Source organism: Viridibacillus sp. FSL H8-0110 (assembly GCF_038003565.1).
GTDB classification, from domain to species: Bacteria; Bacillota; Bacilli; order Bacillales_A; family Planococcaceae; genus Viridibacillus; species Viridibacillus arenosi.
In genome coordinates, this window is record NZ_JBBOPJ010000001.1 from 3,344,946 (window position 1) to 3,460,288 (window position 115,343).

Annotated in this window: 117 protein-coding genes, 1 riboswitch and 1 other annotated feature (2 of these 119 cut by a window edge); of the genes, 10 read left to right on the forward strand and 107 right to left on the reverse strand. The window is 37.3% G+C overall.

From position 1 onward, the window contains the following. From dprA to MHH98_RS16930, 28 genes are all read right to left on the reverse strand, one after another. Positions 1-874, reverse strand: the 5' portion of a protein-coding gene (gene dprA / locus MHH98_RS16795; RefSeq protein WP_038184055.1) for a DNA-processing protein DprA. The gene continues 17 nt to the left of window position 1, outside the view; only the first 874 of its 891 coding nucleotides appear in the window; it begins with the start codon at positions 872-874; its stop codon lies off the left edge, out of view. A gap of 72 nt (positions 875-946) precedes the next feature. Continuing rightward, positions 947-1,849, reverse strand: a complete 903-nt coding sequence (gene sucD / locus MHH98_RS16800; RefSeq protein WP_038184052.1) for a succinate--CoA ligase subunit alpha — start codon at positions 1,847-1,849, stop codon at positions 947-949. An 18-nt stretch (positions 1,850-1,867) separates the two neighbouring features. Continuing rightward, positions 1,868-3,028 carry an ADP-forming succinate--CoA ligase subunit beta gene (gene sucC / locus MHH98_RS16805; protein ID WP_038184037.1) on the reverse strand — a complete coding sequence of 387 codons (1,161 nt, stop codon included), beginning with the start codon at positions 3,026-3,028 and terminating at the stop codon, positions 1,868-1,870. Between the two features lie 180 nt (positions 3,029-3,208). Beyond that, positions 3,209-3,499: an EscU/YscU/HrcU family type III secretion system export apparatus switch protein gene (locus MHH98_RS16810; protein WP_038184034.1), complete on the reverse strand. Its 291-nt coding sequence runs from the start codon at positions 3,497-3,499 to the stop codon at positions 3,209-3,211. Beyond that, positions 3,496-5,628 carry a hypothetical protein gene (locus tag MHH98_RS16815; RefSeq protein WP_340713283.1) on the reverse strand — a complete coding sequence of 711 codons (2,133 nt, stop codon included), beginning with the start codon at positions 5,626-5,628 and terminating at the stop codon, positions 3,496-3,498. The genes MHH98_RS16810 and MHH98_RS16815 overlap by 4 nt, the downstream gene beginning before the upstream one ends. A gap of 6 nt (positions 5,629-5,634) precedes the next feature. Then, positions 5,635-6,408, reverse strand: coding sequence for a ribonuclease HII (locus tag MHH98_RS16820; protein ID WP_340713285.1), 774 nt, complete (start codon positions 6,406-6,408; stop codon positions 5,635-5,637). Between the two features lie 98 nt (positions 6,409-6,506). Further along, on the reverse strand, positions 6,507-7,367 hold the full coding sequence (ylqF, locus tag MHH98_RS16825) for a ribosome biogenesis GTPase YlqF (protein ID WP_038184024.1): 861 nt from the start codon (positions 7,365-7,367) through the stop codon (positions 6,507-6,509). 18 nt (positions 7,368-7,385) lie between these two features. Continuing rightward, positions 7,386-7,958, reverse strand: coding sequence for a signal peptidase I (gene lepB, locus MHH98_RS16830; protein ID WP_038184020.1), 573 nt, complete (start codon positions 7,956-7,958; stop codon positions 7,386-7,388). A gap of 108 nt (positions 7,959-8,066) precedes the next feature. After that, positions 8,067-8,411, reverse strand: coding sequence for a 50S ribosomal protein L19 (gene rplS / locus MHH98_RS16835; protein ID WP_038184017.1), 345 nt, complete (start codon positions 8,409-8,411; stop codon positions 8,067-8,069). A 125-nt stretch (positions 8,412-8,536) separates the two neighbouring features. Then, complete coding sequence (gene trmD, locus MHH98_RS16840) at positions 8,537-9,268, reverse strand: tRNA (guanosine(37)-N1)-methyltransferase TrmD (protein ID WP_038184436.1); 732 nt, start codon at positions 9,266-9,268, stop codon at positions 8,537-8,539. Continuing rightward, entirely contained in the window at positions 9,268-9,783 is a 516-nt protein-coding gene (gene rimM, locus MHH98_RS16845; RefSeq protein WP_038184015.1) for a ribosome maturation factor RimM, read from the reverse strand. The genes trmD and rimM overlap by 1 nt, the downstream gene beginning before the upstream one ends. A 108-nt stretch (positions 9,784-9,891) precedes the next feature. Next, positions 9,892-10,125 carry a KH domain-containing protein gene (locus tag MHH98_RS16850; RefSeq protein ID WP_038184012.1) on the reverse strand — a complete coding sequence of 78 codons (234 nt, stop codon included), beginning with the start codon at positions 10,123-10,125 and terminating at the stop codon, positions 9,892-9,894. Positions 10,126-10,139: 14 nt separating this feature from the next. Continuing rightward, positions 10,140-10,412, reverse strand: a complete 273-nt coding sequence (gene rpsP, locus MHH98_RS16855; RefSeq protein ID WP_038184010.1) for a 30S ribosomal protein S16 — start codon at positions 10,410-10,412, stop codon at positions 10,140-10,142. Positions 10,413-10,517: 105 nt separating this feature from the next. Further along, positions 10,518-11,873, reverse strand: coding sequence for a signal recognition particle protein (gene ffh / locus MHH98_RS16860; RefSeq protein ID WP_340713286.1), 1,356 nt, complete (start codon positions 11,871-11,873; stop codon positions 10,518-10,520). 12 nt (positions 11,874-11,885) lie between these two features. Continuing rightward, the gene (locus MHH98_RS16865; RefSeq protein ID WP_038184004.1) at positions 11,886-12,221 is read right to left on the reverse strand and encodes a putative DNA-binding protein; all 336 of its coding nucleotides are present in this window, start codon (positions 12,219-12,221) and stop codon (positions 11,886-11,888) included. Positions 12,222-12,388: 167 nt separating this feature from the next. Next, entirely contained in the window at positions 12,389-13,663 is a 1,275-nt protein-coding gene (gene ftsY, locus MHH98_RS16870) for a signal recognition particle-docking protein FtsY (RefSeq protein WP_340711557.1), read from the reverse strand. 2 nt (positions 13,664-13,665) lie between these two features. Then, complete coding sequence (gene smc / locus MHH98_RS16875) at positions 13,666-17,244, reverse strand: chromosome segregation protein SMC (RefSeq protein WP_340709245.1); 3,579 nt, start codon at positions 17,242-17,244, stop codon at positions 13,666-13,668. A gap of 2 nt (positions 17,245-17,246) precedes the next feature. After that, positions 17,247-18,008, reverse strand: coding sequence for a ribonuclease III (gene rnc / locus MHH98_RS16880; protein ID WP_412104688.1), 762 nt, complete (start codon positions 18,006-18,008; stop codon positions 17,247-17,249). 130 nt (positions 18,009-18,138) lie between these two features. Further along, complete coding sequence (locus MHH98_RS16885) at positions 18,139-18,375, reverse strand: acyl carrier protein (RefSeq protein ID WP_038183995.1); 237 nt, start codon at positions 18,373-18,375, stop codon at positions 18,139-18,141. A gap of 58 nt (positions 18,376-18,433) precedes the next feature. Next, positions 18,434-19,180, reverse strand: a complete 747-nt coding sequence (gene fabG / locus MHH98_RS16890; RefSeq protein WP_038183993.1) for a 3-oxoacyl-[acyl-carrier-protein] reductase — start codon at positions 19,178-19,180, stop codon at positions 18,434-18,436. After that, a complete protein-coding gene (gene fabD / locus MHH98_RS16895; RefSeq protein WP_038183991.1) occupies positions 19,161-20,123 on the reverse strand; it encodes an ACP S-malonyltransferase in 963 nt (320 codons plus the stop codon). The genes fabG and fabD overlap by 20 nt, the downstream gene beginning before the upstream one ends. A 2-nt stretch (positions 20,124-20,125) precedes the next feature. Then, positions 20,126-21,112 (reverse strand): phosphate acyltransferase PlsX, encoded by a 987-nt coding sequence (gene plsX / locus MHH98_RS16900; RefSeq protein WP_038183989.1) that lies wholly within the window; start codon positions 21,110-21,112, stop codon positions 20,126-20,128. Continuing rightward, entirely contained in the window at positions 21,113-21,688 is a 576-nt protein-coding gene (gene fapR, locus MHH98_RS16905) for a transcription factor FapR (RefSeq protein WP_038183987.1), read from the reverse strand. 128 nt (positions 21,689-21,816) lie between these two features. Continuing rightward, positions 21,817-23,865 carry an ATP-dependent DNA helicase RecG gene (gene recG / locus MHH98_RS16910; protein ID WP_038183985.1) on the reverse strand — a complete coding sequence of 683 codons (2,049 nt, stop codon included), beginning with the start codon at positions 23,863-23,865 and terminating at the stop codon, positions 21,817-21,819. Further along, positions 23,858-24,754 carry an L-serine ammonia-lyase, iron-sulfur-dependent, subunit alpha gene (gene sdaAA / locus MHH98_RS16915; protein WP_038183983.1) on the reverse strand — a complete coding sequence of 299 codons (897 nt, stop codon included), beginning with the start codon at positions 24,752-24,754 and terminating at the stop codon, positions 23,858-23,860. Before sdaAA ends, recG begins: the two co-directional genes overlap by 8 nt. Positions 24,755-24,765: 11 nt before the next feature. Then, the gene (gene sdaAB / locus MHH98_RS16920; protein WP_038183982.1) at positions 24,766-25,428 is read right to left on the reverse strand and encodes an L-serine ammonia-lyase, iron-sulfur-dependent subunit beta; all 663 of its coding nucleotides are present in this window, start codon (positions 25,426-25,428) and stop codon (positions 24,766-24,768) included. A gap of 177 nt (positions 25,429-25,605) precedes the next feature. After that, positions 25,606-27,267 (reverse strand): DAK2 domain-containing protein, encoded by a 1,662-nt coding sequence (locus MHH98_RS16925; RefSeq protein WP_038183981.1) that lies wholly within the window; start codon positions 27,265-27,267, stop codon positions 25,606-25,608. A gap of 18 nt (positions 27,268-27,285) precedes the next feature. Continuing rightward, positions 27,286-27,648: an Asp23/Gls24 family envelope stress response protein gene (locus MHH98_RS16930; RefSeq protein ID WP_038183979.1), complete on the reverse strand. Its 363-nt coding sequence runs from the start codon at positions 27,646-27,648 to the stop codon at positions 27,286-27,288. 230 nt (positions 27,649-27,878) lie between these two features. Between MHH98_RS16930 and rpmB the strand changes: the two genes are divergently transcribed. Further along, complete coding sequence (gene rpmB / locus MHH98_RS16935) at positions 27,879-28,067, forward strand: 50S ribosomal protein L28 (RefSeq protein WP_038183978.1); 189 nt, start codon at positions 27,879-27,881, stop codon at positions 28,065-28,067. A 33-nt stretch (positions 28,068-28,100) separates the two neighbouring features. On the opposite strand, the gene spoVM is transcribed toward rpmB, so the two are convergent. From spoVM to MHH98_RS17010, 15 genes are all read right to left on the reverse strand, one after another. After that, the gene (spoVM, locus tag MHH98_RS16940) at positions 28,101-28,253 is read right to left on the reverse strand and encodes a stage V sporulation protein SpoVM (protein WP_081730071.1); all 153 of its coding nucleotides are present in this window, start codon (positions 28,251-28,253) and stop codon (positions 28,101-28,103) included. A 14-nt stretch (positions 28,254-28,267) separates the two neighbouring features. Next, complete coding sequence (locus MHH98_RS16945) at positions 28,268-28,924, reverse strand: thiamine diphosphokinase (RefSeq protein WP_038183976.1); 657 nt, start codon at positions 28,922-28,924, stop codon at positions 28,268-28,270. Further along, positions 28,921-29,586 carry a ribulose-phosphate 3-epimerase gene (rpe, locus tag MHH98_RS16950; protein ID WP_038183974.1) on the reverse strand — a complete coding sequence of 222 codons (666 nt, stop codon included), beginning with the start codon at positions 29,584-29,586 and terminating at the stop codon, positions 28,921-28,923. Before rpe ends, MHH98_RS16945 begins: the two co-directional genes overlap by 4 nt. A 2-nt stretch (positions 29,587-29,588) precedes the next feature. Further along, positions 29,589-30,470, reverse strand: coding sequence for a ribosome small subunit-dependent GTPase A (gene rsgA / locus MHH98_RS16955; RefSeq protein ID WP_038183972.1), 882 nt, complete (start codon positions 30,468-30,470; stop codon positions 29,589-29,591). 11 nt (positions 30,471-30,481) lie between these two features. Next, the gene (gene pknB, locus MHH98_RS16960) at positions 30,482-32,464 is read right to left on the reverse strand and encodes a Stk1 family PASTA domain-containing Ser/Thr kinase (RefSeq protein ID WP_038183970.1); all 1,983 of its coding nucleotides are present in this window, start codon (positions 32,462-32,464) and stop codon (positions 30,482-30,484) included. A gap of 2 nt (positions 32,465-32,466) precedes the next feature. Beyond that, complete coding sequence (locus MHH98_RS16965) at positions 32,467-33,216, reverse strand: Stp1/IreP family PP2C-type Ser/Thr phosphatase (protein WP_038183967.1); 750 nt, start codon at positions 33,214-33,216, stop codon at positions 32,467-32,469. A gap of 14 nt (positions 33,217-33,230) precedes the next feature. Then, entirely contained in the window at positions 33,231-34,331 is a 1,101-nt protein-coding gene (rlmN, locus tag MHH98_RS16970; RefSeq protein ID WP_038183964.1) for a 23S rRNA (adenine(2503)-C(2))-methyltransferase RlmN, read from the reverse strand. After that, a complete protein-coding gene (gene rsmB / locus MHH98_RS16975) occupies positions 34,331-35,698 on the reverse strand; it encodes a 16S rRNA (cytosine(967)-C(5))-methyltransferase RsmB (RefSeq protein ID WP_038183961.1) in 1,368 nt (455 codons plus the stop codon). The genes rlmN and rsmB overlap by 1 nt, the downstream gene beginning before the upstream one ends. Continuing rightward, complete coding sequence (fmt, locus tag MHH98_RS16980) at positions 35,695-36,636, reverse strand: methionyl-tRNA formyltransferase (RefSeq protein WP_038183958.1); 942 nt, start codon at positions 36,634-36,636, stop codon at positions 35,695-35,697. Before fmt ends, rsmB begins: the two co-directional genes overlap by 4 nt. Beyond that, positions 36,633-37,133, reverse strand: a complete 501-nt coding sequence (gene def, locus MHH98_RS16985; protein ID WP_038183955.1) for a peptide deformylase — start codon at positions 37,131-37,133, stop codon at positions 36,633-36,635. The genes fmt and def overlap by 4 nt, the downstream gene beginning before the upstream one ends. Before the next feature lie 26 nt (positions 37,134-37,159). Next, a complete protein-coding gene (priA, locus tag MHH98_RS16990; RefSeq protein ID WP_340713288.1) occupies positions 37,160-39,568 on the reverse strand; it encodes a primosomal protein N' in 2,409 nt (802 codons plus the stop codon). Beyond that, a complete protein-coding gene (coaBC, locus tag MHH98_RS16995; protein WP_340711562.1) occupies positions 39,565-40,770 on the reverse strand; it encodes a bifunctional phosphopantothenoylcysteine decarboxylase/phosphopantothenate--cysteine ligase CoaBC in 1,206 nt (401 codons plus the stop codon). The genes priA and coaBC overlap by 4 nt, the downstream gene beginning before the upstream one ends. Positions 40,771-40,844: 74 nt before the next feature. Then, a complete protein-coding gene (gene rpoZ, locus MHH98_RS17000) occupies positions 40,845-41,069 on the reverse strand; it encodes a DNA-directed RNA polymerase subunit omega (protein ID WP_038183947.1) in 225 nt (74 codons plus the stop codon). Positions 41,070-41,073: 4 nt separating this feature from the next. Then, positions 41,074-41,691: a guanylate kinase gene (gene gmk / locus MHH98_RS17005; protein WP_038183944.1), complete on the reverse strand. Its 618-nt coding sequence runs from the start codon at positions 41,689-41,691 to the stop codon at positions 41,074-41,076. Between the two features lie 51 nt (positions 41,692-41,742). Then, positions 41,743-42,618, reverse strand: coding sequence for a YicC/YloC family endoribonuclease (locus MHH98_RS17010; RefSeq protein WP_038183941.1), 876 nt, complete (start codon positions 42,616-42,618; stop codon positions 41,743-41,745). Between the two features lie 220 nt (positions 42,619-42,838). Between MHH98_RS17010 and MHH98_RS17015 the strand changes: the two genes are divergently transcribed. Next, the gene (locus tag MHH98_RS17015) at positions 42,839-44,527 is read left to right on the forward strand and encodes an Rqc2 family fibronectin-binding protein (RefSeq protein ID WP_076034025.1); all 1,689 of its coding nucleotides are present in this window, start codon (positions 42,839-42,841) and stop codon (positions 44,525-44,527) included. Positions 44,528-44,854: 327 nt separating this feature from the next. Here MHH98_RS17015 and MHH98_RS17020 read toward each other — a convergent pair whose 3' ends face one another. The 47 genes from MHH98_RS17020 to MHH98_RS17250 form a co-directional block, all read right to left on the reverse strand. Then, entirely contained in the window at positions 44,855-45,784 is a 930-nt protein-coding gene (locus MHH98_RS17020) for a VOC family protein (RefSeq protein ID WP_340713289.1), read from the reverse strand. A 108-nt stretch (positions 45,785-45,892) separates the two neighbouring features. Next, a riboswitch (SAM riboswitch) is annotated at positions 45,893-46,002 on the reverse strand. A gap of 193 nt (positions 46,003-46,195) precedes the next feature. Continuing rightward, positions 46,196-46,828: an orotate phosphoribosyltransferase gene (gene pyrE / locus MHH98_RS17025; RefSeq protein WP_038183935.1), complete on the reverse strand. Its 633-nt coding sequence runs from the start codon at positions 46,826-46,828 to the stop codon at positions 46,196-46,198. Next, the gene (gene pyrF, locus MHH98_RS17030) at positions 46,828-47,538 is read right to left on the reverse strand and encodes an orotidine-5'-phosphate decarboxylase (RefSeq protein ID WP_038183933.1); all 711 of its coding nucleotides are present in this window, start codon (positions 47,536-47,538) and stop codon (positions 46,828-46,830) included. Before pyrF ends, pyrE begins: the two co-directional genes overlap by 1 nt. Continuing rightward, complete coding sequence (locus MHH98_RS17035; RefSeq protein WP_038183930.1) at positions 47,539-48,450, reverse strand: dihydroorotate dehydrogenase; 912 nt, start codon at positions 48,448-48,450, stop codon at positions 47,539-47,541. After that, the gene (locus MHH98_RS17040) at positions 48,447-49,223 is read right to left on the reverse strand and encodes a dihydroorotate dehydrogenase electron transfer subunit (RefSeq protein ID WP_038183927.1); all 777 of its coding nucleotides are present in this window, start codon (positions 49,221-49,223) and stop codon (positions 48,447-48,449) included. The genes MHH98_RS17035 and MHH98_RS17040 overlap by 4 nt, the downstream gene beginning before the upstream one ends. After that, positions 49,220-52,417, reverse strand: a complete 3,198-nt coding sequence (carB, locus tag MHH98_RS17045; RefSeq protein WP_076065431.1) for a carbamoyl-phosphate synthase large subunit — start codon at positions 52,415-52,417, stop codon at positions 49,220-49,222. The genes MHH98_RS17040 and carB overlap by 4 nt, the downstream gene beginning before the upstream one ends. Next, positions 52,410-53,510, reverse strand: coding sequence for a carbamoyl phosphate synthase small subunit (locus MHH98_RS17050; protein WP_076065432.1), 1,101 nt, complete (start codon positions 53,508-53,510; stop codon positions 52,410-52,412). The genes carB and MHH98_RS17050 overlap by 8 nt, the downstream gene beginning before the upstream one ends. Beyond that, a complete protein-coding gene (locus tag MHH98_RS17055) occupies positions 53,507-54,784 on the reverse strand; it encodes a dihydroorotase (RefSeq protein ID WP_038183918.1) in 1,278 nt (425 codons plus the stop codon). Before MHH98_RS17055 ends, MHH98_RS17050 begins: the two co-directional genes overlap by 4 nt. A 1-nt stretch (position 54,785) precedes the next feature. After that, positions 54,786-55,664 carry an aspartate carbamoyltransferase catalytic subunit gene (locus MHH98_RS17060; protein ID WP_038183914.1) on the reverse strand — a complete coding sequence of 293 codons (879 nt, stop codon included), beginning with the start codon at positions 55,662-55,664 and terminating at the stop codon, positions 54,786-54,788. Positions 55,665-55,824: 160 nt separating this feature from the next. Continuing rightward, positions 55,825-57,120, reverse strand: coding sequence for a uracil-xanthine permease family protein (locus MHH98_RS17065; RefSeq protein WP_038183911.1), 1,296 nt, complete (start codon positions 57,118-57,120; stop codon positions 55,825-55,827). 30 nt (positions 57,121-57,150) lie between these two features. Beyond that, positions 57,151-57,690, reverse strand: coding sequence for a bifunctional pyr operon transcriptional regulator/uracil phosphoribosyltransferase PyrR (pyrR, locus tag MHH98_RS17070; RefSeq protein WP_038183909.1), 540 nt, complete (start codon positions 57,688-57,690; stop codon positions 57,151-57,153). 210 nt (positions 57,691-57,900) lie between these two features. Beyond that, positions 57,901-58,815, reverse strand: coding sequence for an RluA family pseudouridine synthase (locus tag MHH98_RS17075; RefSeq protein ID WP_038183906.1), 915 nt, complete (start codon positions 58,813-58,815; stop codon positions 57,901-57,903). Next, the gene (gene lspA, locus MHH98_RS17080) at positions 58,812-59,291 is read right to left on the reverse strand and encodes a signal peptidase II (protein ID WP_340713292.1); all 480 of its coding nucleotides are present in this window, start codon (positions 59,289-59,291) and stop codon (positions 58,812-58,814) included. The genes MHH98_RS17075 and lspA overlap by 4 nt, the downstream gene beginning before the upstream one ends. Before the next feature lie 241 nt (positions 59,292-59,532). Then, positions 59,533-62,301, reverse strand: a complete 2,769-nt coding sequence (ileS, locus tag MHH98_RS17085) for an isoleucine--tRNA ligase (RefSeq protein ID WP_038183901.1) — start codon at positions 62,299-62,301, stop codon at positions 59,533-59,535. 47 nt (positions 62,302-62,348) lie between these two features. Next, positions 62,349-62,575, reverse strand: a binding site (T-box leader). Between the two features lie 50 nt (positions 62,576-62,625). Continuing rightward, a complete protein-coding gene (locus MHH98_RS17090) occupies positions 62,626-63,135 on the reverse strand; it encodes a DivIVA domain-containing protein (protein ID WP_038183899.1) in 510 nt (169 codons plus the stop codon). A 98-nt stretch (positions 63,136-63,233) separates the two neighbouring features. Continuing rightward, positions 63,234-64,022: a YlmH family RNA-binding protein gene (locus MHH98_RS17095; RefSeq protein WP_038183889.1), complete on the reverse strand. Its 789-nt coding sequence runs from the start codon at positions 64,020-64,022 to the stop codon at positions 63,234-63,236. 69 nt (positions 64,023-64,091) lie between these two features. After that, positions 64,092-64,358 carry a YggT family protein gene (locus MHH98_RS17100; protein ID WP_340713293.1) on the reverse strand — a complete coding sequence of 89 codons (267 nt, stop codon included), beginning with the start codon at positions 64,356-64,358 and terminating at the stop codon, positions 64,092-64,094. A 24-nt stretch (positions 64,359-64,382) separates the two neighbouring features. Beyond that, positions 64,383-64,898 (reverse strand): cell division protein SepF, encoded by a 516-nt coding sequence (locus MHH98_RS17105; RefSeq protein ID WP_038183884.1) that lies wholly within the window; start codon positions 64,896-64,898, stop codon positions 64,383-64,385. Next, positions 64,898-65,587, reverse strand: a complete 690-nt coding sequence (locus tag MHH98_RS17110) for a YggS family pyridoxal phosphate-dependent enzyme (protein ID WP_038183882.1) — start codon at positions 65,585-65,587, stop codon at positions 64,898-64,900. Before MHH98_RS17110 ends, MHH98_RS17105 begins: the two co-directional genes overlap by 1 nt. 83 nt (positions 65,588-65,670) lie before the next feature. Further along, the gene (locus MHH98_RS17115; protein ID WP_038183879.1) at positions 65,671-65,904 is read right to left on the reverse strand and encodes a PRC-barrel domain-containing protein; all 234 of its coding nucleotides are present in this window, start codon (positions 65,902-65,904) and stop codon (positions 65,671-65,673) included. Positions 65,905-65,989: 85 nt separating this feature from the next. Further along, positions 65,990-66,775, reverse strand: a complete 786-nt coding sequence (gene sigG / locus MHH98_RS17120) for an RNA polymerase sporulation sigma factor SigG (RefSeq protein ID WP_038183877.1) — start codon at positions 66,773-66,775, stop codon at positions 65,990-65,992. 94 nt (positions 66,776-66,869) lie between these two features. Next, positions 66,870-67,577: an RNA polymerase sporulation sigma factor SigE gene (sigE, locus tag MHH98_RS17125; protein ID WP_038183874.1), complete on the reverse strand. Its 708-nt coding sequence runs from the start codon at positions 67,575-67,577 to the stop codon at positions 66,870-66,872. A gap of 19 nt (positions 67,578-67,596) precedes the next feature. Continuing rightward, entirely contained in the window at positions 67,597-68,427 is an 831-nt protein-coding gene (locus MHH98_RS17130; protein ID WP_038183869.1) for a sigma-E processing peptidase SpoIIGA, read from the reverse strand. 178 nt (positions 68,428-68,605) lie between these two features. Further along, the gene (gene ftsZ, locus MHH98_RS17135; protein WP_038183866.1) at positions 68,606-69,772 is read right to left on the reverse strand and encodes a cell division protein FtsZ; all 1,167 of its coding nucleotides are present in this window, start codon (positions 69,770-69,772) and stop codon (positions 68,606-68,608) included. Between the two features lie 49 nt (positions 69,773-69,821). Further along, on the reverse strand, positions 69,822-71,099 hold the full coding sequence (gene ftsA, locus MHH98_RS17140) for a cell division protein FtsA (RefSeq protein ID WP_038183863.1): 1,278 nt from the start codon (positions 71,097-71,099) through the stop codon (positions 69,822-69,824). A 97-nt stretch (positions 71,100-71,196) separates the two neighbouring features. Beyond that, positions 71,197-71,565 (reverse strand): small basic family protein, encoded by a 369-nt coding sequence (locus MHH98_RS17145; RefSeq protein WP_038183861.1) that lies wholly within the window; start codon positions 71,563-71,565, stop codon positions 71,197-71,199. A 3-nt stretch (positions 71,566-71,568) separates the two neighbouring features. Then, positions 71,569-72,288 (reverse strand): DUF881 domain-containing protein, encoded by a 720-nt coding sequence (locus MHH98_RS17150; protein WP_038183858.1) that lies wholly within the window; start codon positions 72,286-72,288, stop codon positions 71,569-71,571. A gap of 25 nt (positions 72,289-72,313) precedes the next feature. Then, entirely contained in the window at positions 72,314-73,042 is a 729-nt protein-coding gene (locus MHH98_RS17155; protein WP_038183856.1) for a DUF881 domain-containing protein, read from the reverse strand. Beyond that, positions 73,020-73,814, reverse strand: coding sequence for a cell division protein FtsQ/DivIB (locus MHH98_RS17160; RefSeq protein WP_038183851.1), 795 nt, complete (start codon positions 73,812-73,814; stop codon positions 73,020-73,022). Before MHH98_RS17160 ends, MHH98_RS17155 begins: the two co-directional genes overlap by 23 nt. A 24-nt stretch (positions 73,815-73,838) precedes the next feature. After that, on the reverse strand, positions 73,839-74,888 hold the full coding sequence (gene ftsW, locus MHH98_RS17165) for a putative lipid II flippase FtsW (RefSeq protein ID WP_340713295.1): 1,050 nt from the start codon (positions 74,886-74,888) through the stop codon (positions 73,839-73,841). A 58-nt stretch (positions 74,889-74,946) separates the two neighbouring features. Further along, positions 74,947-76,296: a UDP-N-acetylmuramoyl-L-alanine--D-glutamate ligase gene (murD, locus tag MHH98_RS17170; protein WP_038183846.1), complete on the reverse strand. Its 1,350-nt coding sequence runs from the start codon at positions 76,294-76,296 to the stop codon at positions 74,947-74,949. After that, entirely contained in the window at positions 76,293-77,267 is a 975-nt protein-coding gene (gene mraY, locus MHH98_RS17175; RefSeq protein WP_038183843.1) for a phospho-N-acetylmuramoyl-pentapeptide-transferase, read from the reverse strand. Before mraY ends, murD begins: the two co-directional genes overlap by 4 nt. A 78-nt stretch (positions 77,268-77,345) precedes the next feature. Next, positions 77,346-79,220, reverse strand: a complete 1,875-nt coding sequence (locus MHH98_RS17180; RefSeq protein ID WP_235175721.1) for a stage V sporulation protein D — start codon at positions 79,218-79,220, stop codon at positions 77,346-77,348. A 122-nt stretch (positions 79,221-79,342) separates the two neighbouring features. Continuing rightward, positions 79,343-81,475, reverse strand: coding sequence for a penicillin-binding protein (locus tag MHH98_RS17185; protein ID WP_340713296.1), 2,133 nt, complete (start codon positions 81,473-81,475; stop codon positions 79,343-79,345). Between the two features lie 35 nt (positions 81,476-81,510). Then, positions 81,511-81,888: a cell division protein FtsL gene (gene ftsL / locus MHH98_RS17190; protein ID WP_038183833.1), complete on the reverse strand. Its 378-nt coding sequence runs from the start codon at positions 81,886-81,888 to the stop codon at positions 81,511-81,513. Between the two features lie 4 nt (positions 81,889-81,892). After that, positions 81,893-82,840 (reverse strand): 16S rRNA (cytosine(1402)-N(4))-methyltransferase RsmH, encoded by a 948-nt coding sequence (gene rsmH / locus MHH98_RS17195; protein WP_038183819.1) that lies wholly within the window; start codon positions 82,838-82,840, stop codon positions 81,893-81,895. A gap of 23 nt (positions 82,841-82,863) precedes the next feature. Next, positions 82,864-83,295, reverse strand: a complete 432-nt coding sequence (mraZ, locus tag MHH98_RS17200; protein WP_038183816.1) for a division/cell wall cluster transcriptional repressor MraZ — start codon at positions 83,293-83,295, stop codon at positions 82,864-82,866. Positions 83,296-83,623: 328 nt separating this feature from the next. Next, complete coding sequence (bshC, locus tag MHH98_RS17205; protein WP_340713298.1) at positions 83,624-85,240, reverse strand: bacillithiol biosynthesis cysteine-adding enzyme BshC; 1,617 nt, start codon at positions 85,238-85,240, stop codon at positions 83,624-83,626. Between the two features lie 74 nt (positions 85,241-85,314). Next, positions 85,315-85,710, reverse strand: a complete 396-nt coding sequence (locus MHH98_RS17210; protein ID WP_038183811.1) for a DUF3397 family protein — start codon at positions 85,708-85,710, stop codon at positions 85,315-85,317. Continuing rightward, positions 85,707-86,609, reverse strand: a complete 903-nt coding sequence (locus tag MHH98_RS17215; protein ID WP_076034033.1) for a ketopantoate reductase family protein — start codon at positions 86,607-86,609, stop codon at positions 85,707-85,709. Before MHH98_RS17215 ends, MHH98_RS17210 begins: the two co-directional genes overlap by 4 nt. Before the next feature lie 71 nt (positions 86,610-86,680). Further along, positions 86,681-88,222, reverse strand: a complete 1,542-nt coding sequence (locus MHH98_RS17220; protein ID WP_340713299.1) for an acyl-CoA carboxylase subunit beta — start codon at positions 88,220-88,222, stop codon at positions 86,681-86,683. Positions 88,223-88,261: 39 nt separating this feature from the next. Continuing rightward, positions 88,262-88,474, reverse strand: a complete 213-nt coding sequence (locus MHH98_RS17225) for an acetyl-CoA carboxylase biotin carboxyl carrier protein subunit (RefSeq protein ID WP_038183783.1) — start codon at positions 88,472-88,474, stop codon at positions 88,262-88,264. Further along, the gene (locus MHH98_RS17230) at positions 88,461-89,831 is read right to left on the reverse strand and encodes an acetyl-CoA carboxylase biotin carboxylase subunit (protein WP_340713300.1); all 1,371 of its coding nucleotides are present in this window, start codon (positions 89,829-89,831) and stop codon (positions 88,461-88,463) included. Before MHH98_RS17230 ends, MHH98_RS17225 begins: the two co-directional genes overlap by 14 nt. A gap of 197 nt (positions 89,832-90,028) precedes the next feature. Beyond that, positions 90,029-90,415 carry a transcriptional regulator gene (locus tag MHH98_RS17235; RefSeq protein WP_235175720.1) on the reverse strand — a complete coding sequence of 129 codons (387 nt, stop codon included), beginning with the start codon at positions 90,413-90,415 and terminating at the stop codon, positions 90,029-90,031. A gap of 43 nt (positions 90,416-90,458) precedes the next feature. Continuing rightward, on the reverse strand, positions 90,459-91,220 hold the full coding sequence (locus MHH98_RS17240) for an enoyl-CoA hydratase/isomerase family protein (RefSeq protein ID WP_038183777.1): 762 nt from the start codon (positions 91,218-91,220) through the stop codon (positions 90,459-90,461). A gap of 516 nt (positions 91,221-91,736) precedes the next feature. After that, entirely contained in the window at positions 91,737-91,910 is a 174-nt protein-coding gene (rpmF, locus tag MHH98_RS17245; protein ID WP_038183775.1) for a 50S ribosomal protein L32, read from the reverse strand. Positions 91,911-91,934: 24 nt separating this feature from the next. Further along, on the reverse strand, positions 91,935-92,468 hold the full coding sequence (locus MHH98_RS17250; RefSeq protein ID WP_038183773.1) for a YceD family protein: 534 nt from the start codon (positions 92,466-92,468) through the stop codon (positions 91,935-91,937). Positions 92,469-92,595: 127 nt separating this feature from the next. On the opposite strand from MHH98_RS17250, the gene MHH98_RS17255 reads away from it, so the two are divergent. Further along, positions 92,596-93,807, forward strand: a complete 1,212-nt coding sequence (locus tag MHH98_RS17255; protein WP_076034035.1) for a nucleotidyltransferase — start codon at positions 92,596-92,598, stop codon at positions 93,805-93,807. Between the two features lie 3 nt (positions 93,808-93,810). Here the strand turns inward: MHH98_RS17255 and MHH98_RS17260 are convergent, their stop codons facing one another. Beyond that, on the reverse strand, positions 93,811-94,866 hold the full coding sequence (locus tag MHH98_RS17260) for a SepM family pheromone-processing serine protease (RefSeq protein ID WP_327192123.1): 1,056 nt from the start codon (positions 94,864-94,866) through the stop codon (positions 93,811-93,813). A 115-nt stretch (positions 94,867-94,981) separates the two neighbouring features. Here MHH98_RS17260 and MHH98_RS17265 point away from each other — a divergent pair, with 115 nt between their 5' ends. Beyond that, positions 94,982-95,890, forward strand: coding sequence for a hypothetical protein (locus tag MHH98_RS17265; protein ID WP_143691499.1), 909 nt, complete (start codon positions 94,982-94,984; stop codon positions 95,888-95,890). 54 nt (positions 95,891-95,944) lie between these two features. Here MHH98_RS17265 and coaD read toward each other — a convergent pair whose 3' ends face one another. Genes coaD through MHH98_RS17280 form a run of 3 tightly spaced genes read right to left on the reverse strand, consistent with a single transcriptional unit; the run spans position 95,945 to position 98,461 of the window. Then, positions 95,945-96,430, reverse strand: a complete 486-nt coding sequence (gene coaD / locus MHH98_RS17270) for a pantetheine-phosphate adenylyltransferase (RefSeq protein ID WP_038183761.1) — start codon at positions 96,428-96,430, stop codon at positions 95,945-95,947. Then, entirely contained in the window at positions 96,423-96,998 is a 576-nt protein-coding gene (rsmD, locus tag MHH98_RS17275) for a 16S rRNA (guanine(966)-N(2))-methyltransferase RsmD (protein ID WP_076034036.1), read from the reverse strand. Before rsmD ends, coaD begins: the two co-directional genes overlap by 8 nt. Before the next feature lie 41 nt (positions 96,999-97,039). After that, on the reverse strand, positions 97,040-98,461 hold the full coding sequence (locus MHH98_RS17280; RefSeq protein WP_076034037.1) for a hypothetical protein: 1,422 nt from the start codon (positions 98,459-98,461) through the stop codon (positions 97,040-97,042). 55 nt (positions 98,462-98,516) lie between these two features. On the opposite strand from MHH98_RS17280, the gene MHH98_RS17285 reads away from it, so the two are divergent. Continuing rightward, entirely contained in the window at positions 98,517-98,906 is a 390-nt protein-coding gene (locus tag MHH98_RS17285; RefSeq protein WP_038183750.1) for a DUF7147 family protein, read from the forward strand. An 80-nt stretch (positions 98,907-98,986) separates the two neighbouring features. Here MHH98_RS17285 and MHH98_RS17290 read toward each other — a convergent pair whose 3' ends face one another. Further along, positions 98,987-99,259 carry a YlbG family protein gene (locus tag MHH98_RS17290; protein WP_038183747.1) on the reverse strand — a complete coding sequence of 91 codons (273 nt, stop codon included), beginning with the start codon at positions 99,257-99,259 and terminating at the stop codon, positions 98,987-98,989. A 130-nt stretch (positions 99,260-99,389) separates the two neighbouring features. Between MHH98_RS17290 and MHH98_RS17295 the strand changes: the two genes are divergently transcribed. Further along, the gene (locus MHH98_RS17295; protein WP_038183744.1) at positions 99,390-100,289 is read left to right on the forward strand and encodes a glycerophosphodiester phosphodiesterase; all 900 of its coding nucleotides are present in this window, start codon (positions 99,390-99,392) and stop codon (positions 100,287-100,289) included. Positions 100,290-100,343: 54 nt separating this feature from the next. Here MHH98_RS17295 and MHH98_RS17300 read toward each other — a convergent pair whose 3' ends face one another. Then, on the reverse strand, positions 100,344-100,790 hold the full coding sequence (locus MHH98_RS17300) for a YlbF family regulator (RefSeq protein WP_076034038.1): 447 nt from the start codon (positions 100,788-100,790) through the stop codon (positions 100,344-100,346). A gap of 357 nt (positions 100,791-101,147) precedes the next feature. Here MHH98_RS17300 and MHH98_RS17305 point away from each other — a divergent pair, with 357 nt between their 5' ends. Then, positions 101,148-101,435 (forward strand): YqhV family protein, encoded by a 288-nt coding sequence (locus MHH98_RS17305; RefSeq protein WP_179078241.1) that lies wholly within the window; start codon positions 101,148-101,150, stop codon positions 101,433-101,435. A gap of 76 nt (positions 101,436-101,511) precedes the next feature. Here MHH98_RS17305 and MHH98_RS17310 read toward each other — a convergent pair whose 3' ends face one another. From MHH98_RS17310 to MHH98_RS17320, 3 genes are all read right to left on the reverse strand, one after another. Further along, positions 101,512-102,753 carry an MFS transporter gene (locus tag MHH98_RS17310; protein WP_179078232.1) on the reverse strand — a complete coding sequence of 414 codons (1,242 nt, stop codon included), beginning with the start codon at positions 102,751-102,753 and terminating at the stop codon, positions 101,512-101,514. A 130-nt stretch (positions 102,754-102,883) separates the two neighbouring features. After that, on the reverse strand, positions 102,884-103,510 hold the full coding sequence (locus MHH98_RS17315) for a LysE family transporter (protein WP_076034039.1): 627 nt from the start codon (positions 103,508-103,510) through the stop codon (positions 102,884-102,886). A gap of 513 nt (positions 103,511-104,023) precedes the next feature. Beyond that, positions 104,024-105,496, reverse strand: coding sequence for a UDP-N-acetylmuramoyl-L-alanyl-D-glutamate--2,6-diaminopimelate ligase (locus MHH98_RS17320; protein ID WP_038183731.1), 1,473 nt, complete (start codon positions 105,494-105,496; stop codon positions 104,024-104,026). Between the two features lie 117 nt (positions 105,497-105,613). Between MHH98_RS17320 and MHH98_RS17325 the strand changes: the two genes are divergently transcribed. After that, a complete protein-coding gene (locus MHH98_RS17325) occupies positions 105,614-106,384 on the forward strand; it encodes an amino acid kinase family protein (protein WP_038183727.1) in 771 nt (256 codons plus the stop codon). On the opposite strand, the gene MHH98_RS17330 is transcribed toward MHH98_RS17325, so the two are convergent. Next, entirely contained in the window at positions 106,351-107,421 is a 1,071-nt protein-coding gene (locus MHH98_RS17330) for a CAP domain-containing protein (RefSeq protein WP_038183713.1), read from the reverse strand. The genes MHH98_RS17325 and MHH98_RS17330 overlap by 34 nt on opposite strands. A 146-nt stretch (positions 107,422-107,567) precedes the next feature. On the opposite strand from MHH98_RS17330, the gene MHH98_RS17335 reads away from it, so the two are divergent. Together MHH98_RS17335 and ytvI are read left to right on the forward strand one after the other, a co-directional pair. Then, positions 107,568-107,933 carry a YugN family protein gene (locus MHH98_RS17335; RefSeq protein WP_038183710.1) on the forward strand — a complete coding sequence of 122 codons (366 nt, stop codon included), beginning with the start codon at positions 107,568-107,570 and terminating at the stop codon, positions 107,931-107,933. A gap of 104 nt (positions 107,934-108,037) precedes the next feature. Continuing rightward, on the forward strand, positions 108,038-109,093 hold the full coding sequence (gene ytvI / locus MHH98_RS17340) for a sporulation integral membrane protein YtvI (protein WP_038183708.1): 1,056 nt from the start codon (positions 108,038-108,040) through the stop codon (positions 109,091-109,093). 42 nt (positions 109,094-109,135) lie between these two features. Here the strand turns inward: ytvI and MHH98_RS17345 are convergent, their stop codons facing one another. The 7 genes from MHH98_RS17345 to cyoE all read right to left on the reverse strand — a co-directional run. Continuing rightward, the gene (locus tag MHH98_RS17345) at positions 109,136-109,597 is read right to left on the reverse strand and encodes a DUF420 domain-containing protein (protein WP_038183705.1); all 462 of its coding nucleotides are present in this window, start codon (positions 109,595-109,597) and stop codon (positions 109,136-109,138) included. A gap of 29 nt (positions 109,598-109,626) precedes the next feature. Beyond that, positions 109,627-110,547 (reverse strand): cytochrome c oxidase assembly factor CtaG, encoded by a 921-nt coding sequence (ctaG, locus tag MHH98_RS17350; protein ID WP_038183703.1) that lies wholly within the window; start codon positions 110,545-110,547, stop codon positions 109,627-109,629. A 279-nt stretch (positions 110,548-110,826) separates the two neighbouring features. Further along, positions 110,827-111,159, reverse strand: a complete 333-nt coding sequence (locus MHH98_RS17355; protein ID WP_038183700.1) for a cytochrome C oxidase subunit IV family protein — start codon at positions 111,157-111,159, stop codon at positions 110,827-110,829. Next, on the reverse strand, positions 111,159-111,785 hold the full coding sequence (locus MHH98_RS17360; RefSeq protein ID WP_038183699.1) for a cytochrome (ubi)quinol oxidase subunit III: 627 nt from the start codon (positions 111,783-111,785) through the stop codon (positions 111,159-111,161). The genes MHH98_RS17355 and MHH98_RS17360 overlap by 1 nt, the downstream gene beginning before the upstream one ends. Continuing rightward, entirely contained in the window at positions 111,785-113,656 is a 1,872-nt protein-coding gene (gene ctaD / locus MHH98_RS17365; RefSeq protein WP_038183696.1) for a cytochrome c oxidase subunit I, read from the reverse strand. Before ctaD ends, MHH98_RS17360 begins: the two co-directional genes overlap by 1 nt. A 34-nt stretch (positions 113,657-113,690) precedes the next feature. Next, positions 113,691-114,776, reverse strand: a complete 1,086-nt coding sequence (coxB, locus tag MHH98_RS17370; protein ID WP_038183693.1) for a cytochrome c oxidase subunit II — start codon at positions 114,774-114,776, stop codon at positions 113,691-113,693. A 96-nt stretch (positions 114,777-114,872) separates the two neighbouring features. Beyond that, positions 114,873-115,343: the 3' portion of a heme o synthase gene (gene cyoE, locus MHH98_RS17375; protein ID WP_038183690.1), read on the reverse strand. It continues 447 nt past the right edge of the window; the window shows 471 of its 918 coding nt (coding positions 448-918); its start codon lies beyond the right edge, outside the window; the stop codon is at positions 114,873-114,875.

Below are 115,343 nucleotides of genomic sequence, written 5' to 3' on the forward strand. Positions count from 1 at the left end.
CTAATTCTTCTATTATTTGATAACCATTCCAGACTGGTGTAGCACCTTCTGCGAGCAATTTATGAGGTCCTAATGAAAGTTTTGATGTGATATCTCCAGGTACAATGAAAATTTCTTTCCCGTGCTCTAAGGCGTGGTCCATTGTACTGGAAGTACCGCTTTTTTCAGCGGCTTCAGTGACTAGTATTGCCTTTGATATACCGCTAATAATACGATTCCGCATTGGAAAATACCATCGTTTCGGCTCGATATATGGCGGATATTCTGTCATTAATAAATGATCTTTGCTAATTATTTCGGCTAATTTCTTATTTTCTTTCGGATATAGGTGAAATAATCCATGTCCAAGAATTGCGATTGTTTTACCTCCGTTTGCAATTGCACTTTCATGCGCCATTCGATCAGCTCCCTTTGCTAGGCCGCTGATGATGATATAATCATTTTCTACCAATGCCGGCATAATATACTGTAATGCATTTTCTGTATAGGCTGTCGCCTTTCTAGAACCAACTATAGCAATCTTACGTTTGTTTACTAGTAAATCTACTTTACCTTTTACATATAGACATACAGGAGGATCATATAATTCGAATAACTCTTTAGGGAATAAGGGATGAAAGAACGGAATAGGGGTAATCAACTTTTGTTCATAAGCTTGGAGTAAGGGGGTTTCCATTGCTTCTATATAAGCAACTCTTAATCTAGTAGCTTTTTCATAGGAGAGATTTAATAATTGCGCAATTTTTTGTGTGGACATTTGTTCAAATTTTACAAGTTCTACATCCTCTTTAAACAAAGGCGCTAACCTGTTTAGAGGCACGGGAAATACATAATGCAATGCTAAGAGTCTCTGCGTCAATTGTACTTCATTCATCTTTGCCCTCCATTCATATAACTACTTAAAAGGTGTAGCAATGTCTAATATGACTTTGCTACACCTTCTATATTAATGGGTTTTACATTTTTCGTATAAACCTTGTTCTTTAATAACTTTAATAAATGTTTCACCAATAACAGATGGCGTTTCTGCTACTTGGATTCCAGCTGCATTCATTGCTTTAATTTTATCTGCAGCTGTTCCTTTACCACCAGAAATAATGGCACCAGCATGGCCCATACGTTTCCCAGGAGGAGCAGTTTGTCCACCAATAAAGCCTACAACAGGTTTTGTCATATTTGCTTTAATCCACTCAGCTGCTTCTTCTTCTGCTGTACCGCCAATCTCGCCAATCATTACGACACCATAAGTTTCAGGATCCTCATTAAATTCTTTTAAAACATCAATGAAGTTTGTACCATTAACTGGGTCTCCCCCAATCCCAACAGCAGTCGTTTGACCAATACCCTCTTGAGAAAGTTGATGAACAGCTTCATAAGTTAATGTACCAGAGCGTGAAACAACTCCTACATGGCCTTTTTTATGGATATAACCTGGCATAATACCAATTTTACATTCATCTGCAGTAATAACACCTGGACAGTTCGGACCAATTAGACGTGTTTTCTTACCTTCCATATAACGTTTCACTTTAACCATATCTAATACCGGGATATGCTCAGTAATACAAATAACTAAATCTAAATCAGCATCTACAGCTTCTAATATCGCGTCTGCCGCAAATGGTGCTGGTACGTAGATGACAGAAACATTACAACCTGTTGCTTCAACAGCGTCAACCACCGTGTTAAAAACCGGTACGCCTTCTACAGTTGTACCACCTTTACCAGGTGTAACTCCTGCTACAACTTTTGTACCATATTCTAGCATTTGCTTTGTATGGAATAGAGCCGTTGACCCTGTAATCCCTTGTACAAGCACTTTAGTTTCTTTATTAATATAAACGCTCATTTCAAGTCCCCGCCCTTCTTAGCCTACAAGTTCTACAATTTTTCTTGCACCATCAGCCATTGAATCTGCTGTAACGATATTAATACCCGATTCATTTAACAACGCTTTACCAAGTTCAACATTCGTACCTTCCAAGCGAACAACTAATGGTACATTTAAGCCAACCTCTTTGGCCGCAGTAATAACACCTTCTGCGATAATATCACATTTCATGATACCCCCGAAAATGTTAACGAATATACCTTTTACACTTGCATCAGAAAGAATGATTTTGAAGGCTTCTGTTACTTTTTCAGCAGTTGCACCGCCCCCAACGTCCAGGAAGTTTGCGGGTGATCCGCCATAATAACTAATGGTGTCCATTGTAGCCATAGCAAGTCCAGCACCATTGACCATACAACCAATGCTACCGTCTAATGAAATATAGCTTAAATCATATTTTGAAGCTTCAATTTCCTTTGGATCTTCTTCTTCGAAATCTCGTAATTCAACAACATCTTTATGACGATATAAAGCGTTTCCATCGAAGTTGAATTTTGCATCTAACGCCACTACGTTACCATCACCAGTCACAACAAGTGGGTTGATTTCTAAAATAGAAGCATCTTTTTCAGTAAATGCTTTATAAATTCCAAGCATAAGTGATGCAGCTTTATTTATTAATTTGTCTGGAATATTCATATTAAACGCAAGACGACGTGCTTGGAAACCTGTTAGTCCGATAGCTGGATCAACTACTTCTTTGAAAATTTTCTCAGGGGTTGCTTCAGCAACCTCTTCAATGTCCATCCCGCCTTCTTCAGACCCCATCAAAGTAATTCTAGAAGTTGCACGATCTACTACAAATCCCAAATAGTACTCTTTTTTAATATCAGAGCCTTCTTCTATGTAGAGGCGCTTGACTTCTTTACCTTCTGGACCAGTTTGGTGAGTGACCAGGATTTTCCCTAATAATTCTTTCGAATACGAACGTACCTCGTCCAAATTTTTGGCAATTTTAACGCCACCTGCTTTACCACGTCCACCTGCATGGATTTGAGCCTTAACAACGACTACACTTGTACTTAATTCTTTCGCTACTTTTACAGCTTCCTCTGGTGAAAATGCTACTCGGCCATTTGGAACTGATACCCCGTACTGTCTTAGAATTTCTTTCCCTTGGTACTCATGGATATTCATCTAACTTCCTCCCATCAAAATCCCATAGAGTTTAACTATTACATAACCATTGTATATAATCTGATTCACTATGTCTACATTCTTGTTATTTCGACTTTCACCTTTAGTTATCCGCAAATTCGCTCGAAATATACATATATCAATGTTTTGACCGCGACTTATATCGACTTTTTTCGACCATTATTTTGAATTTTCATAATTTTTATCTAAACGGTAAATAAACGCAAATACTTCAGCAACTGCTTGGTATAGTTCCTCTGGAATCGACTCATTTAAGTCCAGTTGCCCTAATAATTGGACGAGGGATGGGTCTTCTTGAATTGGGATATTATTATCTTTTGCTTGTTCTAAAATATTTTCCGCTATTTTCCCTTTACCTTTCGCAATCACTTTAGGAGCTTCAAACCCACCTGGGTTAAAGGAAAGGGCAACAGCTTCTTTCCGTTCAAGTTGTTGTTTTTCTACTGTCATATGCGAAAATCGACTCCCCCGTTGACATCCTTTGAAGTTTTTGCATTTAATGTCGTTTTCACTGGTTGATTTTCTGCGAATTTTTTCATAAAGACCCCTGATAATTGATAATCATGTGATGATAATCCTTTTTTTAATGCTGTTTTAAGCGGCTCTGCTAATTCTTTCAACTGATCATTCTCATTGTAAACAGTTACTGTGACGACGCGACTCTGTACCTGCATATCAACTACTGTTTCTTGAAGTAAATTCAATTGCAAATAAAATAAAATTCTCGCATAGTCTGCGTCAATTTTACCATTGTCCTTCATACGACCATTCCACTGCAATGTGGCATCTGTTTTTCGTCCAAAAAACTCTAATGGAATTTGCATAATCAGTTGATGTTGAGGTCCGTTTTCTCCTGATAAGTATTGCATACCATTCATACGAGCAACGATTTGCTCGGCCACTGCTTTTGTAGCATTTGAAGCAGTAGGCTCTTGTAACAATGATAATAACTGTGGTTTCAATTGCCCTGCAAGTTGCTGCATATCTGCTGTTTTATCTAATAATTTTGCTTCATAGCTTAATCCTAGGTGATGCAAAGTCTGTTTCATAGCAGACTCTAAAGCTTTACTATCAATTGCATTATGAACACTCTGCTCAGCTTGCGATACAAGTTGCTGAATGAAGGGTTCCCCAGACTTACTTGTGATTTGTGTCAACACTCTAAATGTCATATCATCAGTCGTTGAATTAGACACATTCATTAATGTTATTAAATGTTGTTTAGCTGTTATATTTTGTTCATCAGTTTTGAAAGGTTGTTGTTCTGCTATTCGGCTAAATGCTTGCATTAGCTGACCTTGTAATTCCTTGACCAAAACTTGAATTGATTGAGGGGTATTGTTTGCCAGTGAAAATTTCCCAAGGGTATTAATAAGAATTTCTTTCTGTGAAGCTGATAATAAACTTTGTGATTCAATGGATACCTTTAGCTGGGTGATGAAGTCTGGCATATCTTTTTGACTAACAGACTGAATACTTTGCAGTAATTGCGTCGTAGAAGGTGCTGTAATGCTCATTTGTCTCATTTTCCCTAACTGTCCCTGCAGTTCCTTCACAAGCGTTGACAACGCTTGTTGTGATGATTGAGCAGCATTGAATTTCATCAAGTTCTGCTGTAGCTCTGCTCTTTGAGAATCTGTAAAATCGGCATTATTTGTAATTGCCATTTGTAATTGGGAGATAAGTTGCGTAGCTTCCTTTGGTGTTGCCGTTTGAATTTGTTGTAATAAATGTCCAATTGAGTTGGAATGTGATACAGATGGTCCTTGCAATGCAGTTGTCGACCAATTAAAAATATTAGCGTTTTTTGGTAAGATACCTACCTCTTTGAGCATTTGGATTAGAATATTCTTATCAGTAGACGATGTATTTGCGTCTGTTAAAGATTGAATAATTTTCGCTAAAATTGCACCACCTGTTTCTGTTTCAAACGGTTTAGCTAGCAATTGTAATTGTTGTAATAGTTGGTCGCGTATAGCTGGTGATAAGGATGTATCCTGTTGCAATAGTTGTCGTAAAGCATCAATTGTTTGTGTAAAACCTTGTTTCATCCCACCTTGAATGAGTGCTTGGAACGTGTCTTGTTGCATAGGCATTTTCAAGTCAATTATTTTTTGCAAAGCATGTAAGGCATCCTTCATCGTAACACCAGCAGGTAATTGTTTTACCAACTGTTCTGCTTGCGTTAACTGTTCTTTGGACATCGGCACGTTTTCCTTTAAGAAATAGGCTGCAATTTGTTGCATTTCTGATGTCTTCGGAAGATGCATAGAATCTAATAATTGATTAATTTGTTGTGTTATTGTTCCTGTTTGATTAATAGGACCCGATACGACTTTAAGTTGTAAGTCTGGCTCTATGCCTGTTACTTGAAAATAGTGTGCATTACCAGCTTGCATTGGCACTTCTAACTTTGCCATAAAACGATGGCCACCTAGCTGCACCTCTGCTTGGTTGTCAGGAAAAAGCTGTTTAATCGTACCGTGAAATACTTGGCCTTGTTTTAAAGCCACTGGTTGTTGTGTGTTTAAACTTTGATTTTGTTGCATTTGTATGGACGAAAACGAAGTATAAGCCAATACTCTTCACCCTTTCTTAAGAATCATTGATTTAATTGGTTCAAATGTTGTTCTATGAATGTCTGTAGGTCCAAATTCACGTAAAGCCTCTAAATGTTGTTTTGTACCGTAACCTGCGTGTTGTGCAAAACCGTATTGAGGGTATTTTTCATCCATTTCTTCCATATAGTGATCCCGCGCTGTTTTCGCCAATATTGAAGCTGCTGCAATTGCTAAGCTTTTGGCATCACCTTTAATGATGGAATCTTGTGGAATATCGATTGGTAAAGTCATTGCATCCGCTAAAACAAAATCAGGTTTCACTTGTAGTGTTTCTATTGAAGCCTTCATTGACTGCTTTGTCGCTTCGTAAATATTGAGATTGTCAATTACTTCTTCAGGCTGAAAATGAATAGATGTTGCGATAGCACATTCCATAATTTTAGAGAAAAATGCTTCTCTTGTTTCTTTTGATAATTGTTTGGAGTCATTTAACCCAACAAGCTCCGGACAATCCTTAGGTAAAATAACTGCTGCTGTAACAACAGGACCTGCTAACGGGCCTCTCCCTGCTTCATCTGTACCTGCAATACTTGCAGTAGGGTGTGGCCGATAAGCATTGTCGAATTCCAGTTTCGCCTGATGCTCGGCTAATAGTTTGTCTAGCTTCGTTTTTTTTCTAAGCCATTGTTGCCATGCTTTTTGTACGCCCAAGCGTTCATCTGCTTCTATCTCCACCATCCAAGATTGGTATTGTTGCTCATTATTTAATGCTTCTTTAATGTCTTTTATCGTTTTCAAAACTAGAACTCCCTTTTGTATCTATTTATACTATCGGCACTATTTCTAAAAAATCTAGAAAAAAACCTTTTTCACCAAAAGGTAAAAAAGGTTAGTTTTTATTCTTCGATTATGTCTTCTACAAAGTCGAATGTCAGCTTACCTAATTGCTGGTTACGAATATCTCGTACAATTAGTTCAGCAACTTGGTCATAGTCAATTTCACCGCCAGTTGCGTATACTCTACGCAATTGACCGATATGATTATAAGTCTCTACAAGATCTTCACTGACTTCTGAAAATTTATATCGCTCTTCCATTCGACCTTTATAATGCTTACTCAAAAAGTTTAATCCATATATAGCTAAGTCATCCATATTTGTAATGGTATCTTTGATAGCACCTGTTAAGGCAAGTTTATACCCTACTTCTTGGTCTTCAAATTTCGGCCATAGAATTCCCGGTGTATCTAATAGTTCAAGCTCTTTACCAAATTTAATCCACTGTTGTGATTTTGTTACACCAGGTGTATTTCCTGTTTTAGCAATATTCTTTTTAGCAAGTCGATTAATCAATGTCGACTTGCCTACGTTTGGTATACCTACAATCATTGCACGAATTGCGCGAGGTTTCATACCTTTTGAGCGCATACGATCCCATTTCTCTGCTAGTAATTCTTGTGCGGCTTTAGTTACTTTATTAAGTCCCTTACCATCTAATGAATTAATAGCCACAGCCCTGTGCCCTTTTGATTCAAAATAATCTATCCATTTACGTGTTTGAACTTCATCAGCCATATCCGCTTTGTTCAAAATAAGTAAACGTGTTTTTTGATGAATTACTTCATCTAACATTGGATTTCTTGAAGATAATGGCAAGCGTGCATCAATCAATTCAAAAATAATATCAACCAATTTCAGTTGTTCGGTTACTTGTCGACGAGCCTTCGCCATATGTCCCGGAAACCATTGAATGGTCATGTGTTTCACTCCTATTCGTTATTTCACGGTACCAATTTGATCAAAAGGCCAAAAAACAATACTTGTTTTACCGATAATTTCATCTACTGATACAATCCCAATGTGACGACTATCTTTACTATAACGACGATTATCTCCCATTACAAAAACATAACCATCCGGAATTTTATCTAGTTGTTCCATATCCGGGATATCCACAAGTGTAAAATCTTCAGTTAATGTACCTTCATCCGTAATTTCATCTTTATATTGTTGTAAATAAGGCTCAGCAATTGCTTTGCCATTGATATAAAGCTGATCATTTTTATATTCTACCTGATCTCCTGGTAAACCAATAATACGTTTAATATAATCTTTCTTTTCCGGTGCATGGAATACAACTATATCAAAACGGTGCAAGTCACCAATTTTATAGCCAATCTTATTTACAATCATGCGGTCGCCATTTTCAAGGGTTGGCATCATAGACTCGCCATCTACTACAATCGGCGTAAATAAAAAATAACGAATAATTGCAGCTAATGCAAAAGCAATGACTAATGCCTTTGTCCATTCCCATAACTCATTTTTCTCTTTTTTTGTTTTTTCCATTTCGATGTCCCCCTTGACTATTCTGTTCTTATTGTACAAGGATTTATCATTTCAAGCAAAAAGAAAGAGAGCTTGTAAAACAAGCTCTCTCTTCGGCAAAAAAATGTATTATCGAATTTCTTTAATACGAGCCGCTTTACCACGTAAGTTACGTAGGTAGTATAATTTAGCGCGACGTACTTTACCGCGACGTACTACTTGTAAGTTAGCGATTTTTGGAGTGTTAACTGGGAACGTACGCTCAACACCTACGCCGTAAGAAATTTTACGAACTGTGAAAGTTTCGCTAATACCGCCACCACGACGTTTAATAACTACTCCTTCGTATACTTGGATACGTTCGCGAGTTCCTTCGACTACTTTAACGTCGATTTTTACAGTATCTCCAGCGCGGAACGCAGGAATGTCTGTGCGAAGTTGTTCTTTAGTGATTTCTGTAATGATGTTTGACATTATTTTCTCTCCTTAGACAGATGTTCTTGTAACTCCTCTTGATGATACAGCGGAACACCGTAATTCGGCATTTCTCATAGAAATGCATTTTTAATATTATCACATGATATGATAATATGCAATAATTATTTACCCGATTTTAATATATCCAAGTAGTTTTGTTGCTTTGGATTTAACTCCATTTTTTCAAGCAGATCCGGACGTCTCTCAAACGTTCTTTTTATAGATTGTTGCTCACGCCATTCGTCAATTTTTGCATGATTACCAGAAAGTAAAACATCTGGCACTCTCATACCACGGAATTCAGCAGGACGAGTGTAATGTGGGTGTTCTAGTAAACCAGTTGAAAAAGAATCTAATACAGGTGAATCATTATTGCCTAAAACCCCAGGCAACAGGCGAACGACACTATCAATCACCGTCATTGCCCCCAACTCACCACCCGTTAAGACATAATCCCCAATAGAAATTTCATCCGTTACAAGATGCTGACGAATACGCTCATCATAACCTTCATAATGACCACAAAGGAAGATTAAGTCTTCCTCTTGCGCTAATTCCTCTGCTTTAGCCTGTGTATAGCGTTCTCCTTGTGGACACATCAAAATGATACGCGGCTTTTTTCCTTCGCTTACAAGCGCTTCTACGGCGTTAAAAAGGGGTTCTGGCTTTAATACCATACCAGCTCCTCCACCGTACGGATAATCATCCACTTGGTTGTGTTTATTAATTGAAAATTCACGAAAATCTGTTACACCTAACGTAACAGCTCCTTTTTCTTGAGCCTTTTTTAAAATAGAAGAACCAAATACGCCTTCAAACATATTCGGGAATAGCGATAGTACGTGGATATTCATCATGATAATAAACCATCCATCACATGAATAATGATCTTCTTCTCGTCAACGTCGATTTCTTTAATGACGTCGTCTATTACTGGAATATATTGATCTTTACCATTAACACCTTTTAGAGTCCAGACATCATTAGCACCGGTTTCGAAAATTTCTTTCACTTGTCCAATTTCTGTACCCTCTTCATCAAAAACAGTACAGCCAATAATTTCATGGTAATAGTATTCATCATCAGCTAATTCACTTAGTTGCTTTTCTGATACTTTTAAAATACCGTCACGGAAGTCTTCTACATCATTAATATTTGGATATCCTTCAAACGTTAGTAGAATGAAGTTTTTATGAGCACGGGCTGATGCGATTGTTAGTCGCAATGGTTTTTTAGAATCTTTCTTAAACAGTGCAATTTGTTCTCCCACTACATAGCGTTCTTCAGGGAAGTCCGTTTGTGAGATGACACGCACCTCACCTCTTATACCATGTGTATTAACGATTTTACCTACGTTATACCATTCCATCTAAATCACCTCTTAATAAATATGTGAACATCCTCAATACATTATTAGAGGACTAATTGATTTTAATCGTAACAAAAAAGGAAGGAACTAAAGCTCCCTCCTTTTTGACTAATCTAGAATATCGACATACGTCTTCTTCTTATGATGACTGCCCGCTGCTGAATAAACAATTGTACGCATCGCTTTTGCAACACGGCCCTGTTTACCAATTACTTTGCCCATATCACTAGGGTGAACAGATAGTTTATATACAATCCGATTCGGACTCTCCTCGGTTATAATACGAACTTCTTCTGGATAATCGACTAAAGGTTTAACGATTGTTTCAATCAGCTGCTTCATGCTGTCACCTCCGATTATTTACTGATTTTTGAGTTATGGAATTTTTCCATAATGCCTTGTGATGAGAACAAGTTGCGTACTGTATCAGATGGTTTTGCACCATTTGCTAACCATGCTAATGCTTTTTCTTCATCAATCTTAACTTCTTCTGGAGTAGTTAAAGGATTGAATGTACCAATTGTTTCAATTGAGCGGCCGTCGCGTGGTGCGCGAGCGTCTGCTACTACAATACGATAGAAAGGAGCTTTTTTTGCCCCGATACGTTTTAAGCGAATTTTTACTGCCATTTTTAATTGCACCTCCGAATAGTTTCACACAAGATAGTATAATAGCAAGCTTTGGATTGTTTGTAAAGTGTTTTTTCTTAACACACTAAATTTTAGATTAAAAAGTTATTTAAACAGTGAATCCAAACCAGGAAGTTTCATTTTTTTCTTCCCTTTTTGCGTCATACCCGTCATTTGCTTCATCATTTTCTTCATATCTTCAAATTGTTTTAAAAGTCGGTTTATTTCTTGAACAGAGCAACCTGAACCTTTTGCAATTCGTTTTTTACGACTTGAGTTGATAATCTCAGGGTTCGTTTTTTCAGTTGGCGTCATCGAGAGAATAATCGCCTCTATATGCCCAATTTGTTTATCATCGATTTTCGCATTTTCTAAGCCTTTAATTTTATTGGCACCTGGAAGCATTTTTAAAATTTCATCCAAAGGTCCCATTTTTTTTACTTGGCTCATTTGATCTAAGAAATCATCGAAAGTAAAGCTCTGTGTTCTGAACTTTTCTTCCATTTCTCTTGCTTTTTCTTCGTCAACGTTTGCTTGAGCTTTCTCGATTAAGGACATCATGTCGCCCATACCAAGAATACGTGAAGCCATACGTTCTGGATGGAATGGCTCTAAAGCATCCATTTTCTCACCCATACCGACAAATTTAATTGGTTTTTCTGTAACAGAGCGGATTGATAAAGCCGCACCACCACGTGTATCCCCATCTAACTTCGTTAGAACTACACCCGTAATACCTACTGCTTCATTGAAGCTATTAGCTACATTTACAGCATCTTGACCTGTCATAGAATCGACAACTAAGAAGACTTCATCTGGTTCTCTTAATGCACGAATATCTTTCAATTCTTGCATTAAGTTTTCATCAATATGAAGACGACCTGCAGTATCGATTAATACAACATCATGATGCTCTTCCTTTGCATGTTCTAGCGCTTGGCGAACAATATCCACAGGAGATACTTCCGTACCAAGAGCAAATACCGGCAAAGATAGCTGATCACCTAATGTTTGCAATTGCTTAATGGCTGCTGGACGGTAGACATCCGCCGCCACAAGCAATGGTTTACGATTGTACTTTTTGCGTAAAACATTAGCAAGTTTACCAGTAGTTGTTGTTTTACCGGCACCTTGTAAACCTACCATTAAAATAACAGTTGGTGGTTTTTGAGAGAATTTAATAGGGCTTTGTTCGCCACCCATTAATTCTGTCAGTTCGTCTTTTACGATTTTAATAACTTGTTGACCGGGTGTTAGACTTTTCATGACGTCTTGACCGATTGCTCGTTCACTAACGCGCTTAATAAAAGATTTTACAACTTTTAAGTTTACGTCCGCTTCAATTAAGGCAAAACGGACTTCACGCATCATTTCTTTAACGTCTTGTTCCGTCACTTTCCCTTTGCCTTTAATCTTCGAAATCGTGCCTTGGAGTCGCTCCGCTAATCCTTCAAATGCCATGCATGCCGCCTCCTAATCCCATTGCTTTAACTGCTCAATAAGTTCTAGCCACACAGTTTGCGAGGCACTATTGTCAGTAGTTTTTTTCGATAGCTCTGCAATTATTTGTTGTCTGTTTTGAAATTTCTCGAATAATCGAAGTTTGTCTTCATATTCTTCAAGCATCGCTTCTGTTCTACGAATATTATCGTAAACTGCTTGACGCGATACTTCATAAGCTTCAGCAATTTCACCAAGAGAATGGTCATCTAAATAATAAAGTTGCATATAGCTACGTTGTTTATCAGTCAACAATGCTTGATAAAAGTCGAAGAGAAAGTTCATGCGTGTCGTTTTTTCAAGAAGCATAAGAAATCTCTCCCCTGTTTTACACATTCTTTTAGTATCATAAGGAATAATCCGATTTCTGTCAAGTAAATATACTTGTCTAAATACATTTTAGTCCTCATATAAACCCAAATCTACAAAGCTGAAAAATGCATAGCCAAAAAGCTATGCATCCTTCTTCTATCTATTTATTGCTCGTTTAATTCCTCTTCTTTTGCTAGCTGTTGATCAAGTGCATCAGCAAATAAGCCATACACATAGCGTTCTGTATCAAATGGTTGTAAATCATCCATTTTCTCACCCAAGCCAACAAACTTTACTGGAATATGCAATTTGTTACGAATAGCAAGTACAATACCACCTTTTGCAGTACCGTCTAGTTTTGTTAATACAATACCTGTCACGTTTGTTGCTTCTTTAAATGTCTGTGCCTGCACTAGTGCATTTTGTCCAGTAGTTGCATCTAAAGCTAATAAAACTTCATGCGGAGCATTCGGTATTTCCCGGGAAATTACACGGTGTACCTTTTCTAATTCATTCATTAAGTTAACTTTATTTTGCAGACGTCCCGCTGTATCACAAATAAGTACATCTGCTCCACGATTTTTGGCTGCACGAATGGCATCATACATTACTGCAGCAGGATCAGATCCTTCTGCTTGCTTAATAACTTCCACACCAACACGGTCTCCCCAAACTTGAAGTTGATCAATCGCACCTGCACGGAATGTATCACCTGCTGCAAGTATTACTGATTTCCCTTCTTGTTTTAGACGATGCGCCAATTTCCCAATTGTTGTTGTTTTACCAACACCGTTCACACCAACAAAAAGAATAACTGTTAACTCATCATCTTGTATATTTAACTCAATTGACTCTTCATCACTTGATTCGTAAATTTCAACAAGCTTTTCTGAAATAATTGATTGGATACCGCTCGTATCTTTAATATTTTGACGTTGAACTTCAAAGCGTAATTTATCCATTAGCTCCATTACAGTCTCAAAACCAACGTCCGCTTGTAGTAATAAGTCTTCAAGTTCTTCAAAGAAATCTTCATCTACTGTACGGTAACGAGCTACTAAATCATTCACTTTTGATGTAAATGAATCACGTGTTTTCTCTAAGCCCGCTTTGAATTTTTCTGTAATCGAAAATGCTGAGAAGCCCCATTTTGATTTTTTCTCTTCTTGGGGTTCTTCCACTTTTACAACTTCTGTTGTTGATTCTTCAACGACGATTACTTCATTAGTTTGTGATTCTCCTTCTTGAGGAGCTTGATCAGATGCAATAGATTCTCGCTCAATTTCCGGAGTAACTACAGTTGGGACAGCTACTTCTCGGTCTGGAGGGACTACCACATCGTCAAACGGTTTTTCAACGCTTGTCTCTACCGATTGTACATCAAGTTCTTCAGGCTTCGCGCCCATTAGTTTTTCTTTCATACGCTTTAAAAAGCTCATTGTTATTCGCTCCTTTGTCCTACAAGAACCGGTTCTTCTTGTTCTAATTTCACAGATACTAGTTTCGATACACCTGATTCTTGCATCGTAATACCGTACAATACATCCGCACCTTCCATCGTACCTTTGCGATGCGTGATAACGATGAATTGTGTTTCTTGGCTAAACTTTTTCAAATACTGACTATAGCGAGTAACATTCGATTCATCAAGTGCAGCTTCTACTTCATCTAGTATACAGAACGGTACAGGACGCGTTTTTAAAATAGAAAACAGTAGTGCAATTGCCGTTAAAGCACGTTCTCCACCTGATAGTAAGCTTAAACTTTGCAACTTTTTCCCTGGTGGTTGAGCGACAATTTCAATTCCTGTTTCGAGTATATCGTCAGGCTTAACTAGCTGTAAATCTGCATGACCGCCACCAAATAATTCACGGAAAACAACTTGGAAGTGTTCACGGATTTTCAAGAATGTTTCGTTAAAGCGTGTTGACATTTCTTCATCCATTTCACGAATCGCTTCATGCAATGTTTCTTTCGCTTCCATGAGATCTGATCTTTGATCTGTTAAAAAAGTATGTCGTTCTGAAACGGTTTCGAATTCTTCTATTGCATTTAAGTTTACGGGACCTAGTTCTATAATAGATTGCTTTAATAATTTTACTTTTCTTCTTGATATCTCAACATCTATATCTTCATTTACTTCCCGTATGGCTTCGTCTAAAGAAAGCTCATAATCTTCAGCAAGTTGGTCTAATAAAGCTTGCTTAGAAAACTCCAGTTGAGAAAGTTTTACATCATAATTACGCAAGCCATCTAATAAGCCTTTATGCACTCGTTGTAATTCCTTCAGTTCCACTTCACAGCTATCCAAAGTAACTTGTAGCTGAGTTCTTTCTTCCTTACTTGTAGCAATGGTCGATATTAAATCAGTTTTTTTCAACTGCCAAGTAGTAATATTTGCTGTTATTTCTTCATCAGACGGTCCATTTTGACTTTCGTCATTCGTCAACCATTTGATTTCTTGACTAATATTATTGACTTCCAACTTCGCCTTGTCATATTGCACGGTTACTTCCTCAGAAGCTTGTTTTAGTTGCGTTACTTGTTCTTGTAGTACGGCAAGCTCTGAGCGCTTTTCTGCATACTGTTCTTTCAATGCATCTTGAGCTGTTTCACTTTGTACTTTAAGAATATTTAATTGTTCTATTGTCGTATTTATCTCAGCAAGCTCTTCCGTTAATTCTTTCAAACGCTTTTTAGCAGAAATTTGACTTTCTTGTAAATTTGAAGAGCGATCGGTAGCATCTTCTTTTTCAGTAGCTACTAAAGTAACACGTAATGCAAGTCGTTTTGTCGTTGCTTCTAATTCACGGTAATGTCCACTCAGTTCAAATTCTTCATCACGTAACACTTCACCTTGCTTACGTAAGTCCTCTAGAAGAACCGTTTTAACAGATACAAAGTTTTTTTGCTCTGCAACAACTTTTTCAGCTTGTTCTATTTTTGTTTGCATTTGCACAAGCTGACCAGTTAAGTCTTCCAGTTCTGCTTTACGAGTAAATAACGATGTTTGTTGTTTTGTAGAACCACCTGTAAGTGAACCGCCGGCATTTACTATGTCACCATCTAACGTTACTACGCGATAACGATAATTGCATGATTTGGCTATTTGTGTTGCACTCTGTAAATCTTTTGCAACTAATACATTACCCAATAAATTTTCTGCAATCGTTTTGAATGTTGGGTCAAATGTTGCTAGCTCATCTGCAGTATTAATAAACGACGGATGAGTTGCAGCCGCTCCAAGTGCATCACGTGATATTTTTCGAGATTTCATAACATTTTTCGGTAAAAACGTTGCACGACCTGCTCGTTTTTCTTTTAGCCATGCAATAGCTTTTTGAGCATCCTGTTGAGTTTCAGTCACAATATGTTGAGAAGCTGCGCCTAATGCTGTTTCAAGTGCTTTTGTATATTCTCCACTAACTTGAATTAACTCTGCAACAGCGCCGTGAATACCAGAGAGTTTTTTATTTTCTCTAGCCACTAAAATTTCTTTTACACCATGGAAAAAGCCTGAGAAGTCCGCTTCAAGTTCCGCTAAAGTTTCTTTCCGAGACTTTAACTGTTGTAAATGTTGATAGCCTTTAAAAAGCATATCTTGTTTGCTTTCAAATTGTTTTGTCGCACTCGCTAGCTCCAATTGACAAGCTGAATAAGCAGCCAATTTTTCTTCTAGCTGTTGCTTCACATCGTTTAATTTACTTTCAACAACCTGCTGTTCTTTCGTCAACTGAGTTAATTCCTCTGCCATTTCTGACGATTGGTTAGTGATTTTGAACGAAGCTTGTTCTTGTTGTTCTAGCTGTTGTGTTATATTTTTGTATTCATTTTTAACTGTTGCTTCTTCATTGAGGCGATCAATATATGTGTTTTTCCAGTTTTCGATATCTTTTTCAATGTCCGTTGATGAACGATTTAAGTTATCTTCTAGCTGTTTCACACTTTTTTTCAATGATTGAAACGTTTTTTGTCTTATTGTTAATTGTTCTTGTTTGTCTACTTGTTGTACGTGCCACTCTCGCTCAGCGATTTGGGCTTTTTCAAGTGATTGCTGTAATTTTTCTAGTTGCGCACTGGCATTATGACGTTTTTCAGCCATTAATACTTTACGACCTTCCCATCGCTCTACTTCTGAACTTGCTTCCACAAGCTGATGTTGCGATAGGTCTAGTAAATTATCTAGTTTAGTAATTTGTTTTCGAATAGAAGCCACTTGTGACTCTTTATTCTCCATATTGTGTATATGTTCTTGCTCAGTCACCGTAAATTGCTTTTTATCACGCATAATTGTTTCAAGTGTTTGTTGCAACACACGTAAATCATGAACGATAACCGCTATATCAATGTCCTTTAATTCTTTGGACATCTTTAAATAATCCGCAGCAGCTGACGCTTGTATTTTCAAAGGCTCGATACGATTGTCTAATTCGTGCAATATATCAAGGACTCGATGCAAATTATCCTCTGTTTCAAATAATTTATGCTCGGCTTTTTTCTTACGTTGCTTATATTTCAATACACCGGCAGCCTCTTCGAAAATAGAGCGTCTATCATCCGGACGACTGTTTAAAATTTCATCTACTCGACCTTGTGAAATAATCGAGAAAGCTTCTTTTCCTAGACCAGAGTCTAAGAACAAATCCGTTATATCTTTTAATCTACATTGTTGTTTATTTAATAGATATTCGCTATCGCCCGAGCGGTATACTCGACGAGTGACACTTACTTCGTTATACGGGATTGGTAATCGTTCATCCTCGTTGTCTAATATCAATGATACTTCTGCAAAGTTAAGCGGTTTGCGCGAGTCACTTCCAGCAAAAATGACATCTTCCATTTTTGCACCACGAAGAGACTTTGCGGATTGTTCTCCGAGTACCCATCGAATTGCATCCGTTACGTTACTTTTTCCACTGCCATTTGGTCCAACGACAGCAGTAACTCCCGGTACAAAGTCAATTCCAATACGATCGGCGAAAGATTTAAAACCAATCACTTCAAGCCGTTTAAGAAACAAAATTATACCTCCTGATTGTCAGCTGACTGTTTTTGCAATTCAATCATTGCACTTTGAGCAGCTCTTTGTTCAGCTTCTTTCTTCGATTTTCCGTGACCAACACCTAATTCGCGCTCATTCAATAAAACATGTGACACGAATGTACGATTATGTGCTGGTCCGTTTTCATTAATAATCTCATATTGAAGCGCACCAGAATTGGCTTGTTGCACCATTTCTTGTAGCTGACTTTTAAAATCCATCACATGCGAAAAAGCACCGATTTCTACTTTTGGATAAACGACACGTTCTAAAAATCCAACGACTGTTTCTAATCCTTGGTCTAAATATAGTGCACCAACAAATGCTTCAAAACAATCTGCAAGAAGAGCTGGGCGTTCTCGACCACCTGTTAATTCTTCACCTTTTCCTAGTAAAACGTATTTCCCAAAGTTTAATTCATTTGCAAAAATGACTAATGACGGTTCGCATACTATTGCTGCACGCAATTTTGTAAGCTCACCTTCACTCATTTTAGGGAATTTAAGGAAAAGAAATTTAGAGACAGATAGTTCTAACACTGCATCTCCTAAAAATTCTAGGCGTTCGTTATCTTCAAATAGTTTACGACGATGCTCATTCACATATGATGAATGCGTAAATGCATTGTAAAGTAAACTTGCATTATCAAAATGCAATCCTAAATTATTTAATAATTCCTCAAATTGGAGGCGTGCTTTCTCGGAAATTGCACCATTTTTTTGTGAGAGTCCCTTTTTTTTCATCATCGTCATCAACCTTCTTATCTTCCTTTTGATACTCCTGTTTAGTTTACCTTTTTCTCTTACAATGTGCAAAAACAAAAAGAGACACTTCCTTCAAAATTATGAAAGAAGTGCCCCTAGCAATGTATAATTAGCCAATTTTGCTTTCGATGAATGATACCGCGTTTCCAACAGTTGCAATTTTCTCTGCATCCTCGTCGTCAATTTGCATATCGAATTCTTCTTCAAGTTCCATTACTAGTTCTACTACATCTAGTGAATCCGCACCTAAATCATCACGGAAAGAAGCTTCTAATTTCACTTCGCTCTCGTCGACACCTAAACGGTCAACAACAACTTTAGTTACACGTTCTATAACAGTTGCCAAATCTGTCACCTCCCCTCAATGATTATACATAAAAAGCCCGTTTGTTCATAGGCATAAATTACATGACCATTCCACCATCTACATGGATTGTTTGTCCTGTAATATAACTTGCATCATCTGACGCTAAAAATAGTACGACTTTTGCAACGTCTTTTGGATCTCCTAGCTTCGCTAATGGAATTTGTCCAAGCATTTGATCTTTTACTTCAGCAGGCAGTTCATCTGTCATTTCTGTCGCAATAAAACCAGGTGCTACAGCATTAACATAAATATTACGCGCTGCTAATTCTTTTGCAGTTGTTTTCGTTAAACCAATAACACCTGCTTTTGCCGCAACATAGTTTGCTTGACCTGCATTACCAGAAACACCAACAATCGATGCAACATTAATAATACGACCAGCACGTTGTTTCATCATTTGGCGTGAGACAGCCTTCGTACATAGGAATACACCTTTTAGGTTAGTATTCATTACGTCATCCCAGTCCTGTTCTTTCATACGCATTAATAGATTATCACGTGTTATCCCAGCATTATTTACAAGAATATCAAGACTACCAAATGTATCTGTTGCAGCCTTCATTAAAGCTGTTACTTCGTCAGCATCAGCTACATTTGCTTGGACTGCGATTGCTTCGCCGCCATTCCCAGTAATTTCTGCTACTACTTCTTCAGCTTTAGATTGGCTACCGCTATAATTGACAACAACCCGCGCACCTTGTTCTGCTAATTCTAATGCAATGGCACGGCCGATACCTCTTGAAGCACCAGTTACAACAGCTGTTTTACCCTCTAGCTTCTTCATGAGACCACTCCTTCGACGCTTCTACAACTTGTTCAAACGTTGCTTCATCATATACACAATACGTTTTCACTTGACGATCTACTTTTTTTACAAGTCCGCTTAATACTTTTCCAGGACCACATTCGATAAATACGTCCACACCCAGGTCGATCATTTTTCGAACAGAATCTTCCCATAATACAGGTGAGTACAATTGTTCTACTAATAGTTGCTGGATTTCATTTTGTTCTGTTACTGGTTTAGCCGTAACATTTGAGATTACTGGAATTTTAGCATCTTGCATTGCTTTTTGCTTTAAATTCTCTTGTAACTTGCCAGCAGCTGGACGCATTAATTCAGAATGGAATGGCCCGCTCACTACTAAAGGAAGTGCACGTTTTGCTCCTGCTTCCTTCGCCTTAACACTCGCCTTGTCTACTCCAGTCTTTGTACCAGAAATCACAATTTGACCTGGGCAATTTAAGTTAGCAAGCTGTACAACTTCTCCTGATGCTGAAACTTCGTCCGTCACAGCTTTCAACGCATCTCGGTCCAAGCCTAAAATAGCAGCCATAGCGCCTTCACCTGCAGGTACTGCTTCGTTCATAAACATTCCTCGACTATGTACGGCTTGTACGCCATCTTGAAATGACATTACCCCTGAAGCCACTAACGCTGTATATTCACCTAAGCTATGTCCCGCAGTGTAATCTGGTGTAATACCTACTTTTGTCAGTTTATCAGCAATCATTGCACTTGTCGTTAACAATGCAGGTTGCGCGTTGTAAGTCAATGTCAAATCTTCAGCTGGACCTTCAAGCATTAACTTTGATAATGAATAACCTAATAATTCATCTGCCTTATTATAGTAGGCTTTGCACTCTTGGTGCTCAGCCACAAATTCGGCTCCCATACCAACTGATTGTGAGCCCTGTCCTGGAAAGATAAAAGCGATTTTCGTCATGATTAGTTCTCCTTTGAAATTGTAGAATCAATCGTTGCACATACGTTGTGTTTAACCATAATATTTGCTTGGCGAATAGCACTAGCAAAAGCATTTGCATTTGATGAGCCATGCGCTTTTACTACCGGTGCTTTTAAACCGAATAAAGCGGCTCCACCATACTCTGTGTAGTCCATTTTAGTTTTAATTTCTTTTAAATTACTCTTCATCATTAACGCTGCAACTTTTGTTTTCCCTGAAGCCATAAATGCTCCTTTTAACATAGAAAAGATGCTATCAGCTGTACCTTCGATTGTTTTTAACACCATATTACCTGTAAACCCATCAGTCACGACAACATCTGCAGCACTATTTAATAATTCACGTGCTTCAACATTACCGATAAAGTTAATTGGTGCTTCTTGCAATAAACCAAAAGCAGCTTTAGTAAGCTCATTTCCTTTTTTATCTTCTGTCCCGATATTCAATAATCCGACTGTTGGATTTTGAATATCTCGTACTTGTTGTGCATAAATGCTAGCCATAATTGCAAATTGAGCCAAGTTTTCTGGTTTTGCATCGGCATTTGATCCAAGATCTAACATATCAAAACCTTTACCATCTAAAGTTGGTAAGGTAGTTGATAATGCAGGACGATCAATACCTTTAATACGACCTACTACAAATAATCCAGCGGCCATTAATGCACCTGTATTCCCTGCTGATACGCAAGCGTCTGCTTCACCATTCTTAACTGCCTCTGCCATTTTCACCATTGATGCATCTTTCTTACGACGTACTGCACGAACTGGTTCGTCGTCACCTTCAATTACTTCTTCACAATTAATCACAGTTAAGCGCTCATGATCTTTTAAATAAGGCTGCATTGCCTGTTTTTGACCAAATAATTGGATTTCGATGTCTGCAGAAGCTTCTAACGCTTTATATACGCCTTCGATAATGGCTTGTGGTGCATTGTCTCCACCCATGCCGTCTATTGCTATTTTCATTTATTTTTCACCTTTTCCTTTCGTACGGTACATTTCGAATTTACCAGCGAAAACAACTTCATTTTCAACAGTAGAGGTTAACTCGATAAATGTTCGACTTTTGCTGTCATCCTTGCCTGTGACAAGTGCTTTTGAAATTACTCTGTCACCTGCTCGTACTGGTTTAACAAAGTGGATTTCTGAATGCACAGTTAGGGCTAAGTCATCATCAATCACTGCTACAGCGAGTGAATTTGCTTGAGCAAATAGATGATGTCCCCTCGCAATGCCATTACGCTGGAAGACATGCTCTTCTTTCACGTCAAAAATGGAAAGGGCTCTTTCGTCTAATTCAATATCTATAATGTCACCAATCACTTCATCAATTGGTAAAGATTTTACATCATTTTCAAAATTATGAGCAGCCACACCTTTAATTCGTTCACGTAATTCTGGTATCGATAACTCCATTCGATCTAATCGAATCGTTTGTACGCTCACATTAAATTGACTGGCTAGCTGTTCATCGGTGACGAATGGATTATCGATTATTGTTTGCTGCAATAATTTTTGTCGTTCTTTTTTAGAGTACTTCATTTTTTTCGCCACCTTTCAAAAATTAGCACTTGGTACTAATATCAGTATATAAATTAAAAAAAGAGAATGCAAGAGTTGTTTTAAACTCTTTTTCGCATTCTCTCCCTTTTCAACAAAAATAATTCATATCAATCGATACGATCACCATTTAATACACCAGACTCCGCTAGCATATTACGTAGCTGCTCACAGTCATCTGCTTGCCAAAATTCTTCAGTTGATAGGAGCTTCTCTGCATCTTGTCTCGCCACTTCTAATGCTCTGTAATCATGGACGAGATCAGCCATTTTAAATTCAGGCAAACCACTTTGTTTTTTACCAAAGAAATCACCTGGACCACGTAATTCTAAATCTTTTTCCGCTAAACGAAAACCGTCATTGGTTTCCGTCATTGAAATCATTCGCTCTTTGCCATCTTCTGATTTTGGATCTGCCAATAATACGCAATAGGATTGATGTTCGCCACGACCCACACGACCTCGCAATTGATGGAGCTGAGCCAAACCAAAACGCTCTGCATCATAGACGATCATAAATGTTGCATTTGGTACATTCACTCCAACTTCTACAACCGTTGTTGAAACAAGCACATGCAACTGCCCTTCACTAAACTCACGCATCACCGCATCTTTTTCTTCTGCAGGTAATCGACCATGCATGAGCCCGACTTTATATTTCTCACCGAATAATGTAGTCAGTTGTGTGTAAACATCCACTGCATTCTGCACATCTAGTTTATCTGATTCTTCTATTAAGGGACAAATAACATATGCTTGTCGGCCCATTGCCAGTTCCTTTGTCATTTGGGATAACACTTGATTAAATTGTTCCTTTTTAGCCCAATTTGTCTGAATTTCTTTTCGTCCAGCAGGTAATTCGTCAATAATTGACACATCCATTTCTCCGAAAGCGGTAATCGACAAAGTTCGAGGGATTGGTGTCGCTGTCATGAATAGTACATCTGGATTTTCCCCTTTATCACGTAAAATACGACGTTGTTCTACACCAAATCGATGTTGTTCATCTGTAATCACTAGACCAAGTTTATAAAATTCCACATCCGGCTGAATTAATGCATGTGTTCCAATTAAAATATCTATCTCACCGTTTTTTAATTGTTCCAGAAGTATACGACGAGCCTTTGTTTTGGTTGAACCCGATAGAAGAGCCACTTCTACTCCTAGTGGCCTTAACCATTCATCAAGTGACTCTCCGTGCTGCTCAGCTAAAATCTCAGTTGGAGCCATTAGAGCACCTTGAAAACCCGCTGTCACAGCAGCGTATAATGCAATGGCCGCTACAACAGTTTTCCCAGAACCAACATCCCCTTGTAACAGGCGATTCATACGATGAGGCTCTAGTAAATCTCGACATATTTCATTGACAACACGTTTTTGCGCATTCGTTAATTCATATGGCAAAGTTAGAAAAAACTTTTTTAGTTTCTCTAAATCATAGTGAATAGATAAACCCTGCTCTTGTTCTTTACGAATTTTACGTAAGGCTTGTATTCGTAATTGAAATCGCAACAACTCTTCGTAAACAAAACGCCTTCTTGCTTGCTTGGCATGATTCGCATCTATCGGAAAATGAACACCTTCTAGCGCATCTGCGACAGGTAACAATTTATAGGCCGTTCTTAAATGACTAGGCAAAGATTCTACAATTGCTGATTTCGATTCATCTAGTACTTGACGCATATAATTACGGAATTTTTTTTGATGCATACCGCTTTTCAAGCTATAAACTGGCTCAAAGTCAGCATGATCTACTTTCGGGCCAAATGTAATTTGGGTGCCATTAATAACTTGACGACCGCGATCCCACTTCCCCGTTACAGTCGCTATAGAACTAGGTATCATTTTATTCTTTAAGTATAATTGGTTGAAGAAAACGACTTTTATTAAATGGCGTCCTACAAGCATTTGCACTTGTAGACGCGATTTATTTTTCCCTAAAAACAGGGCAACTGGTTCACTTTCAATACGCCCTTCAACCGTAACACGTTCATTATGTGGCGTTTCTGCTAAATCCTTTAATCTAAAATCTTCATGTCGATAAGGAAAGGTCCAAAGTAAGTCATTGAAAGTTTCAATGCCCATGCTATGAAGTGCTTCTCCCATCCCTTTTCCGACACCTTTTAAATTCGTGACAGGCTGGAGCAAAAGATCATTCACTTTGCAGCACTGCCCCTCCGAAGATTTTAGCCTCCAATGCTCTACCTGTCGGTGTAGCTGCTAGGCCACCTTGTCCAGTTTCTCTTAGTGCAGAAGGCATTGTACGTCCAATACGATACATAGCATCAATGACTTCATCTGTGGGAATTCTACTCGTCACACCTGCTAAAGCCATATCAGCAGCAACAATTGCATTCGCTGCTCCCATAGCGTTACGTTTTACACATGGCACTTCTACTAATCCAGCTACAGGATCACAAACGAGTCCAAGCATGTTTTTCAATGAAATCGAAAAAGCGTGCGCACTTTGTTGAGGGGTACCTCCTGCCATTTCAACAATTGCAGCAGCAGCCATTGCTGCAGCAGAACCTACTTCAGCTTGACATCCACCTGCTGCACCTGAGATGGATGCATTATTTGCTACAACAAAACCGAATGCCCCTGAAGTGAATAAATAACGAATCATTTGTTCCTTCGTTGGATTTAATTTATTTTTCACCGCAAAAAGTGTACCCGGTACAACACCCGCCGAACCTGCTGTTGGCGTTGCACAAATGGTACCCATCGCTGCATTCACTTCGTTCGTTGCAACAGCTTTACTTACTGCGTCTAATAAAAGGTCTCCTGCTAAAGATTTTCCTGTCGCAATGTAATTCTGAAGTAAGACTGCATCTCCTCCAGTTAAGCCAGTTACAGAATGCACACCTTTTAAACCGCGTTCAACAGCTTCTTCCATAACAGTTAAATTGCGAGTCATTTGAGTCATAATTTCTTCACGTGTACGTTCAGTAATTAACATCTCTTGCTCTATCATAATTTCTGAAATTTGTTTATTTTCACTTTCAGCTAATGCCACTAATTCTCTAACATTATGAAATAATACTTCCATTTTTCTACCTCCTAGTTTTTAATGCGTGTTACTTTAGTAATATTCGGTAGAGTTGACATTTCATCTAAAATGGATTTGTCGATATTTTGGTCAACTTCAATAACCATTAATGCCATATTGCCACGTTCTTTTCGTGAAACTTCCATATGACCAATATTAATATTATAACCTGCTAAACAGTTTGCAACCGCCGCTATACAGCCTGCTCGGTCATCATGCACAACTAGAATTGCCGGCATCCCCCCAGATAACCGAAGCGGGAAACCATTTAATTCTATAATTTCAATACTTCCTCCGCCTATCGAAATACCTACCATCGACATTTCTGTTTCATCGTCTCCAATTACTAGACGCGCTGTATTTGGATGTTCTGTATGCGCTGTTTCTGGAATAAATTCAAATGTTAAGTTAGCTTTTTCTGCATCAGCAAAAGCCGTTTTTATGCGTTCATCAAACGTATCGTAGTCTAGTAGACCTCCGATAATTGCAACATCTGTCCCATGCCCTTTATAAGTTTCTGCAAAAGAGCCATATAGATGTATTTTCGCCCATTTTGGTTGGCCCCCAAACAAGTCACGTGCGACGCGACCAATTCGTGCTGCACCGGCTGTATGTGATGAGGATGGCCCAATCATAACCGGGCCGATAATATCGAATACCGATGTGTATTTCATAAAAAAAATGCCCCCTTGCTTAATCGTTGTTAGTCGTAACACCATTCTACATGATAATTTAAGACTATACCAAGTATTTGATACAGCGCAAAAAAGTAGCACACTCTAATAGCGCGCTACTTTTGAATAACTGTTTAATTTAAATACCACAATTTCCGAAAAAACTTTAAGTACTCTTTATTCAACAGAAAGAATAAATGGATACAATGGTTGTTTACCGTTATGAACTTCCACTTCAACATCTGGATAGTTTTCTTCGATAAAGCTTGTAAATGTATTAACTTCTGATTCATCTGCATCTTGTCCATAAAGAACTGTTACGATTTCCGAATCCTCATCAATCATTGATTGAATTAAAGTTTCTGAAGCTGCTGCTAGTGAAGTTGTTGCTTCCACAATTTTACCTTCAGAAATAGCCATAAAGTCGCCTTTATGAATTTCAACGCCATCAATAGAAGTATCACGAACAGCAAATGTCACTTGTCCAGTTTTCACATGAGCAAATGCCGATGTCATATTTGCTTTATTCTCTTCAACTGAAGCATCAGGATTAAATGCAAGAACTGCTGCCATTCCTTGAGGCACTGATTTTGTTGGTACGACCGCAGCTTCAATGTCTAATACTTCAGCTGCTTGCTCTGCTGCCATTACGATGTTTTTATTATTCGGTAAAATTAGTACGCGTTCTGCCCCTACTGATTTAATAGCGTTAACGATATCCTCAGTTGAAGGATTCATTGTTTGTCCACCCTCGATAACATAAGAAGCGCCAACACTTTCAAGAAGCTCAGCAACACCCGATCCCATTGCCACTGTAACAATTGCATATGGATGTTTTTTCTGTACTTTTTTAGCTGACTCATTAGTATGACCTTCGCCAACGATGTCTGTATGTTGCTGACGCATATTGTCGACTTTCACTTTAATCAAGCTACCAAATTGGTGTCCGTAAGCAATTACTTCACCTGGTTGTTCAGAGTGAATGTGAATTTTCACCACTTCATCATCTGAAATGACAAGTAAAGAATCTCCATAATGACTTAAATCTTCACGGAATTTTGCTTCATCAAAAGGTTTACCACCTAATTTCTCGTCTTCGAAACGAACCATAAACTCAGTACAGTAACCGTACACAATTTCTGATGTATCCATGAAGTCTTGTACTTTATGATGTTCAGCATTTACTAAATCATCCATTGAAGATGCTACAGTTTTTTCTGGAAGTGCTTCACCTTTAAGTGATGCTACAAAACCTTCATAAACAAACACTAAACCTTGTCCACCACTATCTACTACTCCAACTTCTTTCAGTACAGGTAGTAATTCAGGTGTGTTAGCTAGTGATGCTTTCGCTGCTTTGACTAACTCTTCCATCACAACGATAATATCTTGTTCTGTTTTAGCTACTTCCACAGCATGAGCTGCAGCTTCTCTTGCAACCGTTAAAATAGTACCTTCTACAGGTTTCATAACTGCTTTATATGCAGTATCCACGCCGTATTGGAATGCTTGCGCGAATTGGATGGCATCGACTGTAGCTTCTTTTTCGATTGCTTTACCAAAGCCTCGGAATAGTTGCGATAGGATAACACCTGAGTTACCACGCGCTCCCATTAATAATCCTTTTGATAAGGCTTGGGCTGTTTTACCGATATGTTCCACAGCATTTGCTTCAGTTTCCTTTGCACCTGATGTCATCGATAAATTCATATTTGTACCTGTATCGCCATCTGGCACAGGGAATACGTTTAAAGAATCCACATAATCTGCATTTTGGAATAGGTGATGTGATCCCATTTGCACCATTTCGGCAAATTTAATCCCGTCTAATGACTTCATTTGAATGAGTTCCTCCTCTTACACGTTCGCTACGCGAACACCTTGCACATAGATATTGACTGATTTCACTGCCATTCCGAGTGTTTTATCTAGTGTATATTTTACTTTTGATTGGACTTGGTATGCTACTTCAGAGATTTTAGTGCCGTAGCTAACAATTACATACATATCAATATGTAAATCTTCGCCCTGTTGGCGTACAAGAACACCTTTTGCAAAATTCTCTTTGCGTAAAATGTCTGTTAGTCCATCACGAATTTGGTGTTTACTTGCCATACCTACAATGCCGTAACATTCAAGAGCGGCTCCACCGGCCATTTGTGCGACAACATCATTAGAGATATCAATGTTTCCGAATTCGTTTTTTAATTCAACTGACATAAAAATGCCTCCTGACTCCATTTTGACTAACTCTTATTGTACTATACAAAATTCGATTATAAAAGAAAACCTATACATTCGTCTAGTATAGACTGTAAAGGTTTTTTTCTTGAAAGTCTATCGAAATCAGTTGCATTGCATAAAAGTGTATGTTAAATTATTAAAGTATGTGAAATACCGAACTGAAATTATAATCTTTCAGCTTCTTTTTGTGAGGAGGGAATATAAAAATGCCAAAAAAATGCGTAATTACTGGACGTAGAACTCGTTCCGGCAACGCTCGTTCCCACGCAATGAACGCTAACAAGCGTACATGGGGTGCAAACCTACAAAAGGTCCGTATTCTAGTTGACGGTAAACCGAAACGTGTATGGGTTTCTGCACGAGCTTTGAAATCAGGAAAAGTTGAGCGCGTATAATGCACTCATAATAAATGCCAGGTTGACTTATCGTCACCCTGGCATTTTTTCTTTTTTCTTTCTCTGTTTAGATTTAGCTGTAGCAGTTGTTGATGCTGATGCTGATGTTTCTTTTTGAAATGCTTGTAAACAAACCCTCGCAAATCCACTGACGAATTTTGGCAATTGGAACGTGTATACCTTCAACTCTCCACTCCTCGCTAGTCATCTATACTTCTTATCATTAAGCATATGCCTGCTGTGAATGAAATAGACGCGATTCCGTCAGATATTTCATTACTTGTAAAACGAGAGGTTCCTACTTCAATTACTTCATTGGTGGTTTCATATAAAACACCGCGCAACGTCATATTCTCTACAGGGCCTTTGAATGCAAAAAAGGACATATATTTATAATGATCATCCTGTACCATTGTATGTTCACCAGGGAGTAAAAATTGTAGTTCATTTGAACGATTTACTATTTTTATATGTAATTGTGGATACGCTAATTGTAAGCGATATACTGTATGCAAATTTGCCTCGTAATGATCTAAACGACCACCTGTTACTCCAGTAATATATACTGTAGTTGGCTCTAATGATAGCGCTTTAATAATTGCGAGTTCAGTATCTGTCTCATTCTTTTCAGGTGAGTAACGTTCAATATGAGGTACTCGCTCGGAAATTTCTTGCCATTCTTCATTTGTTATCGAATCAAAGTCACCGACAGCCATATCTGGAACAATTCCTCTATTTAATAAATACATCGTCCCATGGTCTGTTCCAATGAAAAAAGCATCAGAAAACGAAAGCAAGAAATCGTTGGACACGATCTCTTGCTCAGGGCCTCCAGCACAAATCACAATAGTTTTCATTGGATTGCTTTTTCTCCAGCTAATTGAATTTCTTGTAACGCTTTTGAACGATCTTCTTTGCCGTAAATCGCTGATCCTGCTACGAATATTGTTGCACCAGCTTTTGCGCAAGGAATGATTGTTTCTGCATTAATCCCGCCATCAATTTCAATTTCCACATTCAAGCCTTTTTCTTTAATAATTGTTGAAAGTTGTTCAACTTTAGGCACTACCGAATGAATGAATTTTTGTCCACCAAAGCCCGGATTTACTGTCATGAATAGCACCATATCAATATCTTCTAAAACATGTTGAATTGTTTCGATTGGTGTATGAGGATTTAATACGACACCTGGTTTCACACCATGTGAACGAATTAATTGGATTGTACGATGTAAATGACGGCATGCTTCTACATGTACTGTAATATAATCTGCACCGGCTTTTGCAAAGTCTTCGATATATTGATCTGGATTTTCAATCATTAAATGTACATCAAGCGGTAGATCTGTTACCGGACGTAGAGCCTCCACTACGATTGGGCCCATTGTAATATTCGGTACAAAATGTCCGTCCATTACATCGATATGAATTAATTTTGCTCCTGCTGCTTCAACTTGTTTTACTTCATCAGCTAATTTTGAAAAATTAGCAGCTAAAATAGATGGTGCGATTTTAATCATCGTTAGTACCTCGGCTTTCTATCAATTATTTCTTGCAAAAACTGCAGGTAATGATCATAGCGATACTGCTTAATTTCCTTGTTCTCTATTGCAGCTTTCACAGCACATTTTGGTTCTTTTAAATGTAAACATCCACGAAATTTACAATCCTCCGATAAACGCTGTAATTCCGGGAAACAAGATGTTAATTCTTCTTTTTCAAGTGTATCGAAATCAAAAGAGCTAAATCCAGGCGTATCAGCAATTAACCCTCCAGCAAGAGGGATTAATTCAACATGTCTTGTCGTATGCTTTCCTCGTCCTAGCGCTTCTGATATAACCCCGGTTTTTAATTCTAATGATGGCATAATTGTATTCAATAAAGTAGATTTCCCAACACCAGATTGTCCTGCCAATACAGTTGTTTTACCATCTAAAACCTGTTCAATTTTCACCAGTATTTCCGGATCACTTTTATAGGTTTGAATCACTTCATAACCTATTTCTTGATAATCTTTAACATACTGTTGGATGCCTTCATTTTCTTCTGAAGTTAATAAATCTGTTTTTGTTAAGCAAATAATTGGGTGGATATGGAAAGATTCTAACGCTACTAAAAATTTATCCAATAAAATTGTATTAAAAGCTGGTTCTTTTGCTGAGAAGACAAGGATTGCTTGGTCAATATTCGCCACTGGCGGGCGTACAAGTTCGTTATGACGCTCATGAACGGCTGTGATTGTACCATCATTATTTCCTTCAACCACAAAGTCCACAAAGTCACCAACAAGTGGTGAAATCCCTCTATTTCGGAATACGCCACGACCGCGGCATTGAATTAGTTCACCGTCTGAGTGAACATAATAAAATCCGCTTAACGCTTTTCGGATCTGACCTTTCTCCATTAAATTCCTCCTTATTGTAATTTTTCCATTTTTTCTAGTTGTTCGAAAGTTATTGTCTCATCAATAATTATTTTATCATCTCGGACAATACGATAAATTGCTTTTTGCCCTTCTTCAACTGCTAAAGGAAGTCGTATTTTTTTTGATTCATAAATTTTAAACTGTTGATCAACATCTGCAATTGAGCGCTTACGATCTTGGACGTAAATACGGATTTCTTGCTCCTCGTCCTCTTCTTCAGGGTCGTATGGAATATCAATTATAGCCTCGTAAAATTTTACTGATTTTTGTAGCGGTCCTTTTGAAATAACCACATTAATTGTAGATCCGATACTTGCCATAGTCCCCGCTTGAGGAGTTTGAGAAATAACTTGTCCTTTTGGAACAGTTTCTGAGTTTTCCTCTTTTGCAATGTGGACGTTAAAACCCGATGATTTTGCATAACTTTTAAGCGCATCCTCATCATATCTTAGTAAACTTCCAACTTGCGCCTGCTCTAGACCCTCACTTACAGTAAAAACAATAATAGTGTCTGCAGGTACGACCTCATCACTTGCATCAGGCGTCTGATCTAAAATAGTACCAGGTTCTTGATCAGAGTGTTTAGTTTTAGTTTCGATGTCTTTAAACTTATACTTTGATAGTAATTTTTTTACTTGTTCTATGTCTCGACCTCTATAATCGATCAATGTTACTTTTTTCTGCCCTGAACTTACCATGATATCAATTTCCGAACCTTTTTTAAGCTCTTTTCCAGCAGCCGGATTCGTCGATATAACATCTCCCTCTTTAATATCTTCAGAAGCTTGTTCAGTTTGTCTACCTATCTCAAAGCCCTTCTCTTCTAGTAAATCAATTACCTTCGCTAACTCTTGTCCAGCAACATCTGGAACTTCCACTTTCTTTTCTTTGAATAGATTAGGGTATAGTACCAGGACTAAGATAAACAATAAAAGGAAAGTTATAATACCACTAACGAGTAGCAATAATTTTCTTTTCTTCGATTTCTTTTTACCGCCCTTTTTTTCCTTATGTTTATTATCTTCTACCACTGGTATTTCCTTTGTTTTTTCAATGTCCACATTTCGAATCATTTGTGCCTTAGTAATGGCTGGCATTGCTTTTGTCTCATCGTGGTCAACAGGAGGCATAAATTTCGATTCTTGACTTCGATTTTCTTCAAGAACTGTCGATAAATCTTCCTGAAGTTCTTCAACAGTAAAATATCGGTGTGCTGGATCTTTAGCAGTTGCCTTAAACACAACATTTTCTAAGCTTTGTGGAATAGAGGGCACAATTGCGCGTACTGATGGCGTTTCAGATTGTAAATGTTTCAGTGCGATTGACACTGCTGATTCACCCATAAACGGTAGCTTGCCTGTTAACAATTCGTAGAGTACAATTCCCAATGCATAAATATCCGATTTCTTTGTTGCTGTTCCTCCACGTGCTTGCTCAGGTGACAAATAGTGGACTGTTCCTAAAACTGAATTCGTTTGTGTAAAGGATGTTGCTGTTAATGCAATCGCAATACCAAAATCCGTAATTTTCACATTACCATCTTGATCCATTAAAATATTTTGTGGCTTAATATCGCGATGAACAATTTGATTTTGGTGAGCATGTGCAATAGCTGAGGTTAGTTGCTCCATTATCATGACACATTTCACTGGTGATAAAGGCGCAAATTCCTGTATGTATTGCTTTAATGTTTTGCCTTCAACGTATTCCATTACTAAATAATGCATATCACCATCTTCACCAACATCATAAATACTCACAATATTAGGGTGTGTAAGGCTTGTGGCAGATAGCGCTTCCCTTTGGAAACGTCGGTGAAGTTCCTCTTCATCGGAAAAGCTATATCTTAGTACTTTAATTGCTACATCTCTATCTAGAATCATATCGTGTGCAAGATAAACATTGGACATACCGCCGCCGCCAATCCATTCAAGAACTTTATAACGGCCACTTAATCTTTTTCCAACAAGCATTCTTACACCTCCTTCATATTATCTGCAAATAAAATAAGCGAGATATTATCTTCACCGCCATGTTCATTTGCCAGTTGTATCAGTTGTTCACCTTTTTCCTGAATAGGTAGTGGCAGATGAATAATCGCTTGCATTTCTTGTTTAGTTAATTTGTTACTTAGGCCATCAGAACAAACTAAAAAATATGAATCAGCAACGAATTGCACCGTATAAAAATCTGGTGCAATCGTCGCTTCTGTTCCTAAAGATTTAATGATGTAGTTTTTCTTAGGATGACTTTCGGCTTCTTCTTCACTAATTTCTCCATTATCGACGAGTACATTCACATAAGAGTGATCTCTTGTAATAAGTTGCAAATTAGTTTTCGTGCTGAAATACACACGACTATCTCCGATATGACAAATAATACATTCGTCAGCATCAATCAGAACGGCTATTAAAGTTGTTCCCATGCCGTGACAATTTTCGTGTGATAAAGAATATTGATAAATCGATTCATTGAGTTCTTGAACAGATGCTAATAGCCATTCTTTTTTCAATTCAGTTGATTGAAATGACTCCGCATCTGCTTGCAAAAATAACTGTTCAAATCCAGAAACCGCCATAGCACTAGCTATATCTCCAGCATTGTGTCCACCCATACCATCAGCGACAATGGCAAGTTTATATGCATCTTCACGTTCAATGAATATAGCCCGGTCCTCATTTACCGTTCTTTTCCTTCCAATATCACTCGCTACTATATATTCCACAGCCAGTCACCCCATTAATTCGTCGTTTCTTGCTTTCTCTCCTTCGCACGTAATTGACCACATGCAGCATCAATATCTGAACCGTGCTCGCGTCGAATCGTTACATTAATACCATTATTTTTTAATGTTTTTTCAAAAGAGAAAATATCATTTTTTGGTGTTCGTACATAGTCACGTTCTGGAACATAGTTTACTGGAATCAAGTTCACGTGACATTTAATACCTTTGATTAATTTCGCTAATTCTTCAGCATGTTCTACTTGGTCATTGACTCCTCCAAATAGGCCATATTCAAAACTAACTCGACGACCTGTTTTCTCAGTGTAATAACGAATTGCTTCAATTAGGTCTGGCAATTTATATGCTTTTGCGATTGGCATCAAACGTAGACGTAATTCTTGATTTGGTGCGTGTAATGACAAGGCAAAGTTGATTTGTAATTGTTCATCTGCAAATTTATAAATTGAAGGAATAATACCACTAGTTGAGACTGTGATATGGCGTGCACCAATGTTTAATCCTTTTTCATGATTGATGACTTTTAAGAAGCTCATCATGGCATCATAGTTATCAAACGGTTCACCGATTCCCATGATCACGACATGACTTACTCGTTCACCAACTTCATCTAAAGCTTTTTGAACGTTGACAACTTGCTCAACAATTTCACCAGCTAATAAATGACGTTTTAGTCCTCCTAAAGTAGATGCACAGAATGAACATCCGATACGACAGCCCACTTGTGTCGTTACACAAACAGAGTTCCCATATTCATGACGCATTAACACAGTTTCAATTGAATAGCCGTCTTGTAATTGGAACAAGAACTTGATGGTACCATCTTTAGATTCTTGTTTGATTAATGTGCTTAATGTACTAAGTTCAAAGTCAGCAGCTAATTTATCACGTAATTCTTTCGATAAATTAGACATTTCATCGAATGTTGTTACACGTTTTATATATAACCAGTCAAAAATTTGGCCTGCACGGAATGGTTTTTCACCGTTGTCTTTTAACCAAGTTTGCATTTCTTCTGGTAATAATGAATAAATCGATTGGCGTAATTGTGGTTTTTCTTTTTTCACTCTTACTGGTTTTTGTATTTCTTGATCCATTAGTTTGTAAATTCTCCTTTTTTTCTAAAAGCAGCAACGAAAAAGCCATCACTGCTAAAGTCTTGTGGAAAGACTTGCATCATTCCGTTTGTTTGAAGCTCTTTGAGTACGTCTGGTACATTTGGTACAGGTTCAAGTTCCATATCCGGATGTTTTTCTAAAAATGCAGAAACAGTTCCATCGTTCTCAATTTTATCAACTGTGCAAGTACTGTAAACCATTTTGCCTTCATTTTTTAATAATTCATAAGCTGAATCCAGTAATTGTAATTGTATTGGTTGTAGTGATGAGAAATCTTCTTCTTTTTTTGTATATTTAATATCCGGTTTACGTCTAATAACTCCTAAGCCACTACACGGTGCATCGACTAAAATACGATCGAATGATTGCTTTTCAAATTGCTCAGTTGCTTTTCGACCATCTAATACTTGTGCGTCAATAATAGTTAGGCCTAGACGTTCTGCATTGCTCTTAATAAGCTTAAGTTTATGAGCATGTAAATCAGTTGCGATTAACTCGCCTTCGTTTTTCATTTTTTCAGCAATGTGTGTCGTTTTACCACCCGGTGCAGCACACATGTCTAAAACTCTCATTCCTGGCTCTACTTGCAAAGCGTAAGCCGGAATCATAGAGCTTTCATCTTGAATGGTAATCAAACCATTTTTATAAGATTCTGTACGCGCAGCTTGACCCGTTAATAAATGCAAGCATTCCGGTAACACTTTACTACGCACAACTTCAAATTTCTCACCCCACAAGCTTTCAAGCGCTTGATCTGTAGTTACCTTTGCTGTATTTACTCGAATTGTTTGTTGTGGAGGTAGATTATTTTCAAACAGCATATCAGATGTTTTTTGAATGCCATAAGCTTCTACATAACGGCGTACTAACCAGCTCGGATGACTCGTTTCAATAGAAAGTCGTTCAATCGGATCTTTAATATCCGTCGTATCTCTAATTCCGTCACGTAAGACCGAACGTAAAATGCCGTTTACTGTTTTAGAGACACCTTGATGGCGTGCTCGGTGTTTAGCAATCTCAACGGCTTCATTTACTGCTGCATGGTCAGGAATTTTAGATAGGTATGCAATTTGATATAATGACAAGCGTAGTAACCATCTCACCCAATCATCCAATTTCCCGCGAACAAAAGGCTCTAAATAATAATCTAAAGTCATTTTGTATTGAAGTGTACCGTAAGTAATTTCCGTTAAAAGAGCACGGTCTTTCGGCTTTATATTATATTTTTCAATTGTTTGATGAAGAAGTAAATTACTGTATGCTTGCTGTTTATCTACTGCAAGAAGAATAGTTAATGCTGCGTCGCGAACATTACCATCCCAAATTTTATCTTTCTTTTTTGTCATTCAAAACGGTCCCCAATCTGTAATTTTGACCCGGTACCTCTTAAGTAATCCATCGCAGTCATACGCTTTTTGCCAGCTGGCTGTAAATCTAAAATATTTATTGCTTCTCCGTTACCTGTAGCCACTGTAAAATATTCTTTATCAATAGCAATAACAGTACCAGGATCTTCACTATGTTTTTTATCCGACTTTTGCGCCCACCAAATTTTAATATTATCGCCATTCAATTTCGTATAAGCTACCGGCCATGGATGTAAACCTCTTACTTGGTTATAAATTTCTGTGTTATTTTGCTGCCAATTGACTAGCTCCTGATCACGTGAAATATTATGAGCAAAAGTCACTTTTGCTTCGTCTTGCGGGATGCGATTATTAGTACCTTCGATAATAGAAGGTAACGTTTCTTTTAGTAGGTCGCGACCGATAATACTTAATTTATCAAATAATAGACCTGTATGATCTTGCTCTTCAATTGTGAGTTCTGCTTGTGAAATAATATCACCTGCATCAAGTTTAACTTCCATATACATTATCGTAACACCTGTCTTTTCTTGCCCATCGATTAAGCATTGATGAATAGGTGCTCCACCTCGATAAGCTGGTAGTAATGAAGCATGAACGTTCACACAACCAAGTCTCGGTGTATCTAATAGTTCCTTCGGTAAAATTTGACCAAAAGCTGCTGTCACAATTAAATCGGGATTTAAAGCTATGATTTCTTGCAACTCTTCAGACCCACGAAGTTTCTCTGGTTGAATTACCGGTAACCCTAAACGAACAGCCTCTTCTTTGACAGGTGGTGGTGTTAAAACACGTTTACGACCAACAGGACGATCCGGTTGTGTTACGACGGCTTTAATATCGTATCCTTCTTCATGTAGCATACGCAAAACCGGCACCGAAAAGGCAGGTGTCCCCATAAAGACAATGGAAATCATTCCTGTTCCTCCTCTGCTTCGGCCATTTCTTCTAATTCTTCAAGCGTATAAACACGCATAATTTTCTTATCAAATAACACACCAAACAAATGGTCAATTTCATGTTGAATCACACGTGCATCAAAACCGGCTGCCTCAACTTCATACCATTCTCCATTACGGTCTTGCGCTTTAATATGGACATAATCAGGACGTTCTACATCTCCATAAAGTTCAGGAAAACTCAAACATCCTTCAATCTCTATAGCTGAACCGTCTGTGGCTAAGATCGTTGGATTAATGATTTCCAGAATGGCTCTTTCCTCGCCCATTTCTACAACTGCCGCTTGAATGCTTTTATTTACTTGAGGTGCTGCTATCCCTACACCATCATGCTCAAGCATTGTATCATACATATCATCAAGTAACTTTGCTAGCTCTGCATCAAATTTAGTAACAGGTGCTGCTTTAGTTTCTAACACTTTTGCTGGATTTTTTACAATATCTAATAATGCCATAATGCCCTCTTTTCTTGCGATTATATCTAAATGGATGAAGGGTCTAAATCAACTGTTAATTGAATACCTTTTTTCACCCAGTCTGTTCGATACATGCGAATTAATTGTTGTAAAGTAGCCGTTAAATTAGGCTCTTTTTTATATTTTATCAAACATTGATAGCGATATCTATTTTGCACACGACTAATTGACGCTGCTGTCGGACCGATAATACCAACATTTTGTGATAGTTGCATACGTAACCAATCCACTGCCTTACCTGCATATTCTGCTGCCATCAGTACATCTTCATGCGTAACTTGAATAAGTACGACAAAATAATACGGTGGATAGGCGAAACGCTGTCTCATTTGCATTTCCTGCATATAAAACGGCTCATAATCTTGTTCTTTTGAAAGTTCGATTGCATAGTGCTCCGGTGTATAAGTTTGGATAAATACTTCACCAGGTTTATCGTGACGTCCGGCACGTCCACTTACTTGGGTAAGTAATTGAAATGTTCGCTCCGCAGCTCTAAAGTCCGGTAAATTTAATGACGTATCAGCGCTCAGAACACCAACCAACGTAATGTTAGGGAAATCAAGCCCTTTCGCAATCATCTGTGTTCCTAGTAAAATATCTGCTTCTCCGCGACCAAAGGCATCTAAGATACGTTCATGAGAACCTTTTTGTCTCGTTGTATCAACATCCATACGAAGTACTCTTGCTTCAGGAAAGAACTTATATATTTCACTTTCAACCTTTTGCGTCCCTGTACCGAAAAATCTAATATGTTCACTTTGACATTCAGGGCACTCATGCGGGACTTGTTCTTCATAGCCACAATAGTGGCATTTCAGTTTTTCTTGAGAGCGGTGATAGGTCATAGAAATATCACAGTTTTTACATTGCACAACCGTACCACAATCTCTGCATAACACAAATGAAGAAAAGCCTCTACGATTAAGGAATAATACCATTTGCTCTTTTTTTTCAAGTCGAATACGAATTGCTTCTGCTAACTCCTCAGAGAACATCGAACGATTCCCGTTTTTCAATTGTTCACGCATATCGATAATTTCAACTGTTGGCAGGGATTGCTGCATTGCACGTTTTTTTAATGTCAATAATGTATATACGTGTTTCTTTGCTCTAGCAAAAGATTCCAAAGAGGGAGTTGCACTACCTAATATGACAGGACATTGATGAAATTCACTACGCCAAATAGCTACTTCCCGTGCATGATAACGCGGTGAGTCCTCTTGCTTATAAGTCGACTCATGCTCTTCATCCAATATGAATAACCCTACATTTGTGAAAGGAGCAAAGACAGCTGATCGAGCGCCTACTACAACCTTTACTTCCCCTCTTTGAATCTTTCGCCATTCATCATATTTTTCGCCTTTCGATAAACCACTATGAAGAACAGCAACTAGTTCTCCAAAACGTGAACGAAAACGCTCCGACATTTGAGGTGTTAAAGAAATTTCAGGGACGAGTACTATTGCTTCTTTTCCTTTTTCAAGAGTACTTTGAATAGCCTGTAAATACACTTCCGTTTTCCCACTCCCTGTAATGCCATGCAGTAAAAACGTTGTCGGTAGTTTATTTTTCATCGCTGTTAATATTTGCTGTAATGCTACTTCTTGTTCATCAGTCAGTGCAAGCGGCTTCGTCTTCACTGCATTTTTAGTAAATGGGTCTCGGTATACTTCTTCTTGAATATACTTGGCAGCCCCTTTTTCAATTAGCGCATTAAGAACAGCAGTTGTAATATTTAAGGTTTGACAAAGTTCTTCTGGTGTAAAAACTTCACCTTTATGATCCACCATCCATTCAGCGACCATAACTTGTTTTTTCGCTCTTTTTGGAATATCAGCAGCAATTTGCTGTAACTTCACTTCATCATCCAAAATTTCCAACTTTCGGACAGCCTTTACTTGACCTTGTTGTTTGACGACTGTTTTTATTTGAACTGTTCCTTGTTCAATACTGTATTTCAATGATTTTAGAAATCCAGCAACTTCTACTTTTTTATATGGAATTGATGATTTATTGCCAAAAAGATTTTGCAATTCAGCTGGCAGGTCAGCTAGTGGGCCTGAGAGATGAATGGTTTTTTCGTATTTCGCCCGTAAAGCAGAGGGTAGCATCACTTGTAATGCATCAATTTCAAAGCATAAAGTATGCCTTGTCATCCACTGGGCAAGCTGTAGCATTTCACCTGTTAAGACAGGTTCAATATCGAGTAACTGTGATAGTGCTTTTAGTTTACCTTGTGGAACATCCGTTTCTTCCTTTAAAGCAGTGATGAAACCAAGCACATTACGAGGGCCGAATGGTACTTTCACACGACATCCGGCTTCTACAAGTGCTTGCCATTCTTCTGGAACAGCGTAGTCAAACGGTCGATCCACTGGATAAGCCGCTACGTCTACGATGACTTGCGCAATCACGTTAAACTTTCTTCCCTTGCTAAAATGGTTTTGAATAACTCAAGTGCCAATTCTTTTTTAGGAAGATGAACGAATGTTTTTTCGAAATCATTAAGCCCAACGAGTGTAACCGTATTTGTATCAGTGCCGAAGCCTGCTCCATCTTGCGTTACATCATTAGCAACAATATAATTTGCATTTTTCTTTTCTAACTTACCTTTTGCATACTTTAATACATCATTGGTTTCTGCTGCAAAACCAATTAGTAATTGATCTTTTTTTCGTTCCCCTAATGTCAGTAAAATATCGGTGGTGCGTTCTAATTCAATAATCGCATCACCTGGTTGCTTTTTCATTTTTTGCAAATGCGCCGTTTTTGGACGATAATCCGCTACCGCAGCTGTTTTTACAACAATATTGGCGTCATCATATTCAGCTAACATAGCTTGAAGCATGTCCTCAGCACTTTCCACATGAACAACCCGTACACCCGCTGGAGGCTCAATTGCAACCGAACCTGATACAAGTACAGTTTCTGCACCTAATTTATGTGCTGCAGCAGCCATAGCATAGCCCATTTTCCCAGTTGAGAAATTGGTTAAATAACGTACGGGATCAATTCTTTCACGCGTTGGTCCTGCAGAAATAACAACTTTCTTACCTTTTAAAAGTCCGTTTTTTGGTTCGAAAAACTGGGCAGCTAATGCTGTAATCTTCTCTGGTTCTTCTAAACGACCTTTACCTACATATCCGCAAGCTAAAAAGCCCTCTGATGGTTCAATAAATTCATAGCCATCCTCAGCTAATTGGGCAATATTTCGTCTAACTGCAAGATTATCATACATATGAACATTCATTGCAGGTGCAATCCACACTTTTGCAGTTGTTGCTAATAATGTAGTTGTTACCATATCATCTGCAATGCCGTTTGCAAGTTTACCAATTACATTTGCAGTTGCCGGAGCTACGATGATTAAATCCGCCCAATCTGCTAAATCGATATGTGCAATAACACTTGAATCTTTTTCATCAAAAGTGTCTGTATAAACATCATTTTTAGACATTACTTGAAAGCTTAAAGGTGTTACAAAACGTGTTGCAGATTCAGTCATCATTACTTTCACATGTGCACCAGCTTGAGATAATTTACTCACCAATGCTACTGCTTTGTAGACGGCGATTCCGCCTGAAACACAAAGTAAAATGTTTTTATTTGCAAGCATTTTTTTCTTCCTTTCAAAACGACAAGCTCCCAAAGAAATGTTAATTTCCTCGGGAGCCTCACGTTGTCATGTCATTAAACTTCGTCTTCGTAAATAGCTGATTCGTCTTGGGCTACTTGACTTAAAACGCCAGCAGAAACTTCTTCAAGTGCTTTCCCTACATTCTTATGTGATTTATAAGATGAAAGCCTATAGTCACTACCTTCTTGCATTGCACGTGCTCTTTTTGAAGCAAGGCTAACTAATGAATATTTTGAATCGATTTTTTGTTTTAATACGTCAACAGATGGGTATAACATCTAATTATTCTCCTCTCAGCATAGCTAAGTATTGTTTTTCTACTCTTTCACGTCGACAATGTTCCGCAACTACGATTGCATTGACACGATCACAAGCTAATTGTACTTCATCGTTCTCAACGACATAATCGTACAAATTCATCATTTCTAATTCTTGGTTTGCAGCAGCAATACGCGTTGCAATAACATCTTCTGTTTCAGTACCACGCCCAACTAATCGTTGCTGTAATGCTGAAATGCTAGGTGGCGCAAGGAAGATGAATAAACCATCTGGAACCTTGTCACGAATTTGAGCTGCACCTTGTACTTCAATTTCTAAAAATACATCACGTCCAGCATCTAATGTTTTGTTTACATATTCTAGAGGTGTGCCGTAATAGTTTCCTACATACTTCGCATATTCAAGGAGTTGTCCTTGTTCGATTAAACTTTCGAATTCCTCTGTTGATTTAAAGAAGTAATCAACACCATCAACTTCGCCTTCACGTGGTAGACGTGTAGTCATGGAAATAGAATACTCATAATTAGTATCTGGTTGTGAAAAAAGTGCTTTTCGTACAGTACCTTTTCCGACACCTGAAGGGCCAGATAGGACAATTAATAATCCACGTTCTCTTCTCATGCTTTCTCCCTCATCATTACAATATATTAATAGTACATTTAGTAAACACAATTATTCAATATTTTGAACTTGTTCTCGCATTTTCTCAAGAATAGTTTTTGCTTGGACAACAGCAGCTGAAGCTTCAACAGATTGGTTTTTAGAGCCAATTGTATTAATTTCACGATGAATCTCTTGTAATAAGAAATCGAGTTTTCGTCCGATAGAAACGTTTTCTTGAAGCGTTTCATCAAGTTGGACAAAATGACTTGATAAACGGTCTAATTCCTCAGCAATATCTGCTTTTTCAGCAAAAATTGCAACCTCCGCTAATAATCGTTCTTCTAACGCGCTAATGTCTGCAAGCTCTGCAATTCTTGTAACGAGCTTATCGCGATACTTTTGTACGGCTTGATCGGCCACTTTACGAATTAACTCTATTTGCTCTGCTAAATCCGTTTTGAAACCTACTACCGCCTCTTGCAATTCCTGACCTTCTCTTTCGCGCATTTGGATCAGTGCACTTGCAGCTTGTTGTACAGCTTGATCTACAGCTGTTAAAATTTCTTCTTTTGATGTCTCTTGCACTTTGACAGTTAATGCTTGCTCTAAACTCAAAAGTTCTGTCATCGACCACTTCTCGTCGAGCAATATCTGTTTTTGCAATTCTTCTCTTGCTTCTTTATAAGCATTGACTAGAGGCCAATTCACTTGTACAACTTGCTGTTGCTGTGACAATTCTTTCACATGTACGGAAACATCTAACTTACCTCTTGAAACTAATGAGGAAAGCATTTTTTTTGTATGAACTTCTGCTTCCATCCACTCTTTCGGAAAACGTGTCGTAACTTCTAAAAAACGATGATTTACCGATCGAATTTCTACAGTAAGCCGAAATTGTTCCGTTGTTGTGACACCCCTGCCAAATCCAGTCATACTACGCACCAAGGTCAGTCACATCCTTCTTTGCATACTGATTTTTAATTATAACATATGAATACAAGTTTTGCCTTGCAGATTTGCTAGAAGTTCACTTAATAGAATAAAAAAATGATTAATATCGATACTCATTAGTCACGAAGAACTGCATTTTACAAATCCTACACTTACCTATATAAACGAAAAAAATGTTAAGATAGAACAAAACGTTTTGAAAGAGGAATCACTTATGGCTTATGATGGTTTATTTACAATCGCAATGGCGAAAGAGCTACAACAGTTAGTAACAGGCCGAATCGCGAAAGTGCATCAACCGAACACCCAAGAAATTATTTTACATATACGTGCCAATGGTGGAAATCACAAATTATTATTTTCAATCCACCCTTCCTATGCACGTGTTCATATCACAGAACAAACAATTGAAAACCCGCCAGAACCACCTATGTTTTGCTCGTTGCTTCGTAAACATATTGAAGGTGGATTTATTGAATCAATACAACAACAAGGTGCTGACCGCGTCCTCATCTTGAAAATTGCTAGTAAAAATGAAATTGGTGACCCAATCACGAGGGAATTGCACGCGGAAATCATGGGGCGTCATAGCAATTTAATTTTAGTCGACAAAGAAACAGACAAAATCGTAGATAGCTTAAAGCATCTACCACCTGCTATGAATAGTTACCGTACTGTTTTGCCTGGCCAACCTTTTATCGCACCACCAGAACAAGATAAGGAAGACCCTAAAACAGTAAGTAGGGAATCAATACAACTATTCTTTGCTGAAGAAAAAAACACTCAAGAAATAGTACAGAATTTTACAGGCTTTTCTCCCTTACATGCTACTGAATTGTTATACAGAAGTGAAGCTACAGGGCAACCAATTGCTGACCTCTTCTCTTTATTTATTGAAGAATTTAAAATTGGAGGGAATTCACCAACCTACGCTGAAGTAAAAGGGAAAACATATTTTTCACCAGTGAAATTAACACATCTAGAAGGTGAGCATACAAGCTACTCAAACCTTAGCAGTCTACTGGATCGCGTATTCTTTGCAAGAGCTGAGAGAGACCGCGTTAAACAACAAGCTGGTGATTTAGAACGCTGGTTACAAAATGAAATTAGCAAACTTAAATTAAAGTTAAAAAAACTCCAAAAGGATTTGGATCGAGCAAACAATTTAGACCAATTCCAATTATTCGGTGAGTTATTAATGGCCAACTTGTACGCATTTGAAAAAGGGCAAAAGGAAGTTACTGTTGTTAATTATTATAGTGAGGACAGTGAAGAAATCACGATCCCTATTAGCGAACGGAAAACACCTGTTGAAAATGCACAGAGCTACTATACTAAGTACAACAAGGCGAAAAACGCACTTATCATGGTGCAAGAGCAACTCAATAAAACGCAAGGAGATTTAGCCTACTTTGAAATGCTATCGCAACAAGTACAACAAGCTGCTCCAGCTGATATAGAAGAAATTCGTGAAGAGTTAGCTGAACAAGGCTACTTGAAATTACGTGCTTCAAAACGACGTAAAAAACCAACTAAACCAACTCCAGAAAAATTCAAATCTTCCACTGGTATTGACATTTCAGTTGGCAAAAACAATAAACAAAATGATTATTTAACATTTAAAATCGCACGTAAATCTGAAATTTGGTTGCATACAAAGGATATCCCAGGATCACATGTCGTTATTCACTCTTCTGAACCAGATGAACAAACTTTACTAGAAGCGGCAACTTTATCAGCCTATTTCAGTAAAGCACGTGAATCGTCGTCCGTACCTGTCGATTACACAGAGGTACGTCAAGTAAAAAAACCAAATGGTTCTAAACCTGGTTTTGTTATTTACTTCGAGCAAAAGACATTGTATGTAACACCCGATGAAGAATTAATCATGAAATTAAAATAATAAGATTTAAGAACACTTAAAAGGAGTCGCACATTTTTCAAACGCGACTCCTTTTACTATTTACTGCACTGCCTTAATCACTTCTCCGTTGTACCAAATCCTATTTTCACATTATCTAATTTAGCTTTTTCAATCGTTGTTTTTACTTATATTTGGATCATTATAAATAACTTTCTATATAAAGGTAGGACTTTGCTACAAGCATTTGGGCATGCGATAAATTTTCTACTAAGTCTAATCATACTTCAATAATTTTAGTAGTGATGTTAAAAAATACAACAACTAAACTTCATTTTGTTACCTTTTATAACGATTCGATTTTTTGTTTTATGCAATTTCAAAAACCATACGATTTCCACTTGGATCTTCTACAACAAACTCATCCCCTAAATCTTGAATTTGTATTTGTTGTTTAATATAATTTTTTGCTGTCTCATAACTTTCTGTTGTTGGTAATTTAAAACGTACTTCTTTCAATCCTGATTCATTTTCAGCTGCCTTTTGAAGTCCTTCACCCGACCATACATTTCCCGCAAGATGGTGATGATAGCCCCCTACTGAAATAAAAAATGCTGTATCAATAATCATCTGTTTTTCAAAACCTAATTTATTTATATAGAAATCTACGGATTCCTCTATATTTGCTATTCGCAAATGAACATGACCAATTATTGTTTCAGCTGGTAATTTCCCATCTGTTTCAAAATCAGCTAATGGAGCTAACTCTTTGAAATTAAGAGGATTACTTCCACCAGGATACTTATCCCAATCTTCACGATGACGATCCGCATATATTTCTATACCATTTCCTTCAATATCATATATATAAAACGCCTCACTATAACCGTGATCACTCGCACTATCTAACCTAGCAATTGGAATATAGCGTTCAAAGTGCGGGAAACGTGAAGATTGCTCTATCGGACTATCTATCGTTTCCTTATTACGTAGAATTTCGAAAAATTTCGTTGCAAACGCTTCTCTACTTGGTAATAAAAAAGCTGTATGGAATAAACCCGTACTTTTAGCGGTTTGTAATTTTTCCGCGGTTTTTTCTAATTCAAAAATAACGTTGTTACTGCCTTTACCACCAAATTTAGCATGTTGTGTACTTTTTTCTAAAACGACAAGACCAACTACATTTTCGTAAAATGCAATTTGACGTTCCAAATCTTTTACTTTTAAAATGACACTTCCAACTTGTGTTGCAGCATCCAATACAAATTTACCTTGTTTCCCATCAATTCTTTGTACCATCTTTATAACCTCTCTCTTTGTTATTTACCAATTATGGAATAAACGACTTCTATTAAAAAACTCTCTTTCTACATCTTCTAGAAAGAGAGTTGAGGGGGACTAATTCAACTCTTATCTCTCATAATTGCACGCAATCATGTTGAAGTTAGCTCCTTCCTAAAAATTAGGTGTTGCTGAAACTTCAGTGGGCCATTTCCTTCAGTTTCTCAAGTAAAGAAATCCACTTAATATCCCTAGTTAACTTATTGGTTTAATTGATTTTAAAACAATTTCCATAATTAAGCAACATATATACAATTATTTTCTTCATTTAAAATGATTCTTTATAAAGTAGCATTTTGCACAATAAAAAAACTAGCAAGAGATAATTTCTTTTCCCTTGCTAGTTTAAAAGCACCTATATTTGTATTATTATTTTAAGTTCCCGGCTTTTAAATCAGCATGCCATTGTAGTAAACCTGGAATGTCTGATTCATTAATAGCACCTGATTCTTTTGCTGCTTCAACTAATGCTTCAAAGTTTGATAGGCAATAGTAAGGAACACCCACTTCCGCAAAAGCCTGTTCAGCACGTGGTAATTTATATGAATATACTGAAACGACACCAAGTACTTCAGCGCCTTCACGACGAAGTGCTTCTACTGCTGTAATGCTAGAACCACCTGTCGAAATAATATCTTCTACTACAACTACTTTTTGACCTTCAGAAAGCTTTCCTTCTGTTTGGTTACCACGACCATGGTCTTTTGGTTTTGAACGTACATATACCATAGGTAAGTCTAAAATGTCGCTTACCCATGCTGCATGTGGTATTCCCGCTGTTGCTGTACCAGCTACTACATCTGTTTCCGGGAAATTTTCTTTAATAAGCGCTGCAAGGCCGTTTGCGATTGTTGTACGTACTTTTGGAAAAGAAATTGTTAAACGTGTATCACAGTAGATTGGTGATTTAATACCTGATGCCCAAGTAAATGGATCATTCGGACTTAGCTCTACTGCTCCTACTTCTAACATACCTTGTGCTACTTCTTTTTGAATTGTCATTATTGTTGTCCTCCCCATAATTGCTGTACAGCATGGTACGCTTCAACTGGATTTTCTGCTTGTGTAATAGCACGACCTACAACGATTTGCGTCGAGCCTTCTTCGCGTGCAAAATCAGGTGTAGCAACGCGTTTTTGATCATGTGCAACACCACCAACCATACGTATACCTGGTGTTACTTTTAGGAAGCTTTCTCCACATACTTCGCTGATTGCTTTTGCTTCAAGTACAGAGCAGACAACACCATCTAAACCAGCTGATTGTGCAAGTTTGGCATAATGCATTACTGATTGATCTAAAGATAAATTGATTTGTTGCTCGTTTTGCATTTCCTCTTCAGTCGTCGAGGTTAACTGAGTTACTGCAATTAAAACTGGTCGCTTATTACCTTCCTCAGTTCCCTCTTTTAATCCTTCAAGAGCAGCCGCCATCATATTTGAACCGCCTGCAGCATGGACATTGACTAGGTCCACACCAAGTTTTGCTAAGCCCTTCATCGCTGATTTCACCGTATTTGGAATATCATGCAGTTTTAAATCTAAAAAAATGTCGTGACCTTGTGCTTTAATTTTGCGTATAATGTCTGGCCCTGCTTGTAAATAAAGCTCAAGACCCACCTTCACAAATAGTGGCTCATTGAACTGAGAAAGAAATGTCATTACTTTCTGTTCATCTGGAAAATCTAACGCGATAATAGGCTTATTATTCATTTAGCGGTGGCTCCTTCCAATTACATCTGTTAATTTGTTATAACCTAATTCATCTAGCTTTTGTGGTAATGCTTCTATAATATTTGGGCAGACGAATGGATCCACAAAGTTTGCAGTACCTACTGCTACAGCACTTGCCCCTACAGATAGGAAGTCGATAACATCCTCTGCAGTTGCAACTCCTCCCATTCCAATGATCGGAATATTAACGTTTCTGCTTACTTCATGGACCATACGAATTGCTACCGGTTTAACAGCTGGACCTGATAACCCTCCAGTACCGTTAGCAATAATCGGTTTTCCTGTTCTCGGATGCAAACGCATACCGATTAATGTATTAATCATCGTAATACCGTCTGCTCCGCCTGCTTCTACAGCTTTTGCGATTTCAGAAATATTCGTTACATTTGGTGATAATTTTACATATACAGGTACATCTGATACCGCTTTTACTGCTGCCGTTAAGTCACTTGCTGATTTCGGATCTGTACCGAATTGAATACCACCACATTTAACATTTGGACATGAAATATTCAACTCTAATGCATGTACATTTGGTGCTTTTGAAATAGCCTCTGCTACTGCTACATAATCGGCAGTTTCTGTTCCAGCCACATTAGCAATAATCGGCACATCATATTTTTCTAACCATGGAAGTTCATGTGATAAAACATGCTCTAAACCTGGATTTTGTAAGCCAATGGCATTTAACATACCCGCCGCTGTTTCAGCAACACGTGGCGTTGGGTTACCTGAGCGTGTTTCTAATGTTGTAGCTTTTATCATTATTGCACCTAGCTTTGATAGATCATAAAGCTGTGCATATTCTTGTCCAAATCCGAAGCAGCCCGAAGCTGGGATAATTGGATTTTTTAATGATAAGCCTGGTAATTCGACTTGTAATCTATTCATAGCTTCACAACTCCTCTTGGGAAGACTGGACCGTCAGAACAGATCTTCAAGTATTCTTTTTCTGTTGCATCTGTTGTATTACATACGCAAGCATAGCAAGCTCCGATGCCGCAGCCCATACGTTCTTCAAAGGAAAGGAATCCTTTTTTATCAGGATAAGTTTGCTCTAATGCCCCTAGCATCGGAGTTGGTCCACAGCTATAAAAAACATCAAATTTAGGTGCTGTTTCTTTTAATAAGTCTGTGACAAATCCTTTTGTTCCTTGACTACCATCTACTGTTACGATGTATGTGTCGTCTAAATTAGAAAATTCCTTTTCGTAAAAGACGTTGTTTTCAGATTGGAATCCTAATACGTGAATCGTACGTACTCCCTTTGCATGCAATTCTTTTGATAGCTGATACAAAGGAGGAACTCCAATACCACCACCAACTAATAGTGCTGTTTGCCCTGGTTCTACTTCTTCTACAGGGAAACCGTGTCCTAGCGGGCCAAGTACATCCACTTCTTCACCTGGTCGTTTTGCCGATAAGATTGTAGTACCACGACCTTCTGCTCGGTAAATCATTGTGAACTGCAATAGTTCATGATCAATTGATGCGATGCTAATCGGTCTTCTTAGTAAAGGTTCAAATGTATCCGTTACACGTACATGGACGAATTGACCCGGTTGTTTCATATCTAGGACAAGCTGACCTGTTAAAGTCAGCTCAAAAATATCCTCAGCAATTTGCTGTTGGCGTACAACTTGCATACGTTCTTGGTGAATCATCCTCGCACCTCCTGCTTAGGCATTTCTTCAGCTGTAAAGGTCATAGATTCGATTACTCGAAGCATCGCCTCTGCAGTATCAAGAGATGTTAAGCATGGAACCCCATTTTCTACTGATTCACGGCGGATACGGAAACCGTCACGTGCAGGTTGTTTTCCTTTTGTTAGTGTATTGACGATTAATTGAGCACCGCCATTTTGGATAACGTCTAGTAAAGTAGGACCATTTGATCCGATTTTATCAACAACACTCGCTTTTATACCTGCTTCTTCAATTGCTTTTGCAGTACCTGGTGTTGCTAAAATACTATAGCCGATATTCGTAAAGCGTCTAGCTAAAGCAATTGCTTCGTCTTTATCTTTGTCCGCTACTGTCATTAAGACTGAACCGTGATCCTTAATATCCATTCCAGCTGCTACTAGACCTTTATATAGCGCTTTTTCTAGTGTACTATCTTTCCCCATTACTTCACCTGTTGATTTCATTTCAGGTCCTAATGTAATGTCAACCCGACGCAATTTAGCAAAGCTGAATACTGGTACTTTCACGTAAACACCTTTTTGAATCGGTGCCAAACCAGTTTGGTAACCTTGTTCCACAATTGATTGACCCAGTATCGCTTTTGTTGCAATATTCGCCATCGGTAAGTTCGTAATTTTACTTAAGAACGGTACTGTCCGTGATGCACGTGGGTTTACTTCGATAACATATACTTCGTCATCAGAAATTACATACTGGATGTTCATTAAACCTTTGATTTCCAAACCTTTGGCTAAACGAGTTGTATAGTCTGTTAATGTATCAATATGTTTTTGAGACAGTTGTTGAGGTGGATATACTGCAATCGAGTCACCTGAGTGAACACCTGCACGTTCGATATGCTCCATAATACCTGGGATCAAGACGTTTTCGCCGTCACAAATCGCATCTACTTCAATTTCTGTACCAGTTAAGTATCTATCAACTAATACTGGGTGCTCTGGGCTAGCTTCAACCGCATGCTCCATGTAATACTGTAGTTCTTCTTCGTTATAAACGATTTCCATTGCGCGTCCACCTAGTACATATGATGGTCTCACTAAAACTGGGAATCCGATTCTCTTAGCAATAACAATCGCTTCTTCAGCAGAAGTAGCCGTTTTCCCCATCGGTTGTGGGATACCGATTTCGTGTAGTGCTTCCTCGAAACGGTCGCGTGATTCAGCACGGTCAATTGCATCTAGTGATGTTCCTAAAATTTTCACGCCTCTTGCTTCCAATTTATCTGCTAGGTTAATAGCTGTTTGGCCACCAAATTGTACGACAACACCTTTTGGTTGTTCAAGATCAATGATGTGCATAACATCTTCGATTGTTAATGGCTCGAAGTAAAGCTTATCAGAGATTGAGAAGTCAGTTGAAACTGTTTCTGGGTTTGAGTTAATAATGATTGCCTCGTACCCTGCTTCTTTAATCGCCCAAACAGAGTGTACTGTTGCGTAGTCAAATTCTACCCCTTGTCCGATACGAATTGGACCTGATCCAAGCACGATTACAGATTCACGATCTGACTTGATTGATTCATTTTCATCTTCGTATGTACCGTAGAAGTATGGTGTTTCTGATTCAAATTCAGCAGCACATGTATCTACCATTTTGTATACTGGTACGATGCCATTTTCTTTACGGAAGTCATAAATCGCTGACTCTGTTGTATTCCAAAGTTTCGCAACGGTTTCATCTGCAAAACCAATACGTTTCGCTTGGCGCAATACGGCTTTGTCATGCGGATTATCTTTTAATACAGTTTCATAATCAACAATGTTTTTAAATTTATTTAAGAAGAATAGATCGATTTGGCTCCATTCATGGATTGTTTCGATAGTCACACCTCGACGCAACGCTTCTCCCAGGAAGAATAGACGCTCATCTCCTGCTTTACGGATACGTTTTTCAATCCATTGATCTGACAGCTCTTCAGGATTTTTCATTTCAATATGTTTATGGCCAGTTTCAAGTGAACGAACTGCTTTTAGCATAGCTTCCTCGAAATTACGGCCGATTGCCATTACTTCACCAGTTGCTTTCATTTGAGTACCTAAGTTACGTTTTGCATTTTCGAATTTATCGAAAGGCCAGCGTGGAATTTTCGCCACAACATAGTCTAGTGCTGGTTCGAAGCAAGCATAAGTTTTGCCCGTAACAGGGTTCATCATTTCATCTAATGTTAAACCGACTGCGATTTTCGCTGCAAGCTTCGCAATTGGGTAACCAGTTGCTTTTGAAGCAAGTGCTGATGAACGTGATACACGTGGATTCACTTCAATAATGTAGTAGTTGAAGCTGTGTGGATCAAGGGCAAGTTGAACGTTACAACCACCTTCGATTTTAAGTGCACGAATGATTTTAAGCGATACATTACGTAGCATGTGATACTCACGGTCTGATAAAGTTTGAGATGGTGCAACTACAATTGAATCTCCTGTATGAATCCCAACTGGATCCACATTTTCCATGTTACAAACTACGATTGCATTGTCTTTAGAGTCACGCATTACTTCATATTCTATTTCTTTGAAACCTGCGATTGATTTTTCTAGTAAACATTGTGTTACCGGGCTATATTTTAGACCAGATGTCACGATTTCGTTTAAATCTTGATCGTTATAACAAATACCACCGCCAGTTCCGCCAAGCGTGAATGCAGGACGAACGATAACTGGATAACCAATTTTTCCAACAAAAGCATGTGCTTCTTCTAAGTTGTGAATAATGTCTGATTCTGGTACAGGAACCCCTAATTCATACATTAAGTTACGGAACAAATCTCGGTCCTCTGCTTTATTGATGGCATCAAGTTTTGTACCAAGGATTTCAATGTTTAGTTCATCTAAAATACCTGATTCATGTAATTCAATAGCCATGTTTAAACCCGTTTGACCACCTAAAGTTGGTAGGACTGCATCTGGGCGTTCTTTACGGATTATACGTGATACAAACTCCAATGTAATTGGTTCGATGTACACTTTATCTGCAATTTGAGTATCCGTCATAATTGTTGCTGGGTTTGAGTTAATTAAAATGACGCGGTAGCCCTCTTCTTTTAATGATAGACATGCTTGTGTTCCGGCATAGTCGAATTCTGCAGCTTGTCCGATTACGATTGGGCCTGAGCCGATTACTAAAATGGTTTTGATATCTTGACGTTTAGGCATGGTGTTGCTCCTTTCTAGTATCTACATTCATTAACTCGATAAATTCATCAAATAAGTGGTTTGAATCTTCTGGTCCTGGTGATGCTTCTGGGTGATATTGTACTGTGAATACTGGGTATTCTTTATGTTTTAAACCTTCGATTGTTCCGTCATTTAATGCAAGGTGAGTAACTTCTAAACTAGTTCCTTCTAGTGAAGCTGGGTCGATTGCATAGCCATGGTTTTGAGAAGTTAGTTCAGTACGTCCAGTTTTTAGTTCTTTTACTGGATGATTAGCACCACGGTGCCCAAATTTAAGTTTGAATGAATCTGCGCCACAAGCTAGTGCGAAAAGTTGATGTCCTAAGCAAATACCGAACATTGGCACTTTTCCGATTAGATTTTTAATTGTTTCAATTGCTACTGGCACATCTTTTGGATCTCCAGGTCCATTTGATAACATTATACCGTCTGGATATAAAGCTAAAATTTCTTCTGCTGGCATATTGTATGGTACTACAACGACGTCACAGTCACGTTTGTTTAACTCGCGCAAAATACCATGCTTCATACCGAAGTCCATTAATACAACTTTTTTACCTCGACCCGGGCTTGGATATGGTGTTTTGGTAGAAACTTGCTCTACTTGGTTTGTTGGGAATGTAGTTGATTTTAATTTTGCTACAACCTCTTCAACAACTACTTCTTCTCCTGCTGCTGTTAAAGTAGCTTTAATCGAACCCATTTCGCGAATCAAACGAGTTAACTTTCTTGTATCAATCCCTTCAATACCAGGGATTTTTTTCATTTTGAAGAATTCATCTAATGTTGTGTCACAACGGAAATTTGATGGTGTTTGTGCTAATTCGCGTACAACGAATCCTTTTATTGCAGGGTCAATTGTTTCAAAATCGTCACGATTAATACCATAGTTACCGATTAATGGATATGTCATTGTCACAATTTGTCCTGCAAATGATGGGTCAGACAATGTTTCTTGATAGCCTGTCATTCCTGTTGTAAATACAACTTCTCCGTCTGATGCTAAGTCACTACCGAAGGCTTGTCCTTCAAATACGATACCATTTTCTAAAATTAACTTTCTGTTTGTCATTGTGCTTCCTCCCATACGATGTTACCTTCAAAGATTGTCATAACTGGCCAGCCTTTTGCTGTCCATCCATTGAATGGTGTGTTTCTACCTTTTGATACGAAACCTTCAGCATCAATTGTTTGTTCTTTATTTAGATCAAGTAAGATCAAATCTGCCGATACCCCAACTTCGATTTTGCCATATGGTAAGTTGAATAACTCAGCTGGTTTTGCAGCCATCCAATCGATTAATTGTTTTAATGTCCATTTACCTGTTTCAACAAATTTTGTATACAGTAGTGGGAACGCTGTTTCAAAACCGACAATGCCGAATGGTGCACCTACCATACCACAGCATTTTTCTTCAACTGTGTGTGGTGCGTGGTCTGTTGCGATACAGTCAATGGTGCCATCAAGTAATGCTTCGTGTAATGCTTGTAAGTCATCATTCGCACGTAAAGGTGGATTCATTTTCCAGTTTGCATCATCTGATGGAATGTCCATTTCTTCTAATAGAAGGTGGTGCGGACAAACCTCTGCAGTAACTTTAATGCCTGCTGCTTTTGCATCACGTACTACGCGTACCGATTCTTTTGTTGATACGTGACATACATGGTAATGTGCACCTGCTGCTTCAGCTAGTAAAACGTCACGGGCGATTTGCACTGATTCACAAACAGATGGTATCCCCGGTAAACCTAGCTCATGATTGCGAGTGCCTTCGTGCATCACGCCATCGTAAATCAATGAATTATCTTCGCAGTGCGCAACGACCGTCATGCCAATTTTCGCTGCATCTTTCATTTGCTCAAACATAGTTGCTGCTTCTTGTACACCAACACCATCATCAGAGAATGCAACTGCACCATGTGCTTTTAAATCTGTTAAGTTTGTGCGTTTGTCGCCAGATTGTGCGACTGTTAAAGACCCATAAGGTAAAACGCGAATGACTGCACTATCTTCAATCAAACTATTTATGTAGTCAAGATTTTCAATTGAATCTGGTACTGGCTTAGTGTTAGGCATTGCACAAATTGTTGTGAAGCCACCTTTAGCTGCAGAAGCTGTACCAGTTGCAATCGTTTCTTTATGTTCGAAACCTGGCTCACGAAGATGAGTATGTACATCTACAAATCCTGGGGCTACTACAAGACCTTTACCGTCGATTACTTCAGTAGCCTCAGCCGAGATTGAAGCACCGATTTCTTTAATGTTTCCACCATCTATCAGGATGTCTGTTGATTGAAACTTGCCTTGTTCATTTAACATTTGAACATTTTTCAGTAATTTTGTCATATTAGCCTCGCCCCTTTAAAATATGTTCTAATATTGCCATGCGGATGAATAGTCCGTTTCGCATTTGAGAGAAGATTCTTGAACGCTCACATTCTACTAATGATGAATCAATTTCTACACCACGGTTAATCGGTGCCGGATGCATGATAATTGCTTTATCTTTCATCATTTTTTCACGTTCCTCAGTTAAGCCATATCTTTCTCTGTAAGATTCAACTGTGAATCCATCATATGCTGCTTCACGTTCATGTTGTACACGAAGTAGCATAATGACATCACTCTTTTCGATTAGTTGATCCCAATCTTGATGCGCCTCATACTCACCTTGCCACTCTGGTGGACAAACAAAGTTGACGTTTGCTCCTAAAGTAGTAAGTGCTGTTGCATCTGATTTTGCAACACGACTATGAGAAACATCACCTGCAATTGTAACATTGACCCCTTCAAATTTCCCGAACTCTTTGAATATTGTGTATAAATCTAGTAAAGATTGAGAAGGATGCTGCCCGGCACCATCACCTGCATTGATAATTGATACGTCCAAACCTTCTAAAAGCTCTTCGTAGTATGCATCTTGTTTATGACGAATAACGACTGCATCGATACCACTTTGTTGAATCGTTTTTACTGTGTCGTACAATGTTTCACCCTTTAGCACGCTTGAGAATCCTGCATCGAATGGAATCACTGTAGCACCTATTTTTCTTTCAGCTGATTCAAATGATGTTTTTGTTCTTGTACTTGGCTCAAAAAATAGGTTTGCGATAAAGTATTCTTTCTCTAGTTGTGGTTTCGCACCTGATTCAAATTCCGCAGCGCGTTTTAATATCAGCATAATTTCTTCTTTTGATACTTCATCCATTGACAGTAAGTTTTTCATCATGAGCCTCCTAGTTTATAAATAAAGCCTCCCTAGATTAGTAGGGAGGCTGAGGAAGGATATGACAGGATAAGCATAGCGCTTTTGCACATGCTTTCGAATCTATATAACCCTTCTTTGCCTCTCTGGGCAATCTGTTAAAAGGTACAGTATTTATATGTTATTCATCCAAATCAGCGACGTCTTTATCGCGACCTGGTAGTACTAAGTTTAAAATGACACCGACGATGGCTGCTAAGGCCATACCTTCAATTGCAAATGTGTCAGAAACTTGCGGTATTTTCAACGTTGCGCCACCGATTCCAAAGATCAGGATAACTGATGCAATGACTAGATTACGTTTATCATCGAAGTCAACTTTATTTTCAACTAGCATTCGTAGACCACTAGATGCGATGATTCCGAATAATAGAATAGACACACCGCCCAACACTGAAGTTGGAATTGTTTCGATAACTGCCATCGCTTTTGAAAAGAATGCCATCACTATCGCTAAAATTGCTGCGCCACCAATAACATATACACTATATACTCTTGTTAATACTAGGACACCGATATTTTCACCGTAAGTTGTTTTCGGTGGGCCACCGATGAAAGCGCTCATTAGTGTTCCTAAACCATCACCTAATAGTGAACGATGTAAACCTGGCTCTTTAATGTAGTTTCGATTCACAACTTTACCCAATACTAATTGGTGGCCAATATGTTCTGAAATCGTGACAATCACGATTGGTACCATCGCTAGAAGCAATGTGCTTGTCACCTTGAATTCATAATCTATTCCTGGTATTAAAAAGTCAGGAAGTGCGAACCATTTCGCTTGTCCAATTGCAGTATAGTCAACAATACCGATTGCTGCTGAGTATATATATCCTACAACTAAACCAATTAAAATTGGCATTGTGCTAATGATATTTTTGAAGAAGATTGTACAAATAATGGCTGCAGCTAACGTAACTAGTGCTGCAGAGAAGTCTGGGAAACTATATATCTTCCCACCATTACCATCTGAAATATTCATCGCCATATCAACTGCGACTGTTGCAAGTCCAAGACCGATAACCATAATAACCGGCGCTACAACGATTGGCGGTAGTAATTTCATAATCCATTTATAACCCGTTTTCCAAATGAGTAGTGAGACTAAGCCGTAAGTTAAACCGACGAACATTGATCCAATCATCGCACTTCCAACACCACCCGAGTGAGAAACAAAGATAATTGGTGTGATAAAAGCGAATGAAGATCCTAAGTAAGCTGGGACTTGAAATCTTGTTACTAATAAGAATATCAGTGTTGCGATACCGCTTGTTAAAAGAGCCATCGCTGGGCTCAAGCCAGTAAGTTTAGGTACTAATATTGTTGAGCCGAACATCGCAAACATATGTTGAGCACTAAGGGTAATAAGTTGGAGTGCTTTTGGTTTTTCATCTATATCTAATACTGTGTTTGCCATATCCTTTTATCCTCACATTCTTTACCTTGCTTATTCGTGAATTGTGACGCAATCCGTAGCATCAACTTCAACCATGTTAACTACGATTCTTTCATTTCCTGATGTCGGAATGTTCTTCCCTACATAATCAGCACGAATAGGTAGTTCTCTATGACCACGATCGACTAATACGGCTAGCTGGATTTGAGAAGGTCTTCCTAAGTCCATGACCGCATCCATCGCTGATCTTACTGTTCGTCCTGTGTATAGTACATCATCTACAAGAATGATTTTTTGCTCTGATACGTTGTCCGTAATATCAACTTGCTGTACTAGTGGCTCTTCGTTGTCTGTTTTTGTTGATAAATCATCACGATATAGTGTGATATCAAGTTCTCCGGTACGGATTTCCTTACCTTCAATTCTATTGATTTTTTGCGCTAACCTTCTTGCTAAATAAGCGCCTCTCGTTTTAATACCGACTAAAATGCACTCATCAATTCCTTCATTTCGTTCAATAATTTCATGAGCGATTCGAGTCAATGCTCGATTCATAGCTGGTTCATCAAGTAATACTGCCTTCATTGTCATTATTTTTCCTCCTTTCGTTATGGGCATAAAAAAACCTCTTGAGCAATGAGCCCAAGAGGATATAGGTGTACTTAAGATATGTCGAAAAAAACTTGCATCACAAGGATTTTCCACATTTCACGCATACCTTCTCAGCCTCTCTGGACTGTCTTTAAAGGTGAATATTTTGTTTTCCACTACGACAAGTATATTACGCTAGGACTTAAAATGTCAATAGTTACTTTTCAATTCTTTTAATAACTCTTCATAATCAGCTGGTAATGGCGCCTCAAATTCTAAATATTCACCAGTTGAAGGATGAATAAAGCCTAATACACCGGCGTGTAGAACTTGTCCACCAAAGTCGAGTGTTTTTCTCGGCCCGTATTTTGGATCACCGGCTAATGGATAACCAATATAGTTCATATGGACACGGATTTGATGTGTACGTCCTGTTTCTAGTCTACATTGTACAAGAGTGTAATCCACTCCTAAACGGTCGATTACAGTAAAATGCGTAATCGCATGCTTTCCATTATCAACAACACCCATTTTTTGACGATCGCGTGAATCACGACCTATCGGAGCATCAATTGTTCCTTTATCGTGCGGAATATGACCGTGAACAAGCGCCGTATAACGACGAGTTACTGTCTTATCTACAAGTTGCTGTACTAATGATTCATGTGCTTTATCATTTTTGGCAACCATTAATAAACCAGAAGTATCTTTATCAATACGATGTACGATTCCAGGACGCGCTACACCATTAATGCCTGATAAATCTTGGCAATGATACATTAGACCATTTACAAGAGTACCAGTTGCATGACCTGGTGCTGGGTGTACAACCATGCCTTTTGGCTTGTTAACTACAATAACGTCGCTATCTTCATAGACGATTTCTAAATTTAAATCTTCTGCAACGATTTCAAGTGGTTCTGTTTCTGGTGGGGTTACTGAAATAACGTCCCCTTCTTTGACTTTATATTTTGTTTTAACAGGCTCATCATTTACCATAACGATTCCATCTTTTAACCAAGTTTGAATTTGAGAACGAGACCAGTCTTGTTGCATTGCTGCAAATGCTTTATCAATACGCTCACCATTCAATTCTTGCATTACTGTATAACTTACTGCTGTCATTGTTTCACCTTTTTCTGATTGAGTTTCTCTTCAAAGAGCATATAAATAATTAACATCACAACACCAATTGTTAGCGCTGCATCTGCAATATTAAAAATCGGGAAATCATAATTAATAACTGGGATTAGTACATTTACAAAATCCACTACTTCACCGCGAAATACACGATCAATAAAATTACCAATCGCTCCACCTAATAAGAACATAAGGCTCGCTTGAAATAATGGCTTTCCTTTTGCTTCTTTATGAAAATAATAAAGAATACCGATTATTACAGCTACCGTAACAATTGCAAATAACCAAAATTGTCCCTGCAACATTCCCCATGCTGCTCCGCGATTACGATGCGAAAGAAGTCCAAAATAAGGATCCCATAGCATAATACTTTCACCAAGTTGCATGTTTTTAACGATACTCCATTTTGTTAGTTGATCGATAATTACTACAAAAGCTGCTAGCCCATAATATTTATACACCGCAATATCCTCCGTTTACTCTATATCTTAACCATTTTAACATAACAGAGCTATGAATGAAAAAAACTACTCATAAAATACTTCTTTTTGCAACAAAAAAGCCCCTTTCTATGAATAATCGTTGAAAAAGGCAGTCTCTTAAACAAAAATATATTTTTATATTGTTTCTGATATCTTTGAATGTACATTTTTCATATAAAAATGAGCAGTCCGATTAGTTATCGACTGCTCATTTTTTCAATTATGCTTCAGGATAGTATTTTTCTACAACATCCGCACAGTGTGCACATAATGTTGGGTGTGATTCACTTTGACCAACTGTTTCAGAAATTGACCAGCAACGTTCACATTTTTCACCTGTAGCTTTTTCTACAAGAACAGCTACGTTATCTACTACTACTGCTTCTGCCGGAGCTTGTGTAGTTTCGCCGCCTACCACGAATTCTGAAACGATATTCAATTGAGCAAAATTAATATCTTGATCTGCAAGTAAAGATGTAGTTGCTTCATCTGCAAAGACTGTCACTTTTGCTTCTAATGATTTACCGATTATTTTCGCGTTACGCGCTTCTTCTAAAGCTTTTAAAATTGCATTACGAACAGTGATGATTTGAGCCCATTTCGTGCGTAATGCTTCAAAATCTTCTTGTTCAACAGCTTCTGGCATATCAGTTAATTGAACGCTTACTGCCTCTGTGTTATCTAAATACGACCACATTTCATCTGTTGTATGTGGAATGATTGGAGTTAATAATTTTAATAATGCTTGTAATGTATCATACATAACCGATTGCATTGCACGACGGTCTGCATTATCTTGACCTTCGATATACACAACGTCTTTTGCAATATCTAAGTAGAATGAGCTTAACTCAGTTGCTACGAAGTTGTTGATTGTGTGATATACGCTTGCAAATTCATAGTTATCATAATGTGTGCGTACCGCTTTAATCACATCTTGTAATTTCATGTACATATAGCGATCCACTTCACGAAGATCTGCATATGCTACGCGATCTGTTTTAGGATTGAAGTCGCTCACATTACCATGTAGGAAACGAAGCGTATTACGGATTTTACGGTAGACTTCAGAAACTTGCTTCATGATGTCCATCGAAATACGAACGTCAGCTGTGTAGTCTACTGATGCTACCCATAAACGTAGAATATCGCCACCATATTGGTTCATTACTTTGATAGGAGCGATAATATTCCCAATAGATTTACTCATTTTGCGCCCTTCGCCATCTAATACGAAACCGTGAGAAAGTAAACCTTTATACGGCGCATGCCCATGTATAGCAACACTTGTAATAAGTGAAGAGTTGAACCATCCACGGTATTGGTCAGAGCCTTCTAAATAAAGATCTGCAGGGTAGCGTAATTCTGGGCGTTCATCTAATACACCTTGGTGTGTAGAACCTGAGTCAAACCAAACATCCATAATGTCGGTTTCTTTAGTAAATTCGCCATTTGGACTACCTGGATGAGTGAAGCCTGCTGGTAATAAATCTTTTGCTTCACGTTCGAACCAAATGTTTGAACCGTGTTCTTTAAATAGATTTGCAACGTGTTCGATTGTTTCTTCAGTAATGATTGGTTCATCATTCTCAGCATAAAACACTGGAATTGGAACACCCCAAGCACGTTGACGAGAAATACACCAGTCCCCGCGATCACGAATCATATTGAATAGACGTGTTTCACCCCAAGAAGGTGTAAAGTTTGTATCACGAATTGCTTGTAACAATTCTGGACGGAATGCTTCAATTGAAGCAAACCACTGTGCAGTTGCACGATAAATAACTGGTTTTTTGGTACGCCAGTCATGTGGATATGAGTGTGAGAAGAATGAAAGCTTTAGTAACGCTCCTTTTTCTTCTAATGCTTTTGTAATTTCTTTATTGGCATCATTATAGAACAATCCTTCAAAACCAGGAGCCTCTTCAGTTAATACACCACGGTTATTAACTGGGCTTAAAATACCGATATCGTATTTTTTACCGATGTTAAAGTCGTCTTCACCATGTCCAGGGGCTGTATGAACGCAACCAGTACCTGCGTCAAGTGTAACGTGGTCACCACACATAATCAATGCATCACGGCCATATAAAGGATGAGCTGCTACAACGTATTCTAAATCTTGTCCAGCAATTTCACGATCAATTTCGTAGTTTTCCCATTCTAAAGTTTCTGCTACTTTTTCAAGTAAACCTTTAGCTATGATAAATTTCTTATCAGCCACTTTTACTACCGCATATGTGAATTCTGGATTCACGGAAATACCTAAGTTAGCAGGAATTGTCCATGGCGTTGTTGTCCAGATGATAAAGTTTTCATCAGTATTAACTACACCTTTACCGTCTTTTACAGCAAATGCAACATAGATAGATGGTGATTTGATATCTTGGTATTCAATTTCTGCTTCAGCTAATGCTGATTCACTTGATGGAGACCAGTAAACTGGTTTTAAACCTTTATAGATATAACCTTTTTTAGCCATTTCACCAAAGACTTTAATTTGACGCGCTTCGAATTTAGGTTGTAATGTGATATATGGATTATCCCAGTCACCACGAACACCGATACGTTTAAATTGAGTTCGTTGACGATCAACTTGCTCGTAAGCATACTCTTCACAAAGTTTACGGAATTCCGCAGTAGTCATTTCTTTGCGTTTTACACCTTTGTTAGTTAGTGCTTGCTCGATTGGTAGACCATGCGTATCCCAACCTGGTACATAAGGAACGAAGTAACCAGTCATTGAACGGTGACGATTAACCATATCTTTTAATACTTTGTTTAATGCATGTCCCATATGAAGATCGCCATTTGCGTATGGAGGGCCATCATGTAAGATGAATGCTGGGCGATCTTTTGTACGCTCTAACACCAACGCGTTGATGTCCATTTCTTCCCATTTTTCTTGAATTTTCGGTTCATTAGCCGGTAAATTTCCACGCATCGGGAAATCTGTTTTCGGCATTAATAACGTATCTTTGTATTCCATATAAAATCCTCCTCTTTTTTAAGCAAATAAAAAACTCCCCATCCCAAAAAAGGGACGAGGAGGAATTATCTCGCGGTACCACCCTAATTGCGTATAATAATTTAATACGCCTCTTAGACACCTTAACGTGGTGTGAGCCGAGATTACTTACTGTTTTTGTTCAGTAATCTAGTTCCAGAGTGATTTTCTTCCTTGAATGTATAGTCTGAGCTTACACCGTCCTCAGATCGCTTTTACATCACTCAAAAAATACTGTCTCCATCATAACTTTTTCTTTGATATGTTGACATTATAGAAAACAGAAAGCATTCAGTCAAGTATCGTTTACTCTACAGGTGTATCTAAGCGCTCTAATTCTGTTGAATCAATTTCATACTCCAATAAATGATCCCAATCATCGGATTCAATCAAATCTAATTGGGCTTCAACAATCATTTTGAAGCGATTACGGAATACTTTAGATTGTTTTTTCAACTCTTCAATTTCTAGTGCAATACGACGTGCTTTTGATAGAGCTTCGTTAACAATACGATCAGCATTCTTCTCAGCTTCTTTAACGATCAATTTTGCTTCTTTAGTAGAATTACGTCGCACTTCTTCAGCAGCTTCTTGTGCAATGACAATTGATTTTTGAAGTGTTGATTCAATTGAATTATAGTGACCAATTTGCTCATTCGAAGTTAGTAATTTGCTTTCTAGCTCTTTTTTCTCTTTTAAAACAACTTCATAGTCTTTTATGATTTGCATTAAAAACTCATTGACTTCATCTTCATTGTAACCTCTGAAACCACGAGTAAACTCTTTATTATGTATATCAACAGGCGATAACGGCATTTTCTACACTCTCCCTTATAGCATAATATATATTGTAAACTATTATACAGGTCATTAATGGTAAGTACATCGAAAAAACAACAAATTTAATGAAATTGTTATGTTTTTCTTTCCATACGACCTATATTAATGCGAATTTTATCTTTTTTTGTTCTTCCTTCAATAGCTCTTATCATAAATCTCCCGAAACCTCGAATCGATAGTAAATCGAGTTCATGCAACTCAAAAGAAATATTTTCACGGATAGTAAAGTTAACCTTCACTTTTCCACTATTAATAAGTGCTGCTGATTTCTGACGAGATATATTAAATACAGAAGCGATAACTGTATCTAAACGCATCGAACTTACTGTCATCATTTCATCCGTCCAAACTTCTTCATTTGATAGTAACATTTCAGTTGAATTTAGCTCTTCTACATATACTTTTACCTTACCAATTGAAGTGAGATTAGCTCGGACATAATCTTCTATTTCTGAAGCAATAGCGAATTGGGCTGTAGAGTTGTCTAATCTTATATCCCCAAATTTCTCTCTTCCTAAACCAAGTGATAGTAACGCCCCTAAAACATCTGGATGCTCAAGCTGAACAAACTTAGTAGGATAGCGCAGATGGAATACCGTGATTTGATAATCCTCTTCTACTGGTACAAAATAGGACGGGTATATAAGAATCCTTCTGCGCTCAGCTTCATCAAATGCACCAAAATTCGCCATTTCAATATCGCCTTGATGTCCAATAATTGACTGTGCTATAAAACGTTGACGCGGATCTAGAAAGTCCGTTAACTTTGGCGCATATCGATTTTCTACTTCCATACGCCAGCCACTAACTTGATCAATAAATTCACGCTCTTCTGGTCGGAAATGCTGAAATATCTCTTCCATAATACCCCTCCTTTCTTAATAAAAAAACCCCACATTCATATTGTGGGGAAGAGTGACATTGACTAAAAACTAGAGTGAAAATCCATTAAACAAACTTATTACTCCTTGATTTGCCAAATTCAATACAAATAACGCGACGATTGGCGAAATATCAATCATACCTAGCGGTGGAATAAAACGTCTAAATAACTCTAAATACGGCTCGCAAATTTTACCTAAAATTTGTCCGAATTTAGACTCATAAGCTGCTGGAACCCACGACATCAAAATATAAATGATAAGCGCAATTGAATAATAGAAAATTAATTTTGAAATTATACTACCTACTATAAACATAAATTATTAAACTCCTCAGTTTGATCAGTCTTCATAATAATATTCAGAAATATTACCGTCAACTTCTACATTATCTGGTGTGCATAAAAATATGTCCGTACCAATACGTTTTATATCTCCACCCAGTGCACATATTGTACCACTTAAGAAGTCAATAATACGAATACCTTGCTCTTTATCTATACGCTGTAGATTTACAACGACTGCACGCTTGCTTTTTAGATGTTCAGCAATATCTTGAGCTTCTGCATAGACACGAGGTTCCGCTAAGACAACCTTAGAAGATTTTTGTGTAATACTTACTAGATTAGGTGTATTTGTATGTTCAGTTGCCACACTCCGTCGCTCCTTGTTGCTTACTTTTTTAACTGCAGGTTGACTTACTGCAGCTTGATGAACTGGTTGTGACATGACTCTTTGTTGGCGTTGCTCTTGCTGTTGATGTTGCTGTTGTGGTTGCGATTGCTGTGATTGCTCATAATAGTCTTCATCATCTTCTTCTAGTAAAAAAAAGTTCTTAATTTTATCCTTCATGCTCATTAAGAATCCCTTCTTTCGTTGCCAACTAGAGCCGTACCAATTCGAACATACGTTGCACCCTCTTCGACAGCGATTTCATAGTCATTTGACATTCCCATCGATAAATCGTGACATGGTGCATGAGCATATCCGTTATTTTCGACTTCCAATTGTAGTTTTTTGAGATTTTTAAAAATGTTGCGAACTACTTCTAAATCTTCTGTATTTGGGGCCATTGTCATTAAACCCACTACGCGTATACGAGAATATTGCGATAGTTGCTCTATAAACGGTATGACTTCTTCTGGTTGCAGACCATGCTTTGATTCTTCACCTGAAACATTTACTTGTACAAAACAATTAACAATACGTGTTGCTCGTTTTTCAATTTCGTCTGCTAAACTAATACGATCTAAAGAATGTAGATAATCAATTTTATCGATGACTTGTTTAACTTTACGAGTTTGCATCGAGCCGATATAATGCCATACAGCACCCTCGGTAATTGTTTCTCTTTTTTCTAACAAGCCTTCTGGACGATTTTCGCCTAATTGATTTAATCCTGCATCAAGCGCTTCAATAGCTCGTTCAGTAGACACTTGCTTTGTAACTGCGATTATTGATACATCTGCTACTTGTCTATCTACCCTGTTTGCTGCTTTTTTAATCTTTAGCTGAATTTCTTCTAAGTTATTTATAATAAACGTCATTTTATTCCCATCTTTTCAAAGATACTTGTTAACTTATTGTACCAAGCCACGGATTAATTATCAATGAATTGTCATACATTTCACTATCGTGCTTTCACTAATATGACATCCTTCCCAACTACTAGAATATCTTCTATACGAATTTTCATTGTATCATTATCACTTTGTGAAAATTGAAAGAATCTTTTTGGTTCAGATACAACAAATGCTTCAATCAAGCCCGTTTCCTCCGACAAAACTGCATCTAGGACAAACCCTAAAAATCGGCCATTACCAGCTTCAATAATTTCTTTTCTTTGGATATCAGAAAATCTCATCTACATCCCTCCTAACTCAGTCTATGAAGGGAAATAGCAAAAAACGCATCAACTTTTAGAGTTTGATACGTCTTTGCCATAGTTATTAATTATCGTATTGTGATATTTGCTTTTGAATTGTTTTGATTGCACTTTTTTCCAGCCTTGAAATTTGAGCTTGCGAAATTCCTAATTCGTTTGCTATCTCAGTCTGAGTTTCACCATAGTAAAAACGTTTTGCTAAGATTTTTTGTTGTCGTTCATCTAGCTTCATAACATTTTCTTTCATGGTTACATAAGTCAACCATCGTTCTTCTGAAACTGCATTATCTTTCAATTGATCCATCATATAAACTGGATCACCACCATCTGAATAGATCGGCTCATGCAATGACATTGGTTCTTGAATCGCATCTAAAGCAAATAATATATCCTCTTGCGGCAAGCCTGTCATACGCGCTAAATCAGATAACGTTGGTTCACGTAATTGCTCATTGATAAACTGCTCTTTAGCCTGCATTGCCTTATAGGCAATATCACGCAATGAACGAGCAACACGCAGTGGGTGATGGTCCCGCAAATGCCTGCGAATTTCCCCAATAATCATTGGCACTGCATAGGTTGAAAATCTCACATTATGAGACAAATCAAAATGATCAATTGATTTTAACAAACCAATACAACCGACTTGAAACAGGTCATCAGCCTGTTCACCACGATATGCAAAACGCCCTACAATACTGAGTACTAAACGTAGATTGCCCATAACGAGCTGATCTCTTACTTCCTCTTGGCCACTTTGCAATTGGATAAATAACTGACGCATTTCCTCATGCTTTAATACAGGTAACTTTGCAGTATCTACACCGCATAAATCCACTTTTGTTCGCATAGTCATTTCCTCCGGACGCTTCTTTCTTTGTTGTAAGTTCAGTTTGTCCGTTAAGTGACAGAATATGCGATGGAAAAATGACCAATTTCAACCATTACATTGTTGGTTGATTTAAATTTTCACGTAATTCATGAATAATTTTCTTCTCTAAACGAGAAATATAAGATTGTGAAATACCAAGATGATCTGCTACTTCCTTCTGTGTCATCTCTTCTCTACCATTTAGTCCGAAACGACATTCCATAATATAACGCTCGCGCTCTTCCAAGATATGAATCGCTTGAAACATATGTTGGCGTTCGATTTTTTTTTCAACATTATCCGTAATAATATGCTCGTCCGTTCCTAAAATATCCGAAAGTAATAGTTCATTACCATCTGCATCTGAATTGAGTGGTTCATCAAGTGAAACTTCACCTTTAGTTCGACTTGTTTTGCGTAAATGCATTAAAATTTCATTTTCGATACATCTAGAAGCGTATGTAGCGAGTTTGATATTTTTTTCAGTATTAAAAGTTTCAATTGCTTTTATTAATCCAATCGATCCAATACTGATTAAATCTTCAATTGGTGTATTTGAATTATCAAAACGCCTAGCAATATAAACTACTAAACGCAAATTACGTTCGATTAACGTATCTCTAGCACTCATATCTCCCCGCATAAACGCCGCAATAACTTCCTTCTCCTCCTCTTTTTTCAATGGTACAGGCAGCGATTCATGACTTCCTATATAAAAAGTACCCTTCGTTCTCCAAGTAATGAACTTCTGCTGTAGCCAATGCCAAAATTTTCGAATCATGTAAAAACCCCTTCCATCATTATTGACAAAGCGTTGAGACATTCAGAATGACATTTACCTGCTGTGGGAAATGATCTGATTCCCTTGTAAGTACGAAAAACCCTGGTGCGATAAAGAAACTATCTTCCCCGTGTACCTCCCAGTGATCAAAACGGAAAGCGATTCCATAAACTGCTTTTTCTTGTACAGTTGAGAATCGAATAACCGTCAACTTACTTTGTAACTCTTTCGGGAACATTGATAATTTGTAAGGATTAGTTGATTGCCAGCTATCTAGTGCATTTTTTAGCCCAACATCCATATGATCTTCTAACGCACTCCAAGCAATAAAATGAACAGCCCTACCAGTTAATGGTTCGATACAACTATTTCCTGTATCGATAAAGCCGCTTAACTGCCAGCTCTTACCTTGAAACGTCATTGTCGTATCTAATACAAGTCCACGCTCAAGAGATTGCTGTTTACTAACGGTCCATCTATTTTGCAAAAGAACAAGACCCGCCACAGCGATGATACTGCTTGTCGACGCAAAATAGACAGTAGGCATTTTAAAAAATAGTGGCTCAAGTGCAGTTAATAGACCACCTGCAAATAATGCGGCCACAATGCAAATAACAGCACTTTTGAGCCATTTCATAAAATGAAAACCAAAAGCACAAATTGTCATCACGACAAAAGCAAAAATCATTGGTATAACAGATTGACCAATAAAGACAACGACACATGCACCTATTAGAGCACTAAACAACAATCTTTTTCTCGACACTTGTAATGCACCAATCTTACTTGTAAAGGTCAAGACAATGTAATTAAAAATTGTATTGAGCGCTAAAATAACTTCTCCGTACATGAGACCGCCTCCCTACTGAAAGGTTATCATCCTCCAACTTCAAAAAATGTCAAACTGTGAAGTGATTACGCAAAAAATTTGCGACAGAAAAAAGTGTATACTGACATTTTTTTGCAGAAATTTTCCGCAAAATAAAAAGCCCACACAATAAATTGTGTGAGCTAGTTGGATTTATAAATTAACGTCTTTTTTGGCGATTACGTAAGAATGTTGGAATATCTAAAGCATCATCTTGAGATTGTGACGTATGTGTTTGACGCACAGGCTCTTGATGTGCCTTTACTTCTTCTTGTCTTACTTCACGAACAGCTTGTTGAGGAGCCGCAGTAACAGCTGGACGGCTAGCACCGATTCCACCACGACCAGATGAACGCGGATCTATAGGCATATCATCATCTGAGAATCCAGTTGCAATAACTGTAACGATGATTTCATCTTTCAAGTTATCATTAATAACCGCACCGAAGATAATATTCACATCTTCATCAGATGCTGCAGATACAATATCAGCGGCATCCCCTACTTCATAAAGACCAAGGTTTGAACCACCAGTCATATTCATTAGGACACCTTTTGCACCATGAATCGATGTTTCTAGCAATGGACTTGAAATCGCCTTTTTGGCAGCTTCTATTGCACGATTTTCACCAGATGCTATACCGATACCCATTAATGCAGAACCTTTATCTGACATAATAGATTTTACATCTGCAAAGTCTAAGTTAATAAGACCTGGTGTTGCAATTAAATCCGAGATACCTTGTACACCTTGACGAAGAACATTATCAGCTTCACGGAATGCTTCTAGCATTGGCGTGTTTTTATCAACTATTTCAAGCAAACGATCATTTGGAATAACAATTAATGTATCAACTGCTTCTTTCATAGCAGTTGTACCGCCATATCCTTGTGATTGACGTTTTCGTCCTTCAAAAGTGAATGGACGTGTTACAACACCAACTGTTAACGCACCTAAATCGTGAGCAATTTGAGCAATAACAGGTGCAGCACCTGTACCAGTACCGCCACCCATACCAGCAGTAACGAATACCATATCTGCTCCGCTTAGCGCTTCTTCTAACTGTTCTTTACTTTCTTCAGCAGCTTTTTTCCCTACTTCAGGGTTTGCTCCTGCACCTAATCCACGTGTTAATTTACTACCAATCTGTAATTTTACATCTGCTTTTGATAGTTTTAATGCTTGTGAGTCTGTATTCACGGCAATGAATTCTACACCTTGTACACCATGTTCAATCATACGATTGACTGCATTATTACCGCCGCCGCCAACGCCGATCACTTTAATAATTGCTAGTTGTTCGACATCTGTATCAAATTCTAACATCTCTATTCCTCCTATTTTAGCTCATTGTGTGTAGAGAAAGCCGCATATATTATTCTAAAAATTTGGTTAAGAAACTACGAACCTTACCAACTACGCCTTCTTTTTGCTCTTGTGTATCATAAGCAGTTGGCACTTTTGTATTTGACTCTGTATTTTGAATTGGTCCTAGCGGTTTGTCATCGCTATAATCTCCGAGAAACTCGGATTCCATATATGCATAACGGATTAAGTTTACTGCTGATGTATATTCAGGTTCTCTTACACCGATATATTCAGGCGTGTAAACTCTTACTCTCGTTTGTAACACATGGCGAGCTAGTTGAGAAATACCTTCTAATTTGGCAACGCCACCAGTTAATACGACGCCACCTGGTAAATCTTGAATACCCATCCGATACAACTCATCGATTATCAATTCGAATAGTTCTTCCAATCGAACACCGATTATTTCGGATATGTACCTTTGACTAAATTGTTCCTTTGTATCTCCATCAATAACTGGCACTTCAAATAGTTCATCCTCTGAAGCATCGTCGTAAAATGCATGTCCATAGTCAATTTTAATCTTCTCAGCTTGTTCTGTAGGTGTTTTTAATACAATCGATAAATCTTTCGTAATATGTTCTCCACCTACTGGAATAACAGCTGTGTGAGTGAAATGCTCATCTTTGAAAACAGCAATTGTTGTTGAACCACCGCCAATATCAATAAATGCAGTGCCTCGGTTCTTTTCATCTTCTGTTAATGCAAATTCACCTGCAGCAAGTGACTGTAAGTAAATTTCTTGTATATCTAATCCCGCTTTTTCAACGCAACGGAGTACATTATGCAGGATTGTTTTAGAAGTAGTTATTAATGTACCATCCATTTCTAATCGGATACCAATCATACCTCGAGGGTCTTTGATTTCATCTAAATTATCTACTATAAATTGTCTAGGAACTAAATTGACTAGCTCTCTCTCTGGCGGAATAGACATCACTTGTGCCGATTCCATTACGCGATCTAAATCCTCATCGCCTATTTCACGGTTGTCACTATTAACAGCAACTACCCCTTTAACAGGTTGAAGCATAGCCTGATTGGCAGGAATACCTAGAATAACTTTATTAATAGTCATCCCTATCATTCTTTCGGCTTGTTCGACCGCTTTTTTAATAGATTGTACTGTAGCATCTATATCTACAATACTCCCTTTACGAATGCCAGTAGATTTTACATTACCTACTCCTATTACATGTAAAGTCTCATTATTTACTTCTCCAATAACGACTTTAATGGATGATGATCCTATATCTAGTGATACATATAATTCTGAGTGACTCAATCTGTGGCACCTCCTTCAACAACTCTTATCAATATTCTATTGTAAATTGAGTAACTTGTCTAAATAAATTCCTGTTTTTTTGAAAAAATTCCTTCTATTAGACTGCTTTTTCAGATTGCTTTGCTTTTTTATCATTCCATTTTGATAATAATATCCTTCTAATGATAGCAATATTTTGGAAAAGTCGCACTCCAAAAGCAAATACGGCTGCCAAATAAAGATCAACACCTAAGTGAACTCCTAAAAAAGCTAATCCTGCTGCTAGAGCAATATTAAAGAAAAAACCTGTCACGAATACATAATCATCATATACTTGTTGTAATTGTGCTCTTATCCCACCAAAGAGAGTATCTAAAGCAGCAAGGACTGCAATTGATAAGTAACTTTCGTATATTGTAGGTATTTGAACGTCAGTTAACAGACCAAGGGAAATACCTAATAGTAAACCTAGTAATGGTAACCACAAATTCTATTCCCCCTTTGTCGTTTCTGATAAAAATTTATTATGAAAAGAACGATCAAATCCATTTAAAGTTACCTTCTTCTGTGGTTTTCCAATTGATAAAGTTAAATTATCAAGATAAAATTCATCTGCTATGGATGAAGATTCCAAATAACTTGCAAGCTTATTAGCATCCGCTAAAGTACTTGTACCAATAGTTATCATAAATGGAGGTGTTCGAACAGCCAAACTATTAACTGTTGTTTGTCCATTAATATCACGAATAGCTGTCGTTTGAACGATTCTCTTACCATCAATCACAACTGCATTGCCCTTAAAACGATTAATATCATTGACAAGCTTTACTAATAAATCGGGCGAGATATTTGATACTGCTTGTCCTAATGCCTTTGCCTCAGGCGAAACATCAACTCTAAGTACTAAACCCGGAGATTTTATTTCTGCTAATCCCGCTTCTTGTTTCAGCCCTTGAACTGTTTCCCTCAATATGCGATCTGGACTATCATTATCCATATTCTCATATTTGCTAATCGTGGAATTTAATAGCTGAATGTTTGCTAACAGTTCTGAATGACGCTGCTTTTCTAGCGATAGTTCCCGACGAATATCCCATAAATCACGTGTATCACGTTGTTGTGGATTTTTCACTGTGTTATACTGCATCGCTAACATAAATCCAATGATGAAAAATACAATGATGAACGGTGTATGCATTTTACGCTTCAATCTATCGCCTCCTTACCTTAGACCATTAAGAATTTCCTTGGACAGCAGGCATGACGAGCTGCTTACTACCATCTATCGTCACAATAATATTATCATCAATGAGTTGGTCAAAAACGCCACCAGCTAGTGTTAAACCTGCAGACAATACCTTTGGATTACCTACTGCTTCAATGACAAATGGCGCTGGGAATTGGTCGTCATCAATCGTGATTACTGGACCATTACATTTAATATAAGAATTAGCTTTTAATCGATGACCATTAATGGCAATCGCTTGTGCTCCAGAAATCTTTAATTCATTTAATACTTTGAAAACGTGACTTTCATGAACGATATAGTCATTCGGGTTGACCGATTTCGGATCATATTCAGCATCTTGTAAGGTCACAGTAACACCCGATCCTCGTCCAGGTATTTTACCAAGTAAAAGACGTAAATCATCAGCCTGCTTCACTAAACCTTTATATCCCTCTTTACTACCCGAAAAGTCTTGTTCATAATCCTTTATTTTTTGTTGTAAAAGTAATTTTTCTTCTTCAAGTTCTTTATTACGCTCTTGTTGAGCAATTAAATCTTCACGTAATTGTTCTTTTTTTTCAAAATCAGAAGAGCTTGTTTCCGTCATCGTGTGATCTTTTGTCTTTGCCGTGTTATAGGCATATGCGAAAAGAAAGCCTAGTGCAATCGAAACTACTAAAAAGGCAAATTGATGTTTAAATGAATGTCGTTTTTTATTGGCCGGTTGTTTGGTCATCTATTTCCTCCCTTGAAGTTGGTTTACCATATTCACTCGAATACGAGCGATAGAATGAACCTACTTCTAAGTCAATAACCCCTTTTTCACCTTTTTTGACTTGCGAAATGATAGATGGATAATAACGCAATTTTTCAGCCAGTGTCGTAATAGTTGCACGAACTTCAAAACCATCATTCATAAATAAACGTACCGCATAAGGATTGGATTTTGTTGGAATAGCATTTACTTGAGATATTAAAGTCTTTAATTCTTGATCGACCTTGTCCAATTGTTTAATCATTTTAAGTAATAAGGCGTCTTCTTGGAAACCAACCAAGATGGGCAAATTCAAATCATGTGGTATTTCATCTAAGCTGTAAATTACGCCATTTTGCAACACTAGATTATATTGACCACCATTCTTAATAAAAGCTTTTTTATCGTACTCTTTTACTTTTATAGTCACAGTGTTTAACCAATTTCGTTCAACTGATACACTTTCGACCCAATCTTTTTTTTGAAGGGTCTCTTCAATTTTTTTCGGCTTAAATGCCCACAAAGAATCCCCTACACGGATCTTGCTATGTTTTGTGTAGTATTCTGCTTTTTTTAATTGACCACCAGTTACTTTAATTTCCCCTATATGACTTAATGATGATTGAAAATAAAGAAGTGCCAGTAAGATAATGCCGAAAATGGCTAGCAATATTGTAAACCGCTGATTCGTCCGTTTTTTACGACGTTCACGAAGCGTAGGAATACGTTCTTCTATATCTATAATTTTCTCCATACTGTGCACTCCTTCCTCTTTTATTTAAATTCTTTTTGTAAAATTCCAAATTACACCGACTATAAGCCAAGCGGACATTAGGGATGAACCACCATAACTTATAAAAGGCAAAGTCACCCCTGTTACAGGGAGTAAGCCTGAAACAACTCCAATATTCAAAAATGCTTGAAAACCTAGCATACTGATCAATGCTGCAACACTGTAATAATAGCTTAATTGCTGTGTTCTGACGGCCAAAGCATAACCAGAGTATAAAGCCACAGCAAAGGTTATAACGATCAATGTTGCGCCTATAAAGCCTGTTTCTTCGGCAATGATTGAAAAGATAAAATCATTTTGCGGTTCGGGTAAATAGAGATACTTTTGACGACTGTTACCAAAACCATGTCCAAACAGTCCAGCAGGTCCAATTGCAAGTAAGGATTGGATTGCTTGGAAGCCACTACCTAATGGGTCAGACCAAGGATCCAGATACGCCTCTATACGCTTTAATCGATAAGGAGCCGCCATTATTAAACCCACTAAACCACTAATACCAATCATCATTAGAAAAACGTAAAAACGAATTGGATAACCAGCTATAAACAGTAAAGCAAAGGATGATACGAGTAAAATAAACGCAGAACCAAAATCAGGTTGCAGCATTATAAGCGCTGCTGGCAATAGAATCAAAACAAAGTGACTTAGTTGAATAGTTCTTTCCGTACTTTTCTTACGCGCTAATACAAAGCTCAATTTTACAAGCAATGCAATCTTAGCAAATTCAGCGGGCTGAATACTAAGGGGTCCAAAAGCAATCCAGCTTTGAGAACCATTTCGCACAGCGCCTATTCCAGGAATCAATACCGCTATTAAAAGTAAGAGTGAAAATATGTACAGTATTGTCCAACTTTTTTCCATTCTTAGAAGGGAACTATTGGAAACAACATAAAATGCTCCGACTGCCACACCTAAATAAATTAGTTGCTTAAAAAGAAAAGGGGCAGTATTACCATAGTGTACCTTGCCCCAATATGTCCCTGCAGAATAGACGAAAACAATGCCTATCAATGTCAATAAAATGATTGCACTCATAAAAAGTGTGCGTTCACGTTGATTCAGCTATGGCATCCTTCCTGTTGTTCGAATTTCCTTACAACTTCATTGCAGCTTCGATGAACTTATCACCACGCACCTCGAAAGTCGGGTATTGATCCCAGCTTGCGCATGCAGGAGATAATAAGATGACATCTTCTTCATTTGATAAATCTGCTGCTTGTTTAACACCTGATTCCATATCATTAGCATATGCTATCTTTTCAACACCACATGATTCTGCGAATTCAGCAAATCGCTTAGCTGTTTCCCCAGCTACGACAACTGCGTGAACATTCCCCATATGTGGACGTAGTTCTTCAAATGAGTGCCCTCGATCTAAGCCACCTGCAAGTAAAACAATCGGCTGTGTAAAAGCTGCTAACGCACTGCGAGTAGCTAATGTATTAGTCGCTTTAGAATCATTGAAAATTTTACGACTTTGCCATTCTCGAACAAATTGTGTACGGTGCTTAACACCCGTAAATGATGATAAAACATGCTCTATCTTATCTTTCGGACAATCCATAATTATTGCTGCTGCAACTGCTACTAAAACATTCTCTAAATTATGTTGTCCAGGAAGAGCTATAATGCTACGTTTGATAAATGGTTTACCTAACCAGTAAACCATTTCATCATCTGCACTTATTCCTAGATAATTAATACCATTTGTTGTGAATGGAATTTTACGTGCATGTGATTTATTTGCATAACTCACAACTACTTCTTGATCTGCGTTATAGATTAAATAATCTGATGCATCCTGGTTGCGTGTTACAGCAAATTTAGCATTACTGTATTCTTCCATCGAACCGTGATAGTCAATATGCGCTTCATATAAATTCGTCCAAATCGCAATTTTTGGCTTGAAATGTTCAGTACCCATTAATTGGAATGAAGATAATTCTGTAACGACTACATTATCTGGTGTAGCATTTTCAGTGACTGAACATGCTACTGTACCTATATTTCCAGCGATGAGAGGATTTAAACCACCTTGTTTTAAAATATGATAAAGTAAGGTGGTCGTTGTTGTTTTACCATTTGAACCCGTAATACCAATCATTGGAGCCTCGCTAATTAAGTAAGCGAGCTCTATCTCAGTCCAAATTGGAATACCTCGTTTTACAGCATCTGCTACTAGAATATTTGTATAAGGAATACCAGGGTTTTTCACAACTAATTCGAAGCCTTCATCTAGTAAATCTTCTGGATGACGGCCACAAATCACTGTAATTCCTTGTTGTAACAGACGTTGTGCATCAGTGTTCTCTTCAAATGGTTTAGCATCATTCACAGTAACGAAAGCACCCATTTTATGCAGTAATTCCGCAGCTGCGACACCACTTTTAGCTAATCCTAGTACAAGTACTTTTTTATGTTCCATCTCTTTTATGCTTTTCATTTCAAGACCTCCGGAACCACTGCGATCAACGCTGCAACTACTGCTGTCAACCAGAATGTTAGAACAATACGCCATTCAGACCAGCCTGATAACTCAAAATGGTGATGTAGTGGACTCATTTTAAAAATTCGCTTACCTGTTAATTTGAAACTTGCTACTTGTAAAATAACAGATAGTGTTTCAGCTACAAAGATAATACCAATCAGTAATAGTAATACTTCATGCCCAACTAATACTGAAAGCATTGCAAGTGCTCCACCTAAAGCAAGTGAACCAGTATCTCCCATAAACACTTTTGCTGGATTAGCATTAAATAATAAGAAACCAAGTAAAGCACCTGTTACAGCAAATGCAAATATCGCGATATCAACTTGACCGTTTACAAGCGCTAGTACACCAAATGCAGTAAAAGCAATGGAAGCTGTACCCGACACAAGCCCATCTAACCCATCTGTTAAATTGACAGCGTTTGAGAAACCTACTAACCAAAAGATTAAGAATAAAACATAAAATCCACCTAAGTTAAAGGCGAAATCAGTAAGCGGTATCTGGATTGTATTATGGAAAACGCCTAGACCTAATAAGAAATAGGCAGCAATCGAAATAATAATTTGTCCGATTAACTTTTGGAGGGATGTTAATCCCAAATTACGCTTGAAAATAATTTTAAGACCATCGTCTAAAAAGCCGATTAAACCAAAGCCGAATAAGACGAGAATTAATACAACAGATTGTGAAGTAAAGGCATCATTTAGATAACCTAATACTATAGTTGTAACGATAATAGCGAATAAAAATATTACGCCACCCATCGTTGGAGTTCCCGCTTTTTTCTGATGTGATTTTGGTCCTTCTTCTCGAATACTTTGACCAAATTTCATTCGACGTAATAACGGAATAACAGCTGGTGCTGTGATAGCCGTTAAGACGAATGAAGTGGCCAAAACAATTAAAGTTGTTGCAATTGTCATGAAAATTCTCCTTCTAACCTTCTTTAGTACATGTACTATCATAGTAGTTTCAATTCTATTTTTAAAGACTAATACACGCTATTTTTCTAAATAAACGTGAATTATGCCATCTAGTCCGATTTGTGCATCTGCTTTTGGCAGTTGAGAGGCAATTTTGGAGCCATTTCCATGCCATTCTAAACGAAACGGATATTGTAATTTTGCTATATCTTCTTTTGTCTGACCGACCAAATCAGGTACGCGCACTTTTTCAACATCCCCCCATTTATATATCTTTTCTAATTGTCCCTTTCGCTCTGTAATACCGACTTTATCATGAACATCCTCAATGATTTGCCCTACAATTGGTGCCGCAATAACACCACCAAATTGCGTAACGTTCTTTGGATTATCTATTGCAACATAAACAACGATTTCTGGATCATCTGCTGGTGCGAAGCCGATAAAGGATACAATATATTCCCCATCCTTATACCGTCCATTTTCAACTTTTTGAGCTGTTCCAGTCTTACCACCTATGCGCAGGTGATCTCTAAATGCATTTCTACCAGAACCTAAAGCAACAACCGATTCTAATGCTTCACGAACTTTTTTGGACGTTTCGGGCTTAATGACTTGTCGTTTTTTTACAGGCTTGTAGCTTTTCAATATCTTGCCTGAATTTGAATCGATTAGATTTTTAACTATATAGGGTTGATAGAGTGTACCACCATTAATCGCTGCTGATACTGCCTGGACTTGTTGAATTGGTGTGACAGAGATTCCTTGCCCAAAAGACGTTGTAGCATGTTCAACAGGACCATATGCCTTTTCAGAGAACAATATCCCACTTGATTCTCCAGCCATATTCGATCCTGTTGTTTGCCCAAAGCCAAAATCACGTATATATTTTTGAAGTTTTGTTGGTCCTACTCTTCTTCCGAGCTCTATAAAACCTGGGTTACAAGAATTTTGTACGACTTCTAAAAAGGTTTCGCTTCCGTGGCCTTCACGCTTCCAACAACGTAGACGAGCACCTTCTACCATTGAGTAGCCCGGATCAAAGAAATGATCCTTATCTAAATCAACAACCTGTTCTTCTAACGCTGCACTTAATGTAATGATTTTAAATGTAGAACCTGGCTCAAAGGTCATCCACACTGGTAGGTTTCTGTTATAAATTTTGGAATCGACTTTGGAAAATGAAGGAGGAGAGAATGTTGGATAAGATGCTAACGCTAATATTTCACCAGTTTTAGGATTCATAGCAATACCCATTGCCTGGTCTGCCTCGTATTTCACCATAGCTTGAGAAAGTTCACGTTCTACGACCTTTTGAACATCAACATCAATGGTCAATTCCATTGTTGCACCGTCTTTACCATCTTTCCAACTATCTTGGACATGAGGAAGTGCTGAACCTTTAGCATCTGTAAATAGGCGAATTGCGGAAGCTTTTCCCATCAATAAATCATCATACTGATACTCTAATCCAGCTAATCCTTGCTGATCATAACCAGTGAAACCAATTAGCCTAGAGAGTAATTGATCATACGGATAATAACGTATGTAATCAAGCCCTGCGTAAATTCCTGGTATATTTTTTTGTTGTATTTTTTCGGCAAGTTCTTTAGATATGTTTTTAGCTTCAGGAGCAAGCTTTACTATTGACGTTTTTTGTTGCATTTTTTTTGCTAATGCTTGCTCATCTACTCCAAGTAATGTTGCCAACTCTTTTGCAGCATCTAAAGGTTTATCATTTTGCGCTGGCATAAAATACAATGTTGGGGCTAGTTTATTACCAACGATTAACTTACCATTGCGATCTACTATATTTCCTCTTAAACTTGAAACTGGTATTTCACGGTCCCAGCTTTCTTCTGCCCTTTTTGTTAACAAATCATGTTGTATAAACTGTACATGTACTAATTTCCCAATAAGCATGAGGAATAAAACAACAAAGACAATCCACATCCACTGCATTCTTTTTTTTGTACTTTTAGTGGCCCACATTGTTCGACATATCACACCTTTTTTTCTTACAAAGTATGATATGACACTCCGTACTATTCAAATTCTTTGCGAAATCACATGAACTATTTATAAATCTCCTCTGGTTTTTTCATTTTCAAAATAATTTTCTTATTTGCATTTAGCACAGTACCAGCTTTAACACTTTGTTTCTGTACGTAGCCTTCACCGTTAATTTCTATATTGGCACCAGCCATTGTTTGATACGTTAAAACGTTACGGAGTGACCAATCTGTAAAATCAGGTACTACCGAATCCCCATCTGTCTTCAAGAATACAAAACCACCAGATAAAACTTCTGATTTTTCTGCTGGGTATTGGTCCGTAATTTTATCACCATTACCTATGATAACCGTTTCTATGCCATTTTCTTCAAATTCTTTTTCAATATCCTCAACAAGTTGACCTTTTAAGTTCTCCATCGTTTGGGATTTTGTTTTTTTAATTTTTTGCGGCTTAATATTTAAGTACTTCAAACTACTTCCCATTACTGTATTAAATACAGTAGATGTTGGCTCTGAGCCGACATCTGTTGGTCCAAGCTTAGGTTTTTCCACCGCAATGTACATAACTAACTGAGGATCATCTGCAGGAGCCATACCCAAAAATGAATACAAGAATTCATTTTTTCCCCAGTAGTATCCACCAGATGCTTTCGGAATTTGAGCTGTACCTGTTTTACCGGCTACTTCATATTCTTTACTTGCAAAGTTTTGACCAGTTCCTTTTTCGGAATAAATGGTAGAAGCTAAAATCTTTCTAACTTCCTTAGCCGTTTTTTCAGAAATAGGCTGACCTTTAATTGTTGGGGTGTTCTCTTTGACGATTTTTTTCGTATTTGGATTCACAATTTTCTCAATTACATACGGTTGCATCATTTTACCATCGTTTGCGATGGCAGAAACAGCTTGAATTAATTGAATAGGGGTAACCGTAGATCCTTGGCCATAAGTAGTTGTGACACGATTAATTGGATATTTATCTAAAATTTGTCCTGTCGCTTCATTTGGTAAATCGATTCCCGTCTTTTCTCCGAAACCAAACTTTTTCATATAAGAAATAAAGGTATCATCGCCCATTAACTTTAATAAATGAGCCATACCTACGTTTGAAGACCGTTGGATTCCTTCTAAATAAGAGATACTTCCCCATCCAACTTGGTTACTATCTCGAATAGTTCGATCGAGCACAGTATACTGACCAGACTGAAATGTAGCATTCGGGAACCATTTCTCTTCTTCGACTGCAGCTGCTAATGTAAATGTTTTCATTGTTGAACCCGGTTCAATCGTCAATTCTGTTAACTGGTTTAACCAGCTATTTTCAAGTCCAGTACCGTCTTGTGGATTATATGTTGGTCTTTGCGACACAGCAAGTATTTCTCCCGTTTTCGGATTGGCAACGACCGCTACCATCGATTCAGGATTATATTTCTTATAAACTTTAGACATTGAATCTTCTAAAAAGTTTTGAATGGTTTTATCAATCGTTAAATATACATCCGCACCATCTTTAGCAGGTTCTACCATCTTATTGCTATTAGGTAGCAAATAACCCCATACATCACTCTTATACTGAACCCTTCCATCCGTACCGGATAATTCTTTGTTATAGATGGACTCTAGTCCCATTTTACCTACGGTTTTAGTTTGTCCATCTTGCTGAGTATCCCGTTGTGCTAAGCCGATTAAGTTTGATGCAAAGATACCATTTGGATAAAAACGCTTTGTTTCTTCCATGAAAATGATGCCAGGTAGCTTTTCACTACTAATTTGCTCCATTACACCATGGCTAATATTACGTCCTGCAGCACCAAATTCTACTTGGCGAATTTCATTACCTTGTGCATTCTTTACTTTAGTATTTAATTTATCAAATATATCTTTCTCACTAATAGAAAGATATTTCGCTAAAATTTTGGCTGTTTTCTCTTTATCTGCTACGTGCATAAGAGTTTTAGTTCCTTCAGATGCCTTAGGACTAATTACAGCTACTAAGCGATAGTTAATAGTATCTTCTGCAATAACTTGTCCTTGCCGATCGAGAATGTTCCCTCTATTAGCTGTAATTACTTTTGATCTTTCGTATTTTGCTGCCGCTTTTGCCGCCAAAGCTTGCCCCTCTACTTGGCCCGAAGCTTGGATTCCAAATATACGGAAAAACATAGCAAAAAAGAGCCCTCCATAAACGATTAACATTAGAAAGGCTCCCCATTGAAACCGAAACTTTCTCTTCATTGTCCAGACACTACTTTCACGTTTTTTTCGTTCAGCTTCAAGCCTAATTCCTTCGCTTTATTCCAAATACGCTCATATGTAGAGAGTTCACTTACCTCGATGGACAATTCCGCATTTTGTTTCTTCGTTTCATCAATTTTATTTTCGATATTTTGAATTTCAACAGATGTTGTATTAATTGCAGATTGCGTATTTAAATTCATAACTGACAATAATGCTATTATTGTCACCATGGCCACAAGGAGAACCCTTTCCCCCTTAGACAATATTCTCTTGGAAGGTCTGGGTGTTGGCTGCTGGACGGTTCTTTCCGGTACTGTAGGCTGTGGCTGCTGGATGTACGTTTGTTGTTGTTGCCGATTAAGCAATGCCATTTAATCACTTCCCTTTTTCTTTGATTTTTTCAGCTATTCTGAGTTTCGCTGAGCGAGCTCGATTATTTTCTTCTAGTTCTTGCTCTGAAGGTAATATCGGTTTACGTGTAACAAGTTTTATACCTGGAGCTAATTCCTCTGGAATAACGGGTAAACCTGGTGGTAATTCTGGCAAAGAGGATGCTTCTTTGAAGATAGTTTTACATAATCGGTCTTCTAACGAGTGGAAAGTAATGACGCTAACTCGTCCACCTACATTAATGACTTCAAGTGCTTGTATTAATGAATCTTCCGCTGCACCAAGTTCATCATTTACAGCAATTCGAATGGCTTGGAATACACGTTTCGCTGGGTGTCCGCCTTTACGTCTTGCTGCAGCTGGGATACCTTCTTTAATTAAATCTACTAGTTCACCCGTGGTTTCAATTGGGCTTGTCTTTCTAGCTTCTTCAATTTTTCTGGCAATTTGTTTCGAGAACTTTTCTTCACCGTATCGATAGAAAATACGTACAAGATCTTCGAATGACCATTCATTCACAACATGAAATGCCGAAAGTTCAGCTGTTGTATCCATTCTCATATCAAGTGGTGCATCTTGGTGGTAACTGAATCCTCGTTCTGCGTTATCTAATTGAGGAGATGATACGCCTAAATCGTATAAAATCCCGTCAACTTTATCTATGCCTAATGCTTCTAGTTCTTCCTTCAAATAACGGAAGTTTGAATGTACGAAAGTTATTTTATCTAAATATGGTGCTAAACGTTCTTTAGCATTTTCAATGGCTGAAGTATCTTGATCAAAGCAAATAAGTCTACCTTTTGATGATAATTGGCTAACTAAATATTCACTGTGTCCAGCCCCACCTAAAGTACAATCTACATAAATGCCGTCAGGACGAACGTTCAATCCATCAACGGTTTCCTTTAATAATACAGTCGTATGATTAAACAAGGTTTGTCCCTCCTCTAAATTGGTTATATATCAAAATCAATCATATTCTCAGCAATGTCATTGAAGGATTCCTCAGATTCAGCAAAATAATTTTGCCAAGACTCTTTGGACCAAATTTCAATACGATTAGAAACGCCGAGTACTACACAATCCTTTTGAACATTAGCGTGTGTTAATAAGTTACTTGGGATATTAATACGGCCTTGCTTGTCCACTTCCACCTCTGTAGCACCTGAAAAGAAGAAACGCGTAAAAGCTCTGGCATCTTTCTTAGTAACAGGTAATTGCTTCAGTTTTTCCTCCAGCTTACGCCACTCCAAAATAGGATACCCGAATAAGCAATTATCCAATCCTCGGGTAATGACAAAGCCTTCCGTAAGGTGTTCACGGAACTTAGCAGGTATAATCAATCGGCCCTTCGCATCAATACTATGTTGATACTCTCCCATGAACATATTACTCACCCCACTATATGAAATTAATGTACCACATCCCCCCACATTCCACCACTAATTCATTGGAAAATAAGGGTGTTTACATTAAAATGCGTAAATCGTCCTTATCAACAACAATATTTCTACTAATTTTTACCTTTTTGTTAAAAAAACTTCATACTTCTTATTATTATTTTATTATTTTAATACCATATTGTAGTATTTATTTGATATTTTTAATAAAAAAAAGCTATCTCAATTGAGATAGCTTTTAATACCCTAAAATCAGGGTAATATTATATCTATTTTATTTTAAAAACAGCCATTTTTTAATCCGCATTATTCCATTTTATATATATATTACTTGATGCAATTCACTAACTTCTAATGGTAACTGTAAAATATCACCAATTAAAGTCATGCCATATTCATTCATATATCGGAATGGATTAAATACACGTTCCATTAAAATACCTTCAGGAATTAGCTGACCTTCCATCTCGTTGAATCTGCGAATAGCAACATCATGCTGAAGTAATACTTCTGCTTCGATTTTCTTTAATAGAAAGTCTAATTGGTTTTCATGAATATCTAGATTTTTTATTACTAGTTTATCTAGGTGCACATCATTCTTATGCAAATGCTTTTGTAAGTCCACATATTGCTGCTGTAGCAACGCTTTTGTTTTTTCAATAGCCTCTTTTGCAGCATCATCATATACTTCATTTACAAAGGTATGATGCATTTGGGCCACTTTACCACTTAATACTTCAGTAACAGATAAATCATGTGTCTCTAATAAGTGGGAGACTTGGCGATTAACAAGCGTCATATTCATACGTGGTACGAAAACTGGCACCTTCATACCAAGCAACTCGAAAGCGTCTTTTAATGTAGACCAATACGCAAGCTCTCCTGGCCCTCCAACAAATGCAAGTACAGGCAAGACCATATCCTGCATTAGCGGTCTTGTTACAACGTTATTACTTAAACAAGCAGGCTGTTCAATTGCTAGCTGTAACATGTCTTCTTTTGTAAATTGGACATTCGCGACGTTATTGATAAACTTGCCATCTTTACGCTCTAATAAGAAGCGTTCACCTTCCTTGACGTAAAAAAGGTTAGCATTTTCTTTCGTTGCACCTATCGGGGTACCATAACCACTATCGGCCAATAGTGCCTCGCGATTTGAAACTACATCTGCAATCTCTTCAGAGTGGTTCACTAATCTCTCGAAATACGGTGCCTCATAAGCACGCAATTTCGGATCAGCGGCATCTAATAGAAGTAACCCTTCTTCTTTGAAAAGCCAGTGCATTAATTGGGCGAAAAAGTCAGTATATGTATGACTCCTTACTAATAAAGTATCGATTTTCGCCAACAGCTCTTCTGTATATGCAGTTTCACCATATTGTTGGAAGACATTTTTTATAAATTTTCGTGTATCTTCAATATCTAAAGTTGTTGTTGAAGCCATTGTTTTTTTCTTTGAACGGTCTGGATGAATATGTTTTTGCAAACGACCATTTAACGCTGTAAATGTATGATTGATTTCATCAATGTCATGATCTTCACCAGCAATCCAAAATACAGGAACGACTGGAACATCTAATTTCGCGCGCTGTTCTTTAGCTAAAAGTAAAACAGAAATAGCTTTATGGACTGAATATAGAGGTCCAGTTAATAAGCCCGCTTGTTGCCCACCAACAACAACCACTGCATTGTTTTCTAATTCTCGTAAATGTTGTTCCATTTTTACCGATTTCTCAAGAGGTGCCATAAATTCACTAATGACTTTTACAAGCTCAGCTCGGCGAATCGGATGATTTTTTAAATCTTCTAAACGGCGTTCAAAAGATTCATCTTCATTTGTATAATGGAAAAACGACGAGATTGTTGATTTTTGATTTCGATAATCTACCAATAATTGATTGTTTACCGGTACATCTATTTGTTCCAGTTTCATATTAGTATAACTCCTCTATATTGTTAACTACAATCGAGTATAGCATTTTAATCAGTTGGATTGAAAAAATACGCTCACGTCATCGTCACATATAAAATAATTCTTTGAACTATTATAATAATCCAAATAACCACGTAAGTAATGGTTAATGCTAAAAATAAAAAGCGCCAAATTTTCCGGAATAATGGTAGTATTTCAATTTCTTTTGTAGAGCGCCATTCAATTATCGTGAAAACTATCGCAATTATAATTGCAAAGATAAAAGTTATAAACCCGATATCATACCCCCATAAAAAATGAACAGATTCCGGAACAGAAAAAAACAGTAGAAATGTCGTTATATCTGCTGCCCTACCAAATACTTTCTCTCGCTTCTTAGGTAATTTTTTCAGTAGAGAATAAATAATGAGAAATAAGATGACTGGGCAAAGTACAATGAAATGCAAAAAAATTGACAGTATATACATCATCTTTCCACACCGCCTTGTTGCAATGTCATTAATATCATATAAAGCGTCTCTAATGTCGGCAGATCGTGACCACGATTTTGTGCTATTTCTAATATCCCACCAACAATCGCATCTACTTCCATTAGCCTTCCATTTAATCGATCTGTAAGCATAGAAGAAGTATTCATTGCTGTACTTGTACATAATGAAAGTACATCTTCAAATAGAAGCTGATCCTGTTGTTCCGGGAAGGCGCTCATGAGCTCTTTGTACAATTGCTCTAATAATATTAAGCTATGATCATTCGTAATAAGAGAACCGTTTTTAACATTTAGTATAGTCGTTAAAGAATTTATTAGACAATTTAATAGTGCTTTTCGTATTAACATTTGTTCTGCATTCTCAATCCATTCAATAGGTAATTTAGAATCTGATAGCTGGGAAAATTCCTTAAACGGTTGTCCATCTCCTCTTCCTATAGCTATTTTCATCTTGCCAATCCCTCTGTGTGCAACGCTTGAATTCGATAGCTTCTCAGCTCCAAACTCTACTGAACTAAAAGCGATTTGCTTCTGTTGCAAGTTATTTGCAAATTGTAAGTGCTTCACACCATTTTGAATAAAAAGTAATGGCGTGCTTTCTGGTAATGCATTTAATAGATACTGTAAACTAGCTAGATGATGATATTTTACGGCAATTATCCATATTGCATCTGTCGGAAATACTTTAAAGTCCTGTGAAGCTTTAATATATGTATGGTGCGACTGTTGCAAGACATCGATTTGCTGTAGACCTTTGTCATTAAGTTCACTTGCTTGAGTTTCTCGGTGAACAAGAATATTCATCTGGTTGTGATCTTTTTGTAGCAAGGATGCTAGCAGTAATCCAACCGCTCCTCCACCTACAACAACAATTTGCATATCGATATCTCCTTTTAATAAAAATAGACTGAGGTCCACCTGATACAGGCAGACCTCAATAGCAACACTTATTATACAGGATAAACCGGATGTTTTCGATAAGGCAGTAAGATTTGTTTTGAGTCATAATAAGCCAAGCGTTTCGTAATGACTGTTCTTAAATCACTTGGCGCGACGATTTCATCGACAATCATTTCGGATGCCATTTTGTAGATATCAATTTCCTTTTTATATTCATCATGTTTTTCTTTAACAAACTGCATTCGTTCTTTCGGATCTTCAATAGCTTCAATTTTATTTGAATAAACAGCATTAACTGCCGCCTCTGGACCCATTACGGCAATTTGCGCAGTTGGAAGAGCAATACAGACATCAGGTTCAAATGCCGGACCGCACATTGCATATAGTCCTGCTCCGTATGCTTTACGTACCACTACTGAAATTTTAGGTACTGTTGCCGAACTCATCGCTGAAATTAACTTCGCACCGTGGCGAATAATACCAGCACGCTCAACTTTTGTTCCAATCATGAAGCCTGGCACATCAGCTAGGAACAATAATGGAATTGAAAATGCATCACATAAATTAATAAATTTAGCCGCCTTATCTGCCGAGTCAACAAATAATACGCCGCCCTTTACCTTCGGTTGGTTTGCAATAATTCCCACCACTTGACCATCCATACGCGCTAAACCTGTAATCAATTCCTGTGCAAAAAGTTTTTTTATTTCAAAAAAACTTCCCTCATCTATTAACTGATCAATCGCTTCATACATATTAAAAGGTGCATTTTGATTTTCAGGAATTATTTCTTCTAATTTGCGACCTTGTATTGGTTGTTTTCCATCAACAACTGCTGGCTTATCTGCGAAATTCGCTGGAAAATAATTTAAATATCGACGCGCTTCGGAAATAGCTTCTTCCTCAGTTGAAACAAGTAGATCTCCGCACCCACTAACAGTACAATGCATACGTGCTCCACCCATCTCCTCAAGCGACACCTTTTCACCAATAACCTTCTCAGCCATACGTGGTGAACCTAAGTACATGGAAGCATTACCTTCTACCATAACAACGATATCACAAAACGCCGGTATGTATGCTCCACCTGCAGCAGAAGGACCAAATAATAAACAGATTTGCGGAATCATTCCTGACATTCTCACTTGATTATGGAAAATACGCCCTGCTCCACGACGCCCAGGAAACATTTCTAATTGATCTGTAATACGTGCTCCTGCCGAATCTACTAAATAAATCATAGGTACTTGATTTTTCTCCGCTACTTCTTGGATACGGATAATTTTCTCAACAGTTCGAGAACCCCACGAACCTGCTTTAATAGTCGAATCATTCGCCATAACACAAACGGTTTGGCCATTTACTTTCCCCATAGCAGTGACCACGCCGTCTGCAGGTAAATCACCTGCTTCACAATTCGCAAAACGTCCATCCTCTTCATATTCTCCATCATCAAAAAGTAGCGTTAAACGATCTCGCACGAACAATTTATTTGTTTCTTTTAGTTTTTCATGATATTTCGGATGTCCACCTGCAAAAATCCCTTCAAGTTTGTCAGCTAGACGTTCGTTATATACTGTGTGTTCAGTCATATTATGTCCTCCCCTTTGTGTTAGACACTTACATCTACTTTAGCCTAAGACGACTAGTACATCATCCTCGTTAACGAAGTCACCTTCGTTCACTTTCACTTCAGCAACTGAGCCTGACACTTCAGCATCTACTGGAATTTCCATTTTCATAGACTCTAAAACGATGACAGTTTGACCAGCAGATACTGCATCTCCTTCTTTTACCTCAACACGAAATACTGTACCTGCCATCGATGCTTTAATTTCTCCCATAAATCTTATCCCCCTTGTGATTGGCTAACCATTCTGTTAGCGAACTTGTGTGATAAACCCCGGATTGGAACATTTCTTCTTGCAATAAGCGATCAAATAATAGCAAATTTGATTTTACCCCTTGTATATCTATGTCCTTTATAACCGTTTCAGAATTGGCCAATGCTTGCTCTCTTGTTTCCCCAAACACGACAAGTTTTGCAATAAGTGGATCATAAAACGGTGATACTCTATTCCCTTCAACGTAACCACTATCAATACGGCAATTCTCTATTTGAGGGAACATCAATACTTGCAACTTACCCGGTGACGGCAAAAACCTCTCTGGATCCTCTGCGTAAATACGATATTCAATTGCATGGCCAGTGCACTTTATAGCTGTTTGGTCTTTTATAGGTAATGTCTTGCCTTCTGCTACTTGTAATTGCCACTCAACAAGATCAAATCCAGTAATAGCCTCCGTAACTGGATGTTCAACCTGTAAACGTGTATTCATCTCGAGAAAATAAAAGTGATTTTCCGCATCCACTATAAATTCTACCGTTCCAGCATTGGTATAACGAACAGCTTTTGCAGCATCCACAGCGGCTTGCAGTAATTTTACGCGCTCAGCTTGTGGAAATTGAGGTGAAGGTGATTCTTCAATAACTTTTTGGTGACGTCGTTGAATCGAACAATTCCGTTCAAATAAATGAACGATATTCCCAGCATCATCGCCGAAAATTTGCACTTCAATATGACGCGCATTTGGAATATACTTCTCGATAAAAACGAGGTCATTCTTAAAATACGATTGTGCACGTTTTTTTACATTTTCAAAGCTATGACTGAGCGCTTGCTCATCTTCACAGCACACCATGCCAATACCGCCTCCGCCAGCTGATGCCTTCAGCATTACAGGGTATCCAATTAGACTAGCAAATTGCAATGCCTCTTCTAATGAAGTTAGACCTTCCTCTGAACCTGGTACAACTGGAACACCGGCAATTTTCATCGTTTGGCGCGCTTGAATTTTATCACCCATTTGTTCGATTACATCTGCATTTGGACCAATCCAGCGAATTCCCGCAGCCTCTACTTTTCTAGCAAAATCCGCGTTTTCTGATAGCAACCCGTAACCTGGATGAATATCACTTACCTGATACTCAATGGCAAGTTGAATAATTTCATCAGCCTTCAAATAAGATTGTGCGACCTGATTTTCACCTATGCGAACAGCATTTGTCGCTTCTTTAACGAAAGGTAAATCTTGATCTGCATCTGAATAGATAGCAACTGTTTCAATACCTAACTTGTGGCATGTCGAGATAATTCTTCTCGCAATTTCCCCACGATTGGCAATTAGAACTTTGCGCATATTCATCCCCCTTTGCTTAAACCGTTTCTCCCTTTCCTTATTAGTCTAAACGAAATAAGAAAGCGATTTCAACTATTAACTAGCAAATTTTACTTATTATTGAGTATTTTTTCTTCTTTGTTATTTTATTCACAATAAAAAGATCATTCCAAAATAGCTTTAGAATGATCTTCCATACGAAATATTCAACTGCATTTTTATTGTCTAACCTTCTCTAAACCTTGTTCGAGCCATTTTACTAAATCATCATGCTCATGCTTTAATGCTTCATGAGATTTCTTCAATGATTGATAAGCTTCAGATAATTGATCAAAGCTCATCAGTGCTTGTTTTAGATGCGAACGCATCATTTGCTTTGGTCTTGTTTTAGCATCTTCTAATTCAGCTTCATATTGCGCTCTTAATGTTTTATTCCATCGAAACCCACAAGCTTGCTTTGTACGACCTAACTCTTCAGCCGCTTCTTCAAAACCCGCAAGTTGTGATCGACCTTCACGAACAGCCATTAATATAATTTCCACCAAACGTGTATCATCTACAGCTAACCATTGATCTTTTCTTTTTTTAACTTCTATCTCAATCACCTCGCATTTTTATTACTATATGCGAGTTTTTCAATTTTAGAAGTTATTTTGATTTTGATAGAAAACGATTTACAGCTTGGTGATGTGCTTCACTTTCCCACAATTTTGCGCAGGTGTGAACTTCCTCCATAACACGATCAAATAGCCCCATTTCTCGCCATTTGCGTAACTCCATTTCTTTATAAGCTTTATGAACCGAAGGGTGGACTTTACGCATATCCTCTATAAACGTCTCAAGAGCCGCTTCTTTCCCCCCTTCAAATACACGCATAGCCCAACCGATTTCATATAAAAGTTCAGCTGGATACGCTTTAGCGTCCACTAACATTTTCAAGGCACGATCATGGCGTAATCCACGTTCAAATAAATATGTTCCGCCACCCCAGCCAGAAGTAATTGCTAAAGTCCCTTGAATGAAACCACATTTTGCTTCAGTAGCTACTAATCGGAAATCACAAGCTGTCGCAATTTCACAACCTCCGCCAACTGCAGCGCCATTAACTAAGGCAATAGTCGGAACTGGTAATGTTGCCAGATCATAAAGAATTTTAGCCATTTTACTTAGCATTCCAAAAGCTTGCTTTTCAGTTGTTAATGAATGAAACTCTGCTAAATCCCCTCCGGAACAAAATGCACGCTCCCCTGCTCCAGTGACGACTAAAAAACGTACGGTATCATGATCATGTACATATGTAATTACTTCTTTAAACCCTTCCATTACTTCATCATTTATGGCATTACGTCGTTCTGGACGATCAATAGTAAATGTTAATACTCCATCTTGTTCTTGAAAATGATACGCCATTTAACTCTACTCCTTTTAGAATAATTAGAAAATAGAAATAATATCATCATACCTGTTTTAATCGGACGATGCAAAGTGACCCACAAGTCCATCTCAAATGTTCCATACCATTTAAAGATGGTTTGAACCTTTTTAGCATTTGTATTTCTATGACATTTCTATATTAAAGGAGATACTAAGTCCACCCCATAAACAAAAAAAGAATTTTAAGTAACCGGGTTCACTCCAAATCCTATTGACCTTACTCCAGTTAATTTTTGGAATATTTTTAAAAACAAAGGACTTTTCAGAAGTTTTTTACATGACTTAATAGATAAACTAAGTTCAAAAACTATACCGCGGCTATTAAAGTTAATATTAATCCAATAAGTTGTTATGATTTGGTTCCATTAATGTTTATGATTTGAGGCATAAAAGTTATGTAGATCAAGACGGTTTTAAGATTAAAAACAAATAAAAAAAGACCACTAGAGAGCCATGGTCTCTCTAGTAGTCTTTTCCAGAACAAATACTGAATTATTTGCTCACAACTTCTTTACCTTTGTATTGACCGCATGCTTTACATACGTGGTGAGCCAATTTACTTTCACCACAGTTTGGGCAAGCAACCATACCTGGTAGAGCTAGTTTAAAATGTGTGCGACGTTTACGTTTCGCAGTTTTAGAAGTTCTTCTAAATGGTACAGCCATCGATGGCACCTCCTTACAGATCGGTTATTCGTCTGTTTGATCAAAATACTTTGCTAAATCAGCAAGTCTTGGATCTACTTTTTTTGTGTCATTCTGTTTTTGATAGGCTAACTCGTCCTCCGTTGAAAAACTCCAATCAGAGTTATTCTTAGGTGTCGGAATTGTCGCATCTTCTTTATACACTTGCATTGGAATTTCTAATAAAATTAGTTCTTCTAACACAGGGTCAACATTTACTACTTCACCTTCTACAATGTGAAGGTTATCATAGTCTGTTTCATTAGCAGTTTCTGACCAACTGAATATTTCGTCGGACTCGATATCAAATGAAAACTCAACGTCTTCCCATGTTCGTGCACAAGGAAGTGTTAGCGTGCCTGTCAATTGAAAATGACAAGTGATTTGGGATGCACCAAATGTACAGTGCCCTTTTACATGAACAGGTGTAATCTGACGGATGTCCGGGTTACGTTTCATCACATCATCCAATTGAACTAATTCGTCAATCGGCATCCCGTTTTGGCGATATTTAGATAATTGTGGGATTGCCCATTTCATACGTTTATCACCTCAAGACAACAAAGTTGATTATATAATGCTAAATTATAGATGTCAAGATATTTTCTTGTCACTACTACAAACTCTCCGTATAATTACGGATATAGATTGTAAATGGGGTGAAGATTTGATAGCAACCGGTGTAATTGTAGAATACAATCCTTTTCATAACGGCCACCTCCATCATATCAGACAATCACGTAAAGAGACAAATGCAGATATTGTCATTGCCGTGATGAGTGGTCATTTTTTACAAAGAGGTGAACCTTCTTTTGTCGATAAATGGACGAGAACTAAGATGGCTCTTGCTTCAGGTGCAGATCTTGTTGTCGAATTACCTTATGCGTACGCAACCGCTCAAGCATCCGATTTTGCTAAAGGTGGTATAAGCATATTAGACGCTATGTGCTGTGACTATTTTTCATTTGGTAGTGAAGAAGGTAATATAACACCGTTTTTAAACAGTTATAGCCTGTTACAAGAGCATAACGATACTTTACAACAAATGATAAGGGATTCTATTCAAACAGGTATAAGCTATCCTCAAGCATTAAATACGGCATATAAACAGCTTATCCCAACAAATGAACTGTCATTCGTAGATTTATCAAAACCAAATAATATTTTAGGTTTTCATTATATTGAAGCAGCAATTAAAATTCAGTCAAATATAAAAGCTGTAACAATCCAACGTATTAAAGCTGGTTATCATGATGAGATTGAAGTAGATTCAACGATTGCTAGTGCTACCGGAATTAGAAAATCTGTTTTCGAAAAAGATTCGATAGATGGAATCGCCACCTACATGCCTCTGGCTTCTTTTAAAGGATTAGAAGCATGGCAGCATTCAAATATCACTTTCGGAAGTTGGGAGGCTTTCTGGCCACTCTTACGCTTTACAATCATTCGTCATACACCACAAGAATTAGCAAGTTTTGCAGAAGTGACGGAAGGTATTGAATATTTGCTACTACGTGCTGCAAAAGAAAGTGAATCTTTCGTGTCGTTTATGCAAAAGGTTAAATCAAAACGCTACACATGGACACGTATACAACGTATGTTAACACATATTTTTACCGGCTTTACGTGGGACCGTTTAAAATCCTTTAAGCAGCCCTCATATATTCGCTTGTTAGGGATGACTGCAAATGGTCAAAGATATTTGTCCTCAAAGAAAAAGGATTTTACATTACCTATTATTAGCCGTGCAGCGAGCTCTGACGACGCAATGTTAATGCAAGATATTCATGCTACCGATTTGTACATGCTTGCGCTTAGCGGACCTGCAAATACAAAAAGAATGGGCTTGGATTATAAAACCCCGCCCATTCGTGTATAAAAATTATTTTTGTTTTAAGTCTTTTAAATAATTTAATGCATCATCTACTGTTTTAACAGGCACGATTTTCATTTTCGTGTCTATTTTTTTTGCGGTTTCAACAGCTACTTCATAATTTGTTTTGATTCCTGGATTTAATTTTTTCACTTCATCCGTTATTGTATCGTCTGGCGCAAAGAAAATTTCGATACCGCCGTCATCAGCAGCAATTATTTTTTTATCAATACCACCAATTCGGCCAACTTCACCTGATTCTAACATTTCACCTGTACCTGCAACGTTATAACCTTTTGTTAGATCTCCTTCTGTTAATTGATCAATGATTTCTAATGTAAACATTAACCCTGCAGAAGGACCACCAATTTCATCCGCTTCGATTTTTACATTTGGATTAGTTGTAATTGATTTATTTTCTGTGAAAGTAATACCAATACCTACTTTCCCTTTTGTCCCAGGTATTTCTTTTAAAGTAACGGATTTTGTTTGCTCTTTTTCATCTCGAATGATAGTAAGTTTTACTTTTTCACCGGATTTTTTTCCAGCTAAGTAATCGATTAATTCTGTTTGACGAATAATTTTTTTTCCATCTATTCCAATCACTTCGTCACCAGGTTTTAAAATACCGTCACTAGCACCGTCTTCTAAAACATACACAACATAGACGCCGTTGTACTGTATCTCGTATTCTTTATTTGCCTTTTTGAAACCAACGTATTTGGCGTTAAATTGTGAATCCGTCATAAGTTTTAATTGACGTAAATTATATTCGTCCTCACTCTCATGTGGACTTCTTACTTGCGTTTCTGGAAGCAATTCTTTTCGACTACTTAACTTAGCACCAGCATAAGTAAAAGGCGTTGCTTTAGACATCGATACAGTCATAAGACTCATTGTTCCTTCGCTGTCTAATTTTGCATTTTCTACCTCTACAAATTGTGAAAGCTCATAAGCTCCACCTGGTTGCATAATATAATAAGGTAATGGATAGACAAAACCTAATACCGCAATTGCTGCAATGACTATAAAACCTATAAATTTCTTGATATTCAAGACATGCACCTCCAATTAACAAACTCTTAAGCTATGTATATGACGAAACATTAGAAGGTTTGTTCGATTTTTTCAAAAATAATTTTAGCATTTGTGAATTCGACTTACAAAAAGATAAGAATGGGTGGAGCTAATTCTCGTTTCTCGTATGAACATCATTATTTGTTGGGTACTTATTGCTTTATTACTCTTGCAACCAGGTATTGCTCATGAGGGGGCAGATGTGGGCATCAAATTATTTATGAACGCACTCTTCCCCTATTTATTGCCTTATTTAATACTGACTCAATGGTTACTACGCCTGACAAATCAAGGCAGTAGTAATCCTTCTAAGACAGCTCTTTACTTAAAAGCATATGGTATAAGTGCGTTAGGAGGATTTCCAACTGGTTCTGCTACAATTGCCTTTATGACAAAAGAACAGCAATTAACACTGCGAGAAAGTAAGTTTCTACTTGCTATTTGTCATGCCCCAAGTCCACTTTTTATGATTGGCTTTGTTGGTTATGAATTACTTGAAAATGCCTCAATTGGTTGGCGAATGTTACTGCTAATACATAGTGTAAATTTAGTGACACTTGGTATTTTCATATTATTTTCTAAACGCCCTGCTGAAACAACGTCCGTGAAAAAGGAAATAAAACGCGCTTCATTTCCTTTAATCGAAAGTATGAAAGGTAGTATTCCGACTGTACTTTTGGTTGGTACAACTGTCATATTTTTCACTACAATTAGCCATGTGATTGCAAAGACATTACTTCATTTCTTTCACGATTTACCTACAGTTTTGGCCGTTTCTTTATATGCAGTATTAGAAATGACTTCTAGCTTACATATTGCAACACAATCATTTGCAAGTTCGGCTTACTTGCCTTTATGGCTCATGACTATTTTAGCAATCCAAGGCTTGAGTATTCATTTGCAAGTTGCAGTTTTAGCAAAAGATGCTGATATCCCTCTTGTTCCATACTTTTTATTACGCTTGATTATGATACCTGTACTCCCTCTACTGTACTGGGTGATTTTCTTATGAAAATCACCGCAAAAAAGGCTGTTTTATGATGTACATCATAGAACAGCCTTACTTTTATTTCGAGTTGAACTTTTCTTTTAATGCAACTTCAACAATATCTGGTACTAGCCCATGGATATCTCCACCATATTGTGATACTTCTTTAACAATACTAGAACTTAAAAATGAGTATTGATTTTTTGTCATGATGAAAAATGTTTCAATTTGCTCGTCAAGGAAGCGGTTCATCGATGTAATCTGCATTTCATACTCAAAGTCTGAAACTGCACGTAAGCCACGTACTATGGCATCAGCATTACGTTTTTTTGCATAGTCGATTAATAAGCCAGAGGATGAATCCACTTTAACATTTGGCATGTCGCACGTTACTTGTGTAATTAAATCCATTCTTTCATCCACATTAAATAATGGTTTTTTCGAGGAATTATTCATCACAGCAACATAAACTTCATCAAAAATATCGGCGGCACGTTTAATAATGTCTAAATGTCCGTTCGTAATTGGATCAAAAGTCCCTGGTACAACAGCAATTTTATTCAATGGATTCTCCTTCTTCCTTCACCGAACGATAAAATGAAATAATAATACTACCATAACTCTCTTCACGTATTTTTTCGAAATGTAGGAAGTTGTCTGGTAAATCTGTATCGCGATCATGCTCACAAACAATCGTACCTGATCTTGAGATAACATTATTTGATACTATTTCTTCTACTAAATCATAATATGCTCGTTTTTTATAAGGTGGATCTAAAAAGATTAAGTCAACTTGTACACCCTTTTTTATAAGGGCTTTCATAGCTCTAACCGCATCGTTTCGAAAAAGCTCAGTATGTTCATCATAACGACATTTTTGTATGTTTTCTTTTAGATTTTGGAAGGCACGGCCATCTTTTTCAATGAAAATACCTTTATCCATTCCTCTACTAATGGCTTCAATACCCAGTCCACCACTACCTGCAAATAAGTCCAAAACGGTTCCACCGTCAAAAAACGGACCTAGTATATTGAATAATGATTCTTTAACTTTATCTGTTGTTGGTCTAGTGGTTGTGCCAGATACCGCTTTTAAAGGCATCCCTTTTCTGTCACCAGCAATCACTCTCATTGTTTCACCAAACCTTCTCTTACTTACATTTTTAATCGATTTTAATTCAAAATAGCAGATGGCGCAATATTAATTTTGTCATCCGACTTTTCTACATCGACTAAGAATAACCTAACAAGCCATGCTTCTTCCACATAATAATCGTCACCAAATTTTTCGAAAGGTTGCGAAATGATATTATAGCGCTTTTGATTATACACATAGAATGACTCAGTCATTGGGAATCTGAAATTTCGATTATCACTTTCTATATACAATCCATTTTTCCCCTTGTTTACTTCATAGCCAAGACCATTTAATACCGGAACCGCTTTATAAAAAATACGACCATCTTTGAAAATAACTTGCGCATCATCATCCTCATTATCTTTCAAATACACATGTCGCGAATCTTCAAATAACAACGGAGCAATCTCAGTGCGATCATTGTCATTCATTTCAAAAAATGACGTTTGTAAATCAAGTGTTTTTGACAACAATTTATCGAGCACTTTTGGTGAGATTACTTCACCTTTTTGAGCGATCAAACTATTTTTCCATGCTATTGATTGTTCGTTTGTCATGTACTTATTTACAATCTGAGTGATTTCATGCGCCTTATCAGAGCCAATTTCTTTCCCAGATATAAAGGACGCAACTGCGATTGGTAACCAATTGTTATTACTTACAAAGTCATATTGTTGTCCAATCTGAGACATGACGATTTTCTCTTCAATAGACCCAACATTAAATACGGGTGTAAATAAAATTCGTGTTGATGAGTTTTTCTTTGAACTTTGCATAATCGCTACATGATTAAAGCCTTCCAAAGAAAAGTCTTTTAAATCTGTTTTTAAATCTTTCGATATCGCCTTGTCACTATACAAAGTGACTTGCTCATTTTCAAAGACAGTTTTCAACTTTTGTTTTTGCCAATATAAATCAGTCACTGCTCCGTAACCGCTATACATTGAATAATCTACTAGATCAAGTGTTTTTTGACCTACTAATTGTAGACCGGTAAACCATTGGCCACCCGATTTTGTCTCATCAGAAATGTGAACCTGTGTATGTACTGGATTCCCATTTTGAAGAGTTAAAAAAATATTACGTAAAATTTCACCTGAAGTAAGCCCTTTTTTAGATATTGGAATTTCATAAGAGATGGATTGTTTCTCTTCATCTCCTACTTTTAGCTGAGTAAGTTGCTCATTTAAACGTTCGCAACTTTTTACATCGTCTAAGAGACATGCCTTTTTCTTACTCTTAGTTGGCCAAATAAGCTTCACATTATCTTGAGGGAGGTCGGTAAAGTGATGATTCACTAGCAACTTTCCTTTACGATAAATCACTTCTATTTCTTGGTCATAGTTAAATACCCTATCCTCCTCAGACAATTGATCCGAAAAGACATGGTACTGAAAAGTTAACATTATGCCGTTTAAAAATAATAAAATTGAAAATAAGCTGGCAGCAAATTTCATGTGCTAATCCTCCTGCATCATGATACTATGTGTTAGGAAAGGATGTGTACGAACAATGATTCAACAATTTATTGAACTCGGCAAAGGTTTTGGTGACGTTTTTGAACTATGCGAACTTGCAGAAACAAATCAGCATCGCTATCGTAATGCCTTCATACTTGTATCTGAACATAACGGCAAAAGTGTAGCTTCTCTTGCAGTAGCTTTTAATCCAGTTGGTGAAAGTAAATTTACACCACTTTATATTTGTAGAGAAGGTATTTCGCATTCACAAACAAAGCCTTCTAAACGAGTTCAACTATTCGAAAATAAAATAACTGAAATCGGCAGACAAGCAATTACGTTAAACGTAAAACACTCATCTGAATTTGCAGAAAGTACTCTCTATTACCAATATCTTATTGGTATTATGCGTCTCAATCATTATATCCCATCCATGTACTAACTGATACGTTTCATCAATTTCCATTCAGTTTGACAACAATATACTGGATGCTCTTTTTATCGACAAATATAACCAAAGTTTTATAAATCAGTTTTATAATCGTATTCTTTTGCCTTATCAGGTTTGGCATTTTCAAACTCAGTTGATACAAAAGGACGATATGAGGGCACTACATTTTTAACATACGGAAGTCGTATCATTTTGGCCATCGTCGCTTCAATTTCATCTTGATCACAATAAAGTACAACATATTTTAATTTTCTTGAAATATAATGTACATGTCCATATCTTCGCAAAGATTTTGCTTGTTTTAAATGATGGACATACACAATCAGGCCTTGTCGGTCTTTCATATGGATTCCCTCTTTTCTTACAAACAAGAATACCATAGCTTGGAATTCAACCGCAACCAAGTTTAGCTGACAGCGATATGGTTTATCCGTTATAATAAAATTAGAAGTCTGCATTTAGAGGAGGACTATAATGGGAAAGAAAACGAAAGTTGCAATCGCAATTGCAGCGGCAAGCGCAGCAGCATGGGCAGGTTCAAAAGCTCTTTCAAAACCTCAAAAACGAAGCGATAAAGATGCATTACAGTATGACCAACCTATTGTACTTGCACATCGTGGCGGCTCACATTTAGCACCAGAGCATACAATGTCGGCATTCCACAAAGCAGCAGATCTCGGCGTTCACGGCTTTGAAATCGATATTCGTTTAACAAAAGATGAAGAAATCGTTGTTTTCCATGATGAGTATGTAGATCGTACTTGTGACGGAACAGGTCGCGTAGCAGATTTAACTTTAGAAGAATTACAGTTATTAAACTTTGGCTATAATTTTGTTGATTTGGATGGTTACTTACCGTATCGCGAGGATAAACAATCAATTGTTACATTACGTTCATTGTTAGAAGAATTCCCTCAAATGCTCGTAAATATTGATATGAAAGATGCGCCAGATACATATGAGGGAGGACTAATGCCTTCAAAACTTTGGCGTTTAATCGAGGAGTTAGGTGTCGAAAACCGTGTTGTTGTAACAAGCTTCTTCGACGAACAAATAGACCGATTCAATCTTTATGCTCAAAATAAGGTTGCTTTAGGTGCTGGTCAAGGAGAAGTGAAAAAGGCTTATACTTCCTTTACTAGTCAATTCGGTCATCTATACCATCCAAAAGTCGATGTATTCCAAATCCCATCGAAATTTGGTGTTTTTGCTTTAGATAATGCTAGCTTTATACGTTTCTTAGAGAACTTGAATATTCCTGTACATTATTGGACTATCAATGACGTATCAACAATGGAACAGCTACTCTCAGTCGGCGCAAAAGGTATTGTCACTGATCGCCCTGATTTAGCAATTGAACTATTAAATGAATAACAGAGTTATATATAACAAAAGAGACTTATACGAATTTCGTATAAGTCTCTTTTCTTATGCTGAACAAGAACAACTACCGCCAGTTCCACAACCCGAACCACATGCGGAGCCAGAGTTTAAAAATGGGTTACTAACAGGTACTTTGACAGCCTCTGATACCGTTTTGCCGATTAACAAACTGATTTCATCTAGTAAATCTTGATAATCATTTTCTGCAACTTTCAGGGCTGCTATTTTATCGTTTAAATCGAGTTTACGTTTTTGCAAACGAATCGATTTCATAATTGTTTGGTAATCTGGATGATACTTCCCAAAACGTTGAACATCCTCGTATTGCTCTTTCATTCGTTGGAATGAAGCAATTTCTTCTACAAGTTCAACATCGGAATAAACACTGTTGTAGGCATGCTGCAACATTGCTTTTTCTTTGGAGGATCGTATCATTTTACTCAGAACATCTACTTCATCAAGGATTTGTGCCCACTCCGAAGTAATCATCATATTTCATTCCCCCATTCCATTAATATCATAACAGATTTACTGTTTTATTGTTAAGTAAGGGATTGAAAAAAGTTATTCGCTTAAATCTCCTTATTCTTTTTCGTATTTTTCTTCTAACCAAATCTTAACTCTCCCATGTATAACTGCACTATAAAAGATATCCAAAACAACTTATCCTCACTTATTAACTGTCGCAACTATTTATCAATAAGTCATGACTTATTGATAATAGTGGAAAAGCATACATACACTATAAAAAAGCAAAAATGATAGTTACCAATAAACTAAATTTACATATTTTTCTTAAACCAGTTTTCACTACTTCTTTACGAGCTAAGTTATCTACTTACGATGAATATGAAAAATAAGGTGGTCATTTTTATCGAAAAAGCTCTTCTTTTAATTATTTTGTTAAGACTATGTTCAGGGAGTATTGAGGTAACAGCAGCACTTTTTATGATTAAGTACAATGATTTAGAGAAAGCATTTTATATCAATACTCTGCTCGCATTAGTTGGTCCAACTGTTTTAATTGTTACTACTGGAATTGGTTTAGCAGGTTTAGCTGAAAAAGTGTCGATACTTAAAATGGTTTGTCTATTCTCAGGAATTTTCCTCATCCTTTTCAGTTTGAATTCCAAGTAAGTAAAAAAATCATGCATTTTCATATCAAAAATAAAAAGGAACGATTCAGTTAAGTTAGCTGATCGCTCCTTTTTATTTATGTGACGCTATTTTTTTGCCCGATTTTATCAATTTGAATGAACTTAAATACTAAAAACAAGATAATAAGCCCTATAACACCTGCTGAAATATAGCTCACATTTAGGTATTTCTCCATAACCAGTGACATAACAGGTGGCCCTGCTGCAACACCGATAAATCTAGCAGAGCTATAAAAAGAAGTGACGGTACCTCTCTCCTCTTTTCGAATATTTTCAGTAATGATAGCATCTAACACAGGTAATATTGCTCCGATTGCAACTCCTACAATACTGGTCACTACTAACAATAGGACCAACTTTTCTGCTGTATATCCTACAAATACAACACTAATAGAAAGAACAATTAAACAGATAATCATCAGCTTCTTAATGAGCTTCATATCCCCTTTTATCTTCCTTCCAGTAATAAAAGAAGCGATACAGAGCATCAGTAAAGGAATTGCTAACACGAATCCTTTTTTTACGCCTTTAATATCGTGTATTTTTTCAAGATTTTCAGATAAGAAAAATAACGCACCAAACAAAATAAGCATAACAAATGCCCCGTTTAGAAATACGGTGAATAACCACTTTCCTTCTTGCTTAAATGTGGTTTTAACATTAGTTAAAAATTCTTTTAGTTTTACTGGTTCATCTTTTTCTTTAGGTACTTTCACAAAGAAAAAAATTAAAACGATAGAGATTAAGCTAAAAGCAGATATAGAGAAGAATGGTAAAAACCATAAGAAAGCTGCTAACAATGAACCTAGAATTGGACTTAATACTTTTCCGAACGTATTTGACGTTTCAATGATCCCTAAACAAGAACTTGTTTTTTCATCATCATCTTTATATAAGTCACCTACTAGCGGTAATACTATCGGCATAGCACCTGACGCCCCTGCACCTTGTAAAATCCTCCCAATAATAATACCCATATACGGATTTTCCATTTTCCAAGAAGCTATACCAGCTATTAAGCCACCGATTAATGCTAAAATTAAACTCGGTAAGATGACCATTTTCCTCCCAAAACGATCTGATAAGTAGCCTGCAACTGGAATGAGAATAATTGCCGCTACTGAATAACTGGTGATAATCATACTTGATTGAAAAGAAGAAATACCTACATTCTTCTCCAAGATCGGTAACACTGGAATTAACATAGAATTTCCAAGTGTCATAACTAATGGAATTGAGGCCAAACTGATTAAACACCAGAGGCTGACATTGTCTTCACGATTATCCACATTCCCCATCCATACACCTCTATTAACTGTTAGATTAATTTCAATTATTAAAGGTATGGTTTCCTTGCTTATTCTTTTTATGCGTTAAGTTACACATTATGTACACTAAGGAAAACAGCGTTGTGAACATAGTGACAAATTAAAAAATTGAATGGTAAGCTTGAATACCAAAATAAATACCGAATCCAATCATCGATAGAGATGAAATAATAGAAACGATTTTCAAAAAAGAGGACGATAAAATTTTTCTTGAACCACCTGAAATAGTGGCCATTATTAAATCGACTAAAGAAATTCCTAGTAATATAAATACACTATAGAGAATTATTTCCATCCCTGATAATGTTCCCGCTCCTCCGACAAGGACCGATCCATATATACCTAACCAAAAAAGGATTGTTAATGGATTTAGCAATGCCATTAAAAAACCTGATAATAATGAATGTCTTAATCGAACTACTTTCCCAAATTTTGAATCCACCTCAATAGTATGTAATGTAAGAAGATTCTCAATCCCTGTGTACATAAGTACGAAAAAGCCGAATGACCAAAGTAGCGTTTTTATAAAAGGTATTTCTATAAAGTGTCCAATGCCAAAGTACACCATGACCATATATAAAATATCGGTGACGACTGCACCAAGCCCGAAAAACCAAGCATGGAAAAATCCATTTTTAATACCTGTATTTAATAAAGTTGCTTTTACAGGGCCAATTGGTGTAGCTAAAGATACCCCTAAAAAGAAGTAGGGAACTATGGAATTCATGAAATACCCCTCCGATATAATAGTGTCTTTGCATCATATTCAAGGAGCATTACTTGTACGACTATTTTAAAAAAAGAAAATTCTAAGAATACTTAAAACTAGGACTTATTATAATTATTAAAGGATTTTTTTCCTCACCATTAATAAATCATTTTCCAAATTACTTATTAGTCAATAGAAAAAACGAAGGATGTAAATATTCATCCTTCGTTTTGATAGAATCATTGTGATTTTCCTATAAATAATTTCAGGTCCCTCTAATTTAGGCAAATAATGTGAAATAAATTTATAAGAGAAACCGAATACGTCTGATTTCTAATGTTATTCAATTGAAAATTTGGGGTGTTCTATATAATAAGAACCTTACTAATATTTTATCAAGAAGTTTTTCTAAATATGAGTTGCAAACTACTTTACGATATTTTAACGAGTACCTCCATCAAAATAGTTGTACTTTCGTACTCGAATCTTCAATTAAAAAATAAATTGGAAAATATTTCATTTACAACTGGCTCATTTTTCGTCATTAAGTCTTGTTTTTAATAGTTTTATATATTCTTTAGCAATTTCATAATCTGAAAATGGGACGACTTCATTACCAATTATTTGAGTCGTTTCATGCCCCTTTCCCGCAATTAAAACAGTATCACCCGGAATAGCCTCAGCTATTGCACTTTCAATCGCTTGTTTTCGATTAATTTTAATTGCATATGGAGTCAGATCTATGCCCTGTGCAATTTGGGCAATAATCATATCTGCTTGTTCTCTACGAGGATTGTCACTTGTTAACCATATTTTATGAGCGTAGCTATCCGCCACTTTCCCCATCTCACGACGTTTTCCATGATCCCGATCTCCCCCACAACCAAAAACAACTATTAATTTCTTTTTCGATACTAATTTTAGAGATTGTAAAACAGCTACAAGAGCACTTGGTGTATGAGCGTAATCTATGACAATTCGTATACCGAGATCGTTTTCTACTTCTTGTTGTCTTCCTGAAGGCAATTTGAGATAAGGAATGCTTGGCGCAATGATTTGGAGAGGGTATCCAAGTTGCTGTACAGTTGCTACTGCCGCTAATACATTTTGTTGGTGGTGCTCTCCTACAAATGGCATCGTTAGTTCAACTGGATTTTCCAAATACTGCACAAGTAAAACTGTGGAAGTACCTTCAATCTCTTTATGAATAACACTAATATCCGCTGATCGATGTCGACCAAAAGTAAAGGATCTTACATGATGCTGTTTCATATTTAAACAAAATGGATCGTCAGCGTTAACGATTATTTTATTTGCTAAAGTGGCTAATTTTCTCTTGGCTAATTCATACTTCTCCTTACTGCCATGTTCATCATAATGGTCTCTACTCATATTTAAATATACTCCGTAGTTAAATGGGCAATGATCTAATCGATGTTGCGACAATCCTAAAGAAGATGCTTCTATAATAATATACTTCACGCCCAATTCTACGCATTGCGCAAAAATCGGGTACAAATAAGTTGGAGGTGGTGTGGTCATAGAGGAAGTATTCTGATTCTGACGCTCACCATTTATCCATAATCCTAATGTGCCAAGTACAGCTACTTTAGCTCCTAGCTTTTGTAATATTTGCCCAATGAAATGTGTTACAGTTGTCTTGCCATTTGTTCCGGTCACCCCAATGATAGTCAATAACTCAATTTTATCCCCTACAATAGCTTTACATGCATAGGATAAAAATGTAGAACAATCTGGTACCCAAACATGCGGCACTTCTAAATGTTCAATTGGCTGGTCTTGATCATATACAATGGCTACTGCTCCTTTTGCCACTGCTTCGGAAACAAAATTCCAACCATTATGCAGTTTTCCTTTCCTTGCAACGAAAATATTACCTGGCTGGATTTGTTCTGCAACATCAGTTATTCCACTTATTTCTTCACGTATCGAGCCGCCCTGTACTTCACAAGGCCAATCCTTGATAAGCTCTGCTAAGATCAACTGCTTTCCTCCTGCACGTTTTTAACATCATCGAATACATTATTACAATCCGCTATTCACTTGTATCGTATGAAGAGAGTGCACAAAATGACACGAAGAAAGATGGGAGTATTCACTATGATTATTCAAAAGTTTGGTGGAATCGCAATGCAATCCGAAGCTTCGCGTAAACATTGCATCCTTCATATACGTAAGGCTATTCATAAATTTGAAAAGGCAGTTATTGTTGTTTCAGCTATGGGCCGCGGTGGAGATGCATATGCCACTGATACCTTGTTAACCTTAACAAGCGCTTTTAAAAATGATTCTAAATCCAAAGACCTCGTTGCAGCATGTGGAGAAATGATTGCCGCAGCTGTCATTTCAGCTGAATTAGAACAAAGTGGTATCAATAATACATTGTTATATGGTCAAGGCATTGGCATTGAGACATCTGATAACTTCGGTGACGCAGAGATCCACGCTGTTCACACAACAGCTATAGAAAAAGCATTAAGTGAGACTTCTTGCGTCATCATCCCTGGTTTTCAAGGTACCACTGCTGAGGGAGATATTACTACGTTAGGACGTGGCGGTAGTGATTTAACCGCAGCGCTACTTGGGGCTGCCTTGAAGGCACAATTTATTGAATACTATAAAGACGTCCCTGGAGTTATGACTTACAATCCTAAAATTAATGCTAACGCAGAATTAATTGCGAAATTAACGTATCCGGAATTCCACGAGTTACTGAATGATAGCCATCCCATAGTGCAAAAAAAAGCAGCGGAGACGGCTGAAAAACACCATCTCACACTGCATATTCGAAATACTTTTTCTATGGACCAAGGAACACTAATCATACCTGCTATTCATCATGGCTCATCTGATATACTATCTATACTTTGAATAAACACCTGTGAAAAGTGTTTACCGAAAGCACCTGAGCCGAGCTGATTATAATCTTCATTTAATAATGTGTCTCGGTGTTTCTCTGAATTAAGTAATCCATTAATTGCTTCAGGAGCATCTAAGTAATCCTCCGCAATATTTTCTGCTGCCATATCAAAATTAACAACTGCATTTTTTAATCGCTCTTTTAAAGTATCCGGCTGAATGCCCTCTTTTGAAAAATTACCAAGCGCTAAACTTGCAGCATGACTTTGAGCAATACTGTTTAAATCAATTGCTGCGTTTAAAGCTTGTAAACCTTTTTGAGTACGATAAACGTTCGTCAAATCAAAAAGTTGTCGCTGATTCGCTAAATCTATTTCAACTTGTAAATACGATGAAGGTACGTTTGGTGTAATCATATCGCCGACATATGTCATATCATAAGGCTGCTGTTTCACAAGCGTTTCTCCGTCTATAAAGCGTACTGCCTGTAAGGTTCGATCTGTCGCATCAAAATACATTTGTGCATATAAACCATCATACATCGTTAAAATACGTGTCTTCATATCTTCTTCATCTAAAATAAAAGTGTAAATATTTTCATCGATTTGCACATTGACTTCCGCATCAATAATAGTAGATCGATATATATCATCTAAAGACTGACCTATCTTAAAAGGATTCGCTGCACCATTAACACCTGCAATATACACTTGTGTTACTTTACGTCCCTCCACACCAACCATTAAATAATCATCATAACCCTCATCGTATACCCACCATTCATAGCCGTAAGCAGAAGGTTCTACTCGGTTAGGCTTGCCTTTTAATTTTTCTAAAGCATTAGTAGACTTTCCTACTAATATAGATAAGCCATCTTTTGGTCTAGGTATTGCCTTATCATTCACATTTGGAACATCTTGATTAGGTATTACTTTCCCTTGTGAATTTGGAGCTGTTAATAGTTCATTTTCCTTTACGGACTGATTTGTATAGAAGAAAACAACTAATATAGCTGCTAATATAATTAATATTCGAAATAACGCTTTCACATGGCCTCTCCCCAATTTGTTTAGTTATTATATTATACCAATTGCCGTGATGTATTCACAATGTTGTCATTGCAACCGATGCACTTTTGCTCTATTATAAAATGGAACGTATATATGGTACGATGAGTCAAAGGAGGACGAAATTTATGTATTTCGAAAATACAGGACTTGAAAACACTTTAGCTGACATTACACTTCTTGATGATCTTATGCGCGAACATGGTTTAATCCGTGCTACAGGCTGGGACTATGAACGCGTAACTTGGGACAGACGCTTTGATGTACGTGAAGGTACATTCTACCTACGTGTATTCGGTTTCACAAAAGACGGTGACATCGGCGCTAATGATGCAATGATTACACTATTAAAACCAGCTCTTGGTAAACACTACTTCCCACACGGCGTAGAATATGGTGAAGGTGAAGCATTCCCTGCTCATCTAGTAAAATCTTGCCAAGAAATTTTGAAATCTCTTGAAAAACAAATTAAATCATTTGAAATTCATGCTTAATAGTTTAATTGAAGTGCTGGTATCTTTCAGCACTTTTTTTTATTGGATAAAAATTAGAAATTTATCCATACTATGAGCGTAAATTTAAAAGATAGGTGATTTAATTGGCTAAATCCAATTTTTTTAGTACATTAAAAAAAGTCTTACTAACCATTATTGTTCTATTACTATTATACATTTTGATTCCAGCATCTATACCAATTTTACTATCTCTTGTGACTGCCCTGTTGCTTGAGCCACTTATACAACTTCTACAACGAAAATGGATTAATTCTAGACGATTTTCAGTCATCGTTTTATTCTCTCTCTTTTTAATCCTATTATCAAGTATCCTGTATTTCGCCATCACAAATGCTATCACTCAAGTCTCTCATTTATCAAAAATAGCTCCTGAACTTTTCGATCAATTAACCGCTTCTTGGATGAACCTTCAAAACCGATTAGCAAAGATTACTCACGATCTACCTATTGAAGTAATTACTGAAATTCAACTTGGTATTGACAGAGTCATCGAAAGGCTTCAATCCTCATTTATCAATTTTTTTAACTACGATAGGTTAAAAATGATCGTATCTAAGCTACCGTTTTTTTTACTCAATTTACTTGTTTATATGTTTGCTCTCTTTTTATTTATGTCTGAAATGCCGAAACTCAAAAAAAAGTTTAATTCATATATCTCTCAAAATAAGGCAGAAAAGTGGAAAGTACTTTTTCAAAAACTCCATATTGTATTATTTGGTTATATTAAAGCTGAATTAATCGTTAGCTTATCTGTTTTAGTTGTTACTTTTTGCGCTTTGCTATTCATTGTTCCTAAATACGCCATTATAATGGCTTTAATCATTTGGTTTGTCGATTTATTACCTATTTTAGGTGCCATTGTTATATTAGCTCCTTGGGCCATTTACGCTATGTTAACCGATCAAATGGCAATGGGTATCAAATTGGCACTATTAGCGATTGTCATTATAATTCTTCGCCAAATCTTAGAGACGAAGGTTATGAGTGCTCAAATCGGATTACCTCCACTTGCTACATTAATCAGTATGTATATTGGCCTGCAATTATTTGGGTTTTTAGGTTTTTTTATAGGTCCATTAATTGTCATGGTATTTATAACAGCGAAGGAAGCTGGATTACTAAGTAAATTTATTAAATAAAAAAGCTGCTCCCAAAAATAATAAGGGAACAGCTTTTTAGCTTTAATTACTTAAAATAGCTTTAATAACTGAAGTTGTTTCTCCACCTTTGTATAATACATAAAGTAATGTATATACTGCTACGCCTGTAATGGCTGTGAAGAACCAAATTACACTTGTAATTGGTCCAATTTTACGATGACGTACAAGGTTATTTTGGAATCCTGCTAATAATGTTACGATACCGAAAACGGCACCTGTAGTTGCCAAGCAGATATGGAACACAAGGAAAATCGTATAATAGATTTTCAAATTATCTGGTCCACCAAATGCTGTATTACCAATAAATACAGTACGTGATACGTAAATGATAAAGAATAATAATGCTGATATTGCAGCTGCTATCATTGTTTTTTTATGCGCTTCAATTTTTCTTTGCTTAATTAGTGCCCAACCAATTGCTACTAAGATAGCACTTAATGCAATAAAGGTTGTACTAATTGTAGGTAAAATAGGTAAATTCATGCGTTTTTCTCCTAACAATCTTTTTGTAATTAGTGATATTGATTAGCATTTAGTTGTTGTCTTTCCAATAAAGCTTTTTGCGTAATTTCTTCCGCGTTTTCTTGTTCATTACGATACCATCTAACAAATACTTTACCTAATACAGATGCAAAGATAATTTCCTGAATAATCTTCATGATAATCCCGCCTAGCTGTTGATCGTACATAGGGTCCATATTAGTAAATAATTCAGGTCCTGATAATGATAGTCCTGCTAATGTTGATACAGGTACACATAATTCCATTGCTTTCATCCACAATTCACCATCTGTATATGTAGCATAGAATGGAGATGAAGCAAAAATAATTAACGCACAAGCAGGTGTAATAAGAACCGCATTTCCGATAATATAGCCAACTTTGTGTAAATCCTTCATACGAGGTTGTCCCTCTACAGAATTAATAAGCGGCCAGTACATAAATAATGCTGATACGAACAGAAGTAATGTATACAACCCATGTAACGTTTCATTTAGTTTTATATAGTCCAAAATCATTGGAATATGATAAAAAGAGAATAATGCAACGAAAAATGCTAATGCAAACATAGGTTTAGTCATAAAATGAAATACAGGTTTGATATAAGGTAATTCAATGACATACTTCCATAACCAATTTGGAATCCCTTGAATCAAGAAAATCGGTATTAATAAAAGTAGTAAAGCCATTTGCACCATATGCATTGTAAACATAATATGAGCCATTAAATCGACTGGCGAACCCATAACAATATATAGCAATATCATACTGATTACGAAATTAATCGCCTCACGTTTCTTCAAAGGTTCACTATCTTTGAAGTCCGTTCTCCATTTAACAGTAATAAGAAAATATAGTACAGTTAAAAACAAAATGACGCCTATTAAATAAGGGCTCCACATTGCTTGAAATCCAAATATACTTAGAGGCATAGTATTTCGCTCCTTTAGTCTCAATACCTCCATTATAAGTCCCAACCCCACGAACTTCAATGAACGAATCATGACAATTTTTACTTTAATGCTTAAGGCGCTCGTTCAGACTCGACAAGCACTGGAACTTTCGAACCAAAGTCATCTTTTCAGAGTTTGACGTGAGAAAAAAACGATTCGAGACTTTAATACTTAAAGTTTAATCACTTCTTCAAACACTATCTAGCAAAAAAGCAAAAAACCGAGCCTGTAGTAGACTCGGTTTTTTTGCTCTGGTTCTTACCACCAAATGATTGTTACAAAAGCAAGAATCATTGTAAAAGCGATAAATGCTGCAGAGTACATGAAGAATTGTGCCATTCCATGACCTTTTTCGCTCCAGTGCATAAAGTAATACAATTGTAGCGCTACTTGTACAGCTGCAAATAATAAAATAAGTGGTGCAACTAAGTAAGCAGACATTCCTGCTTGAACTGCAGCAAATGCGATGAATGTTAAGAAGATCATAATCGCAAATACTGTTACTTGATTACGCATACCTTGGTTTGCGCGTTTACGAGCATATTCATACTCGTGTTTACTTCTTGTACGTGCTTCAACGTCATGTGACATTAGCCCAACACTCCCATCAAGTAAACTACAGTGAAGATGAATACCCAAACTACGTCGATAAAGTGCCAATATAATGAAGCTAAGTAGTACTTAGGCGCATTATAAAGGTTTAAACCACGTTTAGAGTTACGTAGCATTAGAAGGATAAACCAAGCTAAACCTAGAATTACGTGCAATCCGTGAGTACCTACTAAAGTGTAGAATGAAGAACCGAATGCACTTTGAGTAAATGTAAAACCAAGATGTACATAGTGATAGAACTCATAAATTTCAAGACCTAGGAATCCTAAACCTAATAAAACAGTTACGATTAACCAAGCTTGCATTGCCTTGAAATTATAGTTTTTCATATGATACATAGCGTAAACACTTGTTAATGAAGAAGTTAATAGTAACATCGTCATAATAAAAGCAAGTGGTAACTCAAAAAGACTTTGAGTTGAGAATTCCATTCCAGCTGGTCCTTTATTTTTTAGCGCTAAGAAAGTCGCAAATAAAGTCGCAAATAAAACTGTTTCACCGCCAAGGAAAATCCAAAAACCTAATGTTTTGTTTTTCCCTTCAAGTGTAGAGTTCTCTGGATGTGCTGGCCAAGATTGTGGGGTAAATTTCTTATTTAAATCCATTAGTGTTTACCCCCTTTTTCATTCATTAATTCCTCTTTATGAATATGATAACCTAAATCATCTTTAAGAGAACGAGTAATCATTGAAGCGAATGTAATCGCTAAACCAATAATTAATACTGGAATTGACCAAGTTTTATCTGCATCTTGGTGATAAAGTGCACCAAATGCTGCAACGAATAAACCAAGTGAAATCATGAATGGAATGAATGAGTTGTTTGGCATATGGATATCTGAAATAGGCTCAGCATATGTCATACCCTCTTTGTTTCCTTCCATTTTTTCAATCCAAAAAGTATCTAATCCACGAACAAGTGGAGTTTGTTTAAAGTTATAATATGGTACTGGTTGTGGAATAGCCCACTCAAGAGTACGTCCATCTTTCCATGGATCGCGTCCTGCTGGTTCGTTTTTAATAGCAGTGATAATTACGTTTACTACTAGTAAAATAACACCGATTGCCATTAAGAAAGCACCAACCGTACTAATTAAGTTGAATTGGTCCCAACCTTGTCCGCCCATGAATGTGAACACACGGCGTGGCATACCCATTAAGCCTAAGAAATGTTGAACAAAGAATGTACAGTGGAACCCAACAAAGAAGAATACGAATGTAATCTTACCAAGAGTTTCATTTAACATTTGATTGAACATTAAAGGCCAGTAATAATGTGCTGAAGCAAATAATGCTAATACGATACCACCAACGATAACGTAATGGAAGTGAGCTACGATGAAATAAGAATCATGTAGTTGGTAATCAAGAGGTGCAGATGCTTGCATTACCCCTGTTACCCCACCAGCTACGAATGATGGGATGAAACCTAATGCATAAAGCATTGGTGTCGTAACTTTAATGTTACCGCCCCAAATTGTTAATAACCAGTTGAATACTTTCATACCCGTTGGTACAGCAATCGCCATTGTCGCTACTGCGAAGATTGCGTTTGCAGTTGGTCCAAGACCTACAGTAAACATATGGTGAGCCCATACCATGAAGCCTAAGAAACCGATTAAGATAGTCGCGAATACCATTGAAGAGTAACCGAATAAGCGTTTTCTTGCGAATGTCGCGAAAATCTCAGAGAATAAACCGAATGCAGGAAGTACTAAGATATATACTTCAGGGTGACCAAAGATCCAGAATAAGTGCTCCCAGATAACTGTATTACCACCATTAATATGATCAAAGAAGTTAGCATCGAACATACGGTCGAAAATCATAAAGAATAATCCCACTGTAAGTGGAGGGAATGCGAATAAAATTAAAGCAGACGCTACAAATGTAGTCCATGTGAATAATGGCATACGCATATATGTCATACCTGGTGCACGCATGTTAATAATCGTTACAAGGAAGTTAATCCCCGCGATTAGTGTACCCGCACCTGAGATTTGTAAACCTAAAGCATAAAAATCAATACCATGACCTGGTGATGCTAGAGATAATGATGCATAAGAAGTCCAACCTGCATCAGGAGCTCCACCTAAGAACCATGAAAGGTTCAAGAAAATACCACCAAATAAGAATAACCAAAAACCTAAAGAGTTTAGGAATGGGAAAGCAACATCACGTGCACCAATTTGTAATGGTACAGCGGCGTTCATAAATGCAAATAACAATGGCATTGCAGCTAAGAATATCATTGTTGTACCATGCATTGTAATAATTTCATTGAAAAGACCCGCACTCACAAAATCGTTATCTGGTTTTGCAAGTTGGATACGAATAAGCATTGCTTCTATACCACCGACTACGAAGAAGAACGTACCGGCAATAAGGTAAAGAATGGCGATTTTTTTATGGTCTACTGTTGTTAAGTAGTCCCAGATAGTTGCGCCAAAGCCCTTTTTCTTTGCTGTTGAGCTCACAACTTTAACCTCCCTCAATATGATTTAAATCAAATTATTTTTCTACAGATAGACCCATTAAGTATGCGGCTAAAGCATCAAGCTCTTCATCTGTGAATTCTTTACCATTATTTAAAGCTTTTTCTTCTGGCATTATGTTCCCTGGTTTAAGCTCTTGTGAGTTTTTAATCCAGTCTTTAATACCATCTTCTGAGTGTTCAAGGAAACCAGCAACACGGTTACGATCTCCAAATGCAGCTAAGTTAGGTGCAACTCCGCCTCCAGTACCTTCACCAGAAACTGCGTGACATGAAATACAACTATTAGCGAATACTTGTTCACCTAAATCAGTTGATTTTTTATCAGCTGTTTTCCCTTTAGTAGCTTGCATGTTATCAACCCAATTGTCGAAGTTATCTTGGCTTAATGTCTTAACTTTGAAATCCATTAAAGCATGTGAAGGACCACAAAGTTCAGCACATTTACCATAAAATACTCCGTCTTTCAAACCGTCTGATTCTTTATCAAATGTCAAATAGAACTTGTTGATATTATCAACGTTCGTATCCATTTTACCACCGATAGCTGGAATCCAGAATGAGTGTTTTACGTCAGCAGCTTTTAAATTAAAGTAAACTTTCTGACCTGTCGGTACTACTAATTCTTGAGAAGTTACGATACCTTGTTCAGGGTATTCGAATTCCCACCAATATAATTTAGCAGTTACGTTTACAGTAACCGCTTTCGCGTTACCATCAGCGTCTTTCGCTTCCATCGCTTTAGTATCAGCGAATTTGTAAGTTAAACTTACAGTTGGTACAGCTAAGATTAATAATAAAACGATTGGAATTGCTGTCCAAATAATTTCTAGTGTATGGCTACCTTCAACTTGTTTTGGAATTGTATTTTCCCCAACTTTTTTACGTCGGAACTTAACAATAGCAAGCACGTAGATGATAACCACTACGATAATAACAAACGTCATAATTGCAGTTGATAATAGCAGTAGATTGTATTGATCTTTACCAACTTGACCCGCTGGAGTTAAAGTTGATAAATACTCTTCGCCACAACCTGAAAGGAAAATCGTTAGTGCTGCTAGCAATCCGAATAGACGCCATTTTTTAAGCCCTTTCATCATAGCTTAATTAAACCCCTCTTTCTTTGTTGTATTTACATGTGTAACTAGGACTGTGGTTCATTCTATATGAATTCCTTTAAAGAAAGAATCCCAAAGTTAGGCAAAGACAGAGAAAATGATCATTGAAACAAATAAAATGGTCATATAATTTAATGAATAAATAAACATCTTATTCGCCCATTTTATATCATCTGTCGCTTTAAAACCCGTTAAAGCAAGTGCGAACCAACCAAGGTTCAATACTGTTGCGAGAATAATAAATCCTATTCCGAGCTTCATAAGCAGAAATGGTAATGGGAATAACAATAATACCCATACTAACATTGAACGTTTAGTTCTTGCAAAGCCTTTAACAACTGGAAGCATTGGAATATTGGCTGCTCTGTATTCTTCAGTACGTTTCATAGCAAGTGCATAAAAATGCGGTGGTTGCCATACAAACATTATCAAAAATAGTGCCAATGCTCCAAAACCAAGTGACGGTTCAACAGCAGCCCAGCCGATTAGTGGTGGAATAGCTCCTGAAATACTTCCTACAACGGTATTACTTACATGCCTTCTCTTTGA

Excerpts from the sequence above, each read along its gene's own strand:
- pknB (WP_038183970.1), bottom strand. The coding sequence starts at position 32,464 with ATGCTTGTTGGAAAAAGATTAAGTGGCCGTTATAAAGTTCTTGAATGG.
- rpmB (WP_038183978.1), top strand. The coding sequence starts at position 27,879 with ATGCCAAAAAAATGCGTAATTACTGGACGTAGAACTCGTTCCGGCAAC.
- MHH98_RS17250 (WP_038183773.1), bottom strand. The coding sequence starts at position 92,468 with ATGAAATGGGCAATCCCACAATTATCTAAATATCGCCAAAACGGGATG.
- MHH98_RS16945 (WP_038183976.1), bottom strand. The coding sequence starts at position 28,924 with ATGAAAACTATTGTGATTTGTGCTGGAGGCCCTGAGCAAGAGATCGTG.
- pyrR (WP_038183909.1), bottom strand. The coding sequence starts at position 57,690 with ATGACAATGAAGGCAGTATTACTTGATGAACCAGCTATGAATCGAGCA.
- MHH98_RS17160 (WP_038183851.1), bottom strand. The coding sequence starts at position 73,814 with ATGGAGAAAATTATAGATATAGAAGAACGTATTCCTACGCTTCGTGAA.
- MHH98_RS16850 (WP_038184012.1), bottom strand. The coding sequence starts at position 10,125 with ATGAAGCAGCTGATTGAAACAATCGTTAAACCTTTAGTCGATTATCCA.
- coaBC (WP_340711562.1), bottom strand. The coding sequence starts at position 40,770 with ATGCTTGCAAATAAAAACATTTTACTTTGTGTTTCAGGCGGAATCGCC.
- rpe (WP_038183974.1), bottom strand. The coding sequence starts at position 29,586 with ATGATTAAAATCGCACCATCTATTTTAGCTGCTAATTTTTCAAAATTA.
- rnc (WP_412104688.1), bottom strand. The coding sequence starts at position 18,008 with ATGAAAAAAAAGGGACTCTCACAAAAAAATGGTGCAATTTCCGAGAAA.
- ileS (WP_038183901.1), bottom strand. The coding sequence starts at position 62,301 with ATGGAATACAAAGATACGTTATTAATGCCGAAAACAGATTTCCCGATG.
- def (WP_038183955.1), bottom strand. The coding sequence starts at position 37,133 with ATGGCATTATTAGATATTGTAAAAAATCCAGCAAAAGTGTTAGAAACT.
- ftsW (WP_340713295.1), bottom strand. The coding sequence starts at position 74,888 with ATGAGTGCAATCATTTTATTGACATTGATAGGCATTGTTTTCGTCTAT.
- MHH98_RS17220 (WP_340713299.1), bottom strand. The coding sequence starts at position 88,222 with ATGACTGAACACACAGTATATAACGAACGTCTAGCTGACAAACTTGAA.
- sigE (WP_038183874.1), bottom strand. The coding sequence starts at position 67,577 with ATGATTCGAAAATTTTGGCATTGGCTACAGCAGAAGTTCATTACTTGG.
- MHH98_RS17345 (WP_038183705.1), bottom strand. The coding sequence starts at position 109,597 with ATGAATTTACCTATTTTACCTACAATTAGTACAACCTTTATTGCATTA.
- rpmF (WP_038183775.1), bottom strand. The coding sequence starts at position 91,910 with ATGGCTGTACCATTTAGAAGAACTTCTAAAACTGCGAAACGTAAACGT.
- sigG (WP_038183877.1), bottom strand. The coding sequence starts at position 66,775 with ATGCGAACAAAAGTGGATTTATGCGGTGTAGATACTGCAAAGTTACCT.
- MHH98_RS17355 (WP_038183700.1), bottom strand. The coding sequence starts at position 111,159 with ATGTCACATGACGTTGAAGCACGTACAAGAAGTAAACACGAGTATGAA.
- MHH98_RS16810 (WP_038184034.1), bottom strand. The coding sequence starts at position 3,499 with ATGACAGTAGAAAAACAACAACTTGAACGGAAAGAAGCTGTTGCCCTT.
- MHH98_RS17110 (WP_038183882.1), bottom strand. The coding sequence starts at position 65,587 with ATGACGTTTATTATAAATAACTTAGAAGAAATTCAGCTAAAGATTAAA.
- MHH98_RS17040 (WP_038183927.1), bottom strand. The coding sequence starts at position 49,223 with ATGATTCACCAAGAACGTATGCAAGTTGTACGCCAACAGCAAATTGCT.
- MHH98_RS17295 (WP_038183744.1), top strand. The coding sequence starts at position 99,390 with ATGGGAAAGAAAACGAAAGTTGCAATCGCAATTGCAGCGGCAAGCGCA.
- MHH98_RS17020 (WP_340713289.1), bottom strand. The coding sequence starts at position 45,784 with ATGGTACAAAGAATTGATGGGAAACAAGGTAAATTTGTATTGGATGCT.
- MHH98_RS17155 (WP_038183856.1), bottom strand. The coding sequence starts at position 73,042 with ATGACCAAACAACCGGCCAATAAAAAACGACATTCATTTAAACATCAA.
- lepB (WP_038184020.1), bottom strand. The coding sequence starts at position 7,958 with ATGGAAAAAACAAAAAAAGAGAAAAATGAGTTATGGGAATGGACAAAG.
- MHH98_RS17285 (WP_038183750.1), top strand. The coding sequence starts at position 98,517 with ATGATTCAACAATTTATTGAACTCGGCAAAGGTTTTGGTGACGTTTTT.
- MHH98_RS17290 (WP_038183747.1), bottom strand. The coding sequence starts at position 99,259 with ATGAAAGACCGACAAGGCCTGATTGTGTATGTCCATCATTTAAAACAA.
- fapR (WP_038183987.1), bottom strand. The coding sequence starts at position 21,688 with ATGAAGTACTCTAAAAAAGAACGACAAAAATTATTGCAGCAAACAATA.
- MHH98_RS17100 (WP_340713293.1), bottom strand. The coding sequence starts at position 64,358 with ATGTTTATAGTAGGTAGTATAATTTCAAAATTAATTTTCTATTATTCA.
- MHH98_RS17180 (WP_235175721.1), bottom strand. The coding sequence starts at position 79,220 with ATGTGGATTGTCTTTGTTGTTTTATTCCTCATGCTTATTGGGAAATTA.
- rlmN (WP_038183964.1), bottom strand. The coding sequence starts at position 34,331 with ATGGATCAAGAAATACAAAAACCAGTAAGAGTGAAAAAAGAAAAACCA.
- rpsP (WP_038184010.1), bottom strand. The coding sequence starts at position 10,412 with ATGGCAGTAAAAATTCGCTTAAAACGTATCGGGGCAAAAAAAGCTCCT.
- fabG (WP_038183993.1), bottom strand. The coding sequence starts at position 19,180 with ATGAAGAAGCTAGAGGGTAAAACAGCTGTTGTAACTGGTGCTTCAAGA.
- ctaG (WP_038183703.1), bottom strand. The coding sequence starts at position 110,547 with ATGCCTCTAAGTATATTTGGATTTCAAGCAATGTGGAGCCCTTATTTA.
- MHH98_RS17115 (WP_038183879.1), bottom strand. The coding sequence starts at position 65,904 with ATGAGATTTTCTGATATCCAAAGAAAAGAAATTATTGAAGCTGGTAAT.
- MHH98_RS17055 (WP_038183918.1), bottom strand. The coding sequence starts at position 54,784 with ATGACAAAATTACTGAAAAATGTTCAAATGTTAAATGAACAAGGCAAG.
- MHH98_RS17325 (WP_038183727.1), top strand. The coding sequence starts at position 105,614 with ATGATTATTCAAAAGTTTGGTGGAATCGCAATGCAATCCGAAGCTTCG.
- MHH98_RS17210 (WP_038183811.1), bottom strand. The coding sequence starts at position 85,710 with ATGATGTATATACTGTCAATTTTTTTGCATTTCATTGTACTTTGCCCA.
- MHH98_RS17360 (WP_038183699.1), bottom strand. The coding sequence starts at position 111,785 with ATGGATTTAAATAAGAAATTTACCCCACAATCTTGGCCAGCACATCCA.
- plsX (WP_038183989.1), bottom strand. The coding sequence starts at position 21,112 with ATGAAAATAGCAATAGACGGCATGGGTGGAGACAATGCACCACAAGCC.
- MHH98_RS17335 (WP_038183710.1), top strand. The coding sequence starts at position 107,568 with ATGTATTTCGAAAATACAGGACTTGAAAACACTTTAGCTGACATTACA.
- MHH98_RS17280 (WP_076034037.1), bottom strand. The coding sequence starts at position 98,461 with ATGAAATTTGCTGCCAGCTTATTTTCAATTTTATTATTTTTAAACGGC.
- MHH98_RS16925 (WP_038183981.1), bottom strand. The coding sequence starts at position 27,267 with ATGAAGTCATTAGACGGGATTAAATTTGCCGAAATGGTGCAAATGGGA.
- gmk (WP_038183944.1), bottom strand. The coding sequence starts at position 41,691 with ATGAGAAGAGAACGTGGATTATTAATTGTCCTATCTGGCCCTTCAGGT.
- sdaAB (WP_038183982.1), bottom strand. The coding sequence starts at position 25,428 with ATGAAATACACATCGGTATTCGATATTATCGGCCCGGTTATGATTGGG.
- MHH98_RS17240 (WP_038183777.1), bottom strand. The coding sequence starts at position 91,220 with ATGGCGTATCATTTTCAAGAACAAGATGGAGTATTAACATTTACTATT.
- MHH98_RS17050 (WP_076065432.1), bottom strand. The coding sequence starts at position 53,510 with ATGACAAACAGAAAGTTAATTTTAGAAAATGGTATCGTATTTGAAGGA.
- ftsZ (WP_038183866.1), bottom strand. The coding sequence starts at position 69,772 with ATGTTAGAATTTGATACAGATGTCGAACAACTAGCAATTATTAAAGTG.
- MHH98_RS17225 (WP_038183783.1), bottom strand. The coding sequence starts at position 88,474 with ATGGGAGAAATTAAAGCATCGATGGCAGGTACAGTATTTCGTGTTGAG.
- trmD (WP_038184436.1), bottom strand. The coding sequence starts at position 9,268 with ATGAATATCCACGTACTATCGCTATTCCCGAATATGTTTGAAGGCGTA.
- mraZ (WP_038183816.1), bottom strand. The coding sequence starts at position 83,295 with ATGTTCATGGGAGAGTATCAACATAGTATTGATGCGAAGGGCCGATTG.
- rsmD (WP_076034036.1), bottom strand. The coding sequence starts at position 96,998 with ATGAGAGTGATTGCTGGTGACAGAAAAGGGATGCCTTTAAAAGCGGTA.
- MHH98_RS17130 (WP_038183869.1), bottom strand. The coding sequence starts at position 68,427 with ATGTACGGAGAAGTTATTTTAGCGCTCAATACAATTTTTAATTACATT.
- sucD (WP_038184052.1), bottom strand. The coding sequence starts at position 1,849 with ATGAGCGTTTATATTAATAAAGAAACTAAAGTGCTTGTACAAGGGATT.
- rsmB (WP_038183961.1), bottom strand. The coding sequence starts at position 35,698 with ATGACAAAAAAGAAAGATAAAATTTGGGATGGTAATGTTCGCGACGCA.
- rplS (WP_038184017.1), bottom strand. The coding sequence starts at position 8,411 with ATGTCAAACATCATTACAGAAATCACTAAAGAACAACTTCGCACAGAC.
- carB (WP_076065431.1), bottom strand. The coding sequence starts at position 52,417 with ATGCCTAAACGTCAAGATATCAAAACCATTTTAGTAATCGGCTCAGGC.
- MHH98_RS17215 (WP_076034033.1), bottom strand. The coding sequence starts at position 86,609 with ATGCAAATTGTTGTTGTAGGTGGAGGAGCGGTTGGATTACTGCTAGCA.
- MHH98_RS17090 (WP_038183899.1), bottom strand. The coding sequence starts at position 63,135 with ATGCCGTTATCGCCTGTTGATATACATAATAAAGAGTTTACTCGTGGT.
- coxB (WP_038183693.1), bottom strand. The coding sequence starts at position 114,776 with ATGATGAAAGGGCTTAAAAAATGGCGTCTATTCGGATTGCTAGCAGCA.
- MHH98_RS17060 (WP_038183914.1), bottom strand. The coding sequence starts at position 55,664 with ATGAAAAACTTACTGTCAATGGATGAAGTATCAAAAGAAGAAATTATG.
- ftsY (WP_340711557.1), bottom strand. The coding sequence starts at position 13,663 with ATGAGCTTTTTAAAGCGTATGAAAGAAAAACTAATGGGCGCGAAGCCT.
- MHH98_RS17315 (WP_076034039.1), bottom strand. The coding sequence starts at position 103,510 with ATGAATTCCATAGTTCCCTACTTCTTTTTAGGGGTATCTTTAGCTACA.
- MHH98_RS17310 (WP_179078232.1), bottom strand. The coding sequence starts at position 102,753 with ATGGGGAATGTGGATAATCGTGAAGACAATGTCAGCCTCTGGTGTTTA.
- MHH98_RS17065 (WP_038183911.1), bottom strand. The coding sequence starts at position 57,120 with ATGGCAAACACAGTATTAGATATAGATGAAAAACCAAAAGCACTCCAA.
- rsgA (WP_038183972.1), bottom strand. The coding sequence starts at position 30,470 with ATGGAGAAAGGTCAGATCCGAAAAGCGTTAAGCGGATTTTATTATGTT.
- ffh (WP_340713286.1), bottom strand. The coding sequence starts at position 11,873 with ATGGCATTTGAAGGATTAGCGGAGCGACTCCAAGGCACGATTTCGAAG.
- MHH98_RS16865 (WP_038184004.1), bottom strand. The coding sequence starts at position 12,221 with ATGCTTCTTGAAAAAACGACACGCATGAACTTTCTCTTCGACTTTTAT.
- MHH98_RS17230 (WP_340713300.1), bottom strand. The coding sequence starts at position 89,831 with ATGCGCAAAGTTCTAATTGCCAATCGTGGGGAAATTGCGAGAAGAATT.
- MHH98_RS17075 (WP_038183906.1), bottom strand. The coding sequence starts at position 58,815 with ATGACAGCAGTAAGTTATACAGTAATGCAAGAATTGAATGGTGAGCGT.
- pyrE (WP_038183935.1), bottom strand. The coding sequence starts at position 46,828 with ATGACAATTCAAAAAGAAGTAGCACAAGGTATGTTAGAAGTAGGAGCA.
- MHH98_RS17015 (WP_076034025.1), top strand. The coding sequence starts at position 42,839 with ATGGCTTATGATGGTTTATTTACAATCGCAATGGCGAAAGAGCTACAA.
- mraY (WP_038183843.1), bottom strand. The coding sequence starts at position 77,267 with ATGACAATTGCAACAACTTTAATTGTTTTGGCCACTTCATTCGTCTTA.
- MHH98_RS17105 (WP_038183884.1), bottom strand. The coding sequence starts at position 64,898 with ATGAGCATGAAGGATAAAATTAAGAACTTTTTTTTACTAGAAGAAGAT.
- rpoZ (WP_038183947.1), bottom strand. The coding sequence starts at position 41,069 with ATGTTATACCCATCTGTTGACGTATTAAAACAAAAAATCGATTCAAAA.
- pyrF (WP_038183933.1), bottom strand. The coding sequence starts at position 47,538 with ATGAATAATAAGCCTATTATCGCGTTAGATTTTCCAGATGAACAGAAA.
- sdaAA (WP_038183983.1), bottom strand. The coding sequence starts at position 24,754 with ATGGAAGTATTATTTCATAATGTTAGAGAATTAGTGGCATTAGCTGAA.
- MHH98_RS16930 (WP_038183979.1), bottom strand. The coding sequence starts at position 27,648 with ATGTCAGTTGAATTAAAAAACGAATTCGGAAACATTGATATCTCTAAT.
- ylqF (WP_038184024.1), bottom strand. The coding sequence starts at position 7,367 with ATGACCATTCAATGGTTTCCGGGACATATGGCGAAGGCTCGTCGACAA.
- MHH98_RS17185 (WP_340713296.1), bottom strand. The coding sequence starts at position 81,475 with ATGTTAATCGTTTATGGAGGGCTCTTTTTTGCTATGTTTTTCCGTATA.
- fmt (WP_038183958.1), bottom strand. The coding sequence starts at position 36,636 with ATGATTTCCATTGTCTTTATGGGGACACCTGCCTTTTCGGTGCCGGTT.
- MHH98_RS17305 (WP_179078241.1), top strand. The coding sequence starts at position 101,148 with ATGAAAAATAAGGTGGTCATTTTTATCGAAAAAGCTCTTCTTTTAATT.
- murD (WP_038183846.1), bottom strand. The coding sequence starts at position 76,296 with ATGAAAAGCATAAAAGAGATGGAACATAAAAAAGTACTTGTACTAGGA.
- sucC (WP_038184037.1), bottom strand. The coding sequence starts at position 3,028 with ATGAATATCCATGAGTACCAAGGGAAAGAAATTCTAAGACAGTACGGG.
- MHH98_RS17095 (WP_038183889.1), bottom strand. The coding sequence starts at position 64,022 with ATGGAAGAGATATTTCAGCATTTCCGACCAGAAGAGCGTGAATTTATT.
- fabD (WP_038183991.1), bottom strand. The coding sequence starts at position 20,123 with ATGACGAAAATCGCTTTTATCTTTCCAGGACAGGGCTCACAATCAGTT.
- rimM (WP_038184015.1), bottom strand. The coding sequence starts at position 9,783 with ATGGAATGGTATAACGTAGGTAAAATCGTTAATACACATGGTATAAGA.
- ftsL (WP_038183833.1), bottom strand. The coding sequence starts at position 81,888 with ATGGCATTGCTTAATCGGCAACAACAACAAACGTACATCCAGCAGCCA.
- MHH98_RS17300 (WP_076034038.1), bottom strand. The coding sequence starts at position 100,790 with ATGATGATTACTTCGGAGTGGGCACAAATCCTTGATGAAGTAGATGTT.
- MHH98_RS17035 (WP_038183930.1), bottom strand. The coding sequence starts at position 48,450 with ATGAATAGATTACAAGTCGAATTACCAGGCTTATCATTAAAAAATCCA.
- bshC (WP_340713298.1), bottom strand. The coding sequence starts at position 85,240 with ATGAAACTGGAACAAATAGATGTACCGGTAAACAATCAATTATTGGTA.